General features: G+C 41.4%; 102 protein-coding genes, 2 tRNA genes and 1 pseudogene (1 of these 105 running past the window's edge). 70 read left to right on the plus strand and 35 right to left on the minus strand.

Going from position 1 to position 115343, the window contains the following annotated elements; all coding sequences use genetic code 11:
• Positions 1–136 precede the first annotated feature (136 nt).
• A complete protein-coding gene (locus ABIB50_RS09380) occupies positions 137–613 on the minus strand; it encodes an Lrp/AsnC ligand binding domain-containing protein (RefSeq protein ID WP_230548356.1) in 477 nt (158 codons plus the stop codon).
• 163 nt (positions 614–776) lie between these two features.
• Between ABIB50_RS09380 and ABIB50_RS09385 the strand changes: the two genes are divergently transcribed.
• Positions 777–888, plus strand: a tRNA-Asp gene (locus ABIB50_RS09385).
• Between the two features lie 898 nt (positions 889–1786).
• On the opposite strand, the gene ABIB50_RS09390 is transcribed toward ABIB50_RS09385, so the two are convergent.
• Together ABIB50_RS09390 and ABIB50_RS09395 are read right to left on the minus strand one after the other, a co-directional pair.
• On the minus strand, positions 1787–3058 hold the full coding sequence (locus ABIB50_RS09390) for an SGNH/GDSL hydrolase family protein (RefSeq protein WP_429379258.1): 1272 nt from the start codon (positions 3056–3058) through the stop codon (positions 1787–1789).
• Positions 3059–3184: 126 nt separating this feature from the next.
• Positions 3185–3664, minus strand: coding sequence for an outer membrane beta-barrel protein (locus ABIB50_RS09395; RefSeq protein WP_429379880.1), 480 nt, complete (start codon positions 3662–3664; stop codon positions 3185–3187).
• Positions 3665–3900: 236 nt separating this feature from the next.
• Here ABIB50_RS09395 and ABIB50_RS09400 point away from each other — a divergent pair, with 236 nt between their 5' ends.
• From ABIB50_RS09400 to mtgA, 12 genes are all read left to right on the plus strand, one after another.
• The gene (locus tag ABIB50_RS09400) at positions 3901–4116 is read left to right on the plus strand and encodes a hypothetical protein (RefSeq protein WP_429379260.1); all 216 of its coding nucleotides are present in this window, start codon (positions 3901–3903) and stop codon (positions 4114–4116) included.
• A 61-nt stretch (positions 4117–4177) separates the two neighbouring features.
• Positions 4178–5914 (plus strand): S41 family peptidase, encoded by a 1737-nt coding sequence (locus tag ABIB50_RS09405; protein WP_429379262.1) that lies wholly within the window; start codon positions 4178–4180, stop codon positions 5912–5914.
• A 140-nt stretch (positions 5915–6054) separates the two neighbouring features.
• Positions 6055–6597, plus strand: a complete 543-nt coding sequence (locus ABIB50_RS09410) for a hypothetical protein (RefSeq protein ID WP_429379264.1) — start codon at positions 6055–6057, stop codon at positions 6595–6597.
• A 127-nt stretch (positions 6598–6724) separates the two neighbouring features.
• The gene (locus ABIB50_RS09415) at positions 6725–7489 is read left to right on the plus strand and encodes a UDP-2,3-diacylglucosamine diphosphatase (RefSeq protein ID WP_429379266.1); all 765 of its coding nucleotides are present in this window, start codon (positions 6725–6727) and stop codon (positions 7487–7489) included.
• A 124-nt stretch (positions 7490–7613) separates the two neighbouring features.
• Complete coding sequence (gene prfA, locus ABIB50_RS09420) at positions 7614–8687, plus strand: peptide chain release factor 1 (RefSeq protein ID WP_429379268.1); 1074 nt, start codon at positions 7614–7616, stop codon at positions 8685–8687.
• A gap of 123 nt (positions 8688–8810) precedes the next feature.
• Positions 8811–9734 carry an FAD:protein FMN transferase gene (locus ABIB50_RS09425; RefSeq protein ID WP_429379270.1) on the plus strand — a complete coding sequence of 308 codons (924 nt, stop codon included), beginning with the start codon at positions 8811–8813 and terminating at the stop codon, positions 9732–9734.
• A gap of 187 nt (positions 9735–9921) precedes the next feature.
• Positions 9922–10260, plus strand: coding sequence for a hypothetical protein (locus tag ABIB50_RS09430; RefSeq protein ID WP_429379272.1), 339 nt, complete (start codon positions 9922–9924; stop codon positions 10258–10260).
• A 23-nt stretch (positions 10261–10283) separates the two neighbouring features.
• Positions 10284–11165, plus strand: a complete 882-nt coding sequence (locus tag ABIB50_RS09435; RefSeq protein WP_429379274.1) for a hypothetical protein — start codon at positions 10284–10286, stop codon at positions 11163–11165.
• 9 nt (positions 11166–11174) lie between these two features.
• Positions 11175–11858: a response regulator transcription factor gene (locus ABIB50_RS09440; protein ID WP_429379276.1), complete on the plus strand. Its 684-nt coding sequence runs from the start codon at positions 11175–11177 to the stop codon at positions 11856–11858.
• A 4-nt stretch (positions 11859–11862) separates the two neighbouring features.
• Positions 11863–13203 (plus strand): sensor histidine kinase, encoded by a 1341-nt coding sequence (locus ABIB50_RS09445; RefSeq protein ID WP_429379278.1) that lies wholly within the window; start codon positions 11863–11865, stop codon positions 13201–13203.
• A 135-nt stretch (positions 13204–13338) separates the two neighbouring features.
• Positions 13339–14124 carry a DUF6515 family protein gene (locus ABIB50_RS09450; protein WP_429379279.1) on the plus strand — a complete coding sequence of 262 codons (786 nt, stop codon included), beginning with the start codon at positions 13339–13341 and terminating at the stop codon, positions 14122–14124.
• A 126-nt stretch (positions 14125–14250) separates the two neighbouring features.
• Complete coding sequence (mtgA, locus tag ABIB50_RS09455; RefSeq protein WP_429379281.1) at positions 14251–14940, plus strand: monofunctional biosynthetic peptidoglycan transglycosylase; 690 nt, start codon at positions 14251–14253, stop codon at positions 14938–14940.
• A 92-nt stretch (positions 14941–15032) separates the two neighbouring features.
• On the opposite strand, the gene ABIB50_RS09460 is transcribed toward mtgA, so the two are convergent.
• On the minus strand, positions 15033–15323 hold the full coding sequence (locus ABIB50_RS09460; RefSeq protein ID WP_429379283.1) for a YciI family protein: 291 nt from the start codon (positions 15321–15323) through the stop codon (positions 15033–15035).
• 13 nt (positions 15324–15336) lie between these two features.
• Positions 15337–15822: an ABC transporter ATPase gene (locus tag ABIB50_RS09465; RefSeq protein ID WP_429379285.1), complete on the minus strand. Its 486-nt coding sequence runs from the start codon at positions 15820–15822 to the stop codon at positions 15337–15339.
• A gap of 46 nt (positions 15823–15868) precedes the next feature.
• Between ABIB50_RS09465 and ABIB50_RS09470 the strand changes: the two genes are divergently transcribed.
• Positions 15869–16351 carry a hypothetical protein gene (locus tag ABIB50_RS09470; RefSeq protein WP_429379287.1) on the plus strand — a complete coding sequence of 161 codons (483 nt, stop codon included), beginning with the start codon at positions 15869–15871 and terminating at the stop codon, positions 16349–16351.
• On the opposite strand, the gene ABIB50_RS09475 is transcribed toward ABIB50_RS09470, so the two are convergent.
• Entirely contained in the window at positions 16346–17137 is a 792-nt protein-coding gene (locus tag ABIB50_RS09475) for a (Fe-S)-binding protein (RefSeq protein ID WP_429379289.1), read from the minus strand. The two genes, ABIB50_RS09470 and ABIB50_RS09475, sit on opposite strands and share 6 nt — an antisense overlap.
• Before the next feature lie 5 nt (positions 17138–17142).
• Positions 17143–18444 (minus strand): 4Fe-4S dicluster domain-containing protein, encoded by a 1302-nt coding sequence (locus ABIB50_RS09480; RefSeq protein ID WP_429379291.1) that lies wholly within the window; start codon positions 18442–18444, stop codon positions 17143–17145.
• Between the two features lie 209 nt (positions 18445–18653).
• Here ABIB50_RS09480 and ABIB50_RS09485 point away from each other — a divergent pair.
• The 20 genes and pseudogenes from ABIB50_RS09485 to ABIB50_RS09580 all read left to right on the plus strand — a co-directional run bounded on the left by ABIB50_RS09485 (position 18654) and on the right by ABIB50_RS09580 (position 37392).
• Positions 18654–18726, plus strand: a tRNA-Phe gene (locus tag ABIB50_RS09485).
• 184 nt (positions 18727–18910) lie between these two features.
• The gene (locus tag ABIB50_RS09490; RefSeq protein ID WP_429379293.1) at positions 18911–20182 is read left to right on the plus strand and encodes a phage integrase SAM-like domain-containing protein; all 1272 of its coding nucleotides are present in this window, start codon (positions 18911–18913) and stop codon (positions 20180–20182) included.
• Positions 20183–20532: 350 nt separating this feature from the next.
• A complete protein-coding gene (locus tag ABIB50_RS09495; RefSeq protein WP_429379295.1) occupies positions 20533–20883 on the plus strand; it encodes a hypothetical protein in 351 nt (116 codons plus the stop codon).
• 6 nt (positions 20884–20889) lie between these two features.
• A complete protein-coding gene (locus ABIB50_RS09500) occupies positions 20890–21900 on the plus strand; it encodes a type II toxin-antitoxin system antitoxin SocA domain-containing protein (RefSeq protein ID WP_429379297.1) in 1011 nt (336 codons plus the stop codon).
• Between the two features lie 294 nt (positions 21901–22194).
• Positions 22195–22374: a hypothetical protein gene (locus tag ABIB50_RS09505; protein WP_429379299.1), complete on the plus strand. Its 180-nt coding sequence runs from the start codon at positions 22195–22197 to the stop codon at positions 22372–22374.
• Complete coding sequence (locus ABIB50_RS09510) at positions 22371–23582, plus strand: nucleotidyltransferase domain-containing protein (protein ID WP_429379301.1); 1212 nt, start codon at positions 22371–22373, stop codon at positions 23580–23582. Before ABIB50_RS09505 ends, ABIB50_RS09510 begins: the two co-directional genes overlap by 4 nt.
• Positions 23566–23976, plus strand: a complete 411-nt coding sequence (locus ABIB50_RS09515; protein ID WP_429379303.1) for a hypothetical protein — start codon at positions 23566–23568, stop codon at positions 23974–23976. Before ABIB50_RS09510 ends, ABIB50_RS09515 begins: the two co-directional genes overlap by 17 nt.
• A gap of 16 nt (positions 23977–23992) precedes the next feature.
• Positions 23993–25741 carry an SAVED domain-containing protein gene (locus tag ABIB50_RS09520; protein ID WP_429379305.1) on the plus strand — a complete coding sequence of 583 codons (1749 nt, stop codon included), beginning with the start codon at positions 23993–23995 and terminating at the stop codon, positions 25739–25741.
• Between the two features lie 46 nt (positions 25742–25787).
• Positions 25788–26120, plus strand: coding sequence for a hypothetical protein (locus ABIB50_RS09525; protein WP_429379307.1), 333 nt, complete (start codon positions 25788–25790; stop codon positions 26118–26120).
• Positions 26121–26193: 73 nt separating this feature from the next.
• Positions 26194–27255 carry an AbiH family protein gene (locus tag ABIB50_RS09530; RefSeq protein WP_429379309.1) on the plus strand — a complete coding sequence of 354 codons (1062 nt, stop codon included), beginning with the start codon at positions 26194–26196 and terminating at the stop codon, positions 27253–27255.
• 58 nt (positions 27256–27313) lie between these two features.
• Entirely contained in the window at positions 27314–28348 is a 1035-nt protein-coding gene (locus tag ABIB50_RS09535) for a nucleoid-associated protein (protein WP_429379311.1), read from the plus strand.
• A gap of 4 nt (positions 28349–28352) precedes the next feature.
• Positions 28353–29498, plus strand: a complete 1146-nt coding sequence (locus ABIB50_RS09540; protein WP_429379313.1) for a hypothetical protein — start codon at positions 28353–28355, stop codon at positions 29496–29498.
• Positions 29499–30364: 866 nt separating this feature from the next.
• A complete protein-coding gene (locus ABIB50_RS09545; RefSeq protein WP_429379315.1) occupies positions 30365–30679 on the plus strand; it encodes a hypothetical protein in 315 nt (104 codons plus the stop codon).
• Positions 30676–31029, plus strand: coding sequence for a TlpA family protein disulfide reductase (locus tag ABIB50_RS09550; RefSeq protein ID WP_429379881.1), 354 nt, complete (start codon positions 30676–30678; stop codon positions 31027–31029). Before ABIB50_RS09545 ends, ABIB50_RS09550 begins: the two co-directional genes overlap by 4 nt.
• Positions 31030–31173: 144 nt before the next feature.
• Positions 31174–32898 (plus strand): phospholipase D-like domain-containing protein, encoded by a 1725-nt coding sequence (locus ABIB50_RS09555; RefSeq protein WP_429379317.1) that lies wholly within the window; start codon positions 31174–31176, stop codon positions 32896–32898.
• Between the two features lie 143 nt (positions 32899–33041).
• Positions 33042–34265: a patatin-like phospholipase family protein gene (locus ABIB50_RS09560; protein ID WP_429379319.1), complete on the plus strand. Its 1224-nt coding sequence runs from the start codon at positions 33042–33044 to the stop codon at positions 34263–34265.
• 11 nt (positions 34266–34276) lie between these two features.
• Positions 34277–34651 (plus strand): annotated as a pseudogene (locus ABIB50_RS09565) (FAD-binding protein); the annotation flags it as partial.
• A complete protein-coding gene (locus ABIB50_RS09570) occupies positions 34634–35620 on the plus strand; it encodes a D-arabinono-1,4-lactone oxidase (protein ID WP_429379882.1) in 987 nt (328 codons plus the stop codon). The pseudogene ABIB50_RS09565 and the gene ABIB50_RS09570, both read left to right, overlap by 18 nt.
• A gap of 17 nt (positions 35621–35637) precedes the next feature.
• Complete coding sequence (locus tag ABIB50_RS09575) at positions 35638–37074, plus strand: metallophosphoesterase family protein (protein ID WP_429379321.1); 1437 nt, start codon at positions 35638–35640, stop codon at positions 37072–37074.
• Positions 37075–37122: 48 nt separating this feature from the next.
• Entirely contained in the window at positions 37123–37392 is a 270-nt protein-coding gene (locus ABIB50_RS09580) for a hypothetical protein (RefSeq protein WP_429379323.1), read from the plus strand.
• 1450 nt (positions 37393–38842) lie between these two features.
• On the opposite strand, the gene ABIB50_RS09585 is transcribed toward ABIB50_RS09580, so the two are convergent.
• The 3 genes from ABIB50_RS09585 to mgtA form a co-directional block, all read right to left on the minus strand.
• Positions 38843–39373, minus strand: coding sequence for a histidine phosphatase family protein (locus ABIB50_RS09585; protein ID WP_429379325.1), 531 nt, complete (start codon positions 39371–39373; stop codon positions 38843–38845).
• A 681-nt stretch (positions 39374–40054) separates the two neighbouring features.
• The gene (locus ABIB50_RS09590) at positions 40055–42571 is read right to left on the minus strand and encodes a beta-L-arabinofuranosidase domain-containing protein (RefSeq protein ID WP_429379327.1); all 2517 of its coding nucleotides are present in this window, start codon (positions 42569–42571) and stop codon (positions 40055–40057) included.
• 599 nt (positions 42572–43170) lie between these two features.
• Entirely contained in the window at positions 43171–45861 is a 2691-nt protein-coding gene (gene mgtA, locus ABIB50_RS09595) for a magnesium-translocating P-type ATPase (protein ID WP_429379329.1), read from the minus strand.
• A 252-nt stretch (positions 45862–46113) separates the two neighbouring features.
• On the opposite strand from mgtA, the gene ABIB50_RS09600 reads away from it, so the two are divergent.
• From ABIB50_RS09600 to ABIB50_RS09635, 8 genes are all read left to right on the plus strand, one after another.
• Positions 46114–46995: an AraC family transcriptional regulator gene (locus tag ABIB50_RS09600; RefSeq protein ID WP_429379331.1), complete on the plus strand. Its 882-nt coding sequence runs from the start codon at positions 46114–46116 to the stop codon at positions 46993–46995.
• Between the two features lie 73 nt (positions 46996–47068).
• Positions 47069–48388, plus strand: a complete 1320-nt coding sequence (locus tag ABIB50_RS09605; protein ID WP_429379333.1) for a cation diffusion facilitator family transporter — start codon at positions 47069–47071, stop codon at positions 48386–48388.
• A gap of 75 nt (positions 48389–48463) precedes the next feature.
• Positions 48464–49339, plus strand: coding sequence for a sugar phosphate isomerase/epimerase family protein (locus tag ABIB50_RS09610; protein ID WP_429379335.1), 876 nt, complete (start codon positions 48464–48466; stop codon positions 49337–49339).
• Between the two features lie 56 nt (positions 49340–49395).
• A complete protein-coding gene (locus ABIB50_RS09615) occupies positions 49396–50226 on the plus strand; it encodes a polysaccharide deacetylase family protein (protein WP_429379337.1) in 831 nt (276 codons plus the stop codon).
• Positions 50227–50377: 151 nt separating this feature from the next.
• A complete protein-coding gene (locus ABIB50_RS09620) occupies positions 50378–50770 on the plus strand; it encodes a MerC domain-containing protein (protein WP_429379339.1) in 393 nt (130 codons plus the stop codon).
• A 45-nt stretch (positions 50771–50815) separates the two neighbouring features.
• Complete coding sequence (locus ABIB50_RS09625) at positions 50816–52165, plus strand: CobW family GTP-binding protein (protein ID WP_429379341.1); 1350 nt, start codon at positions 50816–50818, stop codon at positions 52163–52165.
• 16 nt (positions 52166–52181) lie between these two features.
• The gene (locus tag ABIB50_RS09630; protein ID WP_429379343.1) at positions 52182–53213 is read left to right on the plus strand and encodes a WD40 repeat domain-containing protein; all 1032 of its coding nucleotides are present in this window, start codon (positions 52182–52184) and stop codon (positions 53211–53213) included.
• A gap of 54 nt (positions 53214–53267) precedes the next feature.
• Entirely contained in the window at positions 53268–54287 is a 1020-nt protein-coding gene (locus ABIB50_RS09635; protein ID WP_429379345.1) for a CobW family GTP-binding protein, read from the plus strand.
• A gap of 203 nt (positions 54288–54490) precedes the next feature.
• Here the strand turns inward: ABIB50_RS09635 and ABIB50_RS09640 are convergent, their stop codons facing one another.
• Positions 54491–55714 (minus strand): erythromycin esterase family protein, encoded by a 1224-nt coding sequence (locus tag ABIB50_RS09640; RefSeq protein WP_429379347.1) that lies wholly within the window; start codon positions 55712–55714, stop codon positions 54491–54493.
• A 597-nt stretch (positions 55715–56311) separates the two neighbouring features.
• Here ABIB50_RS09640 and ABIB50_RS09645 point away from each other — a divergent pair.
• Complete coding sequence (locus ABIB50_RS09645) at positions 56312–58498, plus strand: TonB-dependent receptor domain-containing protein (RefSeq protein WP_429379349.1); 2187 nt, start codon at positions 56312–56314, stop codon at positions 58496–58498.
• Positions 58499–58866: 368 nt separating this feature from the next.
• On the opposite strand, the gene ABIB50_RS09650 is transcribed toward ABIB50_RS09645, so the two are convergent.
• From ABIB50_RS09650 to ABIB50_RS09710, 13 genes are all read right to left on the minus strand, one after another.
• Entirely contained in the window at positions 58867–60228 is a 1362-nt protein-coding gene (locus ABIB50_RS09650) for a DNA/RNA non-specific endonuclease (RefSeq protein WP_429379351.1), read from the minus strand.
• A gap of 827 nt (positions 60229–61055) precedes the next feature.
• Entirely contained in the window at positions 61056–61463 is a 408-nt protein-coding gene (locus tag ABIB50_RS09655; RefSeq protein ID WP_429379353.1) for a macro domain-containing protein, read from the minus strand.
• A gap of 66 nt (positions 61464–61529) precedes the next feature.
• Complete coding sequence (locus tag ABIB50_RS09660; protein ID WP_429379355.1) at positions 61530–61757, minus strand: hypothetical protein; 228 nt, start codon at positions 61755–61757, stop codon at positions 61530–61532.
• A 53-nt stretch (positions 61758–61810) separates the two neighbouring features.
• Positions 61811–61936: a hypothetical protein gene (locus ABIB50_RS09665; RefSeq protein WP_429379357.1), complete on the minus strand. Its 126-nt coding sequence runs from the start codon at positions 61934–61936 to the stop codon at positions 61811–61813.
• An 87-nt stretch (positions 61937–62023) separates the two neighbouring features.
• Entirely contained in the window at positions 62024–62887 is an 864-nt protein-coding gene (locus ABIB50_RS09670; protein WP_429379359.1) for a PRTRC system ThiF family protein, read from the minus strand.
• Entirely contained in the window at positions 62884–63627 is a 744-nt protein-coding gene (locus ABIB50_RS09675; protein ID WP_429379360.1) for a PRTRC system protein B, read from the minus strand. The genes ABIB50_RS09670 and ABIB50_RS09675 overlap by 4 nt, the downstream gene beginning before the upstream one ends.
• Entirely contained in the window at positions 63620–64591 is a 972-nt protein-coding gene (locus ABIB50_RS09680) for a hypothetical protein (RefSeq protein WP_429379361.1), read from the minus strand. Before ABIB50_RS09680 ends, ABIB50_RS09675 begins: the two co-directional genes overlap by 8 nt.
• 5 nt (positions 64592–64596) lie before the next feature.
• Positions 64597–64770, minus strand: coding sequence for a hypothetical protein (locus ABIB50_RS09685; RefSeq protein ID WP_429379363.1), 174 nt, complete (start codon positions 64768–64770; stop codon positions 64597–64599).
• A 3-nt stretch (positions 64771–64773) separates the two neighbouring features.
• Positions 64774–64992 (minus strand): PRTRC system protein C, encoded by a 219-nt coding sequence (locus ABIB50_RS09690; protein WP_429379364.1) that lies wholly within the window; start codon positions 64990–64992, stop codon positions 64774–64776.
• Between the two features lie 16 nt (positions 64993–65008).
• Positions 65009–65593: a PRTRC system protein E gene (locus ABIB50_RS09695; protein ID WP_429379366.1), complete on the minus strand. Its 585-nt coding sequence runs from the start codon at positions 65591–65593 to the stop codon at positions 65009–65011.
• Positions 65590–66156 carry a hypothetical protein gene (locus tag ABIB50_RS09700; RefSeq protein WP_429379368.1) on the minus strand — a complete coding sequence of 189 codons (567 nt, stop codon included), beginning with the start codon at positions 66154–66156 and terminating at the stop codon, positions 65590–65592. The genes ABIB50_RS09695 and ABIB50_RS09700 overlap by 4 nt, the downstream gene beginning before the upstream one ends.
• Before the next feature lie 53 nt (positions 66157–66209).
• Complete coding sequence (locus tag ABIB50_RS09705) at positions 66210–66686, minus strand: hypothetical protein (protein ID WP_429379370.1); 477 nt, start codon at positions 66684–66686, stop codon at positions 66210–66212.
• Positions 66687–66770: 84 nt separating this feature from the next.
• Positions 66771–67163 carry a single-stranded DNA-binding protein gene (locus ABIB50_RS09710; RefSeq protein ID WP_429379372.1) on the minus strand — a complete coding sequence of 131 codons (393 nt, stop codon included), beginning with the start codon at positions 67161–67163 and terminating at the stop codon, positions 66771–66773.
• A gap of 589 nt (positions 67164–67752) precedes the next feature.
• Here ABIB50_RS09710 and ABIB50_RS09715 point away from each other — a divergent pair.
• From ABIB50_RS09715 to ABIB50_RS09740, 6 genes are all read left to right on the plus strand, one after another.
• A complete protein-coding gene (locus tag ABIB50_RS09715; protein ID WP_429379374.1) occupies positions 67753–68448 on the plus strand; it encodes an ABC transporter ATP-binding protein in 696 nt (231 codons plus the stop codon).
• A gap of 24 nt (positions 68449–68472) precedes the next feature.
• Positions 68473–70770 (plus strand): TonB-dependent siderophore receptor, encoded by a 2298-nt coding sequence (locus ABIB50_RS09720; protein ID WP_429379376.1) that lies wholly within the window; start codon positions 68473–68475, stop codon positions 70768–70770.
• A 12-nt stretch (positions 70771–70782) separates the two neighbouring features.
• Positions 70783–72195 (plus strand): DUF3526 domain-containing protein, encoded by a 1413-nt coding sequence (locus ABIB50_RS09725; RefSeq protein WP_429379377.1) that lies wholly within the window; start codon positions 70783–70785, stop codon positions 72193–72195.
• A complete protein-coding gene (locus ABIB50_RS09730; protein ID WP_429379378.1) occupies positions 72192–73616 on the plus strand; it encodes an ABC transporter permease subunit in 1425 nt (474 codons plus the stop codon). The genes ABIB50_RS09725 and ABIB50_RS09730 overlap by 4 nt, the downstream gene beginning before the upstream one ends.
• Before the next feature lies 1 nt (position 73617).
• Positions 73618–74124: a DUF6176 family protein gene (locus ABIB50_RS09735; protein WP_429379380.1), complete on the plus strand. Its 507-nt coding sequence runs from the start codon at positions 73618–73620 to the stop codon at positions 74122–74124.
• Between the two features lie 426 nt (positions 74125–74550).
• A complete protein-coding gene (locus tag ABIB50_RS09740) occupies positions 74551–74922 on the plus strand; it encodes a hypothetical protein (RefSeq protein WP_429379382.1) in 372 nt (123 codons plus the stop codon).
• A gap of 290 nt (positions 74923–75212) precedes the next feature.
• Here ABIB50_RS09740 and ABIB50_RS09745 read toward each other — a convergent pair whose 3' ends face one another.
• Positions 75213–75608 carry a hypothetical protein gene (locus ABIB50_RS09745; RefSeq protein ID WP_429379384.1) on the minus strand — a complete coding sequence of 132 codons (396 nt, stop codon included), beginning with the start codon at positions 75606–75608 and terminating at the stop codon, positions 75213–75215.
• Between the two features lie 788 nt (positions 75609–76396).
• On the opposite strand from ABIB50_RS09745, the gene tnpC reads away from it, so the two are divergent.
• Together tnpC and ABIB50_RS09755 are read left to right on the plus strand one after the other, a co-directional pair.
• Positions 76397–77830, plus strand: coding sequence for an IS66 family transposase (gene tnpC, locus ABIB50_RS09750; RefSeq protein WP_429379386.1), 1434 nt, complete (start codon positions 76397–76399; stop codon positions 77828–77830).
• 162 nt (positions 77831–77992) lie between these two features.
• The gene (locus ABIB50_RS09755; protein ID WP_429379387.1) at positions 77993–79873 is read left to right on the plus strand and encodes a gamma-glutamyltransferase family protein; all 1881 of its coding nucleotides are present in this window, start codon (positions 77993–77995) and stop codon (positions 79871–79873) included.
• A 25-nt stretch (positions 79874–79898) separates the two neighbouring features.
• Here ABIB50_RS09755 and ABIB50_RS09760 read toward each other — a convergent pair whose 3' ends face one another.
• Positions 79899–80366, minus strand: a complete 468-nt coding sequence (locus ABIB50_RS09760) for a DUF6702 family protein (protein ID WP_429379389.1) — start codon at positions 80364–80366, stop codon at positions 79899–79901.
• A gap of 118 nt (positions 80367–80484) precedes the next feature.
• On the opposite strand from ABIB50_RS09760, the gene ABIB50_RS09765 reads away from it, so the two are divergent.
• From ABIB50_RS09765 to ABIB50_RS09805, 9 genes are all read left to right on the plus strand, one after another.
• The gene (locus ABIB50_RS09765; protein ID WP_429379391.1) at positions 80485–81060 is read left to right on the plus strand and encodes a HupE/UreJ family protein; all 576 of its coding nucleotides are present in this window, start codon (positions 80485–80487) and stop codon (positions 81058–81060) included.
• A gap of 22 nt (positions 81061–81082) precedes the next feature.
• Positions 81083–83506: a M1 family metallopeptidase gene (locus ABIB50_RS09770; protein ID WP_429379393.1), complete on the plus strand. Its 2424-nt coding sequence runs from the start codon at positions 81083–81085 to the stop codon at positions 83504–83506.
• 494 nt (positions 83507–84000) lie between these two features.
• Complete coding sequence (locus ABIB50_RS09775) at positions 84001–85362, plus strand: alkaline phosphatase family protein (protein WP_429379395.1); 1362 nt, start codon at positions 84001–84003, stop codon at positions 85360–85362.
• A gap of 115 nt (positions 85363–85477) precedes the next feature.
• Positions 85478–87130: a cytochrome c peroxidase gene (locus ABIB50_RS09780; protein ID WP_429379396.1), complete on the plus strand. Its 1653-nt coding sequence runs from the start codon at positions 85478–85480 to the stop codon at positions 87128–87130.
• 519 nt (positions 87131–87649) lie between these two features.
• On the plus strand, positions 87650–89809 hold the full coding sequence (locus ABIB50_RS09785) for a TonB-dependent receptor (protein WP_429379397.1): 2160 nt from the start codon (positions 87650–87652) through the stop codon (positions 89807–89809).
• 16 nt (positions 89810–89825) lie between these two features.
• Complete coding sequence (locus tag ABIB50_RS09790; protein ID WP_429379398.1) at positions 89826–91040, plus strand: hypothetical protein; 1215 nt, start codon at positions 89826–89828, stop codon at positions 91038–91040.
• 122 nt (positions 91041–91162) lie between these two features.
• Positions 91163–92506, plus strand: a complete 1344-nt coding sequence (locus tag ABIB50_RS09795; protein ID WP_429379400.1) for a DUF3526 domain-containing protein — start codon at positions 91163–91165, stop codon at positions 92504–92506.
• A gap of 10 nt (positions 92507–92516) precedes the next feature.
• On the plus strand, positions 92517–93839 hold the full coding sequence (locus tag ABIB50_RS09800) for a DUF3526 domain-containing protein (RefSeq protein WP_429379402.1): 1323 nt from the start codon (positions 92517–92519) through the stop codon (positions 93837–93839).
• A gap of 4 nt (positions 93840–93843) precedes the next feature.
• Positions 93844–94536, plus strand: a complete 693-nt coding sequence (locus ABIB50_RS09805) for an ABC transporter ATP-binding protein (RefSeq protein WP_429379404.1) — start codon at positions 93844–93846, stop codon at positions 94534–94536.
• Between the two features lie 35 nt (positions 94537–94571).
• Here the strand turns inward: ABIB50_RS09805 and mrdA are convergent, their stop codons facing one another.
• From mrdA to ABIB50_RS09830, 5 genes are all read right to left on the minus strand, one after another.
• Positions 94572–96416: a penicillin-binding protein 2 gene (mrdA, locus tag ABIB50_RS09810; protein ID WP_429379406.1), complete on the minus strand. Its 1845-nt coding sequence runs from the start codon at positions 96414–96416 to the stop codon at positions 94572–94574.
• Positions 96417–96428: 12 nt separating this feature from the next.
• Positions 96429–97262 (minus strand): N-acetylmuramoyl-L-alanine amidase family protein, encoded by an 834-nt coding sequence (locus ABIB50_RS09815; protein WP_429379407.1) that lies wholly within the window; start codon positions 97260–97262, stop codon positions 96429–96431.
• Complete coding sequence (locus ABIB50_RS09820; RefSeq protein WP_429379409.1) at positions 97262–97984, minus strand: ZIP family metal transporter; 723 nt, start codon at positions 97982–97984, stop codon at positions 97262–97264. Before ABIB50_RS09820 ends, ABIB50_RS09815 begins: the two co-directional genes overlap by 1 nt.
• An 82-nt stretch (positions 97985–98066) precedes the next feature.
• Positions 98067–98495, minus strand: coding sequence for a Fur family transcriptional regulator (locus tag ABIB50_RS09825; protein WP_429379410.1), 429 nt, complete (start codon positions 98493–98495; stop codon positions 98067–98069).
• Between the two features lie 34 nt (positions 98496–98529).
• A complete protein-coding gene (locus ABIB50_RS09830; protein ID WP_429379412.1) occupies positions 98530–99729 on the minus strand; it encodes a GTP-binding protein in 1200 nt (399 codons plus the stop codon).
• An 814-nt stretch (positions 99730–100543) separates the two neighbouring features.
• Between ABIB50_RS09830 and lgt the strand changes: the two genes are divergently transcribed.
• On the plus strand, positions 100544–101446 hold the full coding sequence (gene lgt, locus ABIB50_RS09835) for a prolipoprotein diacylglyceryl transferase (RefSeq protein ID WP_429379414.1): 903 nt from the start codon (positions 100544–100546) through the stop codon (positions 101444–101446).
• A gap of 8 nt (positions 101447–101454) precedes the next feature.
• On the opposite strand, the gene ABIB50_RS09840 is transcribed toward lgt, so the two are convergent.
• Positions 101455–101937 (minus strand): hypothetical protein, encoded by a 483-nt coding sequence (locus ABIB50_RS09840; RefSeq protein ID WP_429379416.1) that lies wholly within the window; start codon positions 101935–101937, stop codon positions 101455–101457.
• A gap of 253 nt (positions 101938–102190) precedes the next feature.
• Here ABIB50_RS09840 and ABIB50_RS09845 point away from each other — a divergent pair, with 253 nt between their 5' ends.
• The 5 genes from ABIB50_RS09845 to ABIB50_RS09865 are packed head-to-tail and all read left to right on the plus strand — an operon-like array spanning position 102191 to position 105083.
• Positions 102191–102364 carry a hypothetical protein gene (locus ABIB50_RS09845; protein ID WP_429379418.1) on the plus strand — a complete coding sequence of 58 codons (174 nt, stop codon included), beginning with the start codon at positions 102191–102193 and terminating at the stop codon, positions 102362–102364.
• Positions 102361–102993 (plus strand): ABC transporter ATP-binding protein, encoded by a 633-nt coding sequence (locus ABIB50_RS09850; RefSeq protein ID WP_429379420.1) that lies wholly within the window; start codon positions 102361–102363, stop codon positions 102991–102993. The genes ABIB50_RS09845 and ABIB50_RS09850 overlap by 4 nt, the downstream gene beginning before the upstream one ends.
• Positions 102990–104192: an ABC transporter permease gene (locus ABIB50_RS09855; protein ID WP_429379421.1), complete on the plus strand. Its 1203-nt coding sequence runs from the start codon at positions 102990–102992 to the stop codon at positions 104190–104192. The genes ABIB50_RS09850 and ABIB50_RS09855 overlap by 4 nt, the downstream gene beginning before the upstream one ends.
• Before the next feature lies 1 nt (position 104193).
• Positions 104194–104637: a hypothetical protein gene (locus ABIB50_RS09860; protein ID WP_429379423.1), complete on the plus strand. Its 444-nt coding sequence runs from the start codon at positions 104194–104196 to the stop codon at positions 104635–104637.
• On the plus strand, positions 104634–105083 hold the full coding sequence (locus ABIB50_RS09865) for a hypothetical protein (protein ID WP_429379425.1): 450 nt from the start codon (positions 104634–104636) through the stop codon (positions 105081–105083). Before ABIB50_RS09860 ends, ABIB50_RS09865 begins: the two co-directional genes overlap by 4 nt.
• A 13-nt stretch (positions 105084–105096) precedes the next feature.
• On the opposite strand, the gene ABIB50_RS09870 is transcribed toward ABIB50_RS09865, so the two are convergent.
• Complete coding sequence (locus tag ABIB50_RS09870; RefSeq protein WP_429379427.1) at positions 105097–105531, minus strand: hypothetical protein; 435 nt, start codon at positions 105529–105531, stop codon at positions 105097–105099.
• 272 nt (positions 105532–105803) lie between these two features.
• On the opposite strand from ABIB50_RS09870, the gene ABIB50_RS09875 reads away from it, so the two are divergent.
• Positions 105804–106556, plus strand: a complete 753-nt coding sequence (locus ABIB50_RS09875) for a hypothetical protein (RefSeq protein WP_429379429.1) — start codon at positions 105804–105806, stop codon at positions 106554–106556.
• On the opposite strand, the gene ABIB50_RS09880 is transcribed toward ABIB50_RS09875, so the two are convergent.
• Positions 106549–106995 carry a Fur family transcriptional regulator gene (locus ABIB50_RS09880; RefSeq protein WP_429379431.1) on the minus strand — a complete coding sequence of 149 codons (447 nt, stop codon included), beginning with the start codon at positions 106993–106995 and terminating at the stop codon, positions 106549–106551. The genes ABIB50_RS09875 and ABIB50_RS09880 overlap by 8 nt on opposite strands.
• Before the next feature lie 557 nt (positions 106996–107552).
• On the opposite strand from ABIB50_RS09880, the gene ABIB50_RS09885 reads away from it, so the two are divergent.
• The 3 genes from ABIB50_RS09885 to ABIB50_RS09895 all read left to right on the plus strand — a co-directional run bounded on the left by ABIB50_RS09885 (position 107553) and on the right by ABIB50_RS09895 (position 113807).
• A complete protein-coding gene (locus ABIB50_RS09885; RefSeq protein WP_429379433.1) occupies positions 107553–110072 on the plus strand; it encodes a TonB-dependent receptor in 2520 nt (839 codons plus the stop codon).
• 143 nt (positions 110073–110215) lie between these two features.
• Positions 110216–112102 (plus strand): CocE/NonD family hydrolase, encoded by a 1887-nt coding sequence (locus ABIB50_RS09890; protein WP_429379435.1) that lies wholly within the window; start codon positions 110216–110218, stop codon positions 112100–112102.
• Between the two features lie 19 nt (positions 112103–112121).
• On the plus strand, positions 112122–113807 hold the full coding sequence (locus tag ABIB50_RS09895; protein ID WP_429379437.1) for a M1 family metallopeptidase: 1686 nt from the start codon (positions 112122–112124) through the stop codon (positions 113805–113807).
• Positions 113808–113834: 27 nt separating this feature from the next.
• Here the strand turns inward: ABIB50_RS09895 and ABIB50_RS09900 are convergent, their stop codons facing one another.
• On the minus strand, positions 113835–115343 hold the 3' portion of the coding sequence (locus tag ABIB50_RS09900; protein WP_429379438.1) for an outer membrane beta-barrel protein. Its footprint extends 939 nt past the window's final position; the window shows 1509 of its 2448 coding nt (coding positions 940–2448); its start codon lies beyond the right edge, outside the window; it ends in the stop codon at positions 113835–113837.

Raw genomic sequence — 115343 nt, forward strand, 5'->3', positions numbered from 1 at the left:
TCAAACTAAATCTAAAAGGAATGAGCCCGTTAAAATACCGAGCTCATCATATTAATAATTAATTTAAATTCGTCTAACTTTTCGGGGGCACTTCATTACGGCAAGCCTTTCTAATTATGTAAAGTGTAAGTGGTGGTTACTCCAAAGTTATCTGTCTGCGGATACTTTCTTCTAATGATATAAATGTCTCGGTACGTTGTATGCCTTTAACGCCTTGTATCTGCTCGTTCAGTACTTCGCGCAGATGGGTGGTATCATGGCAGATGATTTTAGCGAAAATACTGTAGCTACCGGTAGTATAATGCAGCTCAACTATTTCTTTAACGGTTTTTAACTGTTTAACCGCATCATTGTATTGCGAGCCTTTTTCTAAGAATATCCCCAGGAAAGCGGTAATATCATAGCCCAGTTTTTGCGGATCAACCTCTAAACTGGCACCTTTAATTACCCCCATCTCTTCCAACTTTTTCATGCGCACATGGATAGTTCCGCCGGAAACGATCAACTCTTTAGCAATTTCGGTGTAAGGAGTAGTAGCGTTTTTCATCAATATTGATAAAATCTGGATATCAAGATTATCAATTTCTAAATTTTGAGCTTTTCTGTGGGACATAAATTTGAATATCTTTATTGAAATACAAGTATAATTATAATTTGCATAAAAATAAAATATTTTTGTTGAAATATTTGCAAGGAATTGATAGGTCTGTTATGTTTGTAACAAGCAATTGGACCTAAAAGCTTAATCGTTCTTTTAAATAAATAACATCACATAATGTTGGGTGGTGAAATTTTTGGCAGACACACCTCCTTGTCCCGGTGGTAGAGATCATAGGAAACCCGAAGCGGGCTAACTACTCTGTGGAGGTTCGAATCCTTCCCCAACAGCAATTCACTGGCGTGAATTAACAATAACAATACTGTAGGATGGTGAAACTTTGGCAGACACACCTCCTCGTCGCGGTGGCGGAGATCATGGGAAACTCTTAGCAATAAGAATAACCACTCTGTGGAGGTTCGACTCCTTCTCCTACAGCTCTTCTCATAATTTAGGTTTATAATTGGTTAGTACCGGCCCCTGCCCATCAGAGGGCCGTACTTGTTTTATAGCTTTTTTTATTTTAAAAAGATCTTTTTGAATAGTTCACTTGTCGCTTTGTTAGGCCCTTGCGCCCTTGGCTTGCCCCGCTAAATTGCCGTGGTGGCTTTGTTCTTTTTCTTGATAAAAAGAACCAAAAATCAAGTCAGCTAAGAGGCTTCTTTGCGCACAGGGCCTTTGCCCGGCAGTTCAGGTAAAACCTCGGGCTGCAAAATTTTTGCGCCGCTTCGCCCGCTCTTGCCTATCGCTTCAGCAAAAAATTGCTATGTTCCTCCCAGCGTGCAAGGCCACCAGTTTTACCTGCCCTCACCCGAAGTTTTTCTGCTGACGCTTTTACACAATTCCAACATCATGCTAATAATACAAATTGAACTTATTGTTTAATTGAAGAGTATCTCATTTTTATGGCTAAAACCGTCATACGGGCAGCTTCGGGCGAAAGGCGGTAAAACAAGGTGGGATGTGCGGCTGCACGGGCATTGGTAATTTTGCCTGAAGCGGCGGCCTTGCGCGACAACAGGCGGCAAAAGAACCGGGCGCGAGGTTTTACCGGCTTTGCAGCGCATAAGGCCAAGTGCGGCAGAGAAGCCTCCCGGATGACTTGATTTTTTGGTTACTTTTTGATCAAGCAAAAAGTAACAGCCTTAGCGGCAATTGAGCGTCGGCGCGCGTTCTAACGAATGATAGCTACTTCACCCACTTCAACCCAACCGTACTCTGCGCCAAATTATCTAAAACACCGCGCTTCTCATCCAGCGGCGCATACAACTCCATGCTTGATTGTAGGAATACATTATTGGTAAGCGCAGCAATTTCTATCGAGTTCATGCCCGATCGATAAAAGAGCCAGTTTTTGGCAGAAATACCATTGCCGTTTTTATTGCCCAGTTGCAGGTGTTTTATAAAAAGGCGCTCGGCTACATGGCCTTGTAGGGTGCTGTCGCAGTATAGCTGTGTTTCGTTACGGGCATAGTAGTGGGTCAGGGTTATTTTATGCCATTGGCCGTCGGTTATCCTGGTAGTGCCAGTTATTTGCTGGTATTGCGGCGAGGTATATTCAACCGTACCTTTATCTGTGATAACTATCGATCCTGCATGTGCGGTACTATCCAGCAATTGCAGGATCTGCCCTTTGCCATTAGCTTTAATAGTAATAGTTGTGGTAAAAGGGTGAGTTATATTATCAGGCTTAAAATCAATTAAACCAGTTTTACCCAGGGTTATGCCTGAACTTTCTACCATTTTAGGTAGCGGTTTACCATTGCTTAAAGCGTCGAATAAAGACGGTACAATAGTATAAGCCAGTTCAAGGTGGCCGGCATCATTTGGGTGGCCGGGGTTATACCAGTTGCCCGGTGCCCATTTGCCGGTACCATCATCAACACCGCCTAATAAATTAATTGATGGCACATCAAGCGAATTGATCCACATATTTAATTCTTTGGTGTAGTGGTAATCGCGCTCGTTAAAATCGTTTCGGGTGTAGGCATTTGTAACTATAGGGACATAGCCACTGTCGCGCGCCATAGCTATCAGCTTTAACATATTGGTTTTAAACTGGGTGTATTTCGATGGTCCCTGCTCGTGCAGCATTTCGTTACCTAACGATAGGGCATACACTACATATTTGGCCTTTTGCGGCACCAGGTCCTTACGCCAGCGTTGGGTTAAGCGTATCGTATTGTCGCCACCCCTTGATATGTTTGCGGTTTTCCAGGTTTTACCCGTCCCATCAGCCGCTCGTTTTTTTAATATATCAGTAAAAAGATAAGTATAGCCATAATCCTTTTTAGCACCGAAGCCGTAAGGTACAGACGAACCGAAGTAAACAATTTTCATTGTATCCAAAGGTTTGCCACTTATATATGGTGTATCGGCTTTAGGCTTAGCCTTAGTTTGGGCTACACATGCGGTACTTATAAATATCGACAAGGCGATAAATGCAATTTTTGATCTCATACTAAATTTAGGAGGTTGGCACTGCAATGTATAAAAAATAGTATGGTTGCGGTAATGGTAATACGCAAAAAAGCCGTTACATCGGTTAAGATGTAACGGCTTTAAGCTTTTCGCTATCAGGTTTTATTAAAAGAATTTAAAACCAACGCTTAAGGACCAAAGGTTTTGGCGCTGGCCATAGTTGTCGTTTATTTTGGTTAGGCCACCTTCGTAACGTAAATCGGCAGTAATAGAGCCAATATCAACGCCGGCACCAGCCTGGAAACCGAGCGTGCTGTTTTTGTAGTTGCCAAAATCAGCATAAGCAGCATTGAAATTAGCAGAGTAACTTTGTTTCTTATCCAATATAGAAGTATAAATTGGATCGGCCATTACTCGGAAATTTAAATTTTTCTGGCCAAATTGTGTGCCTAATAACAAGGGCACATTTAAATTGGTAAATTTAACATCACCACTATAATTTCCGGTGGTTGATGAGGAATTAAACTTACCGCCTGTGCTGCTTAAGTAAAGTTCCGGTTGTAGATAAAAGCCGCCGCCTATGCGGGAAAATAAACCTGCCTGGTAGCCTGTTGTGGTACTTTCGCCTAAATTATCGGTATTGATTTTCGAGAAATTAACCCCGGCTTTCGCGCCAAGGCTAACTGTGCGCTGGCGCTAATGCTTGCTGCTATTAGTAACATGGCGCTTAATACATACTTTTTCATAGTGTTTGATATTTAGTTGTTATAAAGTTTGATGGGTTTGATTATAACCATCGGCAATGGTTTAACAATAGCTGTACCATTTTTTTGACATTGCCCGTGCCGTATTTTTTCTATTTTTGTTGAAAATATTTAATTATGGCCGAAATAAGTATAACCAACAAAGAGTGGGAACGTATTAAAATTAAAGTGCAGCGTAAATACAATCATTTAACCGATGCTCAATTAAACTATATAGAAGGACAGGAAGATGCCCTAATTACTAACCTGATGCACTTAGTTAACCGCAACCGCGAGTATGTGGTGTTTACCCTAAAAAAAGCTTTGGTTAATATTGACAATAATAGGCTGTAAAAACAGTTAAGTATTTTACAGGCGGTTTTTTGTAGCTTTATAATATTAAGTTTTTTTACAGATGAAAAAGGGTGTGATAGTTAAATATAAGAGGTTCATTTTATCTACAGGCATATTAGCATTAGCTTTAGGTATATGGAGTTTTAGTGATGATCTGTTCCAGATCTCGAAAAACCTGGAAGTATTTGCATCCTTATATAAAGAGGTTAATATTAATTATGTTGATGATATTAATTCGGCTAAATTTTTAAAAACTGGTGCCGATGCCATGCTTGATGGTTTAGACCCATATACAGAGTTTGTGCCCGAGTCGGAAATTGAGGACTATAAGCTGCATTACGTAAGCACCCAATATGGCGGCATTGGCGCAAGCATATTTTCAAGAAACAACAAGGTGTATATCTCTGGCGTGTTTGAAGGCTTCCCGGCCCAAAAGGCCGACGTGCGCCCGGGCGACCAGGTGATGCAGATAAACGACATTGTACTTGATGGCAAAAACAGCGATCAGGTAAGCCAACTGTTAAAAGGATCAAAAGGCGCTACGGTAAAGCTGCTGACAAAACGGGATGATGCACAACCGGTTGAAAAAAACCTGGTGCGCGACGAAATAAAACAACCCAACGTATCCTATTATGGTATGGTTGACGGTAATATGGGTTATATAAAACTGGATAGGTTTTTAGAGAACTCGGCCCAGGAAGTAACCGATGCCCTTGTTTCGCTTAAAAAAAATAACCCTAACGGTATTATACTTGACTTACGCTCAAACGGTGGTGGTATATTACAGGAAGCAGTAAAAATTGTTAACCTGTTTGTACAAAAGGATATTGAAGTAGTATCGCAAAAAGGGAAAGTAAAAGAAAAGAACTATACCTATAAAACAGCTGCAACGCCGTTAGCACCGGATATTCCGTTGGTTGTACTGGTAAATTCGCGGTCGGCATCGGCATCAGAAATTGTTGCAGGCTCTTTACAGGATTTGGATCGTGGTATAATAATAGGTCAGCGCAGCTATGGCAAGGGTTTGGTACAACAAACTTTCCCGTTACCTTATAATAGCCTGGTAAAGATCACCATAGCTAAATATTATGTGCCATCCGGCCGTTGTATCCAGGAAATTGATTACACCCACCGCAAGGATGATGGTACGCTAACAAAAGTTGCCGACTCACTAATGCACGAGTTTAAAACTAAAAACGGCCGTTCTGTTTATGATGGCAGCGGTATATACCCTGATATTTTTATCAAGCCAGAAAACTATGCTAACGTAACACAGGCTTTAATAGGTAAACTATTATTGTTTGATTATGCTACCAAATATCGCGCGAGCCACACCAAAATTGCCGACGCTCATAGCTTTACCTTAACAGATGCCGAGTATGGCGATTTTGTAAAATACCTGGCCGATAAAAATTATACCTATAATACTACGACTGAAAAAGTACTTACTGCTTTAAAAGGTGAGGCAACTAAAGAAAAACAATTCGACCAGATACAAGCTGAGTACGATGTACTAAAAAATAAGCTGGCCAACAGTAAGAAAAACGACCTGCAACTACACAAAGCCGAAATAAAACAAGCACTTGAAAACGAAATAATATCGCGCTATTACTATGATAAGGGACGTTACGAAGCTAATTTTAAATACGACAAAGAGCTTGCTCAGGCTGTAAAAACCATGCAGGACAAAAACCAATTGGCCGCCATATTAAAAGGCGACGGTAGCTATAAAGTAATTGGTAAGCCTGTATTAGCTGCCGTAGTTGATAAAGATAAAAAGGCCGATAACGATAAATAAGTAACGCAGTAAACAAGAATTTGAAAGCGACGGGTATACCCGTCGCTTTTTTTGTTTTACTTACATTGTTACAATCACCACAAAAAAATAAACTAAACTATTATTGGTTGTAATTGTCATAGTACCAAAATACAGCAATTATGAAAAAGATAATCTTAGCAGCAGCCTTAATAATAGGATGCTCAATGTACAAAACAGCCGATGCCCAACTACGAATTAGTCTCGGACTTAATATTGGCAGCCAGCCAGACTGGGGCCCGGTAGGATATGATCATGCAAGTTATTACTACATGCCTGATGTTGATGCCTATTATGATGTGCCAAACCATGTTTATGTTTATTATGAAAGCAACCGTTGGGTGCGTGCAAGTGTATTACCGGCCCGTTACCATTTCGATCCGTATAATAGCTATAAAGTAGTGGTAAACGAGCGTAACCCATGGGAACGCGCTAATGTATATCGTACCAGATATGTAAGCTACAAAGGCAAACGCCAAACAATTATACGCGATAGCCGCGAAGCAAAATACAACAAGCACTGGCAAGACAGAAATCAATATGAAAGACGCGATGATCGTCGTGATGATCGTAGAGACGACCGTCGTGGACCTGGCAATAGTGACTACGGTCATGACAAAGGCGCTCATGGCAATGGCCATGGTAAAGGCCATGGCAAAAATTAATCTATTTAGCTACTAAATAGCAACAGGCTCTTCGGTAATGAAGGGCCTGTTTTGTTTGATAGTATTTACGGGAGATCATAAAGGATCAATCGTAGGTCTTTCAGACAAAAAACGTACTTTTGCCCTAATGGACACAGGTAATAAACTTTATTTTGCTTCTGATTTTCATTTAGGTGCAGGCACTTATCAATCATCACGCGAACGTGAGGATAGATTGGTTCGCTGGCTTGACATGATCAAAACAGACGCTGCCGAAGTTTTTTTAATGGGTGATATTTTTGACTTTTGGTTCGAATATAAAGCAGTTGTACCACGGGGCTATATCCGTTTTTTTGGCAAACTGGCCGAGTTGGCTGATTCCGGCATTAAACTAACATTTTTTAAAGGTAACCACGATATGTGGATGTTTGATTATTTTGAGAAAGAGCTAAACGCAACAGTCATCAGTAACCAGCTTGAAATAGAACGTAACGGCAAAAAATTTTACCTGCACCATGGCGACGGCCTTGGCCCGGGCGATGGTATGTACAAGGTGCTTAAAAAGATCTTCCGAAGTAAACTATGCCAATGGTTATTTGCGCGCTTGCATCCTAATTTTGGCGTAGGTGTTGCCAATTCCTGGTCAAAGCATAGCCGGATAGCGGGCGAAACTAACGAAGAACGTAAAGTCATGGAAAAGGAATGGCTGGTAGTTTACAGCCACGAATTATTGCAAACCCGGTTTTATGATTACCTGGTATTTGGCCATCGGCATTTGCCGTTGGATATCCGGTTAAACGAAAAAAGCCGGTACATAAACCTGGGCGAATGGGTTAATTATAATTCGTACGCGGTATTTGATGGTGAAGAGTTGACCCTGGAGTATTTTGAACCTAAAGCCGAAAACAGGTAGCTTTGTCATTGTAAATTAACCTTTTAGGTTTCGGTCATTACCTTTCAGGTATATCCTTAAAAAATCGTATTTTTGTAGGCTTTTTAAGCCGGGCCATTACATGGCTTGATTGAACAATTAGAACATGTTAGAAAAATTAGAATTAATATATCAACGCTGGAAAGCGGTAGAAGCAGAGTTAAGCAGCCCCGATGCTATGTCTGATATGAAGCGCTTTGCCCAGTTGAATAAAGAATATAAAGACCTTGCTAAAATTGTTGACCAGTATAATATATACAGCAACATTATGAGCAATATTGATAGCAACAAAGAGATATTAGCTACCGAGAAAGATGAAGAATTTCGCGAGATGGCCAAATCTGAGCTGGATGAATTATTGGTACAACAGGATGAAATGGAAGAAAAGATCCGTTTAATGCTGATACCTAAAGATCCGGAGGATTCTAAAAATGCTATTGTGGAGATCCGTGGTGGTACAGGTGGCGACGAAGCATCAATTTTTGCCGGCGACCTTTACCGGATGTATATGCGCTTTTGCGAAAAACGTGGCTGGAAAACCGAGTTGGTTGACTATACCGAAGGTACAGCAGGGGGCTATAAAGAGATCGTATTTAATGTTAATGCCGAGGACGCTTACGGTACTTTAAAATATGAGTCGGGTGTACACCGTGTACAACGCGTGCCTGATACCGAAACACAGGGCCGTGTGCATACATCGGCGGCATCGGTGGTGGTATTGCCAGAGGTTGATGAGTTTGATATCGTGCTAAATCCAAGCGATATCCGTAAAGATCTTTTTTGTTCTTCAGGCCCGGGTGGTCAATCTGTAAATACAACTTATTCTGCAGTACGTTTAACACACTTACCTACAGGTTTGGTTGCACAGTGCCAGGATCAAAAATCGCAATTAAAAAACTTTGATAAGGCTTTGGCTGTATTGCGCTCAAGAGTGTATGAGCTGGAGTTGCAAAAACACCTTGAAGAAGCGTCTAAAAAACGTAAAACGATGGTTGCAACAGGTGATCGTTCGGCCAAAGTACGTACCTATAATTATCCACAGGGCCGTTTAACCGAGCATCGCATAGGCTTAACCATTTATAACCTGTCAGAGGTAATGAACGGTGGTATCCAGGAAATTATGGAAGCCCTGCAATTTGCAGAGAACGCCGAGAAACTGAAGGAAGGTACCGTAGCATAATTGTTATTGTCTTTATAATGTAAAAAGCCGCAAATGCGGCTTTTTACATTTATCATAACTGGGTTTTCATCTTGTTTTCATAATGCCAACCTAATTTAGTTATTGGATATAAATGACTGGATTATGCTGGCTCTAAAAAAGGTATTAGCAAATAACTCAACCATCTACCGTCGTGAGGTTAGATTGATGGGTAACAAGTTTGAAATTAGTGTGGTGGGGACTGATCCTGTATGGGCCGGCGAGCGTATTAACAGCGCAATTTTCGAAATTAACCGTGTCGAAAAATTACTAAGCACCTTTAGCGAGGATAGCGAAGTAAACACTATTAACCGCAACGCGGGTATTAAACCCGTAAAAGTTAGTGCCGAGATCTTTAAGCTGATAGAGCGTTCATTACAAATATCAGAACTTACTTACGGCGCTTTTGATATTACGTATTACAATAACGACCAGGCCACCCTGCAAAACGATTCAGCCGTTATAACTTACACCAAGATAAACTATAAAGATGTAGTGCTTAACGCCACTGCCACCACTGTTTTCCTGAAACAAGAAGGTATGCGTGTGGGCTTTGGTGCTAACAGTAAAGGTTACGCCGCCGACAGGGCAAAATATATATTACAATTAGAAGGTGTAAGCCATGGCGTTATTAACGCGGGTGGCGATCTGTTAACCTGGGGTTTAACACCTGATATGGAACCGTGGACCGTTGCCTCAGCCGATCCGCGCCAAAAAGCACTACCCTTCGCTAACCTGGATATAACAAATATGGCAGTAGCAACATCGGTTAATGCCGAGAGATACGCTACCATCACTGATAAAAAACTAAGCACCGGCAAAGCTAAAAACGGTTTTACCGTAAGCGAGATAAAAAGTGTAAGCATACTAAGCCCAACTGCCGAATTTGCCGATGCAATGGCTACGCCGGTAATGACCATAGGCATTAACGCGGGTGTTTACTTAATAAATCAATTAAACCAGATAGGTTGCGTTATTATTGACGACCAAAACCGCGTTTATCCATCAAAAGGTATTAACTTAACCTAATTACAGTTAACTGTAATTAGTGTGAGGTGTGTATTTATGCGATATCGGGGCGTTTTTATTTGCGCTTCAAAAAATCCCCATTTAAATTATAAAGTTTAAAGCCATTACCATAACTTAGAACTGTAACCCTACAGTTAACTTAACTGACTGATTTTTTGGAAAAAATTTTACAAATTTCTTTTCGTCAATGATAAAGCGACTTGCATATATTGTAATGTTGTTGATATTTGCAGCAGGCTTGTCATCCGCTAAAATTGTAACCGGCAGGCATCAACTTGTTAGGGCAGATGCTATGCGCTTTGTTTTAAGTGCTCAAATACAAAAGGATACAACAAAAAAGCATCAGCAGGAAGACGAGCCCAAAAAAATTAAAGAAATATCAAAGGCAAAAAGACAATCAAAGCCCGAAAAGATAGGCGAAGCTGAAAATGTGCAGGACCCGAAAGTTAAACAAAAAACAAAAAGGCAACGCCGCCCCGAAGGTTTGGACAGGCCACCGGAAATACCAAGAAGAAATGGCAGTTAACCTAATCTAATAGCTGATAATAAATGAAATACCTACGCATATTGCTTTTACTAATACTATGTAATGCTGCCGGCCAGGCTATGGCTGCTGTGCGGCACAGCCTTGTGTATAAAGGTGCATATTATGCTGCAAAGGATACTGATACCATTATACGTAAACAATCCCTGTCGGTAGGTATAAATTATGGCAGCGATGCTATGTTTTTTGGCCGTACAGGCCCAATTACCTATCCGTTTTTATCAACTGATGTTGTTTACAATAGTAAGTTAGGTTTCTTTGTTTACGGCTCGGCATTAAGGCTTATAGGCTACCGCACTTTTGTTGATGAGGTTGATTTGGGTGGCGGTTATTTATATCATCCAACAAAAAAATTCTCGGGATCTATATCCTATAACCGGTTTATATTTAATAAGGAAGAACGTATTATAGAATCGGCTACATCAAATGATATCAACTGGAAAAACTCGGTTGACTGGAAGCCGTTCAAATCGACCATAATATTTGATTATTTGTTTGGCAAATCAAGCGATTTTTTCATGACCGTATCGCAATCAAGATACTTCGAAACAAAAGGGAATATTTTTAGCGATGTTGATTATTTGTCGTTTAACCCTACGGTAAGCGTAATTGTCGGCACTCAAAACTTTGTAGAGCGCTATTCGTTGGAACACGAAGAGCGCTTAAACATAGATAATATCTACCGCTTAGGCGGAGGATCAACCGGCTTTAACAATGGGCGGTTAAACTTTCTGAACTATAGCTTTAAAGTGCCCGTAGCTTATAACACGCCGCATTATACTTTCGAGTTAACTTATAAATATTCTATACCGGTTAATGTTGAAGGCGCTTTGCAGAATAAGCACGAATCTTTTCTTAACTTATCACTTTTCTACGTTTTTTATTAAAATCGGGGTATGAATGTTTTAATTATTGAAGACGAAGAAGCATTAGCACAGGAGCTGGAAATATTCCTCGCCAATCATAATTATATAACAGAGGTATGCTATAACGGCCGCGCCGCGTCCGAGAAAATAGCTACCAATATGTATGATTTTATTTTGATAGACCTGGGCCTGCCAGATTATGATGGGCTTGACTTGCTTAAGGAAGCTAAGAAAAATAACCCCGACGCTGCCTGCCTGATATTAACTGCACGTGCCGAGGTATATGACCGCGTGCGCGGCCTTGATCTGGGTGCCGATGATTATTTGCCAAAGCCGTTTTCGCTATTAGAATTGCAAAGCCGTATGCAGGCAATAATGCGCCGCAAATTTGGTTTAAAACAGAGCGTTGTTGAGCTGGGCGATTTTTTGATCAACCTTACCGACAGGGTTATTAGCTGCCAGGATAATGTGGTAAGTGCTATCACCAAAAAAGAATTTGACCTGATAGCTTACCTTATTTTGCATAAAAACCGCACCCTAACCCGCACGCAATTAAGCGAGCATATTTGGGGAAGCATTATTAATGATGATTACGACTCGAACTATATCGACGCGCATATTAAAAACATCCGTAAAAAGCTAAATGTTTATGCACCCCCCGATTGGTTAGAAACGGTACGTGGACTTGGTTATAAAATAAAGATGAACGCTTAACAATTTGAAACTAAAAACAAAACTCACGCTGTTTAATGCCATCTCTAAGCTGGTAATAGTGGTGCTGTTTGTGTTGGCGGTTCCGTTTATAATTAAGAAAATAAGCCATAATTATGTTGATAATACCCTTATCAAACAAAAAAATAAATTCCTGCAAATAGTAAAAACCCAGGGTATAAAAAACTATATACCTGATGGAGAAACTTACGGAAGCTATTACCTGCCGCTTAAAGAAGAATACCTTACTATAGAGACCGATACCGTTCCAACGCATTTTGTAAATACCATTAAGAATGAGAAACGTTCGGTTGAGCGCGATACTATTGATTTTCGTATCCTGAGCCATACGTTTAAAATTGGCGATCAAAAGTATTTGCTGGAGATAGGTAAAAGTGTAGAAACCCTTAACGAAACCAGTGCCCCGTTGCAAAATATTGCTTTTGGTGTTTTGATAGGAATGTTCTTACTAACTATCCTTGCAGATCAGTTTTATACCAACCGTGTATTAAAACCACTGGCGCTGATTATTAAAACCAAGCTGATAGGGCAGAAGTTCCCAAACTTTGGTTTGTATAAGGAAGTGAAAACCAGCACTTCTGATTTTCAGCACCTTGATATCAGTATCCACCAAATGATAGAAGCTATTGAGGCTGCATTTCAGAAAGAGCGTGAGTTTATATCAAACGCATCGCATGAGCTGATGACGCCAATATCTATCCTTCAGTCAAAGATTGAGAACATGTTTGAGCAGGAAGATATTAATGACGAAGTAAAAGTGCGCCTGGTGGAAATGCAGAAGATCCTGAATCGCCTTAAAAGCATTACCAAGACGTTGTTACTGATATCGCAGATTGAAAACGAGCAATTTTTAAAGGAAGACAAGATCTCATTAACCGAACTTTTGCAGGAAGTTAATGATGAGATCTCTGTACGCCTGGTCGAAAAAAACTTAACTTTTGATATTCTTATCCCGCAGGATAGCATTTTAATAAACGTAAATAAGTTTTTAATATTTAACCTGTTTTTTAACCTGGTTAATAACGCCATAAAATATAACCGCGAAGACGGCGAAATTGTGATTACCACCGAAAGCGAGAACGGCAACTTAATAGTGAATATAACCGATAGCGGGATAGGAATAAGTACAGAGGATATGCCATTTATTTTTAACCGGTTTAAAAAAGTCAGGCAATCCATGCAGCAGGATAGCTTTGGCCTTGGGTTGCCTATAGTGAAATCGATAGCTGCATTTCATCACATTAAAATAGAGGTTGATTCTGTGAAAGATCTGGGTAGTAATTTTAAGCTGATTTTTCCTGCCGAATTGATTGAACAGGTTAGTTAAATTTTTAACAATTTTTTTATACCTTCAATTAAACCTTTTCAACAGTAAATCGTCTAACAAATAACCGGTGTAAGTAAAAGTTTAACAACCGGATACTTTTTACCGTTAAAATGTGTTAATGTTTCTTTAAGCAATATGAAAAAGCTATATAAATATGCCGCAGGTTTGGTATTAACCGGCGCGCTCAGTGTGATGATGGTATTGAATGCTGACGCGCAACGGGGTGGCGCACATGCAAGTGGCGGAAGCAGCGGCGGCGGCGGTGGAAGCAGCAGCGGCCCCAGCTTTAGCAGAGCCGGTGGTGGTGGTAGCTTTAGTGGTAGTGTAAGCATTGGCAGCCGTGGCGGCTTTGGTTTAGGCTTAGGGTATCGTTCGGCTTATGGTTACAGGCCTGCATATTATGGCTTTGGCTATCCGTCGTTAGGGTTTTATTTAAACACATTGCCTTATGGTTACTATCCATTTTATATGGGTGCATCAATGTACTACTATAACAATGGTATATTTTACAGCCCTTATGATGATGGCTATGTAGTTACTGCCCCGCCGGTTGGCGCAGCAGTACCTGGCTTACCAAGAGCGGCTAAAAGTATAATGATAGACAATCAGCAGTTTTTTGAATATAACGGTGTGTATTATAAAGTAGTTATTAATGATAAAGGCGATAAAGTATATGTAGTTGCCGGTAAAGACGGCGTTTTAAATACCGAACGTGAAGAGGGTAATGACGACGCAGCAGCCGACCAATATCAAGGGCCGCGCGTTGGCGATATGGTTAACCGTTTGCCTGATAATAGCCGTAGTGTTACTTTAAACGGTAAAAAATATTATGTATCGCCTGATGAGGTTTATTTTGAGGCGGTAACAGATAACCGTGGTAATACCGCTTATAAAGTTGCAAGTGTTCCTGATAATCAGTAAAAACTAAACTTATAAAAGTTAAGCCTCCCAATAGGGGAGGCTTTTTTGTTTTAGGATGGTTGTCGCCGATACAACAAAATCCAATGGGGCATTCTGACATCCGAAATAAAAACATATTTTAGTTGCATGAAAGGTTTGGGTAAACTCATTTGGCGTTTTGTTAAATTATTCCTGATATTTTTTATTGGTGTTACTGTGTTTTGGGTGATAATTTACCGCTTTGTAAATCCGCCGGTAACGTGGCTGATGCTTACCCGTGGTTTTGAGCAAAAAGCGGACGGCAAACCCTGGAAGATTGATAAGGAATGGCGTGATTTTGATGACATCGCCGATGCTATGAAACGTGCCGCAGTTGCTGCCGAAGACCAAACATTTTTAGAGAACCACGGCTTTGATTTTAACGCGATAGAAAAAGCTATCCAAAAAAATTCAAAAAGTAATAAGCTGATAGGTGGCAGCACCATATCGCAGCAAACTGCCAAAAATGTTTTTTTATGGCCCGGCCGGTCGTGGGTGCGCAAAGGATTTGAAGCCTATTTTACTTTACTGATAGAAATATTTTGGAGTAAGCGCCGCATTATGGAAGTTTACCTAAATGTTATAGAGATGGGTGATGGTATTTATGGCGTTAACGCGGCAGCGCAAGCCTATTTCCATAAAGATGCAGCTAATTTAACCCGGGCACAGGCAGCAGCCATAGCATCAATTTTTCCAAGTCCGTTAAAATGGTCGGCAACAGAGCCGAGCGGCTATGTAAGGCACCGCCAGTACCTGATCATGAAAAACATGCGCAGGTTAGGCCCGATGGATTTTTGATAGGTGTAACCTGATAAATAAATAACATTGTTGAGGTGTGCCAGGTGTGCCACGTGTACCAGCTGTTCCACCTGTACCTGGCACACACACGGTTAATAACCCAAAAATTCTTTCAGGTCCGGATGATATTGAGAGGTCAAAAACTCGGTCACGGTAAACTCGGCCAGTTTGTGTTTGTAAAAGGGATCTTCTTTGATAAGTTTTTCAACCGCTTCTTTAGAATCGGCTAAAGCCAGGATGATGCCGCCCGTACGCGGCACTTTACGGCCCGACGCTACAAAAACATTTTTCTTATAATACTTGCGCAGGTACTTCACATGGTCGGCCATGTGGGTATCCAGTTCTTCTAACGGGACGATGTAGTTAAGATCGATAACGAACATGCGTGGTGTTTAGTTAACTAACCACCAAATCCCCGAAAAGTTGGATATGCCAGCTATCTTTAAAAGAGACTTCCCATTTTGTTTCCAGTTCGGTTAGGTTTTGCACCAGGTTGTTATAAACAATGGTATCGGTATTAATGGCGCCTTGTTTAAGCAGATCTTCAAATCCATGACGAGGTAATGAAAGCACTTCGTCAGCCTCTTTATAGGCCAAATTGAAGCGATCAAACAAATTAATATTAAACTCGCGTTCTATCTCCTGCATAAAACGGACCGATTTATCAATAGAGCAGCCGCTGGCGCCTGCCTGTGTTTCGTCGACAATTAATATCAAAAAGCGGTTATAACGTACTTCGGCTTTGGCTTTAAGCTGGCTATTGTGTGCTGTCCACAGCGAAGTAAAGTCGTTAAGGCGTAGCTGTATTTGAGCTACCGCCTCGTCTGTTAACTTTTTGTCCGACTGGTAAACCCACACTCTTGAATTTTTTGAAAATTGCATATACAAAGCTATCAAATTATTATCTTAGGGCTGTACTTTTGTTGTCATGGTAAAATCAGTTCTGCCAAAAAATAAAAAGATAGCGCTTATCTTTTCCATTGTGATTATGGCTGCCGTTAGCTTATGCTTTGCAGCGGGCATGACCGACCAGGACTGGCTTAACTGGGGTAACAAATGCCTGGCCCAATCCTTTGATCCATCATCAGATCCAAAAATAAAAAAGTGGGAACTGCTATTAACCGACGATTCCTTTATCCGCCTGCGTAAAACTTATCAAAACGGGAAGCAGGAATACTTTTCGTTCCACCTGCATAATTTGCAGGATATGGATTACCTGGGTACTGTAAACACCGGCACGCTGCAGCTAAAAGCAAAAGGCGACGATATTATTGTACAAACCTATAACGATAAAAAGGGTAATGTTGATTCGATGGCGACAGTACTATCTATCCCCGTAAAAAATATGGAACCCGAGCGTTTAGATAGTTTGCAACATGCATTGCTGTATTTTAAATCGAAGAATTTATAACCCGTTTGCCCGGGCGGTTATTTCTGCGATATCCAAAACTTTTATTTCCTGTTCCTTGTCGTGATTTTTTACGCCATCGCTCAACATGGTCATACAAAACGGGCAGGCGGCTGCAACAACCTGTGCATTTACCGATATTACCTCGTCAATGCGTTCCATGTTGATGTCTTTATTGCCCTGCTCAGGTTCTTTAAACATTTGGGCACCGCCGGCGCCACAGCATAGGCCATTGCTTTTGCAGCGCTTCATTTCAACCAGTTCGGTATCTAATATCTCCAGGGCTTTGCGTGGGGCCTCATATACGTCGTTACCGCGGCCCAGATAGCAAGGATCATGATACGTAATGCGTTTGCCTTTAAAACTCTCCCCGCCTTCGGCTTTTAACTTACCATCATCAATTAATTGTTGAATTAGTTGGGTATGGTGGATAACCTCATAACTACCCCCCAGGCCCGGGTATTCGTTTTTAATTGTATTAAAGCAATGGGGGCAGCCGGTTACTATCTTCTTAATATTATAGGCATTCAGTACCTCAATGTTGGTCATGGCCTGCATCTGGAACAGAAACTCGTTACCGGCACGTTTCGCTGGGTCGCCGGTACAACTTTCTTCGGTGCCTAATACCGCGTAGCTAATGCCTACATGGCGCAATATCTTGCAGATATCGCGCGTAATTTTTTGCGCCCGCTCATCAAAACTTCCCGCACAGCCAACCCAGAACAATATTTCGGGTTCTTTACCTTCGGCAGCCATTTGGGCCATGGTGGGTACTTTTAGTTCGTCCATTTTATTTAATTCTTCTCTGCCCAGTTAAATCTATCCGCATTACTATACTTCCACGGCGCGCCATTGTTCTCTACATTGCCAAACATATTGTTAAGGCTTGCCGGCGCTTGTGATTCTTCCATCACTATGTAGCTGCGCATTTCGGTAATGATCTCCAACGGATTAATGTTTACCGGGCAAGCTTCCACACAGGCATTGCAAGTGGTGCAGGCCCAAAGCTCCTCGCGGGTTATATAATCGTCTAATAGTGCTTTGCCATCGTTGTGATCTTTGCCGTGCTTATCCAGGTTGTTACCTACTTCGGTAATCCGGTCGCGCGTGTCCATCATAATTTTACGTGGCGACAGCAGCTTGCCTGTAATATTTGCCGGACAAACAGATGTACACCTGCCACATTCGGTACAGGTATAGGCTTCCATCAGGTTCTTCCAGGTTAGATCGGTTGCATCTTTAGCACCAAAACGCGCTATTTCGCCATTGTTTTCAGGTACGAATGATGGATCAAGCATCGCTTTAACTTCGTTAGTAACTGATGCCATATTGCTAAACTCGCCCTTAGGCTCCAAATTAGAGTACCAGGTATTTGGAAAAGCCAGCAGGATGTGGAAGTGTTTAGAGTAAGGCAGATAATTAAGGAAAGCCAGTATCCCTATAATGTGGAACCACCAGCACCCGCGCTCAATAATTGCCAGCGTATTTGCATTGCCGGATAGGAGGGGAGCTATTAAACTACTTACCGGGAAACTGACCGCCTGTATATAGTGACCAAAATGCAGCGCCTGTAATTTATAGTCGGCGGCGTTCATGGTTAAAAATGCGGTCATCAGGCATATTTCAATGAAGAGGATATAGTTGGCGTCGCTTTTAGGCCAGGCGGTCATTTCCGTCCCGCTAAAGCGTTTTAAACGGATAATATTGCGCCGGGCAAGAAACACCACACAGGCTGTCAATACCAATATTGCCAATACTTCAAATCCGCCAATTAATAAGCCGTATAGGCTGCCCAACGGTTTTGAAAATATACGGTGTGAGCCGAATATGCCGTCGATCATTATCTCTAATACTTCAAGGTTGATAATGATAAAGCCAATGTAAATAAAGAAGTGCATAACAGCGGCTACGGGGCGCTTGGTCATTTTGGTTTGACCAAGCGCAACTTTAGCCATAACCAGCCAGCGCTCGGCCGGGCGGTCGCTGCGGTTCACATCCCTGCCCAACAATATATTGCGCCGTATTTTACCCGCGTTTTTACTGAACAGGTAAATGGCAGCAATTAATATGAGGACGAACAGGATCTGTGAAATCATTATGCGTGCATAGTATTTAACTCAAAGATAGTTTTATCAATCAACTATCAAAACAGTACAAAACATTTAGCTGCTTAAAAGTTTTTTTGTAATTGTAAATATTTGATTTACTGCACAGTTAATTATCAATCGCAAACTAAGTAGCAGTTTTTTCAAAAAAAAGTACTGATAAATAAAAAAAAAGCTACATTTGCAGTCCTTAAACGGCTGGTATCATAGCTCAGTCGGTAGAGCAAAGGACTGAAAATCCTTGTGTCGCTGGTTCGATCCCAGCTGATACCACAACATCAAAAAGGCCATTTTCAATAAGAAATGGCCTTTTTGATGAAATAAGGCGTATTTTAGCGTCATCTCTTCTAAGTATGCTCAATCGAGTGATTAGCGATTTAACAGATTTTATTGTTGAATTGGCCAAAAATTATTCAGAAATAGTTAAGAATTTTTTCGGCCGCTAATTTTTAAACAAATGGCTACAGTAAGGGAAGTAATTGTTCCGACGGAAAAAAAGAAAGATGGAACATGGAATGTAAAGATCAGGGTTAACCACAAGGCGAAGACCCTTTATCTAAAAACACACCATTTTGTCACGGACAAACAAATCCGTAAAGATTTTACCATTAAAGATTCGATCATCCTCGATCTTATTTATCCGGTACTCAAAGAATACCGTATAAAAATCAGTGAGCTCGGACCAAAACTTGAATTGCTGGAAGTGTCTAGATTGGTCATTATTCTAACCAAAAAAGAGCAAACAGCAGATGATATCAATATCATCGAATATGGAAAAAAGCGTATTGAGGAATTAAAGAAAGCGAAAAGGAATGCGAGCGCAGCAAACATGACCACCATTGTTTATAGCTTGATGGACTACTTTAAAATCGATTTCGTTCCTGTAACTGAAATTAGGACCAAAATGCTCCATGATTATGAAAAATACCTTCGCTCAACTCGGACAATCAGCAGGCCGGATCAATTTAATAACGTATATAAACGGACTGTAAACGGATTAAGTGATACAGGTCTTCACAATCACATGCGCGACCTGCGAATTCTTTTTAATGATGTTAAAGATTTTTATAATGATGAAGACTTAGACGTCATTGTAATCAAACATTATCCATTTAAAAAGTATAAGCTGGTAAATGTTACGGAAAACCTCAAGCCTAAACTTACAATCGATCAGGTAATAGCGATCCGTGACTGCGAAGTTCCGGAAAATAGCCGTATCGAGCTTGCCAAAGACTTGTTTATGCTCAGCCTTTATTTATGCGGAATGAACGCTGTTGACCTGTATCAACTTGAAGCAGAAATATTTTTAAATGAACGAGTAGATTATAATCGTTCGAAAACTAAGTCGAGACGGCGTGACAGAGCATTTATTAGCGTAAATATACCAGATATCGCTATACCATATTTCGTAAAATATGCTGGGCATCTTCAATTGAGATATGCCACACATCTTTCACTCGATCGGGCATTAAGCGTCGGCATGCGGTCCATAGGTAAAGATCTGAATATAGCTGATTTGGAATTTTACGATGCGCGTCACGCTTTCGGGGATTGGGCCAGAAATATTTGCCGGTTTAGCAAGGATGACGTTGCTTTAGCCCTTAATCATAAAGATCAGACGACGTCAGTCACAGATATTTATATTTCTAAAAATTGGAAGATTATCGACGAGATTCAGGAATCAGTGATTAATTTATTATCCGCTGAAAATGAACATTTGGTCGATTAAGTATTTAAATGGCTGGTGCTAACTACTGGTTTTTCATTAATCAAATTATTTAAATTATCATCGTTACGGCGTAACCGCACCAAATGAATCTATCGAAATACGATTATTCTCCAAATGAGAATTTAAAGAATTGTGAATTTTTCAGTGACGGGCTAAAAGTGTAAGGTCAGATAAATACTATTGTTCTTCTTCATCATTATCTATACAACATTCTAATTCTTTGATAAGTTGATACTTGCCTTATGTGAAAATAATTTCGTCGACCATTATACTGTGTGCACGTATATAATCTAAAGGCAGGCATTTTTTCCAAGGCACACACACTTTAAAATTATTGTTATATTTGTATTGTGAGTATTACCATCGCAGAAGTTCATTCATTTCTTGCCGACTTTAAAGTAAAAAAGTCGATATGGCGAATATTGTATAGGGATGACCGTGGCAAAAACTCGCAAACCTTGGCAGATTTGGAGTTGCGGCCTATTGATAGGGATACTGTTTTAGATTCCCTTTCAGCACAAGATTATTGCCAGGGGCCATTGGAAGAGAAATTATACGGCGGAAGTGACATGTGGGTTTTTGGTAAAGAGATTAAGAAAAATGAAATTTATATAAAAATAACACTCGGCATGGTTAATGCAGAAGTTATTTGTGTTTCTTTTCACATAGCAGAATATCCTTTAACGTACCCTTTTAAGTAAAATGTTATGAAAAGTCCAATAACAGGTAAGGAAATGGCCTTACAAAAAGAAAAAAGAGTAATTATTTTCAGGAAGGAAGAATTTTCAGTTGTTTATCATTATTTGAAATGTATAGAATCTGAAGAGCAATTTACATCGACCGAGTTGGATGAAATTAATATGCTGCAGGTATATAATAAATATCGGGAGGCGCATAAACTTCCATATCCTGAACAGATCAAAGAGCTAAGGGACAGATATAAAATTTCGGCTATAAAAATGGCTGATATATTAGGTTTTGGGGCGAATATGTATAGGAATTATGAAAACGGGGAAGTTCCAAGCGAATCCAATTCCAGGCTGATTCAATTAGCGCAGGACCCTGAAAAATTCAAACATTTGATCGTATTAAGTGGTGTTTACACCGTAGATGAAGAAAGGAACATCCTTCGTCATTTAGATGAATTAATTGAAAGGGAAAAACAATCGATCTGGTCATTTAGCATAGAAGATTATTTGTTGGGATTTGATAGTAGTATCGGAATCCATACCGGTTATACTTTGCCAAATTTGGAAAAGCTTCGTCAGATGATTATTTATTTCACCGCTTCTGTAAAACCGTGGAAGACAAAAATGAATAAGTTGTTATTCTATGCAGATTTCGTGAATTTCAGAAAGACTTGTTTTTCTATCAGCGGTACACAATACCGTGCTATTGATATGGGTCCTGTGCCTAATAACTTTAATAGCATTTTTGAATTTGCAGCAGATCATGAAGATATAAATATTGAAAGGAAATCTTTTCCCAGCGGTGCTTTGGGAGAAAAGTTCCTTCCTAACCCGGAAAGAAAGTTTAATCCGGATTTATTTAATGACGATGAATTAGCATCACTAAATGAGGTAGTAACCAAGTTCAAAAATACTTCAGTATCGGATATTATTGAAACGAGTCATTTGGAAAAGGCCTGGTATGAAAATTATCAGGATGGAAAAAAATTAATTAGTTATGAATATGGATTTGAATTAGAAACAATATAAAGCAAGGATAATAAAAAAGCCTGGGGAATTGCGGTCCACAGGCTAATAAAGTGTCTCAATGCAATCAGGACCGCGTCTAATCGGTAGATACACAGTGTGTGACTTTAAGGTGTTTGTCTTATAACGTCGTAAAGATATTAAAAGTTTGGATTCTACAAACTTAATCTTATATCTCTACCCCTTAATTTCCAACATTCCATAGCCTGAAGCCATGTTTTTCTGAACGTGACCCAATCAGAAAAATTAATTCATCCCGCTAGGGATGGCAGTTTTTTTATTTAAAAAATTAGCAACATGGCTACAAACGGAAAGCCCGGAGACAACCACCGGCAAGGCGCGGTCAGAAACCGCTCACAAGTGTTCAAACCAACAGCTGAAAAATGGGTCAAACGGGATTCGGCTACAGGCCGTTTTATGGATGTCAAACAAGACGGCTTTAAATTTAAGGGTGTAAGAAGGGAAGGTAAACAATGATTTCTTTACAAGAAAAACAGTTTTTCACCTCACTCTGGGAGAAATTGGCAGATGCTTTAGATTTGACGGACGCTCAATATGAACTGGCGAATGAAAAGTTTTTAAAGATGGGCAACTATCTTTCTGAACCTGGTAGTTTGCTCGCTCGATTTAATCCCCAGGTTTTGTTGCAAGGGTCTTTGCGTGTGGGTATTCCAGTAAGACCTATTAACGAGGAGGACGAGTTTGATGTAGATATGACTTGTATTTTAAATACAAGTACCGCTGCATTATCACAGTATGATTTAAAACAACTATTTAAAATCAGGCTGGAACAAGATGCGGACTACAAACGCATGCTTGATGAAGAACATAGGAGATGTTGGCGGGAAAAATATGCGGAAGCAACCCGTTTTCACCTTGATGTAGTGCCAGCAATTCCAGACGATTTTTTATGGATCACAGCGCAAGGAGTGCCTTATCATTATGCTAAACACGCGATCAATATTACCGATAATAAAAGTCCTAATTATAAATTAATATCCAGCGATTGGCCAAAGAGTAATACGGAAGGTTTTGCGTTATGGTTCCTGGAAGTAATGAAGGAGCAATTGCAGGAAGCGATACGGATGATGTCCCAAACATTAAACAAAAGGATTGAGGATATTCCTGATTTTAAGGCGAGAACACCGCTGCAAAGGGCTATACAGATTTTAAAAAGACATCGTGATTTGTATTTTCAGAATGACTGTGACGATAAGCCGGTGTCTATTATAATTACTACCTTGGCCGCAAGAGCCTACCAGGGACAGTCAAATCTCTATGACGCGTTAACTGGTATAATTGATCGGATGCCCTTATTTATAGAAGATCGGGTAGTGGCGGGAAAATTAGTAAAATGGGTTCCTAATCCAGTCAATCCTAAAGAAAACTTTGCCGATAAATGGCAGACAGAAAAACAACGTCAAACGAAGTTTTACGAGTGGTTAAAAAAGGTTAAGGATGATTTTGGCAACGTAGTTTCTCAAAAAGGAATTCCTAATATTAGCGCGACGCTCAAACCCCTATTTGGTACAAGAGCAGTTAACGAGGCTGTCAATAATATTGGCAAGAACTTGAATGATCTTCGTGAAAGTGGGAAATTAACCGCAACGGCAGGAACCGCTACGTTAGGTATTGGTTTCAATAAACCTGTTCTTAAACACACATTCGATGGTACCAAAGAATAACAGGGTAATTACGCTGCAAGTACAAAAAGAAGTATTGGCCCGGTTTAACCCCGAAGCGGATATCAAGATTCAAAAAAAACAATTAGTCTGGATCGGGGAACTTACGCCTTCCCCGGTCAGCCTAACTTACAAGGTTAAAATTGTTTATGAATTGTACGATTGGCCCAAAGTTTACGTGCTGGAACCTGAGCTAATTATCGCTCATGGTAAAGTCCTGCCCCATGTCTATTCGACTCCGGAAAAAAAACTATGCCTTTATTATCATGATAACCAGGGCTGGAAACCATCAAAATTGATTGCCAAGACCATTTTATTATGGGCCTCGGAATGGCTATACCATTATGAAATCTGGGCAGCTACAGGGGTTTGGAATGGTGGAGGTACCGTACACTAAATTTAAAATTTAAAAAATGACTTACATAATTATAAAACACCCGGTTCATAGTGAAATTTCAGATCAGGAATGTTTAGCAGCTATACCTTCAAAATATACCAGCGATCAGCAACTAATTATAGAAATAAAGCCGGCGTCTATTCCCCTTGGCGAAGCAATTGAAGATTGGGATCAACTGGAGATCTTACAGCGAAAACAATTCGTTGAAAAGATTAAACCAGCAGTAGACAAATACCCCGGTGTTCCAATTTTTTATTTTGGATTTGCGCCTATTCCGCTGATCATTCATTTAGGTTCTTTAATCGACAACTGGCAGCAGGTGTATCCCATGTTTAGAACGCACGATACAAGAGAGTGGCGTTACGAGCTGGATCATAAAAAGCAGGTTGAATACCAGTTATCGGGGTTGCCTAATGATGAGAACTTATCTAATAAAGATGTAGCCTTAAATATTGGCGTATCCTTTAAAGTTAACGCGGATGTTACTTCCGCTGTTGTAGGCGACTCGCTGATGAAGGTGGTTAATTTAGAAGTAGTGACTCCCGGCTATGAAAACTTATATGACCAAAATGACCTGATAGAATTCGGTAAGCGGATAGATGAGGTTTTTAGTGTATTAAACTTGAAATTCCCAAATCTGTCAGTAGTGCATGTTTTTGCAAGTGTACCGATCCCGGTAGCATTTGTTTTAGGGCATAAGATACAGCCCAATATTTACCCGGTTTTATATACTTATCAATTTAAGAGCAGCGCAGAAACGCAGTTTCAATTGGCTATTTTAATCAATCAGCCGTCTGAGGAAAAAGTAATGTTCACAACCGAACAATATGAATTGGCAGCTAAATTCAGGGCGAGTTGGAACGAGATGTTAACCCAAAAACTTAACCGTTTTATAAAAAACCTGAATGATAAACCGAAAGGCAACTGGTTTGACTATTTATCAACTGACGTAGACTGGTCTTCCTTCAATGTTCCCTATTGGCGGCACCTTGAGCCGCTTATAGCAAATAAATTGCTTGTACAGGATAAAATCAATCAGGAAAATATTACGGTTGCAAATGGGTTCGACTACGACCAGGCGGTTTATGAATGGAGCATTGATACTAGCGTCTTTGTGGCCCTGGTGAAAAGGCTGAAAGAAGAGGCATTGGTTAATAAAGCGGGAAGGTTATTTCTTCTCCATGAATCTTTACATTACAGCTTCCATAATATCAATAAGCAAGTTGCCGACGGCATCGGCAGCTTTCCCAAAGTAATTGAAGAATCAGATTATCATGCAGATGTATATGCGTTATTGCATGACTATGCCTGGTCGAAGCTTTATGATGACAAGTTTGACGAACAAAAATATAAAACATGGTTCTTGGTAACCATTCAGGTTATGGTGGAAACGATGTGGTCATTTGATGATACCGGCGAAGATTTAAATGAAATTCAGATACGCCGGATGAACAGGTTTTTGATATGGTATTGGCAATCTATTCGTATTAAATATGCTAACTCCTTGAAAGAGGTAGCAGATGTGCTTTCAGAAAAACCGGTAATAGAATTTTCGGGGTTATTAATAAAGGCGAGTAATCAACGTGTTTTTTACAACTTAGAGAAGATGGCCGGTAGTATCGGTGAAATGGCGGTGTATGCTAATGGTAAAGTAATCCGGACAACTCCTCCGAATTATACTACGCTTATTGAGGGATTTAAAAAACTGAATGGGACTATGATAACCGATGCTTTAGAAATGCTGTATAAGGTAGTTTACAAATGATTATAAGAGGCAAGGAGTGACTATACAATTATAAATAATACTTTTTATGCAAGAACAATACAATCAAAATCAAACACGCTGGCAAGAATTTGCTGTAAAAGCAAGTTTGCTAATGCTAGGAGTCGCTGTACTGGATAGCTTACTAAATGAACCCCATGACACGGTAAATTATATCTTATTTTATAAGGGAAAAAAGATGTATCATGGCATTTCTTATGAAGATTGCTTTGATGGGCGTATCGATCAATATGAGCGGGCAGGTATTATCCCTTTTGATGACTTTGTTTATGATTACCCTAAAACCCGCGCAAAAGCGATGGAATTAGAATGCAGGCGAATTAATCGCGATCAAACGCCACATAATAATCATCATCGTTGAGACAGCACTAATAATTAATTTGCTAATGAACCGCCTAATTTTAACCGGAAACGGATTTGACCTCGCACATTGAATGAAAACCAGCTATAAGGATTTTATAGTATGGAACCTAAAATTCACCTTCACGGAAGCGTACGACAAACATAAGTACGAGGACGAACTGATAGAAATTGGCCGGAACTTTTTTGAGGAATTGAGGTTTGACCGTATATATAAGGTTTCAGATTACATTGATTACTGTTTAAAAAACAATTTAAACGAACTATTAAATAATAAAGACACTTATACAAGTGGGGTGGTTCATCACCCATTTTTCTCCGTAAGGCTTAAATTTGATTTTTTCTTTCATTTACTTAAAACCTGCAAAGAAGCGGGCTGGGTTGATATTGAAAATGAATTTTATGATCAATTAACAGCAATATTAAAAGGGACAACCAGCAAATCATCTTCCCTAATGCTTTTAAATGAATCCATGAAAAACTTGATTTCGTTCCTGGAAATGTATTTATTACAAATTCACCCCCCTGCACAGATTAAAGCATACCTTGATATTTTTGATGCATCAATTAAAAAGGACGAGATCGTAACAGTCCAATTAACTAAAGATGTAATGCCGACTGACACACAGGTGTTGAACTTTAATTATACACCAGTCATCGAAAATTATTTTGAAAAGGCTATGCCTATGTACTCTAACATTAACTATGAGGTCAATTACATTCATGGCAAAGCCGGTGATCCCACAAATCCTCTGATTTTTGGATTTGGCGATGAATTGGATGATAGTTATTTAAAAATGGAACTGGAAAAATCGAGCGGTTTTTTGACGTATATAAAATCCTTTTGGTATTTTAAAACATCTAACTACCATAACCTAATCCGGTTTATTGACTCAGATGATTTCCAGGTTTATGTAATGGGGCACTCCTGCGGGCTGTCCGACAGAACGATGTTGAACATGGTCTTTGAACATGACAATTGTAAATCGATCAAAATTTTCTATCACGAGAACAAGGACGGCAGAAACAATTTTACGGCCTTGACGCAGCAAATTTCCCGGCACTTTAAAAATAAGGGAATGATGCGAAAGAAAATCGTTTCATTCGATAAATCGACAGCCATGCCACAGGCTTAATTTATTAATTTAATGATTACATTGCGCAATAGATTTAAACCTTAATCATTATTATTTCATGGAATTTAAAAAATTTGGCAGTAATCTCGATGTAAAAGGGATGGTCATCCACCAGTTAAATAAGAACGCGGGCGATCGAAACGTTGGTTTTAAAAAGGCAACACAAGTTCTCAATGTTGGCGAAAAGGAAAAAGTGTTTATTGGCAAATTGAACGATTCTTACCACAAAAAATCGAATCCTACTTATGGTATTTTTGCTGGGATAAACCCGGATTTCAAAGAAACACTAGAAAGTTATTTATCAGCGGATCACTTTTATGATTTCTCAGTTTCTGCCGCAGAAAAATATAAAGTAACACTGGCAAATACAATTAGCTCAACCGGCGGATTTTTAATCTTCACAGATTTTATCAATACCGATACCAAAAACCGATATATGCTCGTACTGACTATTAACAATAAGGACGGTTATGTAGTTAGTGAAGCCGATCTTACGTTACAAGACATCAAAAACCTTGATCTTGGGCAAGTGGACGTTGCCTGTATGATTAATCTGACAAGATGGAAAGATATTGAAGCAGGGGCCGATACGGATAGTAAAACTTATTTATCATTTGTCAAGGGTAATAAAAAAGTGAGTTATTATTTTCTGACTTTCATCGATTGTGATAACAAGACTACCAGCACCGAATCCTCAAAAAGACTGGTCAATGCAATAGAAGCCTATGCAACTACTAAGGGCTATGACCGGCAATCAAAGATCAGGTTAAAAAATCAAATCCATGATTATTGCACGGATTGTATGACTAAAAAGAAAGACATCCAGCTTTCTGCAATATCAGCATTGGTTGATCCAGACAACATTAACGAATTCCAGGAATTTGCTGCCGGTGAAGAATACGGCGTTAGCGAAACAATAAAAGGTGACAAGGCGCAGTTAAAACGTATCAAGTATATCATGTATAAAGATGATAGGTATTCTGTTGAATTTGACGCGGGTCTGCTTGGAACGGACGTAATTTATAATAAAGAAAAGAATGAGCTTACCTTCAAAAAGGTACCGGAGGGTTTGATAAAACAGCTTCCATCTTGAAATTATGCTTAAGGACGTTGTTCATATTATTCTAAGCGCTAATAACTACCATGAAACAGATGGCACTTTGTTTTGTCATGGGGTACCGGTCGATGATGAAACCAGCACAGCCATTCAGTTCCTGGAAGTAAAAGACATCATTGAAAACACCGACTATGAAAATCGGGTTGGCGCAACGATCAAATTAGAGTTATCGATTGCACGGCTGAACGGCATTGGATACTATCAAAACGCAGATAGTTTAATTCTAAAAAATAAATACAACTATCCTGCTACCCTGTTTTATGTAGCAGGGGTTGACCGTTTCAGCGATGAGCCAGATGTTAAGTTTTATTCCAAATACAAAATTATTATTGACTTTATCAATGCGATAAAAACTATATCAAGGCATAACTATACCGATGTTGATATGGATTATGCTTTGATATTCCGCGATGACAAAGCGTTGTTGCTGCCTTTCACCTATGGATCAAACCAGGTGGAACATATCTCAGCAGGCGGCTTAAAAGGCTTACAAGCAATAATCGATGTCTTTTCGGATAGTGGAACGGAAAAGCAACTGTTATTTATCAATGAAATGATTGATTACTTATCCCCAGCCGCCGAAGTTGTGAGGTTCACAACTCTTTTAAGAAATGTTTCGGATTTTGTAGATAAGTGTAATAACGCTTACCAATATTATTTACGAGATTTTTCTTATAATAAACTCAAAATAGAATTGGATTCCAAGGCATTAGAATTTACGCAAAAGATTCAGTCTGTTATTAATGATTCACAAAATAAACTGGTAACTATCCCGACCGCGTTCGTTTTGGTTTTCGCCACTTTTGATTTTAAAGACCCGGATTCTATTAAAAATATTGTATCCATCATTAGCTTGTTCATTTTTGCTGTTTTGATTCAGATATTTTTAAATAACCAGTTCAGTTCTCTGAATTTCACCGAAGCGAATATCTCCGCTTATAAAGAAACATTTTCACAGAGTAATATTGAAAAATTTAAAGAGAAGTTTGCTTTGGTGGATAATGAGTTAAGCAAACAAAAGAACAGACTGATTTTAGTTATTGGGATATTATGGCTGATTCCGATAGTTTTGTTGATCTTATGGCTGACCCTACCTTCGCCACCAATTACGCCACTGCATAAATAGTTTATCAACGAGGAAGCAGCTAAGTAAGTCCAACATGTTTTAGCCGGATCAAAACAGCTCGCCGGAATACGTACTTTCACTTCGTCCAACATATAAATTGTGTTGATTTAACTTTCTAAATAAAATTAAATGCTGCTACATTAAGGTCAACAGTAGATAACTATTTATTATCATTGATAATTTTAAAAGAAGGGTAGCTAGCTGATCATTTGATATGTGTTGAATCCTTTGTTTGATTGAAGTATCAGAGGATTGAACCAAAACAATTAAAAAGCCATTTTACGCAAGTCCGCCAAAAAATAGTTCGAGAATTGTCCAGGAAGGGTTGATATATAATTGAATCTCAAGGAATCAAACTAATCAAACTCCAATAATAGAGTTCAGGTCTTTTGCTTCTTTTTTGTAAGAAAAGAACTCCGTGTTGCAACACTAATTATATTATTGTGTTAACTAAAAGTAGGTTTTAACGCTTGTCTTCATTTCGCAAATAATTATTATTTAGCATTTTAACCCAATCAAGATGCTGCTAAAAGTTTTAAATCTTCCAAAAAGGGGTTCGAAAAGCTTCCCCTACGGGCTATCATAGGAAATTTACTACAGGTACTGTAATTAAATTGTTCACGTGATAGACTTGGTTTCACAACATCCGCCGTTTGGAGATTCTACAGAGATATAAGATTGGCGAATCTTCCATAGAGACTTTGTTAATGAGTCCGCGAACAGAAAGGGAATAACAGCTTATGGCTGCGGGCATTCCATTTACAAAGACAGTCCTGCACTTGATAAGCAGTATTGTAGCTATATAGGCTGAAAGTTTAAGTGCGGAGCAGAAAGGCGCCAGTTTTCCAAAATTCTCTTCTTTTACTATGGAAGCAATAAACACCGCGAAAAGATCGGGCCATCAAAACATGTCAAAAAAAGGGGACAGCAATAATACGCTGAATACTAAATTTGAATCCTCTATTCTTAATTACTCACACGAAAACACACCTACCATGACAAATTATAAAAGGTTGGTATTATCACTAACCGCAATCGCTTTTTCTTTTCAATTTCAAATGTTACATGCGCAGAGCGCAGAGAAACCCGACCCAGCAGACAGTGACTATACCGTAAAGGTGGGACAGCAGGCACCGACTGATTTTTTACTGAAACTCACCGACGGCAGCACACCTCACTGAAAGCCCTTAGCGGAACAGTAGTCGTCTTACAGCTTACAGCCAGTATTTGCCCTATTCGCAGATTAAAATTTCCTCACCTGGAAAAGGAGCTTTGGGAGCCACTGAAAAATAGAAACTTCATGCTGATCGCGGTAGACAGAGACGAACCATTGCAAAAAGTGATCAGGTTCAAAAAAGATGTTGGGATCACCTACCGGATGGCTCTCGACCCAGGAGCGAAGATCTTTAGATTATTTACCACAAAAGATGCGGGTATCGCAAGGGATATCGTGATCGACCAGCATGGTAAATCATGTTTTTTGGCCGTCTTTATGATCCGAAGGAATTTGAAAGAATGGAATATACAATAAGAGGTCTTTTGAATAATCCAAAACATGGTTGAGCTGCTTTTTAAAAGGTTAATTAATCAGGAATTAATGTAAATTTTTCCTTGCATTAATAAATAAGTTATTATATTCATAACCAAATAATTAACCTATTATAATAACCTTATTATGCGCAACAGAATTACAAAAAACGGCCTCGAAGGAAGTGTAATAATCGGAGCATACGGTGCTCTGATTTCGATTAAAATAACTGATGAAAAAGTCAACACCCCGGACTTTCTCGGTTTTGAAATCAAAAGAGACGACAATACCGAAAACGAAAGCTATCCGCTGAAGGGTTTCAAATATTTTGCCGAATCAGGAGTCCCCTCTGTAAAAGGCCAGCTTTTTGATACTGACAAACAGCCGATACAGTCCTGCTACTGGGAAGATTTCTCAGTAAAACCGACGCACAAATACATTTATCATATCATACCTGTTTATGGCAAACCCAAAAATCTGACCTATGGAGCATCAGTGGATGTTCCTGTAGAGTCAGAAACGGCGGAAGGAGAATTTCATTCTGTGCACTTTAATATGGGTGTGGCCGGTAGCCTTGCCTATGCCACAAAATTCCAGAACCAGCGGCCTGATCATATGACGCCAGACCAGAAAGCGTTAGTGGTTAAATGGCTTTCAAGAGGACTTCAGGAGGCCTTGCTGGGATTTATTGATGATGCGATAGCTAACGGCAAGGCTTTAAGGGCTGCTTTCTACGAATTCACCTATGATCCTGTATTGCAGAAACTCAAGGATGCTATTAGTGCCGGACTTGACGTTAAGATAATTTACGACTCAAGAGGTGAAGAGGATGAAAATGAAGCTGCAATAACTAAAAACGAGTTACCTAAAACGATTACTAAAAACGGGGAAGAAATAACGATCCTTATTCCCCGTAAAAATGATCCGCAAGTTCCCGCACATAATAAGTTTATGGTGCTGATAACCGATGCTGGCGCTTCGGAGGTATGGACCGGATCTACCAATATAACCGACAAAGGAATTCTTGGTCAGAGCAACGTCGGGCACCGGCTAAAAGATCCCGGTATAGCCTCGAAGTATCTTGATTACTGGGATGATCTTTCTTCAGATCCGGCACATGTTGACATACAAAAGAATACAAAAGATATTCAGCCGGATATAATTGCCCCAGCAGGATTCAATGACAAAATCTCGGTTTTCTTCAGTCCCAGAGAAGATAAATTGATCCTGAAAACATATTCAGCATTTATTACGGAAGCAAAACAAATGGTGTGCGGAATATTCCCTTTTTCTTTTAATAAAGATATGAAGGCCGCTTTTAGCGTTGCCAATGAAAACCTGAAATACATCATGGTGGACAAGATTGGAAACGCGGATGGCATCACTAAAACTGATAATTCAATTATCGTTAACGGTGCTTATTTCACGAAACCAATGTTCGACTGGCTTCAGGAAGTTAATTCCGGTCTTTTATTAAATAAAAAACCAAGCGCGGTAATAGGCACAAACTATGTACACAATAAACTTTTACTGATTGACCCCTTGAGTTCAACGCCTAAAATAATTGTGGGTTCGGCCAATTTCAGCGATCCTTCCGTATTGTCAAATGACGAAAACACCCTGGTGATTTCCGGCGGCACTGAACTTCAAAGAATATCGGATATTTACTTTACCGAGTTTTATAGAATATTTCATCACTTCTTTGTCCGTAAAGCTACCGAAGAAATTAATAATGGAAAAGACACCTCCGTTGATAGCCCGGACAATCCGCTTCATCTAAAAACCGATAACTCCTGGCTTACTCAGTTTGACTCAGATAAAATAAAGGTCAAAATGCAGGGTCAAATTTCAACGATGCCGCTTAAATTTTAAATGACACCTGTGAAAAATCTATTTTTCACAGGTGTGTTATTGAATAATTATTTGCAATATCAATTATATTATCAGTATCTTGGTAATCAGTTATTTGCGACCGTATTTAACTGTTATCTAAACTTTATCAAAAATCGTCTTAAATGAAATGGAAAGCTTTAATACTCGGCGGAGGAGGTCCTGTCGGCGAGTTTCAAATTGGTGCACTCCAAGTGATTTCCAAGTATTATGATTCCTTTGATATGTATATCGGCATTGGATGCGGCTCATTAAACAGCGGTGTGCTCGCTCAATATGATACTGTATCTGAGGGGTATGCGGCTTTGTTGAATATTTGGAATGATATTAAACGAACGAGCGATATTTTCGATGTGCCTTTTGGCGGGGGTGCGATAGCGGCCTTATCATCCTTAATATCTGGGAGCGGCTGGGCAAAAGACAGTATATACGGCAACAAAAAATTAACTGAGACCATACGAAAGTATATCGACTGGAACAAAATCAAAGACAAGAAGAATTGGGCAATCGAGGTCTCAACTTTAAACGACGGACAAGTTTATGTTGTAACCAATAATAAACCGCTGCTCGATAAGGACTCCAATCCGCTCCGCACCGTTCAATTTTCCTTGGAACCCGGAAGCCCGTATAACATCGGAGACCACATTTATGAATTGCTTACTGCCGGGGGATGCACGCCATTAATGTTGCCACCGGTCGACCTTTTTGGCCTTCGCTTTGTTGAAGGAGGGATCCGAAGTTGTACACCATTGGAATTAGCTGTTAAGGCGTTTGAGCTGGCGAAAGCTGATGGATATGATGAAGCGGAGTTTATCGTGATTGATAATTATGTTCACGAACCAAATTTCGAAGACTTTCAATTATTGGATAGCGGCCTTGAAATTATAGGACGGACATTGAAAATGATGACCATCCAGATCGCGCAAGCTGATATTTACCGAGGTCAGGTCAGACTGGAAAAACTTGGCGTTCCGTCAAACGTGATTTTGATCCAACCTACAAAGGACTTCCGTCTGAGTCCATTTAACTTCAATGACCTGGCGACCAGGCTTGCCATAAGAAATCATGGGGTTACCAGGGCCACCCTGCTTATCCCCCAGCATCCTGCTGTTCAACTCACAGAAATGGCGCTTACTTTGGATAAGAAACTACCCTTCGAAAATTTACTGGCTACGTTCAATACGGATCAGGAAGTACCCGATCACTCCGACCAACTGGTCCACTCGATATTGGCAGACCCTACGCTTAATGAAACCCATTTTCAAACAAACCCCGCAAATAAAGCAATGCCGCTCGCCATTTTTACAGAGGCGGTAGATGACCAGCAAATAGCATATCCTAAAATTTAACGGAACTCAGCTCCCTGATGACAGAAGCCGCTAAAAATAGCAATAAGATCAAAGCGGTAGGTGCAGGTTTTGCATTTGATGATATCATCACAACCGACGGTTTACGGATATCGCTTAAAAACATGAACAATATCGTCAATGTCGATCCGGAACAATTGAATGATCCTTTAATGGCAGGAACGTTGGTTGATTTTGAAGGAGGTGCAACGATAGATCAGCTTAATAAGTACCTGTGGCCCCAGGGTCGCGCCCTGATCAACCAGCCCGGCTACGAAGGGCTGAGTTTTATCGGTGTGGCATCATGCGGGGGACATGGTTCCGGGAGGATGATCGGTCCCCTTGCAGAGGCTATTTGCGGCTTAAATCTTATGACCTTTGACGCTGCGGGAAAATTGGTGCAAAAAAGAATCGAACAAAGCGCCGGTATTAGCGACCCGGCTAAATTCAAGTTAAAATTCCCTAACGTGGAATTAATCCAGGATGACGTTTACTTTAATGCGGCAAAAGTCTCGGTTGGGCTGATGGGTATTTTCTATTCGGTCACGGTAAGAACCCAGGCATCTTTCTTTCTGGAGGAGACAAGGGAAATGCACATATGGAGCGAATTAAAACCGGTAATATTCGACAAACTGTCTGACAAAACTATTCACAGCATACATATTTGGTTCAATCCTTATCCGGTTGCCGGGGAAAATTCATGCGTACTTTCTGAATACAGGCGGGTGAGTGGCCCGGCAAAAGGAAAACGACCATTTGGCGTAACTTTTGGCCTGATCCCTGAACTTGCGCCGCTGATCTTGTGGACCATGGAACACTTCCCTAATAAGCTTCCCGAAATTATAAACAGCACCTTAAAAGCTACTGTCAACAAGAGCCCGGTAGTAATGCCATGTCCGGAAGCCCTCAACTTTGGTACGCCAAATTTGACCAAAGTGGATGCCTGCAATTGCGGGATACCTCTGGAAAAGTTGATAGAAGTTGCTGACAGGTTATTCCAACTGGCAGCCAGCAGGGTCAATGAAGGAGCGTTCATTTCAGTCCCTCCCGGCTTCAGGTTTACGGCTGAGGCCCAGGGCTTCTTAGCGCCTCAATATAAACGGGAAACCTGTATGATAGAAATGCCTTTTATCAGACCAACTCCACATGCTATGGATTCGATTGACGCGTTTTTGCAGCTGTATATGAATGACTTTGCCGGCCGGCCACACTGGGGCCAAAGATTAAATCAAAACGTCACGCCGGTCGCCCTTAAAAACATGTATCCTGAACTGCAGTCATTTCAGAAAATATTTGACGCGTTTAACTACAACGGAATCTTTGATAACGAATTTTCGCAAAAGATCGGATTGAGCTGAACTTAACAATCACCAAAATGGATGCTTCCCAACAACAGCAAGTTAAAAATTTCATCAGTTCGGCACATAACGCGGCGAATAAAAATCTGCTGTCTTGGGATATTTTCTCGACAGAATGGATTTTTCTCCTACAAAGTGAAGCTAAACTGGTTGTTGCAATAAATGATGCTCCCGAACCACCTGATCATCAGCCAGGCGACGCGGAATACGGTATCTTCCTGTACCTGATCAACCATGAGCTGCCGGTTTTATTGAGACCGATTGTTCCCTTGCTCAGGGAACTTGGATTACCACAAAGTACGATCACGCCCGAACAATACGCTGCATTAGTATCATTATTAAAAACCGGTGCCGGAATCGTAACTGCCGATGGCACAATGATCGCATTTACCAAATATGCGGTATTAGATGCGGGCTACTTATATGCCGTTCTCGATTATTTACGAACCCGTTATTCCGGTTATTTACCCGGCTTAGGGTTAACGATTCATCCGTTTCAAACCGACCCTGCGACTATGCCGATAGAAAGCAAGGAGCCTCTTAGGATCGCCGTGCTCGGAGACTGGGGGACAGGTGAATGGAAGGATGCAGACCTGGCCATGTGCCCTTCAAAATTGGTCAGCGAGGCGATCAAAGAATTATCTCCTCATATCGTGATCCACTTGGGCGATGTTTACTATTCGGGAACACCTGCCGAAGAAAAGAATAAACTAAATGAAATGTGGACAGGTGGTTCCAAAGCTTCGTTCACTTTAAATAGCAATCACGAGATGTATGATGGCGCAAACGGTTACTTCGCGACAGCGCTGAACGATCCAGCGTTTTCATCCCAAGGGGGAACCAGTTATTTCGCGATCACATATGCTGATTGGATTGTGATTGGTTTGGATAGTGCCTATTACGACAAATCGACGCTGTATAAATCCGGAACCGTGTCCGGCGAGCAATTACAATTCATTTCTGACAATGTTAACAAGCCCGAAAATCTGCAAAAGCGGGTAATTATCCTGACGCATCATAACCCTATAAATTATGATGCAAGTGCAATAAACATCAGGAAAGATAATGGTAGTCTTTTAAACGATATGTACCTTGCCTTGGGAAATAGATTTCCTGATTATTGGTACTATGGACATCTTCATAATGGTATCGTCTATAATAAACAAAAATTGGCACCTCTATTCAGCAAATATGACGGTAGTGTACCAAATTTTCGGTGTATGGGACATGCAGGCATACCCGCTGGTCTGGCTAAAGGACTGAAAGACAATCCGGCCATAGACTATTATGTACAAACAAAAGTGGACAGCCAGAATTCCGCACTATCAAAGCGGGTTCTCAATGGGTTTGCATTATTAACACTAAAGCAAGGGAGTGTTACTGAAGAAGTTTTTGAAGTTTCCAACGCTTCTTCCGGCGGTGGCGTTAGTCTTAAAACGGGCTGGCATAATTAAATCCTTATGAAATTAAGCATTCAATAATAACCTTTAAACAGAAACATTATGAGCACTTCATGTTCTACATTTAACATCCCATTTACAGGTACGGCCGTTGACGTCGTAAAAAAAATTCATGATCAGGTCATTGCTCAGGGAGGCATATTTACTGGTGATGCATCGGCAGGACAATTCGACGTAGGAACACCAGTAGGACATATCGCAGGTATTTACAGTATAACTACGCCACAACAGATCGATGTTGACATAACACGTAAACCGGCGTTGGTACCGTCCTGCAAACAAATTGAAGACTACATCACAGAGCATATTTAGTAACAGGCGTGACGCGTATTAACACCATTTTTTTGTTATTGGCAATTTGTGCGGTAACAATAATCGCAAGCATTTTTATTTCTTAAAGAAATTCCGTTACCTACAAAGAAGACCGGGTAGCCAATATTCTTATGAAATATTATATACGCCCTTATCGTAAAAATATAGGAAACTAGCATTATTCCAACGCACCACGAAAGTGCTATCCAGATGTGATTTCCCACAGACAGGTTTGAAAGCCGCGCATGGACGGCTTCCACCACTCATGTTACCGGCTAATTTTCTGCAAAGGCGCGAACAGCATTCGGCATATTTTATTAAAATTATACAATTTATCATTGATTGTGCGGCAAGTCTGTGCACCGACTTACAACAACAGAGGATCGTATTTACGATATTTTTCTAGGTTAACAAACAGGAATAAATGGCTATACAGCGGCATCCCAATCTCGATGGTATCAAATGCCTGGGGATAAATAAGACAATTATTCTTGTACAACTTGCAATTACCAATAATTAAAAGCAACTTTATTGCTTTTAATTATTGGTGATGAATGGTCTTGACCTACTGTATTATAATTTATTAATTAAAAGCGACTTTATGTTCCTAACCCTGATTTGCAACGGCGTAGATCACAACGATTAATAAAAACCATTCACAATTTGATCAGATATGGCGCATCATAGACCTAGCCGAAAAAGAAAAACATTTCAGCTCAGGCCTGCGAAATTTCACCCGCTAGACAGGTCCGTCAGGAACAGGATTGTCAGAAGAGCGGTTGAGCGAAAAAAGAAAAAGGAAAGCTACCCGGAACTTAAAGCTATGATGTATGTTATAGGCGGTTTTATCCTTGCTTTTGCAATTATCATCATTATATATAATATGACCAGAGCGCATGAAAAACTAGAGCACCCTTAATGCATTTGATAGTTTGCTATAGATATACATATATTTGGTTTTAAAACGCAACTTTGTTGTAACGAGGTGCCAAAACGAATTTTAATAAATTACGCGCCTTCAGGCAGAATAATATCATTAACAACCTTATCTGACAGGCAAACTGCAATATATTTAAACTTTATAAGGTGTATTACCATGATGAGATCATCATCATGGGCAGAAGGTAATTCTTCACTAAGTCGCACGTTCCATATTTGTCGGTGCTCCCTGGCTTCGCATAAAAAGCGACCTTGTGTTCTGCTTTTTCAAAACCCAACCGTACATTACATCATGGCTCCTAGCACAAACTTAACATCCATGTTTTCGAATCAGTTTACTCAATCAATTAAAATGTTTAAAAACCTAATAGGTCATTCAAATTGAGTAGCTGGATTTATCAATGCTTCTAACCCAAACCAAAGATTCGCAAAAAAATAAGTCGTTTTATTAGTTTCGGATGTTCGGACGAATGCATAAGCCACCATCATCCGATGTATGTCGCAACAAAAATTAAATAGAGCAATTATCGGAAGGATGAATATCTTCATGATCAATCGTTAGCTTAGGTATTCCGCCTTGAAAAGTAACTATCCAAACACTGTCGAAATCATCGTCCGGCCAGGTTAACGTATCTGCGATACCCAGTGCTTTTAGAATGCACGGAATTGCCTTATGTTCCCACGTAATAATTATTGTCCCCTTTCGGCTTTTCAGGTCTGCTGCAATGCCCGGAAAATCTTTCTCATGATGACTAGTATTAACGATTAAATTATATCGTATAGCGGTCGGTACAATGGTTTGGAACATTCTAGAATGTTTTGTTGTATCTCCCAAGCCGAGCCCCGGAACAAAAAGGAAATCAGGTTTACCGAATTTTTTATACAAAACTGTTGGTAATTTTAAAGATCGGTTAAGTCCAGCACAGTTGAGGTTAGTTCCCACAAGCGGTTTTTCGCCATGTCGAATAAAAATAAGCTTTTGTGCTTGCAGGACACCAGCCGAAAGCATAAAAAAAAGAATTATAAAACAAAATTTATTCATAGTGTTGCTAATTAATATGATTTTGGAGATTTCAGATACCCATACTTTCTTTGTCAATATTTATTACGTCGGTAAATAACGTGTCTATTATATGAAAAATTACATATTTATTGACCATTATAGAATTAATTTTTACGGCCCGCCCACACTCCTAACGATTGTAGCTTAGGTTAAATAGCAATTTTTTAAAATCAAGGATCAAAATTTACGTTTCAGGTTCAAATTGCCCTGCTTTTTTTGTTTTCTATATTAAAATTGCCCCCTTAGCTTCAAGGAACAACCCGACGCTAAAGCAATATAGGTCACCATAATTGCGGCGGGTGTGGACATTGAATCAGTTTATTTCATTTCTCACTTATACGCGGTGCGTCTAGACGTTTTATCGAGTGGGTCGACGGTAAAAGTAAATATTTTAGCCGTTCATAAGTCAAGAACCTTTTTTATCAAAACGTTTTTTCGATTTGCCGGAAATTCGCTTTATCCTATGAGAGAAATGCGATATATGAGTTTCAGCTTTTCTGTAATTTGTTCCCATTCTAAGACTGTTATTTTAACTGCGTCCCGTGGACATAGTACTTTACAACATAGTTTACATTCTTATAGTTAAGTTTGGTGTAATCTGGTTAAGAACTCGTTAGTTGCCCAGCTGTTTATTAAGTAAACGGATGATTAGTCACACGTCTACAACGCATTCACTTCCAAATTATCCATCGTAGCAATTGCGTTATAAACCCGTAAACCAATATTACCCGTTTTGTATTCGTCATCGGTAGCGGTTATCAGCGGCTTATCGGCACCGTTTAAAAATACTTCAAATTGGTTACCTACGGCTTTTACCTTTACCTTATACGTATCTTTTATTTTTAGCGGATACTTAGCTGTTGCAATTATTATCCATTTATTATTGCTTGATTTACCCAGAGTGATTACTCCTGTTTGGGCATTTAGGCCTGCATAGTAGCCTTCATAAGCATCAGCTCCGATGGCTGGTTTAGCAACGCGGAAGATTAAACCGGCATCACCTGCGGTACTTACTGCTACATCGGCAGTGTAAACGAAGTTGGAAAATTGGGTGCCTGTCGCAATGATTTTTGGCCCGTTAGTGCCCGATAGGCCGTTATCGTTAGCGCCGGTATGGATAGCATTATCTTTATAGAACCAGCCGTTCCCATAATTAATTAGGCCAGTGGCGGTATTGTTATCGAAGTTTTGTTTGTAGGCTGTTGTATTATAAGCAGGCTTACCAATTAAGGGGATGATGCTTACACGCAAGCTTTCAGACCCGTAAGGCACCAGTGTAATCTGCTCAGTTGGTTCGGCGGAAGCTACTGGGCTAAATGGCACATCGAACGCGGCGGTATGGTTATTATCAATCGTCCAGGCTGGTATTTGTTTGGCGCTTACCTTTAATTGCACCGGTACCTGCTCCTGTACAAAAGGATTATCAGGCATGGTGCTCTTAACTACCGTGATGTTTTTGGCGAGGGTATTCGCATCTAATACTAAACCATAATTCCAGGCTGAGGCCGGGGTGATCTCGGTCTCATAAAAACCTTTTACGGGATATTCCCTCACGTTCTTTACCAACTCCTTAACTTTTATCGCATACACCAGCGGGCCGCGTTCAACACTTACCGCATTGCTTACCTGCGGCATTACTGCAACCTGCATTGGGAAATTCAAGGTGATTTTATCACCAGTTTTCCAAGCGCGTTTTACAGACAGGATTTGTCCGGCTACAACGCCCGGTAGCAGCTTTCCGTTTAACCTCACTTCGGGCTTAGCGCACCATGCCGGGATGCGCAGTTTTAATCCAAAGGAGGCCACTTTGGTTAAAGAAAAATTCAGATTGATCTGTTCGTCGAACGGATAGTTAGTCACCTCCTCAATTTTTACGGGTATGTTTTGTGCTACTATGGCATTCACTTCCATAGGCGCATAAGCGTTAACAGCAAGGCCGCCATCCGGCGTTGCAACCCAGCTGTTCTTTACAAAATAAGGCCAGCCCATGTGCATATTATATCTGCAGCAAGGAAAACCCGAGAACGGGCTTGGCACTATTCCGTTGCCATAATCCTGGTTAAAGCCATGTCTGCCCGGCAGGTTTTGCACTTGGTTAGGCAGGGTGTAATACGTATGGTTTTTAAGATCATTACTGAATTGAGCGGGCAGCGTGTTAAAAGCAAGTTTCTCTAACTGATCGCCGATTGAGGCATTATTATGAATAATCCTGGCACCGGTCTCCAAACTTTGCATCCACTCTACCACAGCACAGGTTTCCACACCCTCAACTGTGTTATGGCCCGACATAAATTCTGTACCCGACCCAATGCCTGTAGGCTGCCCGTTATCATCCAAAATATGTTTGATGCCGTTCTGCATCGCATCAGTATAATAAGGCGACTGATCAACCTGTGAATATACAGCAGGGAACTTTAACGCTTGCGAAACGTTCACCATGTGTTTAGGCTGATAATCAGGCCCGTAGAATTGAAACTGATTTTGATTAAAGATATCGGCCCACGGGTAAGCTTGTTCTTTTAGCTTTTTTACCAAATCCAGCAGATAGACGTCGCCGGTTTTGTTATAAACCCACAGGGCTATTTCCATATTATCGCCAGCTCGAGATTTACCCCATTCTTTAAGCGGATCCCTATCCAGGTTGTCAAGCTCATATTTAAAATATTTGGATAAGAACGGAATCACCCGCTTATCATTAGTAGCTTCATAATAGCTTTGCAGGGCATACATAAAAGGCATGCGCGGCCACCAGTCCTTCAGTTTAGGCGGACCAAAAAACCCATTTTCTTGCTGATGGTCGAGCGTATAATCTATCCACTTCTTTGCTTTAGCTTTCAGTTCGGCATCATCCAAAGTATAGGCTAACGCCACCAATCCCTTTACGTAATAAGGCACTTTTTCCCAACTATTGCCGGTACCACCCAGCCAGTCTGAATTAACACCAAGGTTATCCTTTTCGGGATACAGTTCTTCGGCATGGCCGGTGAAACCATCTTTTTGCAGTTCCAGTTGTTTTAACAACCATCCCTTTGCCTTTATGCTGCCCAACGGCAACTGTGCATACACATCTTGTTTAAGAGACGCACGGTTAAACGTATACGGCGATTTGTTCTTTTGTGCAAATGCTGCGCTCAGTAATAAAAAGCAGGAAATTGAAAGTAGCCAATAAAGTTTCATGAAAATCTGATCTGTAAATGTCAAATATATAAAAACGGATCAACTAACTTTAATGACTTGAGGTCGATATAAGATGCCATAAATATATGTAGCGGATTAAGAGATCGGCAGAAATCACCCAAATAATAATATTAATAGCGAATTAGGTAAAGTAAGTTCCTTTTTCTACGCTACCTACAGCTAAATCCTATTTTAAATGATGAATGACTAAACATAACCTAAGAGCGCAATTCCCTTATATGAACATTGCCCGCCCGGAAGGATATTTCCTATTTTCCTATTATTTAATAATCTTTTGGTGAAAACCGGGAGGGTTTTTTAGAAATTAAATTAATATGATCGACTATCTGGAAGTTAATAAGACGACAAAGCACTCAGCTACACATCCAAAAGCTTATTTTTAGCCATATTTCGCCGACCCGCAATATATTTTGCGCAAGAAATTTAGTAAACAGTTAAACGACAACTGATGATTGCTACGATGTTTACTCATTATAGGATTTACTTTTTATGCACGAAAAAATGATCGACAAGAATATTTAATAATATAAGAATTACAACAGCAAGCAGCCACCAGATTCTTCTTGATTTTATTTTCTTTAAAGCCATTGGTGAAATTTATTAACAAACCAATTTTTAATAACTTGTGTGAGCAAACAGTAGGTAAACAAAATGCCTATCAGCCATGGAAAATAAATAAATGGCAAGTGTTGCATTTTTAATGCGGGGCCTAAAGGGGAAAATGGCAGCATGATGCCAATGACCATAATGACGGATGTTAAGGCAATTACGGGTGCTGTAGCCCAGCTTTGAATAAAAGGAATTTTCCGGGTACGGATCATATGAACGATGAGTGTTTGTGACAAAAGTCCTTCAATAAACCAACCTGACTGAAACAAGCTTTGGTGACCCGGTGAATTCGCTTTAAAGAAAAACCACATTAACGCAGACGTAGCATAATCAAAAATGGAGCTAATAGGGCCAATATAAATCATGAACGTGCTAATGTCACTCGCATCCCATTTACGTGGCTTTTCCAAATAATCTGCATCCATCGTATCCCAGGGGATGGAGATTTGCGAAATGTCGTACAGCAGGTTTTGTACTAATAATTGTATCGGAAGCATCGGTAGGAATGGTAGGAATGCACTTGCGCCCAACATACTGAACATATTACCAAAATTACTACTGGCGGTCATTTTGATATATTTAATGATGTTTCCAAATGTTCTGCGGCCATAAATCACCCCCTTGCGCAACACCATCAAGTCTTTTTCCAGCAAGATTATATCTGCACTTTCTTTGGCAATGTCTACCGCGGTATCAACCGAAATACCCACATCAGCATCCCGCAATGCAGCAGCATCGTTGATGCCGTCGCCCATAAAGCCAACGGTATGCCCTTTTAATTGTAATACTTTAACCACCCTTGACTTTTGAATGGGGCTTAATTTAGCGAGTATGCTGATGTCGTCTATTTGGATAATTAATTCCTCATCGCTCATCAACTCCAGGTCGTTACCAAGCAAAACATGATTTACAGGAATACCTACGTCCCTACATATTTTTTTAGTTACCACTTCATTATCTCCTGTCAGCACCTTAATTGTAATTCCCAATTTTTGTAGAGCCTCAATGGACGGACGGGCGGATGGTTTTGCCGGATCAAGGAACCCGATAAAACCTGTCAGGATCATTTTACTTTCATCTGCCTTGCTATAATTCAGCGGACGCTCATCATATTCTTTAATAGCTACCAGCAACACTCGTAAACCTTCTTCATTTAGTTTTTTGGATGTCTTGAGGATAGTTTCTCGCATTTTTTCATCCATAGGAATAACCGTATCGGTTTCGATATGCAGTTGCCTGTCTTCGCCTGGGTCAAACGCATGGGTACACAAATCCAGTAATTCCTCTACCGCACCTTTGCAGATCAGTAAATGTTTGTGGTTCAATTGTTCCAGTATAACCGACATACGCCGCCGTTGAAAATCAAATGGAATCTCGTCTACCTTTTTAAAATAGTCGTTAACTTTCAGGTAGTCATGTATCTCAATATGCTCAAGAACGGCAACATCTAACAGGTTTTTTAAGCCGGTTTGATAATAACTATTTAAATACGCCCACTTTAAAACTTCATCATCCTCTATTCCAAAAACATTTAAGTGCCTTTCAAGCACAATCTTATCCATTGTTAATGTGCCTGTTTTATCAGTGCAAAGTATATCCATCGCACCGATATTCTGTATGGCATTTAGTCTTTTAACCACCACCTTTCTTTTAGACATGTTCACAGCACCTTTAGCAAGGTTAGCAGTGACGATCATGGGCAGCATTTCGGGCGTTAAACCCACGGCCACCGATATGCCAAACAGTAAGGCCTGTACCCAATCGTGTTTGGTTAATCCGTTTATTAAAAAAACAAGAGGAACCATTACCATCATAAACCGGATTAGCAGCCAGCTTACACTATTTACGCCCTTGTCAAAACTGGTTTCGGCCCGCTTGCCTACCAATGACTTGGATAGTGAACCGAAATAGGTATGACTACCAGTATTTACCACAACCGCCATGGCGGTACCGCTAACTACATTAGTACCCATAAAACAAATGTTCTCCAATTCTAAAGTTTGCCGTTGTTCTGCCAATGGTATAGCAAACTCATTTTTCTCGACAGGTAAAGCTTCGCCGGTTAGCATGGCCTGGCTAACGAACAAATCTTTAGATTGCATTAAACGGATGTCCGCGGGTATCATATCACCGGCAGAAAGGTGAATAATGTCTCCCGGCACCAATTTCTCTATATCGATTTCTTTCCTCCCCGAATCTTTCCTGAGTACTGTTGCGGTGGTTGTAACCATAGACTTCAACCGATCAGCAGCACGATTGCTTCTATACTCTTGGAAAAATCGTAACATCGCGCTGAGCATTACCATAATAATAATTACAATTACGGTTTTGTAATCTCTGTCATCAGGCCCCTGGATAACTACATCTGTAATTAAAGAAATAATAGCCAGTAACAATAAGACAGCAATAAATGGATTTAGGAAAGCCTCGAAAAATTGCACAAACCATAGCGGTGCTTTTTCATGGGCAACTTCATTTAGTCCGAATTTATTCAAGCGTTCCCGTACTTCATTTGCGGATAAACCCTGTTCATAGGTGTCCAGCATGGGTAGGAAAAAATCTTTATCGGTATTGGATATATTCTTTAGTTTAGTTTCAGAAGCGGAGTCGAATCCCCCCTTTTGATTACCGCGATTTAAAAGTTGGCTTTTTTTAATCATTATTCTATGTTCTTTTGGAATAAATTCCAAACAATTAAATTACGTGTATCGCGTAAGGGATAGTCTACAGTTATTTCAAATTGAAGGCCTTGGTTTTAATAAAGATTTTATCATCCAGGTTGCCAGAACTTCAAACAGCAAGAATGATGAAACCCCGAATTTGTTAGCAATACGTTTTTACAATTGCGAAAATACATTAAGCCATAACAGCGGAACAGGTACAAATCCAATCTTTATCGGTAGTTTTACGACATGAAAGCAAACGCAATGCTTAAGGATTTTGATGTTATCTTAAAAACGTATAATTCGAGAATCCTTAAGCCACACAAACATCAATGTTTTGAATTAATTTACGTGTTGGCAGGGCGCGGCCTCCATTTGATTAATGGTAATAGATATGGTTATAAAAAAGGTAGCCTTTTTTTGCTTACCCCAAGCGATGAGCATGGCATGGAAACTCAGGATAGCTCGGTTTTTTGCATCATCGATTTTAGTAGACTTTTTTTAACCCGAGCCTATAAAAAAAGCGGTCAAAATGAAAAATTAAGCGATCTATATAAAAAATCCGAGTACGTATTTCACAGCTATAATCGTGAAAAAGGAGATATATTACTATCTGACAGTGATACTAATTTCGTTGATTTACTTGTAAATAAGCTATTGGAAGAAAAAGACAACTCCGACTATACCGGGAATCTTATCGAGGAGAATATTGTCTTTTTATTACTCCAGGTGATCGGGGCCCACATCCATAAAATTTCCACCGTAGATTATCCCAACCAAAAGCCAGGAAATATTATGCAAGATATTACCGCCTATATTCATCAACATATTTATGATAAGGAGTTATTGACCATGGAAGCTATCGCATCCTGTTTTAATAAATCACCTGATTATGTAAGTGTTTATTTTAAAAAAATGGCCAGCATACCGTTAAAAGAATATATTCTTCAGTACAAACTGAACCTTGTAAAAACAAGATTACTCTACAGCGACCTGAATATCTCGGAAATCGCTTATGAGCTTGGATTTACAGATGAGAGCCATCTAAATAAAACTTTCAAGAAACATTCCCAGATGACGGCCAGTCAATTTAGACACGCAGATCGGGGTGAATCTTTGAAAAATACCTAAAAAAAACAGATTTTTACCTGTTTTGATGTTATATTTCGTTTTAGCTTTATCATTCAAATAAAGCATTAGCGTGATGGAGAATGTACAGCCAACTTTCGATGTTGACCAGCTTAACAAAATTATCAAACATCGTAGGAGCATTTATCCTTACCAATATGAAAAAGGAAAACGTATACCAGATGAAATCATCCGGCAAATCCTGGAGAATGCAATACGCGCCCCTAATCATAAACAAACTGAACCCTGGCGCTTCAAGGTATTTACGAGCGAGGGGTTAAAGTACTTTGGCGACCTGCAAGCCAGTTTGTACAATCAATATTCGGGCGATACTTTCAACGAAGACCGACACCGTAAAATGAGAGAATATCCACTAATGTCCTCACATATTATTTCTATAGGCATGTGCCGGGAAGCAACTGGTAAACTACCTGAAATAGAAGAAATTGAAGCGATGGCCTGCGCTGTTCAAAATATGTTTTTATCCGTTACTGCTTACGGTTTAGGATCTTATTGGACTACGGCAGGCATCACTTATTTCGAAGAAGCAAAACCATATTTTGGCTTACAACCCAAAGACAAATTATTAGGGTTCTTCTATATCGGGTATCCGGCCAAACCTATTATAGCAGTTTCTAAACGCAATCCCTTGGAAGCCAGTACGGAGTGGATTGCGGAAGACAAGGACGACTTGCAGGATCTTTTAGCTGGGAACGGGACTGTGGCACACCAAACATCGATGAAAGAGGTTGTCGATCCGCACGAGCATACGATGGACTATGAAAACACCAGTAAATGGGTTGTGTATCTCACGGTTGCCACCATGTTATTAGAGATTGTAGTTGGTTATTATACAAACTCTATGGCCCTTACTGCCGAAGGTTGGCATATGTCAACACACGTTTTCGCCATCGGGCTTACCTGGCTTGCTTATCTGTTCACGCGAAAATATTCAACGTCGGGAAAGTATAAATTTCAAAAGGAAAAAGTCTTGTCGCTGTCTGGCTTTACAAGTGCTATTGTTCTTCAGATAATCGCCATCATCATGGCAATTGAATCGATTCAAAGGTTAATACATCCAATACCCGTAAAGTTCAGTGAAGCCATCATTGTTGCAGTTATCGGCCTTGTCGTAAATGCGATCAGTGCAAAGATGTTACATTCCGGCGATGAACATCACGATGACAATATTCGTGCAGCTTACATTCACGTGTTGGCGGATGGTTTGACCAGTTTAACCGCTATTATCGCCTTGAGTATAGGCTGGTATTACAAATGGTACTGGCTCGACGATATCAGCGGAATCATTGGCGCATTGGTGATCACAAGTTGGGCAATACAATTAATCAAAGGATCAGGTGGAAAGCTGATTGATTATGTAAAATTAACTGGATAATGTTCTTCTTAATGGAAAGAAAATGAAATCGAAATTTTAATCAAATACTAAAAATACTCACTCTACACACTAATTATGAATAACAGAAGAAGCTTTTTAAAAAATGTAGTATTAGCAACCAGCGCATCGGTAATTTTGCCAGACTTTCTTGCAGCCGCCACATCGAATATTGCCGGATTGCAACTCTACTCACTGCGGGAACAACTGCCTCACGACGTCAAAGCAACCATAAGCCGTGTAGCTAGGGCTGGTTATAAAGAAGTGGAAACATTCGGTTTTAATCCTAAAACAGGCTATTGGGGGCTATCTGTGAAAGAATTCCGCGATTTGCTGGATGCTAATGGGTTGTATACTCCGAGCGGCCATTACGGAATCAATGAGTACTTTTCTAATGGCAATACAGATGAATTGTCGGCTTATATAAAAGTTGCACATGCACTTGGTCAACAGTATATTATTGTTCCTTCACTGCGCGAAGAATTTATAAGGACAAAAGACGATTTTAAAAGAGTGGCTGGTAAAATGAATACGGCTGGAGAGTTACTTAAAAAAGAAGGCTTGAAATTAGCCTATCATAACCACAATTTTGAATGGGCGAAAAGTGACGGAACAACTTTTTATGAAACACTGTTAACAGAAACTGATCCGAAACTCTTGTTTATGGAAATGGACATTTATTGGGTTGTTCGGGCCGGACAAGACCCAATCGAAATTTTTAATAACAACCCCGGAAGGTTTCGCTTAGTTCATATTAAGGATATGGATAAAGTTAATCCTAACTTAAATACGGAAGCAGGTAACGGCAGCATCGATTTCAAATCCATTATACCAAGGGCTAAAGCAGCCGGAGTGAAACACTTTATACTTGAACAAGAGAATTATACCAACATAGATCCCTTTGTTAGCTTAACAAAAAGCGCAGCTTATATCAAGAATGTATTAAAAGTTTAATATTGCTGACAATATTCACGCCCTACACAATGAGGTTAATAAACTACCTGCTAAATATGAAATTTAAAATTATAGGCCTTTTGATAACTTTTAGTCTGCTCTCTTGGTCAAAAGATCTGATAGCTCACATAAAACTTAATAAATACGAGGTAACCCACAGATATGACGAGAGGATGCGGTTAATTGATAATCATCCTGTTATGATGGCACGTAAGCAGGTGCCGGTTTTAGCCTACCATCAAATAAGGGATTGGAAGGCAACAGATTCTAAGTCCGCCAAAGATTATATTGTTCCAATAGCTGTGTTCAAACAACAAATTCAAATGCTGGCAGATAGCGGTTACCACACCATTTCTCCTGACCAGCTGTATAATTATCTACTTACAGGCATGAAATTGCCATCTAATCCTATCGTGATAACTTTTGATGATGGTGACCTTGATGGGTTTACTATTGGACGGACGGAACTTAACAAGCACGGCTTTAAAGGCGTATACTTCATCATGACAGTTGCTATTGGCAGGCCGCATTATATGAATACTGCCCAAATTAAGCAATTGGTAAATGAAGGATATACTATTGGCAGCCATACCTGGGACCATCATAATTTTAAGAAGTTTTTGGGAAAAGATTGGGAAATTCAATTGGAAAGACCCACGAAAAAACTGGAAGAGATTACTGGAAAAAAGGTTAACTACTTTGCTTATCCATTTGGCTTATGGAATGAAAAGGGTTTTCCAGAATTAAAGAAAAGAGGTTACAAAGGGGCATTTCAACTATCGGAAAAAAGAGACCCGAATGATCCGTTAATGACAATAAGAAGAATTATCAGCAGTGGATATTGGAGCTTTAAGACGCTAAATCGCAATATAAAGCAAAGTTTCTAATAAGCATTATAACAGCATTCATACTTGTTCGAAAGTATAGATAATTTAAAATTATTCAACGCTACCTGAATGTAGAAAAAGGTATATAATTATTTAAAGCAACTAAGTTGCTTTAAATAATTATATTTGAATAATATTTCATAACGGACTAATGTTTAAAAAAGAAGCAAGGCTGGACAATATTGGTATGGTTACATCTACCCTTTGTGCTATACACTGCGCGATAGTTCCGCTGTTGCTATCTGGTCTTCCGTTGATTGGTTTAGGGTTTCTAAAAGAGCCATGGGTAGAGTGGTCAATGATAGCTTTATCCTTTTTTATTGCCTTATCATCTATTGGAAGATGCTTTATTTCCCGGCATCGAAAAATACTTCCTTTAGTTATTATGTTAACAGGATTCGCCTTTATCATATCAGGTCATATTGCCAAACAAGAATATTTCGAGATCCTTATGGTTCCATTGGGTGGTTTAATCATAGCATCCGCTCATTTTGTAAATCACAAATGCTTGTGTAGCTGCGATTGCAAAACAGTAAAGTATTAAATAAGGATACGGTCTGATGAATAGCAAATTTTTAAAAATATAAACATGGAACAATCAAAAATACCAGTAACTGTTCTTACGGGCTTTTTAGGGTCAGGTAAAACAACGTTGCTTAACCGAATCCTTACTGAAAATCATGGAAAAAAGATCGCAGTCATTGAAAATGAATTTGGAGAAGTTGGCGTGGATAATGAATTGGTTATAGGTGCTGACGAAGAAATCTTTGAAATGAATAACGGGTGCATCTGTTGTACGGTAAGGGGCGACCTCATCCGGATTTTGAGTCAGCTTACCAGGCGTAAAGACAAATTAGACTATATCATAATTGAAACTACGGGCATGGCTAATCCATCACCTGTCGCCCAAACCTTTTGGGTGGATGAAGAAATGCAGGAAGAATATGCGTTAGATGCCATAGTGACCATCGTAGATGCTAAACACGTTTGGCACCACATCAATGATAGCGACGAATGCAAAGAGCAGATCGCCTTTGCTGATGTGTTACTTCTTAATAAAACCGATCTCGTTTCAGCTGATGAGTTAAAGAAATTAACAGCAAGAATCCGTTCGATGAATGGCCAGGCGAAAGTCTACCAAACTAAAGATGCTGCTATTGATCTCCATCACATTCTAAATATCAATGCTTTTGATCTCGATGCAAAGGTGGAAATGAATCCTGCTTTTTTGGATGAAGAATATCCCTATGAATGGAGTGGCTATTATAAGTTAAATAAAAGGCTATACACTTTTGTATTTGACCAGGGACCCGATCCGCGCATGGACCTCATTGTGTTGCGATTAGCAGATCTTTCCGAAAAAGAACAAATTAAAACAGCCAAAAAAGCGATCTACCAATTTTCGGAAAGAGAGGAAGTCAATTATGCGACGCTTCAAATCCCTAACATCAGGCTGGATGTTAAAAACCAGGTTGATTTGCGCGAAGAGAAACAATATTATTATTTGGAAATCGAAGAAAGCGGTTATTACGGCTTATTTACGCAACACGGGCCGGATGAATTTAATATGCAACTGCTTGATGATAAAAGAAATTTAGAGCCGGAAATATCCCATGAGCATAGCCATAGTCACGAGCATGACGAATCAGTGATTTCTGTTGGTATACAGGATGACCGCCCGCTGTCTATACAGAAAGTAAATGACTGGATTTCATTTTTATTAGATCATAAGGGAACGGACATTTACCGCATGAAGGGAATAATGAATATTGCCGGAAATGATGAGCGTTTTGTTTTTCAGGGTGTTCATATGCTTTTTGACGGTAAGGCAGACCGCAAATGGAAAACAGATGAAAAACGTCGTAACCAAATCATCTTCATCGGTAAAAATTTAAACCGGGAAGAAATTCTTAGTGGATTTGAATTATGTGTTGCCTGAACTTAAAAGTATGAATATGGGTGATACCACAGGAGTTGACGAAACAGATAGCAGCCTGATTATATTTAAGATTCCTTTAGATGAATTTGTTACCGGTATAGGAATGTTGGCCGGTGGAATTGTTGCAGCGGGTACCGCTGCCGGTTCTCTGTACCTGGTTGAATCCTCGTCTGGAAACATTTTGAGCAAATTTAACGCGCACCATGCACCAATTCAGTCCTTATCAACGAACGGGCAAAATTTGATCGCGACAGGAGGTCAGGACGGGATGCTTAAAATCTTTGAGAGAAATTCGGAAACACCCTTAATGATTGTAGAAACAGACGCGGAATGGGTTGAAAAGGTAGAATATAGTCCTGACGGAAAATTTCTGATCGGAGTTGCCGGCCCTGATTTACTGTTAATGAATGAGCGGGGGGAACTAATTTATCAATTTACTGACCACGAGAGTACGGTATCAGCTACTTGTTGGCGCGGTGATAGTAAGCAGTTTGCTTCAGCATGTTATAGTGCAGTGCGTTTCTTTGATGTACGCTATCAAGTTCCGCTGCAAACGCTTAAATGGCAAAATTCAATGATCTCCTTATCCTGGAGCCCGGACTTTAAATTTTTATGCGCTGGAACGCAGGATTCAAGAATACACTTTTGGCCGTTACCGTTTAAAAATGGTAAAGATTTTGAAATGTCGGGATATAAAGGAAAGGTTAAGACTTTAAGCTGGGAACATGAGGCTAAAATGATCGCAAGTAACTGCGGTAATGAAATGGTGGTTTGGCCATTCGCCGGCAAAGCACCTTTGGGCCAAAAACCTACCACGCTGACGTTATCTGAAAATAGAATTACAGCGTTGGCTTTTCAACCAATAGGTAAAATTTTAGCGGCGGGGGACAAAAGAGGTTTGCTTGGATGGTTCGACCCGGTTATCGCCGACGAGTATTTAACAGCCGTGCAGTTAGATAGCGAAGTAGTACAAATTTTGTGGTCAGGCGAAAAAGGGCAATTATTGGCAGCAACTGCACAGGGTTTTTTATATGGCCTAAAAATATAACGTATTAAATTTTTGATCAAATTCCGATCAGTTAACCAAATTGCTAGATAGGCTATGATAGCGAAGCCAGTAAGTATAATAACAGGGTTTTTAGGAGCCGGTAAAACAACGGTCTTAAATCAGATCATAAGAGAACGACCGGAGACACGCTATGCGATAATCGAAAATGAGATTGGGCAGGAAAGCATAGATGCAGAACTGATTCTTAAAAACCAAGAAGATATTATAGAACTGAACGATGGTTGTTTGTGTTGCTCGTTAAGTGATGGTTTATTCGACATCCTTAACGCCCTGTGGGACCGGAAAGCCGAATGGGACGAATTGATAATTGAAGCGACTGGTATAGCAGATCCCGCTGGTATTGCACAACCTTTTTTAGTTAACCCGCAAATAAGGGCGGCATTTGTTTTACAGCGTGTAATTTGTGTTGTAGATGTACAATTAATCGAAGACCAGCTACGAGAAACAGATGAAACGATCAGGCAAATATCTTTTAGTGACATTATATTACTAAACAAAACGGAAAATATTTCTGATAGTGACTTGAATAATTTAAAAGATACTTTAGGCAAGATAAACCCTTTTGCAACGATAATAGTTTCAAACAGATCTGATCTGCAAATTGATACGTTATTGAATCATGAACGCTCGTCGAACTTTGCAAAGAATCCTAAAATTATCAATAGTAAGTTCGGTGCGTTAAGTCTTAGTCCTTCAATATTACTCAATAAGCAATCGGCAATAACACCGGGTGTGAACTATAAACACCATCATAGCAATATAGTTACCCTTTTTATCAAGTTCAAAGGATACCTCAACATCAGAGAACTCGAGCACCGGCTTTATGTTTTTCTGGTATTTCAGTCTAAAGATGTATACCGCATTAAAGGAATTATTAATGTCAAAGATGCAGAGGAAAAATTCATCATTCAAAGCGTAGTAAAAAGCGTCGCCATAAGTTCCGGCAGTCGGTGGGAGACCGGTGAAGAGCGTGAAAATAAAATAATTATTATAGGGAAAAATTTAGTAATTGAACCTTTCGAGAAATTGTTTAAAGGTTATTTGATATCTTAATACGAGAAATCATGAAAGACATTTATAAGTATAACTAAATGAATTTAGTGGTCATTAAAACTCAACTGTAAAGTCTATAATAACTGTTAATTTCAAAGATATCCATAGGAGGTATTGACGCGTTAAGATAAACTGAACGCTTAGAATAAGTTAAATAAGCTTTGATATTGACAACTCTTAGCCCTAATAAATAAAGCTTAAGCTTATTTACTTAAAAATTCACAATGAGAGGGGCTTATTCCCTTAATAAAAATTAGTGCGTCAAAATCATTTGAGGTACAGGGGATAAAGTTAGTTGCGCCCCCGGCACCTATGCTATTATAACCGAAAACGGTATTTAACCCTCCAATATCCTTTGCAAATACAAGACCTTGTTGGATATTAAATTTTTTATACAGAATATTAGCTAAGGATTTTTTATTTGAATTGAAATGTTCACTACTTATGCTTTTGTCGTGTTGTCTGACAGTAACTTCTGCAACATCAGAAAAATCAGTCAAGATGATATAGTAAGAATTTTCATATTTTTCTTTAAGGAAATTACCCAGCGTTTTGGCATTAAAATAACCTTCGTGAAATCCACTATTAGATACATGGGTGTTATGAGCCCAAATTATTGATTTACCGTTAGTCAGTTCTTCCACGTTCAAAGCCATAATACTATCTCTCAATGTCATCAAGTCACTACTTTTTTCTCCTCCGCCTGACTGGTATAAAACCAAGTTATGAAAGTCCCGCAAGTCGATTTGCAAGGTCTGCATTTGAGTTTGGGTATAGACTTTTTTAAGGCTGTCAAGGCTGGCCGCTCGCCACTCATTGACAATTTGTTCAACTTGTAATGCTGTTAACATAGACGATCCCCATTTTTGCAACAACTGTTGCCGATAAGCATTATCAAAATATTTAATTCTGAAATAACTATAGCTCATACCGGAAATATCGATTCCGCGTAGCGTTACCTTATCTTTTCTATAATTTAAATTATACTCCTTAATCCAAAGAAAAAGTGACTTGATCTCATCAGCATCGAATAGCCTGCTTGATCCAGATATTTTGTCATTCTTAACAAATAAACTGTCTATAGTTTGTGTACTTTTTGGTAAGCTATCATTATTAAGATAGTCATTAATAGCTCTTAAAGCAACGTCAGCCATTTCGAACAATAGTTGACGGTATCCTTGTTTTGTTACAAGATATTTCATCATTGCAGCTTTAATCTCAAAGGGTTCGTGACCGCCATGACATACTTCGCCTAAACCGACTATTTTTATACTTTTTAATGCATAATCAAATTTATTTTCAAGCCATTGTGTGCTATTGCCCGTAGACAAAGAATCTATCGGCTTAACATGATTAACAGCTAACTGCGCATTTGTTAAAAAAGGCATAATTAGCAAAAAGCTAAATAATATTTTTTTTATTTTCATTTTTTAGCTTATCAAAAAATTTAAACTTAACATTGCTTTTAAAGTTATTCAATAGATAGACTTAGCAGCTAGACAGGTAATAATTGACGCCAGTTTGTTGTCTAAATTAACTATTCAAGTACTATTTCGGTTCTCTCTGTTTGCCTTAATAAGATGCTGTTTATTGTGTCAATTACAATTGTTAATAGAAACTGTTAAAAATTCTCTGCTATATTTGCCAGGTGAAAACGCTTTGCCTTATATTCTCCGTATTTGTAATGTTTTTTTCCGTTAGACCTTGCTGTATAGATAACGACTGTATAAACAGTTCATCCATAAAGAAAGAACTCACCGGCAACCAGCCATTAAAAGAAAAACCATGCCAGGGTTGTTCCCCCTTTTTTTCATGTGGCTTATGTGCTGGTTTTGTCACCACCATATCGTATTCTCATAATTTTAATATAGTACCCGAAACGCCTGTTTTGTCCTATGCCCAACATAAGCAACCAGCAGTTAAAGATGTCATGCTATCCGTGTGGCAACCGCCACAAATTAGTTAATAGGATGTGTCTAGCCATAAATGGCTTTAATCTTTATTAACTTAATTCTAATTCATTCATGAAAAAATTAACTGTGCTTGTAGCAGCACTGCTATGCACGGCTTTCGCCTGTGCGCAAAATACGTTTAAAGCAGTCATAAAAGATATCAAAACAAAAGAAACCCTAATTGGGGCAACGGCCTTATTATCAGGCACCACAAAAGGTGCTTCTTCCGACACCGCCGGTTTGGTCATGCTTACCAATATTTCCGATGGTCTGCAAATTATCCAGTTTCGATATGTAGGCTATCGAACACAGACCGATACTTTAAACTTTCCATTAGCTCAATTTGAACCTATGTTGATCTTATTACAACCGGCAGGCAAAGGCGATGGTGAAGAACTGGGCGAAGTGGTGATCGGCGCGACAAGAAGCAGTCGTACTATTGCCAATATCCCTAGCCGTGTGGAGGTGATCTCGGGCGATGAACTGGATGAAAAAGGAAGCATGAAACCGGGCGATATTCGCATGATGCTGGCGGAAAGTACCGGTATTCAAACACAGCAAACGTCGGCAACAAGCGGTAATTCCAGTATCCGCATACAAGGATTGGATGGCAAATACACGCAAATCATCCGTGATGGTTTCCCGCTTTATTCCGGCTTTTCAGGCGGATTAGGTTTATTGCAGATTGCACCACTGGATTTAAAACAGGTCGAAGTGATCAAAGGCTCTTCGTCCACTTTATTTGGCGGTGGGGCCATCGCAGGGCTGGTCAACCTGGTATCTAAAACGCCGGCTAACGAACGGCGATTAGATTTCCTGTTAAACGGTACAGCTGCTTTGGGATTGGATGCCAGCGGCTTCTATTCCCAAAAGTTTGCCAAAATTGGAACGATCATTTATGCTGCCTATAATCATGGTACAGCATATGATCCTTCCGGTAGTGGCCTTTCGGCCATCCCGAGATTCAATCGATATACACTTAACCCCAAATTGTTCTTTTACTTCAATGACCGGGCGACTTTAATTGCGGGTATCAATTCAACTATAGAAAACCGGATCGGTGGAGATATGAAATACTTGGACGGGAATGGCAATTCCAAGCATTCTTATTTTGAGGAAAACAAAACGGGCCGGTATAGTTCTCAACTAGAACTTGACCATAAGTTCAACGCTAAAGAAAAGTTGACCATAAAGAACAATGTAAGCTATTTTAACCGGAGTATCAGCCTGCAGAACTACCGTTTTTCCGGTGTGCAAGTATCCTCCTACAGCGAAGCCAATTTTGCGTATAGTGGTGAAAAAACAGATTGGGTAGCAGGTTTAAATTATCTGACTGAAAACTTTAACGAGGACAAGAATAGCAGTTTTCCCTTACGCAGCTACAACTACAATACTATGGGTGCTTTTATTCAAAACACCTGGAACGCCACTGATAAATTTACGCTGGAATCCGGACTGCGGGGCGACTATCATAATGAATATGGCTTTTTTGTACTGCCAAGAATATCCGGCTTATACAAGATCAATTCCCATTTTACCACCCGCTTAGGTGGTGGTCTCGGTTATAAAGCGCCTACTGTATTTACCGAAGATGCCGAGCGTATTGAGTTTCGTAATGTGCTGCCCATAGCTGCTGCAAACACCAAAGCGGAACGTTCCTATGGTGCCAACTTTGATATATCCTATAAAGTTGGGTTGTTCGATGATAAAGTAAGCTGTAGCATTAATCAGTTGTTCTTTTATACCCGTATCAATAATCCGATCCTGCTGACAACGTTGGCTAATAGTAATTTGCAATACCTGCAACCACAAGGTGACCTAAACACAAGGGGAATGGAAACCAACGTAAAAATCACGTATGACAACTTTAAGCTGTTCACAGGCTATATATTGGCGGCTGTCATGCAACATACGGGTAATTCCATCTCTACTTACCCGCTTGTATCCCGAAACAGGCTGAACAATGTCTTCGTGTATGAAGTGGAAAATAAATTCAAAATCGGTTTGGAAGGTTATTATTTCAGTTCGCAAACCTTAAATGACGGCACTACCGGTAGCGGTTATTGGACGGCGGGCCTAATGGCCGAAAAGATTTGGGAGCGATTTTCCTTATTCGTCAATTTTGAGAACCTGACGGATACGCGACAAACGAAGTTTGGCCCGATCTATACAGGAAGTATCACCGATCCTGTGTTTAAAGATATATATGCACCTTTGGATGGATTTGTTGTGAACGGGGGGATTAAGTTTAAATTATAGTAATGTTGCTTATCGAAATCATGCAAATTTAAGCAGAACACTATAACGGACGGTTGGGGGGGGGGGGTATTAAATTTGTACTGGTTTAATAACAAACAAATGGAAACTTTAAAATTCAAAATGTTATTAATTGCGGCGGTTGCCTCGGTTACCCCATCGCTGGATAATTTTAAAGTTCTTAAATATTGAAAAGTAGCTACAAATAATCCCGGTCCCAATAATTAAATCGCTTTGTTTTTGGTGCCATAGACATACGGTACAAGACCAGCAGGAAAGCTGCGGTCAAGGCGACCGTCAAGAAAACAAGGCTAACAAGGAAACGCCAGACTGTCTGCCCGGCGTTTCTTTTTACAGGTACTGGTTTAAATTTAGTTTCCCGCGTCGCGCTTCGTCTCCAATGCCACCCGGACAGAGGCGGGAAGATTGGAGAACAGGGTATAGCCGGTCGCATTCTCGATATCCTTTACTGTAGTGATATATTGCGTCCAGTCCGAACTGATGGAATTGATGTTCGGCGTGTTAACCGCGATAACCCTGGTGGCGGAAGTGATGCGGCTCAGGTCGTTATTTCCGTTAGGGATCACCACGATCACTTTCCAGACATTGGAAGGTACGACTACATGCCCGTTGTCCACGGTTGTCGCCGTGCCGCTTGAGCCGGTGCCGCCCGAGCCGTAGCTCCCCATGACCACATAGATCTCGTTGCCAGCAGTAACCAGGGAACGTCCGTAACTTTCCAGATTGGCCCAGGTATGCTCGTTGTTGTTCGGCGCCTGCGGGATCATGTTGTCCATTAAAAATGTCGCCTGGTTGGCGGTCAGGGTAGAGGTGCGGTCCGCGCTCGGGCAGTTATGGCCACGGTCAAAGCCCGAACCCGAATAGCTGCTCGCGCCTACCTCGTACCAGCCGGTTGGCAGATTGGTATCCGGTCGGAAGTCATTTGCCCGGCTGGCAGTGCCCAGCGTACTGGTACCCACGTACCAGCTTACCCAGTTCGGTTCGCCCTTATCGCGGTTATAGCTTTCGGTATAATAAGTCTGGTCATATAAATAATTGTTGGGGTTGGAAGTGCTGTTGGTCGCGCCGCTCGGGTTGCCCAACAAAAGGTTGGTGTTATCCGCGGTAGAGCCGCCACCGCCGCCGGTGCCGTTGTCATAACTGTTAACCACGAAGTCGTCGATGTTGATCCGATTGGTGCCGCCGGTCGTCTTGCGCAACTGGAAACGCAGAGAACCGGGCTGGTTAACCGTAAACGTAGCGGTACTAAAAGTTGTACTGGAAGCGGTAACGGTCGCGCCGGCTTGTGTGTAAGTGCCGCCACTGTCGGTAGAAACAAATAATTGGAAAGTAGAAGAGCCGTCCGTTCCGTAAACTGCAAAGCTCAAAGTAACGGTTGAAGCGCCGCCCGAGATATCAAAGTTCATACCTACCGTTCCTGTATTGCGCACACGAATAGACTGGGTACCAGTTTTCCGGTCCGAAGTGCTGTTGCCAACCAGGGCGTCATTCAGGTCCCAGGAACCGCTGCCGAAGGTAACATTGCCGTCGGCATAAGCCGTTTTCGAGCCAGACTCGAAACCCTCATTAAAGGTTTGCGTGATGGCCAGCGACTGTGAGAAGTTACCGGTACTGATGGCTGATGCCGGTACAACTGGTGCAACAACGGACTTCTGGCAGGAAAATAGCAACGATGCTGCCAGCAATGGTGTAAATAAATGTTTGAATTTCATAAGCATGGTTTTTAGCTATTTAAACGCACAAGCCAAGTAGTTGGTTGTTATGCCCTTGTTATCTAATTCTTGTGAAATTGTTACCAGGCCCAGACTTAAATGGATCAGCGCCTAAACAATTTAAACGACTACAAACGGCGAAAGGAAAAAAACTTACCTTTCCAACTAAGTTATAGCAACTATGGCCCGTTCCAGATGCACCAAGCCGCATCGTTTGCCAGGACGCTTTCAGACCAAATCTAGTTCACTTTCAAGGGTCGGCTCAAACGCCCAGGGGCAATGCAATTGATAAAAAAATCAGCCTTATTAGTTTATGCTCGCTAGTATAGTTAGCAATAGTATATTAGACAAAATCTGACCTGACGAACACCTGGTACCAAAAAAGGCTTTATCCTGTTGCGTTAGTGTTGTGGCCGAAGATACCTTCAACTTCCTGTTAATACTAAAAATGCAGCTATCGCCCCTCACGATTATACCGCCAGGATTCTTTTCGGTGCTCGTACTTAACCGTTAAACTTGATTCCCGTGTTAATAAATTCCAAAGAGCATGGATAGTCGGCTCAACAAAGCCGATCTTAAAGGGCGGTATTACGTTATAATTGCAGAGGGAGGGAAACAACGGCGAACTAATTTAGTGGCAGGCCTTGACCGGAAAAGGTGCTGCTTGAACTTTATCCCAAAGAATATACATTCGCCAACTTTCAGAGCAGCAGCCTTATTAACCATCAGGGATGAAAAAGGGAACCCAATCCAAAATAGAAATGCTAAAAAAATGAATTTCACTACCAAATAAATTACACATCCCTTGACCGACGATTGTATATCAATTAAGGTTCATAAATAGTTAGTGAGCAATCCAGTGCGGCAAGCTGCCGTTCAATCATGTCTTTGACAACTACCCATTGCAGCCCGCCGTTCCCACAACCGGGGGCAGGCATGGCTAAACTGGTCAGACGCCGCACTTCGATCAATGCCCTCAGCGCAGCCAGTCCGCTTTCCACATAGGCATATTCGGAAGGCAACCGCCAATGTGTTTTGGTCGGGAAATTGATAATGAGGCGTTCCCCGTACAGCAGGTTGCTGTCCCAAACGGTCAGCAACTGACCGATGGTAAGTTCACCATCCCGGCAAGCTTTTTTATACACTCCGAAATTATGCGGAAACGCCGCTTTAAATTGCAGGGCAATACCTTTACCCATCACGCCGACCGTATTCACGGTATTGACCAAAGCCATCGCCTTGTTATCGAAAAGATTGCCTGTTGTGAAGGTTATCAGGGTGAATATTTTAGCGTTTAATCTTTACTGCCTGCGGTCATCATAAAGCCTGCGGAAATATTCAGCTAACAGGCGTTCCCTTTCCCGTTTTTTGGCTTCCTTTTCACGCCGTCTGTCGCAACCCCAAAAGAATAAAGCCCAAAGCCCAAAGGCGACAAGGATGCCGGGAACAGCGTTCTTGCTGTTGATGGCCGCCATATAAAAACCTGTGGCGATAAAGCAGGTGCTGATAAAATAAAATGTGGTTTTCATGGTTGTTGGTTATTAAGGGTTAATAATTTTTGATACCTATCCTCCCAGTTCGCCTACTGTTGGAAATCACTTTCATTGGGTGACGTTACTTGGTAATGGCGGTGATCTTCTGCTTGCAGCAGGGCTAAACCGAGGTTGGTCACCGCTATCTTTTGGTTATCCAAGTCGGTTGCATTCATTTTAGTCATTATTTTTAAGTTGTTTATTTCGTTCGTTATAAATGAAGTTATTCACTTTGTTCATGTTGGTACACTGCTAGGCTCTCGTCAGTGGATTTGCGTGTTTTCTTCGGTTTGGCCAATACCTACCGCCGCAGTTACTTTTAGGGGCTGTGTGCGGAAGTCTTTCAGGTTCAGAAAGAAACCCCGGTTGGTCAGGATGCCATCCCGGAACAATTGCCATAACAGGGATGCGCCGAGGTTCGCTAATGTAGAATTGATGAATAAATCCTGCTTCGTCAGGGCTTCGGCCAAAGAACAGCTTGGCGTACTGTCCTCCTGTTCTGAGGCCACCAGCAAATCCTTAAATTCGTCGGTCACCATTGGGAGTGCCGCAACGGTCTGATACTTTTTCATCTCCGGCTGTTTGATTTGGCCAATGGTAGATAATACCACCTGCCCCGTAAATCTGCTGTTGCCGAAATCCATATAGTAAAGCGGTTTGCTTCGGTTATAGCCCGCTTGTTTGTTCGCTTGTTTTAAGATGTCCGCTATTTCGAGCCTTGCGGACACCGTGTCCACGCAGCCGATGGTCAGTCCGGCCTGTACCAGTTCAGGCTGCTGTTTCATGGATTTTTTATCATAGCGTTCGGGAACGGCTTTCCAGTTCGTGCCGAAAAAAAGGTTAATGCGATTAATGACGGCAACCGCCTTATACTGTTTCAGTTCGGAGGTAGCAAATAACTGCCTGCCGAGGTTGGCCCGTTCCACTTTATCGTCGTCGAAAAGGCGCACCATCAGACCGGGATGGTTCAGGCTCGTGAGGGCATGGTTCATCCGGCCTAAAGCGGTGAGTACCTGACTGCCTGTCCCGCCTGCGCCAATAAGGTTGACCACGATGGGATTATAAGGATTGAGCCATTCTTTTTCGACGATATGAACAGCGGTCTTGGGTGTTTTTACAATTTTCATAGAATGAGGTTATTAAAGGTGAAACGATGGTTCTTCAGGGCTGCTTCTGGAAATTGGTTAGTACTGCCTACTTGCTGTTGCCATAACTGAACGATGTTTTGATTGGTGAGGCCACCGCCTGCGAGGCTATGGCTGAAATAACTGTTAAAGAAATATTGCTCCCACCGCTCCATAAAATTCTCTAAGCGGGTGTTGCGGTCAATATGGATGTCCACCGTACCCATACAAACCGCTCCATCTTCATAAATATTGAAGAAGGGGGCATGGTATAGTTTGGTTTTGGCGGTCGGCCTGCCTTTACCTTTCAGCGCAAACACCTGCAAACGCTCCCTTGTGGCTTTCCAGAGCATGGCAGGAACGAAACCTTTTCCGCAGGGAATACCGAGGCCAGCTACAAAGAATAAGTTACGCTGCTGTGGTGGGGTGTACCATACCGCATACCCCTCGTTATGGGGATTGAGGTGCAAGACGTTATTCGGTAGTAATCCTTTTGACCTTAGAAAGCCGTTTTGCAGTTCGCTGCTGCTTTGCAGCAATTCTGCTAAAGCGATGCTTTCCTTAATGGATAAGGGATGGGCATTGATCGGGTTGCCCTGCCTGCCGATGTCGTAGCTTTCGACATAGATTTGGCAGGTGTCGGAGGATGGGCTATGACTAAGTGTTTCTTTCTCACAGTTATAAATGAGCAGCGCCTTATAGGGTACATATTGGTCGCTAAATTGGTTGCTGATGTTAGTCATGGTCGTAAGGGTCTAAAAGTTCACAGAGGTTATCAATTAAATTAAAGAGCCTGTTCTCAAAATTCAGGTCGTTCACAAAATCCGTTTGCGGGGTGTCAAAGAATTGGATGGACATCGGTTCGTCGGTTATTCCGCATTCCTGAAATTCATTATTAACCATATCGAATAGCATATCGTAAAAGCAGTCTTTACTGCTCCAGTAGAAGCTGATATATTGTTCTGCCCGGATGCGCTCGGTTTCTTCAGGTTCTATCAGGTCATCATGGATATTGTCAAATAGGCTGCTCGACGGGTATTCCTGATACAGGGCTACTATTTCCCCTGCAAAAGCTGTGATAGCCTCGGTCGCATCAACGGAGTGCCGGTATGTATGTAGGTTGCTTTCCAGTTTGTCAAGACAGGCTTTGTCCCTTATGATAGTAATAAGCCTATTACCAGCAAGGTGCAATGTTTCGAGTTCTGTCTGTTGCTCCTCCCGGTATTCCCGTTCCATTTCGCTGTCGTCGTCGGTTTCGTCAATCCAGTTTTGGAGGGTTTCATACTGGTAACTCATATAGCTGCCCACCTCGCCATAGAAAGGAATTTTAGCCACTTGGTACAGATAGGCAAAAACGGATAATAAGAGTTCTGTTAAAGGCTGCTCCGGTGCGGCCTTCAACAATTGCCATAACGGCCTCACCGGGATATAGTACAGGCAACGGCCTGTATCATAGCTTTTCAAAACGGCTAAGGTTGCGCTATGCTGTTCGTCCCAGCTGATGATACAATTGGCATGCTTATCTTTCAATTTTACCGCTGCTTCGACTTCCCTATACGCTATTGCCACGTTCTGCGGGTAGGAATAGGACTGTACGTTCGGCTCGGCTATTTCATAGCGGCTGCACAGGTGGGTCAGGGAGCGGAAAAACTCCCCTTCGACCTGCCTGTAGTTCCGTTTGGTCACTGCCCAAAACGGGCTGAACATATGTCTTAGAAAACCATTGGCACAATGCCCTGCGGTGCGCTTCGTGCGGGGTTGCGCTGCACCTGCGCTGCATCGGGCAGGCGGTCTATGGCTTCTGTGAATTTTCTGAATTGCTGGTGCAAGTTCCATTGCTCGTTCTCCTTTTTGATCGTTACTCTGCGTTGCGTTGGTGTTTTCATAAGTTATCCTTTAGTGCCCATCGTGCTTTCAAAACGGTACTGTAGTTCGTCGTTTTGGATGTCCGGCCCGATGATTTTGGCGGTGGTCAGTATAGGGTATGTTCCGGCGTAGAAGTTCAGGACGGCTTCCGGGCTGAATGTATCGCCGGGGTCGTTCAGGCGCACTTCCGTGCCGTTCTCTTTGTGCAGGAATATGCGTGTTAATGCGGTGGTCTGTAACATGGTTCGTTTTTCTTAATTAAAATAATAGTTGTTTTTTCTGTTCTCTTTTGCGCTCTAGGTCGGCCTTCTTTTTCGCCAGTTCTGCGCCTTTGTCAGGGTATTCGGTTACCGATGGCAGGATGGCAAGGGCTTCTTCGTAAAGGCAACGGCTATCCAGGTCGGCCATATTTTTAATAGCTTCATCATACGCCTTTCTTAATTCTTCCTTATCGGGTTTAGGTTCGCCTACTTCGATGTTGTTATCCTCGCCACCCATTTTAGGTTGGGCTTTGGGTTTGGCTGTTTTTGCCTTTTTGTCTTGTTCCATTTTGGAGGCCAGTCGAGCCTTTTCCAATTCTTTCCCGTAAGCATTCAGGTTGTTGTATAGCCCTGCGGTCTGCTGTACTGGCTGCGTAATGGTTTCAAAAAAGCCGTTATCCAGTTCTTCCGCATTGCCTTTCAGCAGCATGGGCGGTATGATTTTGGTGGCATTATCGGCATTATGCAGAGCTGTAAATAAAGCGGATAGGGTAAAGTTGCCCTTTTCGTCGGTTTGAATGGTCATGTTCCATTTTCCCGGTACTTGCAATGTTGCTAGGTGTTGAAAAAAATTCGTTGTCATGGCTGTTGATTTAAATGATTGATTTTATGCTTTGAGTTTGGCCGTTTGTCCCGCAGGATAATTAAAGTGTTGCCCCGCATTTCATAATCGAATGTGCAGCCGGAAACCCTGCGCCTGCGTTGGAGTTCCACGCCCTCGTCGTCCCATTTAAAGTCGGGAAGGACATTAGTCCTGTTGATGAGTTCCTCGTTGGACAGGTGTTTAAACTGTTGCTTAATGTCAGTTTCCAAAGGTGTTTCCTGTTGGAGATAGGCGGTATATCGGTCGTTCAGTACTTCGCCGTAATGAAAGGTATCGAAACGGGGGACATAAATTTCCTCGGCAAAGAATACCCTTTTTTTAGGCAGGTTGAGGTCATAACGATAAGTGGCGTTTACCCGCAGTTCGTTCATGCTGCAATACTTTTCGAGCAGGGCCAGTTCCTTTTCGGAATTGTTCAGGGATAAGAGCGGTAGAAGGAGGGTTTCTACGATAAAGCCCTGTTCAGGTGCGCTGCTGCTGTCTGCAACGCATTGTACCTGTTCGCCATCGCTCAGGGTAACATATAGATTTGATCGTGTCATGCTTTGGTGTTTTTAAGCGGTAAATCTTTCAAAACCTTTGAGGGTGTGGTTTTTCATGATGCTAAGGATTGAATGGCTTTTTTTCTTTCGAGCAGTATTTCTAGAATCTCGTCGTAACTAGCATAGCGGTCATCCTCGAAAATGTAGGTGTCGCTTTCTTCATCATGCTCAAATAGCAGGAAGTCGTCATTGTCGAGAAAAGTATCGGACAGTAGCCCGTTTTCATAGGTCGCTTCACCGAAAACCAAATTGCCTGTTTCGCTATAACCTGCGATAAAACCTACGCCGAAATGGTCGGCTATGGCTTTTACCACGCTCAAATTAGGTGACCACTTTGTTTCATAATATAAGACATCTTGTTCCCACCCGATACTAAAGAACCAGTCTGCCTGCGCTGAAATAAAATCAGGTAGTTGCCCTTTGTCCTCTTTTTGCTCTTTAGCCGCCATTTGGGTAAATAGTCGTGCTATTCCTTGTATTTGGTCTTGTTCGCCTAAGAACACGACCGTATTGCTGCACCAGTTTGCCATTGTATCTTTCTTTAATTATTGCTTTTGTCTTGGAGATTGTTAAATAAGCCGTACAGGATTACCCTGGACGGCTATGGGTTTGGTTTAGAATGGCAGGTCGTCATCATTTGCGCCTGCTGCTACTTCTTTCTTTACCACTGCGGTATCTGCCCTTTCGGTTCCGGTTTTACCGGAATTGCCGAGGATTTTGATTTCGCCCACGTTAAAGGTGATGGTGGCTTTCGGTTCGCCGTCCTTGTTCACCCATGCCTGTGCGCCAAGCCTGCCGCTCACGGTCACCAGTGTGCCTTTTCTCAGGTATTCGGCTATACCCGCATTGCGCCAGTAGGCACATTCGATATAGGTCGTGATTTGCACCCTTTCACCGTCTTTGGGACGGTAGCTGTCATTGATAGCGATGGTGAATTCGGTTACTTTTTTTCCGCCTTTAATGTCTTTTACATTTGCGTTTGCGGTCATTCTGCCTGTGATTTCCATTGTCTTTTTGTTTTTAATGAATAAATATTTATTAGTTGCTTCTTTCGTCGTTTGTCTGTGTGTGTCATTTTTAAAAGAAAACGGTTAAAAAGAAAGCAAAAAAGAGTGCCCGGAAACCAGCCAAAAGGAAACGGAATAAGTCCCGGAGGGTGAAGAATAAGCGGAGCGCGTGATGAATTATGCCGTAGTCTTTTGGCCTACTCCAAAGATCATACGGGCTCGACCTTAGCTGCGCTTTTTACCCGTTTCGAAAAAATGATCATAGGTATCCCATCCCCAAAACCTAATCCCCGTTAGGGATGGCAGGGGAAATCCTTTTGGAAAAAGATTGGAACGAACAGCCCGGGCCGGACGGCATCGGCATCAATATTTTGTATTAATGGTCAAGTTGCGAATGAATGCTCACTAAGTCGTTTAGGCTCGTCGACCTTTCAACATTAAAATCATCAATATTTTTAATAAGGCAACAATAGAAAAAAAGCCGATTTGGCAAATAAATCAATTGCAACTATGTTGCTTTTAAATTTTATTACGTATGTTTGTTTTTTAGCAAAAAATACATCCGAAGGCTGCGAAATTTTGAACCACTATGCTTAAAGCAATTTCATTAACAAAAACCTATGAGTCACAATTAGCATTAGATAACCTCAACCTGGAAATAAAACCAGGCGAAGTGTATTGCTTACTTGGGCAGAACGGTGCAGGAAAGACCACGACCATCAATTTGTTTTTAGGTTTTATCGCTCCTGACTCCGGGCAGGCATTCATCAATGGTGAACAAGTGTCAGCGGGCGATAACCCTACCCGTAAATATATAGCTTACATACCCGAAGTTGTGATGCTATACAGCAGCTTTACCGCTATTGAAAACCTGGACTATTTCAGCCGGCTTGCGGGGTTCAAATACGCTAAAAAAACCTTAGCGGTCTTTCTTGATCAATGCGGATTACAGCGGGAGGCACACGGTAAGCGACTTAAGAATTTTAGTAAAGGTATGCGGCAGAAAGTGGGCATAGCCATTGCCCTGGCCAAGAACGCAGAAGCGATCTTAATGGACGAGCCCACCAGCGGTTTAGATCCTAAAGCTATTAATGAGTTTACGGCGACCGTTAAAACACTTGCCGGCAACGGGAAAGCGATCCTGATGGCTACCCACGACATTTTCAATGCGGTAAATGTTGGCACCACCATAGGTATTATGAAACAGGGTAAACTGGTGCATAATTTAAAAGCCGCTGACATTAATGCCAGCAACCTCCAAAAACTTTATCTCGAAACCATTTGATCATACACCTTAAAACAAACAAAAATGAAGAAAGATCTACTAGCTATAACACTCCTCTTATTTATCAGTTCAATTGCATTTGCGCAGAATACCCTAAGCGGTATAAGCGGCTCTATCACCTCCAGCAAAGGGCAACCACTGCCGGCTATAACAGTCACTATCGGCAATTCCTCTTCCAAGACCGACGATGACGGGGTTTTCCTAATCCGGAACATAAAACCGGGAACCTATGTATTAGCGGCACGCGGTGTAGGTTTTACGGCTTCAAGACAAAACATTCTAATTGAAAATGGTCAAATTAAAACGGTCAATTTGCAATTAAATGAGGCACAAACCGCGTTAACCGAAGTCGTTATCCGGTCCAGCAACAATATTGGATATGCCCGGTTGAACGCTGAAACGGGTACCCGAACCAATACACCGTTAAAAGACATTCCACAGGCGATACAAGTAATTTCAAAGACGGTTATGAACGAGCAGCAAGTTTACCGTTTAAACGATGTTTTTAAGGATGTAGCGGGTATAACCGAACAAGGTGACTACAATTATGTCAACATACGCGGTTTTTTAACAACTGGTAATAATTTTATGATCAACGGTCAACGTAACGGTTATTACGGATTGGACGAATCACCGCAAATGCCTTATGTTGATCATGTGGAGGTATTAAAGGGGGCTTCGTCAATCTTATATGGTAATGGGGCGATTGGCGGCACGATAAATATAGTTACCAAAAAGCCCAAAAAAGAGTTTAACGCAGATGCTAATTTGACGGTCGGCAGTTTCGGCCTGACCCGTTTTCAAACTAATATAACCGGTCCGCTTAACCAGTCTAAATCTTTAACCGGACTGATAAGTGCCGGATTAGAAAATGGCGGCTATTATTATAAAGACTTTAAAAACCGCAACGCGGTTGTAACGCCGGTAATAACCTGGGATATTGATAATAAAACACAATTAACCTCAACAACCATTTTACGTTTAGGTACCGAAACTTCATTTTCAACTGGTCTGCCGGTGATAAACGGTCAATTATTCGCTGTACCTTACCAGTTTAAATATAGTTCAGACGATGGCAAGTACAATTCAAAAAGTATCCAGGAGCAATTAAATATAAAACATGATTTCAGTGAAAATTTAAGTGGAAATCTCTGGCTTAGCGCTGCCCGGCGCAGTACCGATGCGAGCGTTTACGAAGCCGGCGATCTGTCAGTCTCGCCTACTGCGGTAAGCCGGTACCTGCAATTATATAACGGCCGTTTAAAAGGCTATGCGATTAATGCCTATTTAAATTATAAAGTCAACACCGGTAAAGTAGGGCATAGTTTGGTAATTGGGTTTGATTATAATAATTCAACTGAAAATTATCCAACTGGCTTCACCTATTATAAGGATATTTTTAATTCAACTAACAGCAGTTATCCGCCGGCTTTACATACCGCCGCAAATGTTTACTATCAATCGGACGCCGAGAATTATGGTCCTACGCGCTCTACAGCAGCTTACCTTCAGGACCAGTTAACCTTTTCAAATAAATTAAAAGGACTTCTGGCTTTGCGTTACGATAAATATCAAAGCACCTATTACGGGGTATTTGGCGGAACAGCTTCTCCTGATTCATCAAATGCGCATGCGGTGACACCAAAAATAGGTTTAGTCTATCAACCTGGTAGCACGCTGTCTTTTTATGGAAGCTATTCCCAGGCATTTCAGCCACAATCTTCGAACAGTCGGGCAGCCGGTGGTCCTTTCCCCCCTTTAACTGCTAAACAATATGAATTTGGCGTAAAAGGAGAATTCCTGAATAAGCGCCTCTTGCCAACAATAACCTATTATCATATACATGAAGTAAATGCCTTAAGGCCTGATCCTGCCGACCCTGCCGGAATAAAACAAATCACGGTTGGTTCCGTAACCAGTAAAGGCCTGGAGGTTACCCTGACCGGCGTGTTGACCACAAACTGGAACATATTAGCCAATTATGCGAAAAATAACATAGCTGATGAAACCGGCGGCGGCTTTGGCGATACACCCCGGGACGCTTTTAGCTTATGGACCACTTATCGGATAGGGCAACCAACTAATGCTGTAAAATTGGGCTTTGGCTATCGTACGCAAAGTCAGCGCACGGCGTATACCCTCACTTTGCCGGGCTATAATGTATTCGATGCTTTAGTTAGCTATCAGTATAAAAAGTTCGGTTTGGCGGTAAATGGATTTAATTTAACCGGCAAGCGTTATGCCTTAGGCACGTTTAGCCCGTCCTATTATTTTGAGGGCACTCCGCGCAGCGTTCAATTTAGCTTAAATTACAATTGGTAATTATTAACTAATATGGTAGGCACTATCGCAAAAAAGGAAATGCAAGGCTTATTCAGGGATGGCAGGTTCTGGATCATCGCTGCTGTTGTTTTTATTGTCTTGTCATTGGCGTTAATAATATCCCTACAGACTTTACAACAGGCGAACCGGGAACGCGTGACGGCGCAGGCAGCCAGCCGGAAGAACTGGCTTGCGCAGAGCCCGAAAAATCCCCATAAAGCTGCCCATTTTGGTAATTTTGTTTACCGGCTTAAAACACCGCTAAGTTTGTTTGACAATGGCCTGGATAATTACACCGGCACATCCGTTTTTCTCGAGCCGCATAAATCTGATGATTTCCAGTTCACGCAGGCGGAAGATGCTACCGCACTACTTCGCTTCGGCGAGTTAACACCAGCCTTCCTGTTACAAACTATTCTGCCATTGCTGCTTATATTTCTATGTTTTAACGCGATCAGTAAAGAAAAGGAGGACAGCACCCTAAAATTGATACTTGGTCAAGGGGTATCCATGCGGCAGTTAGCTGCGGGAAAATCGGCAGGATATTGGTGCGCCATATGGCTGGTCCTTTTACCGGTGTTTATCATTGTTGCGTGTATTTTACCACATCAACCACAGGCGGATACAGGAGACATTGTATTACGCTATTTTTTGCTCATGATCAGTTATGGATTATATACCGCGGTGGTCATTATTCTGAGCATAATTATTTCAGCGTATAGCCATAGCAGCCGTTCGTCGCTCATTAAACTGCTGGCACTTTGGGTGATGGGCTGTATTATCATACCTAAACTGGCAGGTAATACCGGCAGCCTGCTTTATCGCGCTCCTTCACAATATACTTATGCCAGCCAGGTTAAGCATGATGAAGAAAACGGGCTGAACGGACATGACCCGAATGATAAAAGACGGGTTATATTACTTGCCCGGCAACTTAAAAAATACCATGTTGATAGTGTAAAAGCATTGCCGGTAAATTTTGACGCAGTTGCGATGGTAGAAAGTGAAAAGTATACGACATCGGTATATCGAAAAAGGGTCGGTGAAGTAAGGGCAATATTTAACCGGCAAAACCGCGCCGCGCAAGTCTGTGCTTTTATAGATCCTTACCAGGCCATACAATCAACCAGTATGGCTTTGAGCGGAACTGATTACCTGCAGTTTACCCGTTTCCAGGATAATACCGAAGATTACCGGCTTTATTTTGTTAACCAAATGAATGCATTTATGGCTACCCATACCCGGAGCGGCGATTGGACAACCCCGTTTGGTAAAGATGTTTTCAGATCAATTGCACCTTTCTGCTATAAAGAACCTAAACTTTGTTCTATTCTCCTACAGGAAGCTCCGGCATTCATTGCTTTAGGTTTATGGTGTTTGATTTGTACCGGGCTGATCTTAACATTAACCGCTAAACATTTATGAATCTGCAATTGATGACCATAATTGCGTTTGACTGGAAACAGTTAGTAAGGAGCCGTATATTCTGGTTTTTAAACGCGTTGATGCTGGTAATAGGATGGTATGCCGCTGTTTATGGTAACGGCCAGGTACATGAACAGCAGCAAAAAATAGCCTTGTTACAGCAAAGTATTGACAGCAATATGTCAGTGGTAAAAAAGAAATTTGATAAACAGGACACCGTTGCATCATGGCATTATGATGACTGGCTATACGCGCTTCATGCCAACCGTCCTGATGGTATGGCCGCGCTGGCGTTTGGGCAGCGGGATCTGCATAAATTTGCAGTGAGCATTACGATAGGTACCTATTTCTATAACCGTTACGCCGGTGGATATGAGAATAAAACGCTATCCGGCGAAATTGTTAACCCCCGGAAGCAATTTGCCGGCCACCTGGATATTAGTTTTATCATCGTTTTTTTACTGCCGTTGTATCTCTTGCTGATCAGTTATAATCTGCTTAGTGCAGAACAGGAGAACGGAACATTTTCTTTACTGGCCCTTCAAAAGGTTAACGTGCTTAGCATAATTATGATCAAATTAATACTCCGGTTAGGCATAACTGTGCTATTGGGATGGTTGATTGTTTTTATCGGCGCAATTATAACCAGCGCTATTGGTGATGCAAGGCTGATCTATCTATTAGCTGTAACCCTATTATATATGCTAGGCTGGGCCTCAATTATCAGTTTGGTTATCGCCTTTCACTGGTCATCAGGTACTAACGCACTTATTCTTATCAGTATTTGGCTGTTTTTTTGCCTGGCTTTGCCGGCCGCTTTTACCGCAGTAATCAATGCCCGGTATCCGCAGGGGACTAAATCGGATCTGGTTGCCGCTGTTCAGAGATCCAACGCGCATGTATTCAACATCTCCAGGCGTGCGCTTTCCGTGGAGTTTTACAAAGCGTATCCTCAATATAACAACATGCCTAAAGATACATTTCCCGGGGGTTGGTACAACCCACGTTGGATGAGAGCTGTCCATTTGCTGCTTGATAAGGAAGTTGAGCCCTTAGAAATTCAATATCAGGAAAAGCTTCAGGCACGTATCAAAGTCGCCGATGCATTTGATTATTATTCACCGGCGTTAACTGCCCAGGCCATATTTAACCGTGCCGCGGCCAGCGATATGGAACAGATGTTTGTTTACGACAACAGTATTTACCATCATTTTTCTGCCTGGCGGGATTACCTGGACGGGCGTACGTACTTACATCACGATGTGCTGACCCATCAAGAATTTAATAACTTACCGGTGGCCGGGTTCAAACCGAAGATCAATTTTACTGAAATTAATAAAAGGTTGACCGCTCTGTTTATTGGGGCCGCCGGCTTTTCACTGTTATCTTTAATTGTCTTTAAAAAAGGATTATTTAAATAGTATGAATTATAAATCTATCTTTTTAGTATTGCTGGGTACTGCGTTTGGCGTGATACTTACCACATTAGCAAATTCAGGATCTAATTTTTTTTATGCTGCAAAAGCCGAAAGCAATCCGCTATTTCATGATAAAACCGCTTATCCGGTTAAAGCGACATTATACCGTTTTAGCCTGAACCCGGAAACTATGCCGGTTTATCAGGAATGGGTAAACTGGCATCATAGCGCCTACCAGCCCATGATTAAAACACTGGAACGGGAACGTATGTACTACGAATCGGTCTTTAGGGATACTGTTCGCGAACCCCATGTAATTTATTGGCTGACCGTGAGCGCCGAAGGCGGAAAAACATCCGTTACTTCAGCTATGTCCATCGATAAAAAACATAATGAGTATATGAAACAAATACTCGTTAAAGGATCACGCAGCGTGTTAAAAACTGAGTTTACGCTCATGCCTGATTTTATTGAGCACAGTATAGCAAAACACCAATCATCTTTTAAGTAACCGAAAAATTATGCAACCCTGGTTTTAAGCATTACCTGCTTATAGCCCTGTAAAACCAAGTTGATAAATTGGGGCATAATGAGAAGAAAAACAGTTTATAATGTAACTTTGTTGCGTTTGTTAATATTTATATATATTATTGCTTAATGTAGTAAATGCTTTTATTAAGTAAAATGCTATCAAAAAAACATTTTTATCGCGGACACTTTATTTATCTTTTTAAAGAGGTTATTGTAATATTTTTCACTGCTATCCGGCACATAGTATTTCCATTACTTCAATTCATAACAACGACATCCAAGCAGATAATCCTGAAAAGTGCAGCACATTCAGCATTATACGCTGGGATGATCAGTATTTAAATTAGGCTTCATAACTAATGCATTAATTACTATTTTAAGAAATCCACTAATAACTTTTAACATAATGAATGCTAATAAACTCAAGGAACCAGGTGTTCCAAATTATTTCAAACTTTTTACTATAATATTAATTAACATTTTTGTTTTCAATACTGCAATAGCTCAAAACAAAGTTGAAAAATTTTGCAGGTTAACTGTTATTTGGAAATCAGAGCACAGACAACTAATTTCTATAAATTATGGAGATAAAAAAGATCTTTTAGATTCAAATAATCCCAGTATAATTAATAAGTTAGATAGCATTAACAATTTTACCAATGACATTAATGCCATTAACTACATGAGCAAATTAGGTTGGTCATTTAAAAAAATCGTTTCTATAAGCCAATTTACATACGTGTGTTATTTTCGAAAAATTTATGAATTAACCAATTAGTGAGTTCCACTATATTTGATGCCAGAAATACTTTCTTATTACAAGGACCAGTAATCACCAAAGTCGTATGAAAGGGCTGCGATAAATTAAAAAATGAGGTCTGGAGCATTAAGAAATAAAATTAATGAGCGGTAAATGTAACTGTTTAAAATAAAGCAATATATTGCATTTATTTATAACCTCTCGTTGAAAAATATTGCTCAGCAATGTAATTGGCATGTATTATCACTTGTAAAATAGTGCTGCTACTGAGTTGATTTTGAGCGAATCTATCCAGGCAAGTTGAATTGCTACAATGATATTATATGATCTGGCCTGGGGGTTCCTATAGCAGCGTAGATATCCGGAAAACAGGCTAGGTGCTCACCTCCAGCTACCGTAATGACCGGGCATTCTACGGGAGTGAGGCGTTTCCCCAAAGTTGCACTGGAAGAAACCGTGCAACCTGTCATGTCTTTTTTTTCAGCGATCATCAAAGTAATATCCCTATCATCGGACAATTTAACCAACCGTCGACCAACTGATTCGTTTGAATTAAGGAGTTGTGCGTTTTCATCAAAAAGACAGATGCCCGCAACTTCAAAATGGTGCATGCCTGTTTCTAATTCAGGTAAAATGTTATAGACTAACCTATCCATACCGGCTCTTGCAGACAAAATAACATACACCACCCTTTTTTTGCTCATTGTCATCTAAAACATAAAAACAAATATATACATTGTTAACGCAACTAAATTGCTTTAAAAATTAATAAATAACTTTATTATTGATTCGGGATTCAACACTTTACAATGAAGCTTTTCAGTAAATTCGGCAATCGTCTCTAATGCTGTATTCATTCTTTGACGATGTTTTTTTCTTTAATACCCGGCGCGACATTTTAACGAAGACGCAACTCCTACAGCATAATTTTCTATGAGTATAACAAAGATCGTCATCGGGCGAAAAAATGTCGGATCTTACGATTCAAATGCGATCAGTTCCTCTATAAACTCCTCCGGAGCAGGAACTGGCGTTAATCACGTCGCTCTGATATCTTCATGATTAGGAAAGCCATTTTTTGTTATAAGTAAAAGGGATAATTAGCTATTGTCTTTAAATTATTTGTCAGTCGACGGAGTCGGGCAAATAATCAGCAGTGGCCTCAACCTGTTGAGCTGCTATTTCCGCAATTGTTTATTAGCAATAATAAGAAGCTTTCAGTGAATGCTATAAGGTACATTTAGCCTATTTGATAATTTAGCAACTTTATTGCATTAAAAACAGTTTAATTTATTGTAACTATTCAGGTTAAAATTGGTTAAAACAATTAAAAACAGGGTTATCAACAAATTTGGCTTAGGATTTCGAAAATTAAGAGGTTGTTCACAAAGCCGGTTGGTAAGAACTGTCTTTGTGTTGATATGCTTTTGCTGTAAAATGTACTACTAAGAATGTTTATCTTGATATTTACGTAAGCGTAAAAACAAAAACATTGTCTAAGGACGACACCATAAAAGCACTTGCGGAACTTAATGAAAAACAGGCCGGACAGATCTCGGCTTTGTTGGTTCATGCGGGTAACCTTGAATTGATTATAGAAAAGCAGGCAGGCCAAATATCAACGCTAACATTGCGTGTAGATGATTTGGAAAATGAATTATCTGTTTACAAGAACCGGAAGAATAGTAATAATTCCCATACTCCGCCTTCTGTGGATTTGGGAAAGCCCAAACGCAATCAAAGCTTAAGGGAGAAAAGCGGTAAAAAAGCAGGCGGGCAACCAGGGCATGAGGGCTCAACGTTAGCGTTCTGGGCTGCTGCTGATGAAATCATTATCCATGTCCCACAATATTGCCATCGTTGTGGTGATGACTTAACTCAAGTGCCCGCCATAGCGTTAAGTAAACGTCAGGTAATAGATATTCCTAAACCTGTAGCTATTTGTACTGAGCATCAAATATTCTCAAAAGCCTGTTCCTGCGGCCACATTACTAAATGTGAATTCCCTATAAATGTAAACGCCAATATTCAGTATGGCTGTCATATTGAAGCATTAACGGCCTATCTGAATGTGCGTCAATATATGCCATTTGGACGGATACAAGAGTTTTACAGCAAGGTAATGGGCCTGGAAATAAGCCAGGGGGGGATTGTAGGTTTATTGCAACGCTTTACTGCAAAGGCTTTGCCGATGTACCAGGAAATAAAAAACAGGATTGAAAAATCCACCTGCCTGGGAACCGATGAAACGGGTGCAAAGATAAATGGCAAAACCCATTGGTTCTGGACCTGGCAGAATGACGCATTAACTTTTATTGTACAATCGCAAAGCAGGGGATATAAAACCATTCAGAAAACATTCCCGGAGGGCTTGCCTGATGTCGTGCTGGTACATGACCGTTGGGCTCCGCACTTCAGGTGTGAAGCTGTCCATCATCAAATCTGCCTGGCTCATTTGTTTAGGGACTTGAATTATATCGTTCAAGTACACGCGAGCGATTGGGCCGGATCTTTAAAATTATTACTTAAACGGGCAATTGCATTAAACAATGAAGCCGGTTATGATCCGGCAGGTGCCGGATCGGACAACATGACAAGATGTGAGTTAGCGGATTCTATTGCCAATTTACTCGGGCATAAATTGCCTGATAAGGACAAATTAGCCATTAGACTGCAAAAAAAACTGCGCAAAATCAGCCACTATATACTTTGCTTTTTATACTACAACGATGTGCCCCCGGATAACAACGGCTCCGAAAGGGCCATTAGAAACATCAAAGTCAAACAAAAAATATCCGGTGGCTTTCGGTCTATAGATGGTGCTGATGGCTTTGCTGTGCTGCGATCTGTTATCGATACAACTATTAAATCTGGAAATGATGTCTTTTATGCTCTTTCTTTAATCGCTAACTTAGGTGCTGAATAGTTACAATTTATTTTAAATTCGTGACGAATCAGTTAATTTGTTGTGAAATAACCGGGAAAATGATTTGCTTAGCTGCCGTAGCTGATCAGGAAAAGATGATGAAGATAAGTTAGTTGTAAGCGATTTATATTTTTAATGCCCGTTACATTTATATTATTTATTATGAAGAAATTAACACTTTTTTTCACTCTATTTATTTTTATGCAGGTTGTATCGGCACAGCAAACGCAAAAGCCTATGCTATATGGTACGAGCTGGATGGCCGTAACAGGAAAACCGATGGCTGCCACAGCAGGCTCCATGATTTTCCAACAGGGCGGCAACGCGGTTGATGCCGCCTGCGCTATGCTAGCGGCAACTTGTACGATGTGGGACACACTAAGCTGGGGCGGCGAGACCCAGGCGCTGATCTACAATCCGAAAACCGGTAAGGTAATTGCCATAAACGCCATGGGGGTTGCACCAACCGGTGCAACTGTTGATTTTTTTAAAAAGAAAGGGTATAACTTTCCGCCTGAATATGGCCCGCTTGCCGCCACTACCCCAGGTACCCCCGGCGGCTTAATTTATATGCTGATGAACTATGGTACCATGAGCCTAGGGCAGGTGCTGGCCCCGGCTATGCACATGGCGGCGGGCTATGCTATTGAAGCGCAGGCAGCCAATACTATTCAAACCGACCGTGAAATGTTGAAACAATGGCCTTATAGCAAAAAAATATTCCTGACCCATTTGGGTGAAAAACGCGAAGCGCCTGAACCAGGCGAGATCTTTGTGCAAAAAGATCTGCTGGAAACACTAACCAAAATGATTGCTGCCGAAACCGAAGCTCGCAAAAGAGGCAAAAGCCGCAAGGAAGCTTTGATGGCGGCGTACGACCGTTTTTACAAAGGCGATATTGCCAAAGAGTTTGTTCGTGGCTGCCAGGAACAGGGCGGCCTGATCAACATGAAGGACCTATCCCAATGGCACCCTATTGAGGAAGCACCGCTGATGGTAAATTACAAAGGAATTGATGTTTACAAATTACAGCAATGGACGCAAGGGCCGGTCATGCTCCAGGCGCTGAACATCCTTGAAAATTTTGATTTGAAAGCGATGGGATACAACAGTTCAAAATATATCCACACCCTATACCAAGCCATGAACCTGGCCTTCGCCGACCGCGATTTTTATTACGGTGACCCCTACTCCGGTTCAAGCGAGCCCATAAAAGGTTTGCTGAGTAAGGAATATGCCAAACAGCGAGCGGATTTAATTCAGTACGATAAAAACGATGCCCGCATTGGCCCCGGTGATCCTTATCCCTTTGAAGGTAAGAAAAATCCTTATATCAACCTGTTGAAGAATCGTGGTTTTGAAATGGATACCACCAAACGAAACTTTGCCCCTAAGCATGATATGGGTAATAATTCGCGTAAGGAAGATTACCAGGACAGATTATGGCGCGGCACTACTTCCATTGAGGCAGCCGATAAGGAGGGTTGGGTAGTTTCAGTTACGCCAAGCGGCGGCTGGCTACCGGCCTGTATTGCCGGCAATACGGGCGTAGGGATGAGCCAGCGCATGCAAAGTTTTGTGTTGGATTCAACCCTGAACCCTTTTAATGTGGTTAAACCCGGCAAGCGCCCGAGGGTAACCCTTTCGCCATCTTTGTTTATGAAAGATGGCAAGCCATACCTTTCGGCCGCGGTGCAGGGCGGCGATACGCAGGATCAGAACTTACTGCAATTTTTCCTTGATATTGCCGAGTTCGGGATGACCGTTCAGCGGGCCACCGAGGCATCAAATTTCAATACCAACCAGCTATGGCTTTCGTTAGGGGGCACCAAAACCAGCGACCGGGAGCCCAAGCCGGGACAGATATTGCTCAACAATAATACCAAGGAAGCTGTTCGTGCCGAACTGAAAAAAATGGGTTATGATATGACTTTTAGTGAACGTACCAGCGGCCCCATTAACGCTGTTTATTTTGATTGGAAACATGGCAGCCTTTGGGGTGGTTCCAGCAATCACGGCGAAGATTACGGCATAGGCTGGTGATGTCAAAGTGAACGCTACAGCTCAATTAAAACGATTGACTTACGAATTTATCCGGATAATTAACCTTGGTGCTTTTGCGGATACCCCTGACAGAGAGATGTACTATATTGATCTGGTCATCATACAGGTTATAAAGTAAGCTCACCGTGACATTGATCGTTGCCGGCTGAGTAGTTTTGTTTGATTCAAGGTAAACATTAATGGCTTCGTGATCAATTTCAAATCCCAGGTAATTCAGCGCTACAGGGGTATTGCTGTTCTTTACCTGTAGGTTGGCATAGATATAGTTTCTGACCAGAACATCCATAGACTGGTGCATATCCGCTTTGGAAAGATCGATTTTTGTATGGAATTGCTTCTCTAATCCAGCCTCGAAGTCGTCGGTGAACAACGTACAGGTTCCTTCCATTTTATTATCCTGGCCATTAAAAGACAGTTCAGTCGTGGCCACATGAATAGGGTGGTGCGTCGCGTTCAAGATATTCGGGGACATCACTGACGGAAATAATGTGTAACAATATAGTAACATTTTGCCGGATAGGGCAATCCAATTGCAACAAAGTTTCATTTAATATTATTTTTTGCTAAATTACTTTTTTTAGTGGAGCACGATGTCTGATTTCTTTTTTTATTTGGGTCTAGGCTGGAATCATATCATTAATTTTGATGCGCTTGATCACCAACTTTTTATTCTGGCATTAGCTGCTGTATATACTTTTGCCAACGTCCGGCAGGTGTTGATACTGGTAACCGCCTTTACGATCGGACACTCCCTGACGCTCGCGCTAAGCGTTTTTGACATTATTCGCTTTTCCAGTAAGTGGGTTGAATTTTTGATCCCCTGCACCATTTTTATCACGGCTTTAAATAACCTGTTCCGCATAGATAAGCGAGGTGGCAGCATCCGGCTCAATTATTTTTTAGCGCTTGGTTTCGGTCTGATCCATGGAATGGGCTTTGCCAACGCGGTTCGTATCATGCTTGCTAGAGATCAAAGGATGGGCTGGGGCCTTTTTGGATTTAACATCGGCCTGGAACTGGGGCAGATCGCCGTTGTCGCGTTGATCCTGATACTGGCGGGTATATTTCTAAATTATGTAAGGGTGGCGCGAAAAGACTGGATATTTTTTATCTCTTCCGGCGTTTTTGCCTTGGCTTTAAAAATGGCCGCCGAGCGGCTGCCTTAATTGTATTAAATTTATTAACGATATGAAAAAGATTTTTACTACTATGTTTATTTTATCGTGGACTACCTCCATGGTGATCGCTCAGGACATCCAGAACAACCCCGGCAGCAATCATGGCAATAAATTTGAACAATTGGGTACTATTTTAAGTACACCGAATGAGGAGCGAACTGCCAGCGGGGCACCAGGTGTCAAGTATTGGCAGCAGCGGGCTGATTATAATATCAAATGTGAACTGGATGAAAAAAACCTGAAGCTTACAGGTGGTGAAACCATTACCTACTTCAATAATTCCCCAGACCCGTTGGTCTATATCTGGATACAATTGGACGAAAACCAGCATAACTCAATTAAAAATGCCAATTATCAAAGCAGTTCTTCCATACCGCCTGGAATGTCTATCCAAAACCTCGATCGGACTGCGGACCGGAATAATTCGACCGAAGACAATGGCTATGGCGATAATATCACCAAACTAACCGACGTGTTGGGCAAAAATCTTCATTATGTGATCAATAAGACGATGATGCGTATTGATCTTCCTGCCCCTTTGAAACCGGGTCAGCAGTTTGTATTCAACATTGACTGGAACTATAAGATTTCTGATCGCCTGACGATCGGCGGACGCGGAGGCTATGAATATTTCCCTGAAGATGGTAATTACCTCTTTACAATGACGCAATGGTATCCGAGGTTATGCGTTTACAGCGATTTCCAGGGATGGCAGAATCACCAGTTCACCGGACGAGGTGAATTTGCATTAACATTCGGTAATTTTAAAGTGCAGATGACCGTACCGGCAGATCATGTTGTTGGCGGTACCGGCGAATGCTCCAATTACCCGGTCGTGCTTAGCCCGGCACGGATGGCGCGCTACAACCAAGCAAAAACGTCTAATGTACCAGTGGAGATCGTAACGCTTGAGGATGCAAGAAAAGCAGAGAAAACTCCGACGAGAGCCAAAAAAACCTGGGTATTCCAGGCTAACAATGTCCGTGACTTTGCCTGGACCTCTTCACGCAAATTGATCTGGGATGGCATGGGGCAAAAGGTCGGTGGTAAAACCGTCATGTGTATGAGCTACTATGGTAAAGAAGCTTATGGCTTATACCGCAAATACTCAACACGCCTGGTAGCCCACACGGTTAAAACCTATTCCAGCTTTACGTTCCCATACCCCTACCCAGTGGCGCAAAGTGTGGAAGCGTCAAACGGCATGGAATATCCGATGATTTGTTTTAACAATGGACGCACGGAAAAAGACGGTACCTATAGTGAAAGTACCAAGAACGGCATGATCGGGGTGATCATTCATGAAGTGGGACATAATTTTTTCCCCATGATCGTAAACAGCGATGAGCGGCAATGGACCTGGATGGATGAAGGATTGAATTCTTTCGTTGAGTACTTGACCGAAGAGCTTTGGGACAACAAGTTCCCGAGCAAAAAAGGCGCGGCTTATACCATCGTTAACTATATGAAGTTGCCAAAAGACCAGTTAGAGCCCATCATGACCAATTCAGAAAATATTGTTCAGTTCGGCCCCAATGCTTATACTAAGCCGGCAACCGCCCTTAATATTCTACGCGAGACAATCATGGGCAGAGAACTGTTTGATTTTTCATTTAAGGAATATGCCCGGCGATGGGAATTCAAACATCCGACACCAGCCGACTTTTTCCGTACACTGGAGGATGCCAGCGGCGAAGACCTGGATTGGTTCTGGCGCGGCTGGTTCTATGGTACCGATCCCTGCGATATTTCACTGGATTCTGTCAAGGTCAGTACGGCAGCGTTCACCGACCGCCCGTTAGCCAGTGGTTTTGGGGTGAGGCGCGGCGGCGGTACGGGTTTCGTTCCGGTCACTGGAGTTACGCCGCCGCTGGTCAACAGTTTTGAGGACCTTTCCAAAGTGAGAAACCGCACGGACAAGCACCTTTCTTTTTACACCGACCGTGATACGGCAACTCATGACTTTTATTGGAAATATGATCGCGGGTTGGTTTCAACGGATAACGCTAAATTTGATGCGATAACAAAAGCTCAAACACCCCGTACTATTGGAACTGAGCCGATCACGGACGAAGATAAAGCCAAATACGGTGGTAAATTCTTTTATGAACTCAACTTTAGCAATAAAGGGGGCCTGGTCATGCCTATCATTGTTGAATTCACATTCAAAGACGGCAGTAAAATGATAGACCGAATCCCTGCGCAGATATGGCGGCTCAATGAAAAAACAGCGTCCAAATTTTACGTACAAGACCAACAAGTTACTTCCATCAAATTAGATCCGATGCGGGAAACGGCAGATATTGACGAAAGTAACAATTACTGGGGAAAAATGCCTGACCCAACCAAATTCCAGCTATTTAAACAGCGGATGGCGGCAGGCGCAGCCCGCGGACAATCTACCGGGATCAATCCAATGCAAGTGGCTAAGTGATGAAAAGCAGTTAAAAATAGGGATAAAGGCGCAAAGGCTGTAAAACGTTATTAACTTCAAAATTTATGGATAAGAGGTTTAGTTATAATTCGGGTGACTAGGATACGGATCTGCGCTGCCGTTTAATATTTTAAACTCGGTGTTAGAATATGTGACAATCCGGCGCAGAACACTGTACCGCTAAATAGCAGGGATGTTTTCAAAGTCCTATAACTATTTCAGCAGGCATGAGCTGGTGCAGTTCGATACCAGGAGCGCGTCAATATTAAAAAATATATTGAAAAAGGGCATTTGTTTTGCCGATGATTGTAACCATGATATTGAGGGATGGTTCGCCAAGTCCTTTGACCCAAATTGATCCAACCCAATCGGAATAAGTTGCGGGAGATTCCTGTTATTGAGTCCTACTAAATGGGTTAAACAATAATATAACAAGGAGTTAAAACTTTAGTTAAACAAGATCACGATACTTACATTTATAACAACCAGATCAAATGAAATTAGCGCCCAAAATAAATTTAAAAAGGATTATGATTTTAGGGACAGGTATTGCTGTTTTTTGCCTGGCGTTTAAAAAGATAAATCCACGCATGGAGACCGGACGATTGGACGGGATCAATAAAGTAGGCCATGTCGTCGTGATCTATATGGAGAACCATAGTTTTGATAATCTTTACGGACAATTTGAAGGCGCAAACGGACTGTCCGCTGCCAAAAGCAGGAAGGTTATTCAACTGGATGCTACCGGTCAGCCTTATCGGTCGCTACCCCCGGTACCCCGGAGCAGCGCTTTTCCAACAAATCTGCCGAACACTTTTTTCAATATTGATCAATATGTCGCCTCTGATCAGATCACACCTGATGTCACGCACCGTTTTTACCAGGAACAGCAGCAAATCGACGGCGGTAAAATGGACAAATTTGCGCTGTTCAATGCTACCAAAGGTTTGGCCATGGGTTATTACCAGACCAGCGACCTGCCCTTATATGAACTTGCCCAAAAATATACATTATGCGATCATTTTTTCCATAGCGCTTTTGGCGGTTCCTTTCTTAATCATCAGTGGCTGATCGCGGCAACCTCCCCGATGTTTACCAACGCACCGCAATCATTAAGGGTACAGGTGAACGTTTCGGGCGAGCTTATCAAGGACGGTACGGTCACGCCTGACGGTTACGCGGTAAACACCCTAAATTCCGTAAACCTGCATCCAAAGAATGCTGACCCCTTGGGACTTGTTCCTAATCTAAGCGGTGCCACTATCGGCGACCGGCTTTCGGATAAAGGTATCGCCTGGGCCTGGTATTCCGGCGGCTGGAACAACGCGGTAGCCGGGAAGCCTGATCCGACATTTGCTTATCACCATCAGCCATTTGCTTATTTTACCCGGTACGCTGAGGGTACAGAAGAAAGAAAAAAACACTTGAGGGATGAGAGCGAATTTTTAGCCCTGGCGAATAAAGGCGGTTTACCTGAGGTTTCTTTTGTTAAGCCGATTGGATTAGAGAATGAACACCCCGGCGAGTCCACTGTAAAAGGTGGCGAGAGCCACGCGGTAGCGCTGATCAATGCGGTCTTGAATGGTCCGGACGGAAAAGATGCGGTGATCATCCTGACTTATGACGAGAATGGCGGATTTTGGGACCATATCGCCCCGCCTGTCATCGACCGGTGGGGGCCTGGTACGCGAGTCCCGACGCTGATCATCTCACCGTTCGCAAAAAAAGGTTTCGTAGATCATAAAACGTATGAAACTGTCAGTATACTGGCATTTATCGAAAAGAGGTTCAACTTGAAGCCACTGACCAACCGGGACCGGCATGCTGACCCGTTGAGCCATGCGTTCAGCTTTTAGCCTTGTGGCCGTTCTGACGTTGGTAATTGGCCTAAGCCAGCTGTCATTGCGGCCGCATACGGAACCAGTGCAATTGGTTAGTGAAAGGCTCGTCATGCAAGCCGATAGTTTTATAATGGCGATAAAGGTTTTAAGATCGGCAGCAGGTGGTCCAACCTCTGCCAGCATGCTCAAAAGGAAATTCATCGCGGCACGTCTGGCCTACAAACGCCTGGAGTGGGCAGCGGAATACTTTGTGCCTTTAACGACCCGGCGGATTAACGGGCCACCGGTTCCCGAAGCCGAGACAAGCGGACAAGTCATTGCGCCGTACGGCCTTCAGGTCATTGAAGGACTACTGTTCCCGGGGTTCCGTATTGACTCAAAAGAAAAACTCGTTCCTTTACTGGACAGACTTAGTGCCGATGCTGTCGAATACCGCACCTACTTTGTCCGGTCCGGTTTACAGGACTGGCAGATACTGGATGCGGTCAAGCTGGAAGTGTTCCGGGTGGAAGCATTGGGTCTTAATGATTTTGACGACCCGCTCACCCATAATTGTTTCGCAGAATCAGCTACGGCGTTGAGCAGCCTAAGAGATGTTACGCTTAAGTTCACCCAAAGCGATCGTCATTCAGTACAAACGAGGTTCCAAGGGGCTATTAATTTCCTTTCCAAGCCATCAACTTTCAATAATTTTGATCGTGCAGTATTCCTGATCTCCCACGCTAACCCGCTGACCAGCGCCCTGACGGGTTTAACCAAGCAATTGCAATTAAAAGATATTCGATATAACCGGCTGCTGAACCGGGATGCTGCTACCTTATTCGAGCAGGGCACTTTTAACGCTAACGCTTACATAGCCGCTCCCGAAGATTCCATGACAAAGCAGAAGATCGTGCTGGGTAGGAAACTCTTTTTCGATCCATTGCTTTCGGGTACCATGACCCGCAGCTGCGGGTCATGCCATCAACCTGAAAAGGCGTTTACCGACGGTTTAGTGAAAAATATAGCTATTACAGGCAAAAAGACTATTGCCCGCAATACACCAACGCTGATCAACGCGGCTTTGCAACCTGCCCAGTTCTATGACCTGCGCGCGCCATCACTGGAGGATCAGATCGTTGATGTGATAGGCAACCGGGACGAAATGCATGGTAATATGACGGTTTCCACCCAAAAACTTTGGAAGAATAAGGATTATCGTGATAAGTTCACCGCGGCTTTCCCCCGGAGTGTCCGAAAAAATATAGATACGGGCGAAGTGATGAACGCGCTGGCCAGTTATATCCGCAGCCTGACGGCGCTCAACAGCCGTTTTGACCACTATATGCAAGGGCGGTTAGATGCCCTAAACCAAACGGAAATCCAAGGATTCAACCTCTTTATGGGAAAGGCTCGCTGCGGAACTTGTCATTTCGTCCCACTATTCAACGGGGCGTTACCACCAAGGTATATGCAAATGGACGCGGAGGTGATCGGCGTGACAAAATCAAAAAATGCTAAAGTAATCGACGGCGACCCGGGGCGTTTCGGGATCATCCCGCTGGAATTTAACCGCCATGCCTTTAAGGTACCGACCGTTCGCAACGCTGCACGGACAGCGCCTTATATGCACAATGGTGTATTTACGACGCTGGAAGAGGTAACCGATTTTTATAACAAAGGCGGCGGCGGCGGGCAGGGGATCAAAATTGCCAATCAAACCCTCTCGACCGAGCGGCTTCATTTAACCGACCTGGAAATCAGTCAAGTAGTTTCCTTTATCAAAGCTTTGGATAGCCATTAATTCTCCCGTCGATAAAAGCGCAGTGCAGATCCTTTCTTTCGAAGATTTTTAAAAAATAATTTGATTCATTATTAAATAACAAATTTTAATTGCAACTTAGATGCAATTAAAATTATATATAAATGTATAACAATTTACATAATAAATTAATTGCAATATTGTTGCTTATTATTTTTGTATCATGTCCATGATACAAATTTTTCATCCTCGTCATTATGAGATATCTACTTCCGATCAATTCAGCAAAAATACGATGGTCACTCCCACAGGAGAACGTTGTGCTCTTTATGAATTCGTTTACCATAAACTTTGTAATTAGGACTTTGACAGATACGACCTACTACTATCAATCCGGCAGGGGAAATTTAAAATCTCAACTTAATCTCGGCTTAAATTTAATCCCAGGATGTTGCGATGAACCTGCAAATAAAGATCCCCCATTCGGTACGACACTTGCCTGTTAATCATTACTTCTACTGGATAACTAAGGGCAATCCGGATTTAAACCCCCTTAATTTAATGCCGTTGAAAAGAACCCTACTACTGTTAATTCTATTATTCCCCCTTGCTACATTAGCCCAGGTTAAGCGCGATTCGTCATTGCGTTATATCCCTGACAGCGCGAAAAAATTAAAAGAGGTTGAAGTTAAAAGTAATTTTTTGAAAGCAATAAAAGATGCACCAGGCAACCTTTCTGTAGTTGATATGAAGCCTCACTACAATTCAAATACCACGGCTGTACAGGTTTTACGAGGCACTTCGGGTATCAAGGTAAAACAGGAGGGCGGTTATGGATCAAGAACAGACTTTTTTATCAATGGCAGTACAGGTAAACAGTTAAAGTTTTTTTTAGATGGCTTGCCACTGGATAATATTGGCGAATCTATTGGGATCAATAATGTACCGATTGAACAAATCGACCGTATCGAGATTTATAAAGGGATAATCCCGGTTGATTTAGGGGCAGATGTTTTAGGAGGCGCAATTAATATAGTTTCCAGGAAAGATAAAATCAATTACCTCGATATCTCTTATGCGATCGGGTCATTTAATACCAACCGATTCAATTTCACAGGGCGAAGATATTGGTCCAAAAAGTTTTATACCAATCTCCAGGCTTACGCTGGCTATTCGAAGAACAATTATGGAATAGATGCCGATAACATTTTGCCAAATGGTAAAATAGAAACCATCCGCGTTAAACGGTTTCATGACCGCTATGAAAATTTTATAGTTAAGGCTGAAGCCGGTATAGTGGAGCAATCATGGGCAGACGAACTGAGTTTGACAGTTAGTGCCAGTGGGTTCTATAAACAATTGCAAAACAATGTGACCATGACCCAGCCTTACGCCTATGCAGCATACCGTGAACATCTGATTGGTGGTTTATTGAAATATCAAAAAAACAATTTGTTAAGTCATCTAAATATAGCCGCCACGTTGTCATATAATCGATTAACAGGGTTGTTTATTGATACAGCCCGCCATATCACTCTTTGGGATGGCACCATAGTTAAAAATGATGATGGTAGCGATTATGTGCGGACAAAAGGAGCCGAAATTGGGCGTACCAGTTATTTAAACACTTTTACCAATACCCTTAATCAAAAATTTACTACTGCCTACTGGCTAAGCAGTAAAAGCAAAATCGTTTTTAGTAATACCTTACAACACTATAACCGATCTGCAAAAGATACGCTGGCGCAGCGTATAAACTACGGGCTCGATCTTTACGCGACACCGTCCTCGCAGTTTAAAAATGTGGCAGGCCTGGGTTATGATGGCGAGTTTTTAACTGAAAAATTGAAGTTAAGTACTTCTGTAAAATATTTTTACGCTCACCAAACAGGTGGTTATATCAATCTGGACCGTAGCTTTATAGGATACTCTGAGACTAGGAAACCAGGCTACAATATGGCTTTGGCCTATAATGTAAATCCGTCAATAATTTTAAAAGCATCTTACGAACATGCTATCCGCCTCCCGGATGTTGAAGAGGCTTTTGGTGACCTGTTGCTGATCAACCCTAACCCCGATCTTAAAGCGGAAGAAAGCAATAATATTAATTTAAATATTCTTTATCACCAGAAAAAATTTAATGCAGAACTTACCGGATTTTACCGCGATGTAGACCACCTTATTTTTTTATTACCTAATAGCCAAGGTAGTGCCAAATCTTACAACTTACTAAAAGCGCGTATTAAAGGTGTAGAAGCCAACTTTAGTTATCGTTTAATACCGGCGTTACAATTTAATATTAACGGCACTTACCAAGACCTGCGGAGCTTATCATATATAGAGGGATTGGGTATTCCTAACGATAGATATGTGGGGCAACGCTTACCAAATATCCCATATTTACTTGCTAACGCCGGGTTAAATTATCGGCTTGAGAAGCTGCCTAAAGATATGCGACTGCAATTTTGGTATGGCTTAAACTATACACATTCTTATTATTTATACTGGGCAAATGATGGTTATCAGCCCGACAAAATAACTATCCCTATGCAATTATTGCAAAATGCCGGAGCCACCCTGACTATTAAGCGGCTGTCGTTTTCGCTTGAAAGCTATAACCTGGCAAACAGCAAACCCTTCGACAATTTTAAAGCCCAGTTACCCGGGCGTTCCATAAGTTTTAAAACAAGATTTTATTTAAGTAAACACACCTCTAATTAATTAAAAAAACAAAAAAATGAAAAAACACTATCTAGCAACATTTGTAGCGTGCACACTTTTATTTACCCAAGCCTGTAAAAAATCCAGCACAGACACTACGCCAACTCCAACGGGGCCATCCACCTACGCACTTAGCGTTACCGGAGGTACTTATCCCAGCCAAACAACATATATGTTTGGCACCTTGGGTTTCCCCTCCGGTACTCTAGGTACCACCAGTGCCAGCGAATCGGCCAGTACCGCATTGGTGTTTCGGTATGGTAAAAACATGTACCAAAGTAATTTTGGCGCACCTGCCACTTTACATAAGTTTGAATTTGATGCTGCCGGTAAATCAAAAGAAGTTGGCTCATTGGCTGTGGCAGGCTTAAAAACAATAGCCGCTGTAGATTTTATCAGTGATACTGAAGCCTGGGCCACTGTTGCGGGCTATGGATTGGTAGGAAAATTAGTAAAATTTAATCCATCAACCATGACCATAACCAGCACCATTGATCTGTCAAGCATACAGAAAACAGGCTCAACCGAAGTATATTACGAAGGGTTGATCCATCGCGACAACTACCTATATATGTGCGTTAATTACCAGAATAAAAGCGGCAGCAACCTGGAAGATAAAGTATTTGTTACCATTATTGACCGCACGACAGGTACAGTTTTTAAGCAAATATCTGATTCTCGCAGTAGCGAAGCCTGGAATAGCGGAACAGAGTCTTCTTTTCAGCCAAATGTTATGGTAAAAGATGCCAGCGGCGATATTTATGTAATGGGTTATGCCAATAACGGAAAGCCCAGCGGTATTTTAAGAATAAAAAGTGGTACTACTGATTTTGATACTTCTTATTTCTTTGATCTTAGCGCGACAACCGGCAAACCTTGTATAGGCATACTTTATTTTGGAGCCGGGCAAGTATTCACTGTACGTTACGGCGATGCTGTTGCCTATCCGTTCGATCTGGATGCCAACTATAATTCTGTAGCTACCTGCCAGTATTACAAAATAGACCTAGCTGCTAAAACCACTTCCGGCAACATTTCGACAGCCATACCTAATTTCTTTGGCAACAGTGCTTTTGCTGTAAAATTTGATGACAGTAAGATTTATTTCAATTGTGCCGGAGCGGCTGCAAGTAGTAATGCTATTTATTCTTACCAAATAAGTAATGGAGCCGTTGTGAAAGAATTTGGTTTCGCATCTGGTGCCTGTAATGCCTTTGCCAAACTCAACTAATAAATTTATCATCCGGCAGCATAAGCTGCCGGATCACTTGATCGACTATGAATCAAATTTGGTTATTGATTAAACATCAGTTCTCTGAATATCAACGCAGCAAATTGTTATACCTATTTATAATGACTATCAGTTGCTTGTGGATTTTTTGTTTGTTCACGGGTTTGTCCGCCTATCGTTCAGTGGCCTCTTTGCGTGAAAAAGCCGAACATGAAAGCCGGGCGCAATGGCTAACCCAGGATAGAAAGCACCCGCATATAGCAGCACACTTCGGAAACTTTGCATTTAAACAGGTTAACCCTTTAAGCATTTTCGACAGCGGCACAGATGAATTTACGGGCAGTTATGTTTATATGGAAGCCCATCGGCAAAACGATGTTTTATTTTCTCCGGCACAAAGCGGGTCAGCGTTGGTACGCTTTGGCACACTAAATGCCGCGTTGCTCCTACAGGTGATTGTTCCTTTATTACTGATCCTTTTGACCTTTAATACTATTTTACAGGAACGGCTAAACGGAACATTGGTGATTATAAAAAGCAGCGGGATATCCTCCCGACGGATCGTTGTTGGAAAGATCGCGGCACCGCTATTATTAGCTGCGGTCACGCTGGCCGTGTTGCATTTATCATCCATTTTCCTGCTTCAATTGCTTCATGTTAGATTTGGTCTCCAAGATCTGATCAAGTTGGTTTGGATTTACTGGTGTTATATGGGTTATTATTTGATAATAACGACGCTCGGTGTATATGTCTCTGCTTTTTCGGAGACTCTGAAAGGGAGTTTGACGGTATTATTAGGAGGCTGGATCATGGTTTGTATCCTGACACCGAAAATTGTAGCCAATCTAGCTTCAGCCATTTATCCGCTACCTTCTAATACCCAGTTCAAGGAAGCCGTGATGAAAGATATCGTCAATGGAATTGACGGGCATAATACCAGTAATAAGCGTGCGCAGGACTATACCCGTGAAATATTAAAAAAATACGGTGTCGACAGCACTAGTCAGTTGCCGGTTAATATCGAAGGACTAATTATGTTGGAGGGGGAAAAATACAGCAGTAAAGTCTATAATGATCATTTTGACGTGCTAACCGGGACATTGCTACATCAGCAAAAGTTATTTGCTTATAGCAGCCTGATCGACCCATTGCTGGCTGTAAAAAATCTTTCCATGGGTTTGAGTAATACGGATTATTTTAATGACCGTAATTTTCGCTTGGATGCTGAAAAGTATCGAATGGTATTTGTTCAAACGATGAATGAGGATATGGTCCTGCATTCGAAAGAAGACGGCTTCACCACTTACAAGATCGGAAAAGAACTTTTTAAAAAAATCCCGGCCTTCGTTTTCCGGCCACAACCGGCCTGGCCCTCGCTTAGAAACTACGGCATGGAAGTAAGTTGCCTGCTGTTATTAATGTTGGCTGCTACCTTATTGGTCAATCGGATCGCCTACAAACTATAAATTAAACCAGATGATAAAAACCGTATTTATATTTGAATGGAAAAAAATTTCCGCCACGGCTCCCTTCCTTGCCGGTGTTTTCATGCTGTTATTCGTCTCCATATACGCACTGTTTAACGGAAAATCGATCATTAAGCAGCAAAGTGGTAATATCAGTTTGGCCATAGAACGTGAAAATACCATATTCAATGGTATCGTGGAGCGTATCCGGCACCCAGATACGACCACAACAGAAGCGAAATGGGGTTATAGCCATTTAAAAGATGCAGGTTGGACGATCACTTCTCCTAATAAGCGTTGGACCTCGTACTGGAAACCTTCCTCCGCCAGTTTCTTGTCCGTTGGCAACCGGGATATCTACCCTTATTATCATGAATTGGAACCCTACAGCTTTTACATGCGGTTTTTCAAAAACGAGATCAGCAGCCCGTTAAAACTTTTGTATGGAAATTTTGATCTGGCATTCGTGATTATTCTGTTATTCCCAATCTTTTTGATCGCCTTTTCGTTCGACGCTTACGCGGTGGAAGAAGAGAGCGGTACTTTATCTTTATTACATACTTCCGGGAAACCCGTGCGGCTCATATTTTACAAGTTGTTATTTTATTTTTTGTTAACACTCTTGCTGTTGAATTTGATTATGGTGACAGCTTTGATCATCAGTTCCGGACTAGGTACGCAGCAATGGGGAGCATTTGTTCTGGTAGCTAACTGTTATTTATTATCTTGGTTTATTCTGATATATCTTATCACCCGGCTGCGATTTACGTCTGTGATCAGCGCTATCCTGCTCATTACTTGCTGGATATTTTTGTGTGTCGGTCTTCCGGCGACCTTTAATGCAATTGCAAACATACGCTACCCAGTCAATACGGAAATGTTCAGTAAATATATACGCCGTGTGCAGATGAGTGACGACCCCACAGTAAAAAGAAAGCTTTTAAATAAATTTTATAGCTTTTATCCGCAATACGCACACACAGACACTTCCGGGCCATCCTATTCCAACAAATTATATACTGCATATGGCAACCTGAATGACCGGCGGGCGGATCCATTGCTAAGCAAATATTTTCTACAAATGGAGCAACGGGAGGAGTTTTTAACGCGCTGCAACTTTTTTAACCCAGCTACGATTTGCCAGCAATATTTTAATCAAATCGCTGAAAGCGACCTGAAAAGCTATATCTTATATGTAAGAAACGTGAGAAATTATGTGCAGATCATCAAAGAAGATCTTACCCAAAAGTGCTTTGACCAAATTCCTCTGACTGTAGAAGAATTGGAGCACCGGTTTACTTTCGAACGATTTATACATTCCCAAAATCAATAAAATTATGTTACAAGCCATAGAACTTACTAAACAATACCAACAACAGACTGCCCTCGAAAAACTAAATCTTACCGTCAATCCTGGCGAGATTTTCTGCCTGCTCGGACAGAACGGTGCCGGTAAAACCACGACGATCAATCTTTTTTTAGGATTTATAAATCCCACCTCCGGACAGGCGCTAATCAACGGGTTAGACGTAGCCGCCAGCGAAGATACCCGAAAATACTTAGCCTATATTCCTGAAGTCGTGATGTTATACGGCAATCTTACAGCGGTAGAAAACTTGGATTTTTTTAGCAGGCTGGCTGGTTTCAGATATTCCGTAGATCAGTTAGCCGCGTTTTTATCGCAATGCGGTTTACAAGCCGAAGCATACCACAAAAGGCTTCAGGGTTTTAGTAAAGGTATGCGGCAGAAAGTCGGCATTGCTATCGCCATAGCTAAAAATGCGGATGTGATCTTGATGGATGAGCCAACCAGCGGACTCGATCCGAAAGCCACAAGTGAGTTTACGGCTACTGTTAAGGAGTTAGGGGCGCAAGGGAAGGCTGTTCTGATGGCTACTCACGATATTTTTAACGCCGTTCATGTTGGAACGCACATCGGTATTATGCGGCAAGGCAGCCTCGTCCACACTTTAAGTGCGGCTGATATTAATGCTATTGACCTTCAAAAATTATATCTGGAAACCATCTAAAATGAGGCAGTAGTAACGTATTTGGCAGGTAAAAGCTATGGTAATTTTGCCGTTGGTTTTCGGGGAAGAAGATTCTTTTTGATATAATAATCCAAAGATCGTCCGGAAGGGCGGACGGTGATATTGTCCCGCAGATATTTTTCAACGATAAAGCTGGCTATAGGTGCCGCCCATTCGGATCCGTAGCCTCCATTTTCTACGACCACGGTTATCGCTATTCTGGGATGCTCACGCGGAGCAAAAGCGACAAAAATGGAATGATTTTTTCCATGAGGATTTTGGACCGTGCTGGTTTTCCCGCACATGACAATCCCAGGGATCCGGGAAGCCGTCGCCGTTCCGCTTTCTACGACTTCCTGCATACCCTCAATGACCGGCTCGAAGTACTGCTGGTCGATCCCTACATAATTTTTCACCTTAAATGTATCGGTCTTGGTGTTTTTTGCTCCTATTGCCTTCACTAAATGGGGTTTATAATAAAATCCCCGGTTGGCTATTGTGCATTCTGCATTGGCCATCTGCAACGGTGTTGCTAAAAGCTCTCCCTGGCCTATTGCAAGGGAAATAATCGTATTAGCGCGCCATTTGTTTTTTCCGAAGATATGATCATAATACGCAGGGTCCGGAACAAATCCTTTTTTTTCATTGGGCAGATCGATCCCTGTTTTTTTCCCAAACCCAAACCTGTTGATTCTTTCTTTCCAGTCCTGATAGGTTCCGCTAATACGGGACACCCCGTTTAGGTTCATCAGTTTGTTAAAAACGATGCAAAAAAAAGTATTACTGGACATTTTGATGCCTTTTTCCAAATTGGTAATTCCATTGAAATGTTCATCTTTTACCCGATGGTTACCCGCCTGGTAAAATGGCGGGCAAAAGAAAGTAGTTTGCGGCGTAATTAATCCCTCTTGCAGGGCTATCAACGCGTTGAGCGGTTTAAAAGATGAACCCGGCGGATAATAAGCCTGAATTGGGCGAATGAAGAATGGATCGTAAGGATTTTTGGTAATCTCCGATACACGCTTCCCGCGGCCTTCGCCGACCATTAAGTTCGGATCGTAAGTAGGACTGCTCACGAAACAAAGGACCTCACCGGTTTCCGGTTCTATGGCGACGATACTGCCAACCTTGTTATGCATTAGCTGCTCTCCCAATTTTTGTAGCCGGATGTCTAGCGACGATACGAGAGGGTCTCCGGCTAAAGCTATCGTGTCAAAAGCACCATTTGCCAAATGGCCTTTTGGTGCATTCCTGGAATCGACTAAAAGCTTTTGGATGCCACGCCTTCCCTTTAACACTCCTTCATAGGCTTTTTCTACACCAGATCGGCCAATATAATCTCCGGGCTTATAATAGCCATGACTTTTATCAATATCCTTTTCATTCACTTCGCCGATAAATCCCACAAATTGGGCAGCGGTTGAGTCCGGATAGGTCCGTATATAATGCTGTTGTGCATAAAAGCCGGTAAAGTCCCCAAGCACTTCTTGCAACCGCGCGTATTGCACAGCCGAAATTTGTTTGGCAAAAGTGGAGGCTATGAAGGGTGAATAACTGCTGGCTTTGACAATCCGTTTTCTGACCTCTGACGCGCTGATCCCCAGGAACCTGCCAAAAGAAAGCGTATCAAATGCTTTGACTTGTTTAGGCACTATCAGGATGTCGTAAACGGGCTGGTTATCCACTAACAACTTGTGATTTCTGTCTAAGATCACCCCGCGCGCCGGATAGTTGATCACGGATCGGATAACATTTTTATTAGCGTAAACGACGTACCGGTTATCGACCATCTGCAGATAGAATAACCGCGCTAATAATATACAGGTGACACATATAAAGATCGCTATGATCATCAACCGCCGCTGAAAATATGGGTTCATTTCTTTTTCAAATCATTCGGGTTCCATGGCATGACGATACTTTTGGATGGCACGAAAGATGGTCTGCACTATTTCGTTTTGCCCCGTCGTGGAATTCAGATATTTTTCCTCCACAGGATTATTAATAAAGCCGGTTTCAATTAATACAGCAGGCATCGCACTATGCGCCAAAACTAAAACGCCCTGTTCCTTTACACCGATGATCTCCCGGTTATCGTGATCCTGAAATTCCCGTATCATTAGTTCGGCAAATTGAATACTTTGCCTGCGATATTTTTGCAGATAGGCATTTAAAAGTATGACACTGGTCGGGTCCTGTGCATTGATTTGGTCGTAATGCTGGTGGTAATCTTTTTCCTGATAAATAGATGCATTTTCCCTTATGGCTTCTAACTGCTCTTCTTTCCGATGATAACCGTAAACCAGGACCAGGGCGCCAATTTGCTTATGAGTACGGGCAGCGAGTCCTTCAGGAGAAGAATTGCAATGAATGGAGATAAATAAATTAGCCTGATGTTCATTTGCGATGGCTGAACGTCGATTTAATTCGATAAACGAATCATCAGCCCTTGTCATGACCACATGGACGTCGGGCATTTTTAACTGAATCGCCACCTGAAGTTTTTTGGCGATGGCCAATGCGACATTTTTTTCCAATGAGAAAGCGCCATGCGCTCCGGGATCTTTTCCACCATGACCGGCATCGACCACAACCGTCTTAAAATAAGGGTTTTTATTGGAAGTATCGCGGCCTGGCACCTGTGCAAAAAGTAATAACGGCACTAATACGGACGTGCTTAACGGGAACAATATATGCAGCAGTTCTCTGCAACCGTATTTTTGCATTATATCGCCGAAAGTTTAATAGCCGCATAAATTATAGCAATGCCTAAGACCGTCATTAAGGTGGTTGAAAATTTAGGATAAAGCTGCTGGCTTTCGGGAAGGAAATCACTGGCGCCGATGTATAAAAAAAAGCCGGAGACCAGTGCCAACAATATCCCGAGGGTTTTTTCAGGCACTTTATAATAAAATGTTGAAAAAGCACCTAAGACCGGTGCTGCTGCATTAGCTACCAGCCATTTTAAAGCATGTTGTTTGTTTCCATTAGTCTTTAGAATGACGTTCGTCGTATTGATTCCGTCGGCAAAGTCATGTACCAGTACTGCTGTAGCCACGATTCCGCCTATGGCGGCCGAGACCTGAAAAGCCAGCCCGATGGCTATTCCGTCGACCAGGCTATGGATGGTTAGGCAACCTGCAGCAATTTTACCGCGCAGGGTACTTAGCCCAGGTTTATGTTTTCGCTGTTGGCTTAAACGCACAACTGACCGGTCAAGTAATAAGTAAAAAATGAAACCAAATCCCGCCATGGAGGTGATCGCCCTTATGCCGTATACTTTAGCGGAAAGTTCCATTGCTGTAGGCAACAAGTCAAAAAATGCGACACCGATGACCGCACCGGCGCTAAATCCGAGGATCAGGTAGAGTTTGTTCTTAAACCTTAGTGCGAAGAGTCCGCCAAGTAGGGTTGAAACAAATGTGGCTATACAAATTATAATGATCACGATAAGTAAGTTAAAAATAAGCAGTGCCGATAAAAGGCATTGCTTGAGATGATTGATAGTCAGATTTTCCTTTATGACTCTCTTATTCTGTGTTGCAAACTGGGCAAATACCTGTTGCAGTAATGTTTAGCGATTCCAACTCATAATCTAAAGGCACTTTCATTACCGGAATTTCTACCTTATCCAAACGATAAATAGCGCGGCAAACCGTGCAGTTGAAGTGTAAAGATGCAGGTTGCCTTACGCTATCGCCTTTAAAGCTGTAGTTGTTAAGCGTATAACTTGCCTTACCCTGCTTATCCAGCAGTTTGTGTATCAAGCGACGTCTTTCAAATGTCTTAAGTAGCCGGTATAGCGTAACACGATCACACACCAATTCCTGGGAAGTCTCTAATTGAACACGCGTAATTGCGGTTTGACAGGTAGCTAAAACCTTCAGTAAACCGATGCGCAGGCCGGTTACTTTTAACAGGTGCTGTTTTAATAAACGTTTAGCTTGATTGTTGGTCATTATGACTAATGCTAATTTTCCCATGGGCTGGCAGCTAACCGTTTATAAGGAACGGGTCTTCAAACTTTTTGCCTTGCTGGTAGTGGGTTACTTCTGCGTCACTGATGAGACACGATTCTAATTCCTGAATTAACTTTGTTCTATCCATATCCTGGCCGATGAACACTAGCTCGTTTATACGATCTGCCCAGTCTTTTACCCACTTGTCTTCGATGTAGCTTTGATTTTCGACATAATCGCTATACCTGATCCGCTCGGCATAACTCATGCTGGCCCACCAGACACCGGCTGGTTCTAGCCGACTTGATCCTCCTGCCTGGGAAAAGTTCAACGCGTCATCCGGACGGGATGCGATCCAGAATACGCCTTTAGAACGAATGATGTTTGCCGGAAAATCTTGCTGCAACCATTGCCAGAACCGATGCGGATGAAAAGGCTTTCTGCAACGGAATACCACCGAACCAATGCCATATTCTTCTGTTTCAGGTACATGCTCATTTTGTAACTCCTTGATCCAACCGGCGGCCTGAGATGCTTTATCAAAATCAAATAGTCCCGTGTCTAGTATTTCTTGTGGAGCAACCTTTCCGAAGTGGGAACGAATGACCTTAGCTTCCGTATTCAAGCGTTTGATCAGTGCTTCCAGCAATTCGAGATCACCTTTGCTAACAAGGTCTGTTTTATTCAAAACGATCACATTGGCAAATTCGATCTGCTCGGTTAACAAGTTTACAATAGTCCGCTGATCAGTCAGATCATCTACTAGAGCTCGGTCAATCAATCGTTCGGCGCTGCCGAAATCTTTGTAAAAGTTAAAGCAATCTACTACGGTTACCATTGTGTCCAGTCTGGAAAACTGGCCAAGATCGATACCTACATTATCGTCAACGAAAGTAAATGTCTGGGCGATCGGAATGGGCTCCGAAATTCCGGTACTTTCGATTAGCAGGTAATCGAACCGATTTTCTTTTGCCAATTTTTCCACTTCGATCATCAGGTCTTGACGCAACGTACAGCAAATACAGCCATTACTCATTTCGACCAGTTTTTCTTCCGTACGGGAAAGCGTTTTTTCTGCGGTGATCAATTGTGCATCTATATTTACCTCGCTCATATCATTAACGATAACGGCAACGCGTAAGTTCGCTTTATTGTGCAGAATGTGGTTAAGTAAGGTAGTCTTTCCGGCTCCTAAAAAGCCGCTTAGAACAGTAACGGGCAATTTACTTATCATAGTTTGTCTTATTTTACAGGACAAAGGTAAATAATAAAATAATAAAAGCAACAATGTTGCTTTTATTATTTTATTCCCATATATTTGATCTTTCGCCGATCAATTTCAAATAAACCGGTTGAAATAAATTAGTATTCAAAGAGATGATACCACAAACATATGAGGAATGGTACTGCTGCATCACGGTCGCATGCGGGATCAAGCTGGATCAGGGTTTTATAACAACGAGGCTCGGCGCCTTGGGCAATAGGCATGACCCTCAAACGGTCAATTTTATTCAGCTGTATGGGGAACAGCATTATCAGAATATTATAAACTGGTTCCAGCAGGCGGAAAATCTGCGACGATCATGAAGTGACAGGCAAAACCCGGTACCATTATTATTAAAGTATTTCTTGGCTGCGGGAAAATAAAGTTTCGCAATTCCTTTATTCCATTCCGAAATGAGTCAAAAGTTGTCATCGTCAAAAATGAATTCGGTAAGCTGGGAAAGATGGCAAGCTGATCATCGGCGTGCAAAATAATGTTTTTGAGTTGAGTAACGATTGTCTTTGCCTTAAGTTTAGTAATGATTTTCCGGAAACTGAAAAGCTTTATCAAGATCGGACGGCTACGATGAATTGGTTATTGAAACAACGGCATTGCGGACCCGGCGGCAGTTGCGTCCTTTTTAACGAAAGGTTCCGCCTTATGTTTGTATAAAATGAAGTGGGTTTCATGCCAGGTCAGACCGGACTTAGAATGGAAAAAGGAAGAAGACCGGAATAACAGTATCCTCTTTACTAAATAAAAATAGCCGCTCGTTTTTGAAAAAGTGATTAAGCATTGGCAAGCTTTAACCAGGAAGTATGATTATATTGAAACAGTAAAACAAATTTGCTATCGTGAAATGAACCAATCAGCTTTTATCATATGGAATCCCGATCCCAATCTTTTTAATATTGGTTTCTTGGCATTAAAATGGTATTCTCTTTTATTTTTAGCTGGATTTGTAATCAGTTACCAGTTATTGAAATCACATTTTAAACGGCATCATATTGATCATCATTTACTGGATCGTTTAACGATCTATGTCGCTGTAGGAACAATTGCAGGGGCCAGGCTCGGCCATTGCCTATTTTATGATTTTGACTATTATTCGCATCATATCGCAGAAGTGTTTTTGCCGTTTACCTTTAGCCCCCAATTTAAGTTCACAGGTTATCAGGGGTTGGCCAGTCACGGCGGAGCTATCGGGATACTATTGGCCATTTTTTTCTTTAGTAGGAAATACTGCGTTAAATATTTATGGGTGGCGGATCAGTTAGCTTTAGTGGTTCCTATAGCGGGTTGTTGCATACGGTTGGGAAACCTGATCAATTCAGAAATTATCGGTAAGCCCTCACAGGTTCCATGGGCGTTTATTTTTGTACAGAAAGATAACCTCCCAAGACATCCTGCGCAGCTATATGAGGCTTTGGCTTATTTAGCTATTTTTTTTGTTGTGAATGCATTTGCTACACGTCCAGGATCTAAGCCAGGTTTTGTTTTCGGCCTATTCCTGATCTTGCTATTCTCAGCCCGGTTCTATTTAGAAGCACTGAAGGAAAATCAGTCCGCTTTTGAAGACCACTGGCTATTGAATTTGGGGCAGTTACTCAGCCTTCCTTTTATGCTGCTCGGCCTTATACTTATTATATTATGCTACTCAAAACAGGTCCGGGGAGAACGATTTTGAATTGAATTTTATTTTATTAATTCGGCATCAACAAGTAAGATTTCCGGATCGCCGTTTCCAGATTCATTTAATTTAAATCTGCCCTTGATGCGAATTGGCTTATCCGAGTAAGTAATAGCTGATTTCATTTTAACTTCAACCAAAGACGGTACATCGCCTTGGCCACAAAAAGGACATTGCTGCGTCGGGAGTATTGAAAGCATAAAGATTTCATGTGAAAGACCGGCCTTGATCGGAATTATATAACCTGGTAATTCTACTGTAGTATTAATTTGAACTATGAGATCTTCAGGAAAAATGGGCACTTTTTTATATTGAGCGTTGACCACATAAGTTTTTTCGGCAATGAGTCTCCAAATTGGATTTAACAGCGGCATATGTATTGGAGAGGACTGTCCGAAAGATGTTGTGGAAGTCGCCCAAAACAGCACTGTTATCGACACTAATAATATTGTCCTTGAGAAATTTGCAAATCGAGGGCACTTTTTCATAGCATCAAAGTTGCACTTAATTTATTTGAACAGCAAGCAAAATTAAAGTTATCACCAATAATCATTTCTGATAACTTGGATTTTAGTTTGCCCGGAGTTATAATTATAACCTGAAGGTAATTTTACCATAGAAATAATAATTTAAGAAAAATTATCTTGAATAATATAAAGCAACTAAATTGCGTTTATATTTACGTTGTGTTGAGTGATATTTTGTCGTTCATTAAGGAAGTATACTATTAAAAATAATATAATGAAATCAGTAGAAAAAAAATACTTTGGCTTATTCCTGCTATTCGTTTCTTTTTTGAGTCCGGCCTGTAATCATCCTAAGCAGGACGTGGCCGTTTATTATCATAGCTATATACAACATCATCTGGTACAGCTTGGTAAAGAACATACTGCAATTTTAAAGCCTGGATCATGATCAAAGTTCAAGCTTTGCAGCATAGTTACGAGAACGGACAAAAACTCGATTTTCCAGATTGGGAAATCCAGCAAGGTGAACATTGGTTAATGCTCGGCAATTCGGGAAGCGGCAAAACTACCCTGTTGCATATTTTAACGGGTTTGTTAAAGCCGTCACGGGGGGGCGTTCATATTAATGACACCGAACTTTACGGGCTTAGCGGAAGTCGGCTAGATCTTTTCAGAGGTAGACATATCGGCCTTATTTTTCAAAGGCCGCACCTAATCAGGAGTCTGACCATTATGGAAAACATGATGCTGGCCCAATCTTTAGCCGGATTAAAAACTGACCGTGATCTGATCGGCCAATTATTAAGAACATTGAATATTTTTGAAAAACAAAAAAGCTATCCGGCAGAATTAAGCCAAGGTCAGTTGCAAAGAGTTTCCATCGCGAGGGCTGTGATCAATAAACCAGCATTAATCATGGCTGACGAACCGACATCCAGCCTTGACGACGTGAACACCGCGACCGTGCTTGACCTATTGACATCGCTGGCCACAGAAAATGGGGCGACATTAATAATTGCCACACATGATAAGCGTGTAAAAGAAAGAATTCAAAAATCTTACCTGGTGAAGTTATGAACTTATTTAAGATCGCTTATAAGAGCCTCCGGGCTAATCCCCTAACCACGCTGCTGAATATCATCCTGATCGCTTTTGGAGTAGGAATTATTACTATTCTACTGCTTGCATCTGATCAGATCGGTCAAAAACTGGACAATAATTCTAAAGATATTGACCTTGTGGTGGGCGCAAAAGGGAGTCCATTGCAATTGATTTTAAGTAGTATTTTTTATATTGATTTCCCAACTGGGAATATTCCGCTAAAAGACGCAGAAGCGTTGGAACGTAATCCGCTGGTGAAAGCCGCTGTGCCACTGGCACTGGGGGATAATTATAACGGCTACCGTATAGTAGGTACAGACAGCGGTTTCGTACGTTTATATGCTTTAAAGCTAGTAGCAGGCAGGTTCTGGAAAAGCGATTTCGAGGTCAATATCGGCGACGATGTAGCCAGGAGCCAGCACCTGAAGGTCGGCGACCGTTTTTTTGGTGCTCATGGCCTTACTGGGAATGGGGATATTCACCGGAACCACGCATACATTGTTTGCGGGATTCTTAGCCCGCAAGGAAATGTGACGGATAACTTGGTCCTGACTAATGTTGCCAGTGTCTGGAGAATGCACGAAACCAAGGAAGAACATGTCGATGGCAAGCCAGAACCTTATGAAAATGGAGAAAGAGAGATTACCTCATTATTGATCCAGTACCGTTCGCCAATGTCGGTAATCCTTTTTCCGCGGATGGTTAATCAATCTACCAGCATGCAGGCTGCATCGCCCGCTTTGGAAAGCGCCCATCTGTTCTCCCTAATCGGGATCGGGGTAGATACCCTGCAATGGTTCGCTGTACTGATCATGGCCATTTCCGCGGTGAGTGTATTTATAAGTTTATATAACTCTCTGAAAGAGCGAAAATATGACTTGGCAATCATGAGAACCATGGGTGCCTCGAAAATTAAATTGTTTTTAATCATTATTTTTGAAGGCGTTTTATTGACTGTTATTGGGGCTGTCATTGGTTTGGTAGTCGGTCATCTGACCCTCGAACTTATTGGACGCTATCAGGATTCGACCCAAGCAAAACTATCCGGAAATGTCTTCCTGGTGCGGGAAACTTACCTGATAGGGGTCGGATTCGGTATCGGCCTCCTGGCATCGATCATCCCTGCAATACAGGCCTATCAATCCAATATTTCAAAAATTTTAGCAAAAAACTAACATGAAACGTATCTTAATATTTTTTTTATTATTAACACCATGTTTGTGCAAGTCGCAAGTGCCTGACCATATACCCCTAATGGACAGCAATTGGGATATCTTAGCTATGATGTCATATAAAAAAAATTCGTCTGGAACCCTCGTGGCACATTTTCCCGCACCTCTTAAAGCACTTGATAATAAATCTGTTGAACTTAGCGGTTATATGGTACCAATCGTAGCTGGATTTGTTCACCCGGTATTCATGTTAAGTGTACTACCGGTTTTACAATGCCAGTATTGCGGACAATCCGATATACCCTCGATGGTCGAGGTACATATGGCCAAGCCGGCACCTTATTCTGAAAATCCTGTCAAGGTAAAAGGCGTGTTGCATCTAAATAGTACAGATATTGCCCATTCCGAATTTATATTAAACAATGCGGTTGTCAGCGATATAAAATGAAAAAAGCAACTATTTTTACTGTACTTACTTTGATATCGATTATGGCTAAAGCTCAATACGTGCATTCAGCAGCAGATCAGGTGAATTCATTGAACTGGGGAATCATTGACATGATCAGGTTTAAACGGTTGAATGATACACTAGCCACTCCCATTTACTCAGAAGAGGTAAAGCGTTTCGAAAATAGGCATTTTCAGCTTACAGGTTATATGGTGCCGATGAAAGCCGGCATGAAACAAATTAAATTTATGATTTCAACATTGCCGATCAATCAATGCTTTTTCTGTGGTAAGAACGGAAATCCCATTATGGTCATAGTTAACGCAGATAAACCTGTCATTTTTACCTTTAAAACAGTTACAGTAGACGGAATTTTAAGATTAGGTAACGGCAACGCTTATTATTTGCCGCCCGTATACTTAGATAATGCCAGACTGGTGGAATGACCAGTTAGGCAGGTCATATGATCAATTTGAAGGCATTTTCCAAAAGCAGCTTACAATCTGGAGGCTTATTATTATTATTATCCAAAGTGTTTTCTGTTCGCTCATAATAAAGAATAGCTATACTTATCAATTGTCCGTCCAGCTTTCGGAGGTTATTGATATCGGAGGGATTAATAGGTGTCTCCTGGATAATGATGGGTATTTCAAACAAAGGAGAGATCAAGCATATTCGATAACTGTCGGCTGACAGTCCTTTAGCGATCTCCATACTTCCTTCTCCAGGGATGATCAGTGCTGAAAACTGTGTCAACATTGCCTCAAATATGGATATTAAGCGATCTGTATAGATAAGTTTCAAATAATGACCTGTTAAGATACCGCTTTCCATGTGAGAAAGGGATACGGTAACCGGATTTTTCAGTTGTTTTTGTATCGCAGTTGTGTTCATCACTTTTGTGTTAAAATCCAATTAGTTTAACGCTAAATCGTTGTTTAATTATTTGTTGATTCCATAAATGCGAGCGAGGATCATAAACCTCACACATTATAAACAATGCGGCCTTAATTGGGTCAAGCCGCTTTTATCTCTTCTTTTACTTTGAAGAAACGGGCATTCTACTTTATGAAGATAACAAGGCTAAATTTATTTTATTTTTTTTACTTTAGCAACATCATTGCTTTTTCAAATGCAATATAATTGCTTTTTATTTCAGTCAGATTATGGCTATAAATGGGTTTAGTTTAATATTCCTGTTATTGTGTGGACTTAAACAGGGGATTTTATTCCATGAGACTTATTCCAGTCGAAAAAAGTCATTAGAAACTCAAAAGCGGTTTATTTTATCCTGCATAATATCTTGTATAAGTTTATTTCCGCTAACATTAGCCATAAATTATAATGGGGCGTCTATCCCATATACACCATTGTTGTATATATCAATCGCGGGATTCTTTACAGTTGTCTCTTTCCTTATTGCGCTATTTTCAATGGTGGTTAAGCTTGGCTACATAATAGGTAAAACAGTATATGCAATTGATGGGTTTTACTCCAAATTCAAGATCGTAATTTACCCGTTACTGGCAATCTTATTGGTCTATCCCGTTGAATTCTACCTGAATCCTTGGCTAGATCAGTTAACTGAAAGTCAAGCGATGGTTTGGGAAGCCAAGAAAAGCTGGGAGCTGGCCTTCGCTTTCGATAGCGGGTTATTGTTTTTTATGATGCTTTGGTGGGTTGGGATCAATAATTTTGTTAGAGTAAAAACAAGAACGACCGCGAGAAATATTCTTGACTTTTGGTACTCCCTGTCCGCCTTCGGTGTTTTAGGATATGAAGCTGCTATCGTGATTACCAGGGCCAAACAAGCTGAAAAAGGTAGCATGGAACGGATAGTTGCCTGGTCTGTCTTCCTCCTGATGTCTATGGTAATTTTGTATACTTTGGTAAAAGTAAAAAAGAAAGAAGTTACTTAGGTGTCTTCTTTTTGTTGCATTTCGGGCAGGTGCCAGTGGCATAAACAGTGACGCCGTCTGTCGTAAATCCCTGCGGTACCTCTAGCTTTGGCAAATGCATATCATCTAAACAATACACATTCTTACATTCTACACAATTAAAATGCAGGTGCTCATCATGATGATGGTTTTCTTCGCAGTTTGAAGCGCAAAGCGCATAATTAGCCGTGCCGTTTAGATCGAAAACCTTATGAATAATGCCTTTTTCCTCGAAAGCGGTTAATATGCGGTACAAAGTCACCCGGTCGACATCACTCATGACTTCCTCCAGATCCGGCTGGGAAGTCGCAGAGGTTTTGGAAGACATCATCGAAAGTACACGAAGCCTTGGCGCGGTCTTTTTTAGCTGATGTTTATTCAGCAATTCTTCAAAATCAAAATTCTTTTTGGTCTGTGCCATGAGCAGCTTTAACAATTACTAGTGACAAATTTAATAAGAAATAAGCAATTTTAAATCAATGCTGTGTAAAATGAGTTGCCATGAATAAAACAATAAAGGTGGTCTATCAAAAATTTTACAAGTTAAAAGCAATTTTGCTGTAAATTTAATTGCATCTTTGTTGCGTTGACATAATGATTTGGTAATGCAGTACTGCACCTATACAATTTTTTTCTTGCTCGCCAGCACATTTATGCAGGCTCAAACCAAAACTGTTTCCACTAAGGTGGTGATCAATGGAACATTAATGGATGCTGCCAATCCCATGCTATTGACTGGGGCTAAAATTTCAGATAACGGTATGGGCAGAAAGATTTCTGATAACAAAGGGCAATACGTGCTAAATCTTTCTCTTAATATGGCCAGGGTAGGATGTTTCACCTGGACCTGCAATATATTAAACCTGTCGCTCATCTTATCCCCAGGGCGCGCCCCGCCATGTTCATGATATTTTCTTTTCAGAAACCTTTATAATATAACTATCCTTTGACTTTTTCTCACCTATTTAAAAATTTACAATGAAGCTAAATTTAATTTATTGCTTGGTAGCATTCTCTAGTTTGTTTTCCCAAGCCGCAGCAACTAAAGCTGCAAACTACAGACGTAATGATGAAATCGCAGGCGAATTAACCGGTACGGTTACCGACAAATCCGATGGCAAAGCATTACCGGGTGTAACTGTTTATATCGCTGATCTCAAGAGAGGGGCAGCAACCGATGCGAAAGGGAAATATGTCTTCAACCGCATCCCTAAAGGTGTATATCTCGTACAATTTAGTTTTATAGGCTATGGCTCAATTACGCGGACAGTTGACTTTACAAAAACATCGGTGCTCGATGTTCAACTACAATTTTCCTCAATTGAAGCCGGTGAAGTGGTAATTACAGGGGTAAGTAGGGCCACCGAAGTGAAAAGAAGCCCGATACCTATAGTCGCCGTTAGTAAGGCTTTTATTGATCAACGCGCCGCCGCTGGTAACGTCATCGATATGATTGCCAATATTCCAGGCATTAATGCGGTGACTACAGGACCGAATGTGTCGAAACCCTTTATACATGGTTTAGGTTATAATCGTGTTGTTACCTTACAAGATGGTATCCGACAAGAGGGCCAGCAATGGGGTGATGAGCATGGCATCGAAGTGGATCAGAACTCTATCGACCGAATAGAAATAATCAAAGGCCCGGCAAGTTTATCCTACGGTTCTGACGCAATCGGCGGGGTGGTTAATTTAATCTCTCCTGTGTCGCCACCAGAAGGTAGTATTTTGGGGTCTGTCTCGCAAACCTATGGTACCAATAATGGATTATTCAATACATCTTTAAGATTATACGGCAATCAAAATGGATTGGTATATGGCGCGATATTATCCGCCAAAGAAGCCAAGGACTATCATAACCAGCACGATGGACGGGTTTACAATACCGCTTTCCGGGAAAAAGATGCGCGGGTAATGCTAGGAGTAAATAAATCATGGGGCTATTCGTATTTTAACGCTACTTTATTCGATGATTTACAAGAGATCCCGGATGGAAGTCGCGATTCGGTGACCCGGCAATTCACTAAACAGATTAGCGATGCGGATAATTATCGTCCGACTGTTACAAATTCAGAACTTAATTCCTACTCAATTTCTCCTAATCATCAGCATGTACAGCTTTACAGGATTTATAATAATAGCAACTTCAATATTGGCGACGGCAACTTAATTGTGAACCTCGGCTATCAATACAGCCACCGCAGGGAATTCACTCACCCTACCCAACCTTTGGAACCAGGTTTAAACTTGCAACTGAATTCATATACCTACGATGTTAAATATAATTTCAACATCGCCAACGGCTATGAAACATCTGTAGGTCTAAATGGGTTTTATCAAAACAATTCATTAGGTGAGGGTACTGCATTTCCTATCCCAGCCTACCACCAATTTGACCTTGGGCCTTTCGCTATCATTAAAAAAAGTTTTGGAAAGTTGGATCTATCCACCGGTGTACGGTATGATCACCGCTCGTTTACAGGTCAGAGCGCTAACCTTGATACCACTACAGCTTATTATCCGAAATTATTTACAGGCAACAATCCAACCACCGCGCCAAACGTTGTGCCGCAATTTGCCGCTTTAAATAAAAGCTTTGCCGGTTTTTCAGGAAGTTTCGGTGGAACCTATAATTTCTCGAATGAATTTTTATTAAAAGCCAACATCTCCCGTGGTTTTCGCGCCCCAAGTATTGCTGAATTATCAGCGAACGGCCCAGACCCGGGTTCACAGATCTATCACGTAGGCAATAGTAATTTCAAGCCTGAATTTAGTTTACAAGAAGATATAGGCGCATTCTTGACACTACCCTTCCTGTCAGCGAGTGTTGAAGTGTTTAATAACAGCATACAAAATTATATCTTCCAGCAACAGGTACTGGATGCCAGCGGGGCACCGGTAGTTAATCAAGGATACAACGAATTTACCTATGTACAAAGCAAGGCCAAAATTTACGGCGGTGAATTTTACCTCGATGTGCATCCGGTAAACTGGCTTCATTTTGCCAATTCACTATCTCTGACCTATGGAGAAAACCAAGGTTTAAATGGAAAAGGCGTTGCGGATAGCTTGAAGTATTTGCCCTTTATTCCGCCATTGCATACTCATTCTGAATTGAAAGCCAACTTCAAAAATGGCGTCGGATGTTTTCGCAACTTGTACGCAATGGTAGGTTTTGACCACTATAATGCTCAAAATCGGTTTTTCGGTGCCTACGGGACCGAGACTTCGACAGCAGGCTATAATTTGCTAAGTGCTGGAATCGGCGGTAATTTTGTTGATAAAAATGGTAAGGAAAAGCTTAAAATATTTATTGAGGGAACTAATCTGAATAATGAAGTATATCAATCACACTTAAGTAGGTTGAAATATTTTGACCCGAACGTTACGGCCAATGTAACAAGGCCAGGCATATTTAATATGGGTAGGAACATTAGCTTTAAATTAATTATTCCTATTGATTTTTCGCCACATGCAAAGCCGACATCGGGCTCTTAAAAAAAAGCCGTCTCATATGTTAAAATGGGACGGCTTTTTTTAGGTCTATTATACAACGCAGCGATAGGAGCTAAAGTTTAAAATAAAAAAACAAGCAAATTCAAGCACAAACAGTCACCGTTAATCAAAATCCCAACTATATCATGAAAAAAATCTTTACTTTATTAAGCTTTATCTTTGTGATCAACACTGGTTCGTATGCACAACGAAGCGGAGGGGATAATTATGTCAGGGAGCATTTTACCAAGCAGGAAGTTTACATCATCATGCGCGATGGCACGAAGCTGTTCACCGCCATTTATACCCCGATAGACGCCACTGCTAATAAAAAATACCCGATGCTGATGCAGCGTACTTGTTATAGTGTCGCGCCTTATGGTCCGGATAGATACCCCGGCCGCTTGGGCCCGTCTGAAATCATGATGCACGACGGCTATATTTTTGTTTATCAGGATGTACGGGGCCGCTGGAAAAGCGAAGGCACCTGGACCAATATGACACCTGAGCTTGATGAGCATAAAACAAAAAAAAATATAGATGAGTCAACGGATACTTATGATACCATTGACTGGCTGGTAAAGAACGTGAATAATAACAATGGTCGAATAGGTCAGTATGGCACCTCTTACCCTGGTTTTTATACCGCGGCAGGCATCCTTTCCAATCACCCTGCGTTAAAAGCTTCGTCGCCGCAAGCACCCATTTCAGATTTCTTTTTCGATGATTTTCATCATAACGGTGCTTTTTTGGAAAGCTACATTTTTACTTTTCCAACTTTTGGTGTTCAAAAAAAAGATACCACAAGCAAAGCCTGGTATAATGACCCGGCTATCAACATTAAGCCTACCAGTCGGGATGGCTATCAGTTTTTGCTGGATCAAGGCCCGTTAACAAATTTTAATCAATGGTATAAGGATAACTTTTTTTACCAGGAAACACTCAATCATCCTAACTATGATGCATTCTGGCAAGCACGTTCTTTGCCTAAACACTTTAAAAAGGTAACTCCGGCCGTAATGCTGGTTGGCGGCTGGTATGATGCCGAGGACCTGACCGGTCCGCTGGCTATTCATCGCGCTATTGAAAAATCCGACCCTAATGCTTACAATACCATCGTGATGGGACCGTTCGGTCACGGCCGCTGGGGCCGCGAGACCGGACATACGCTGCACAGCAACGTTTACTTCGGCGACAGTATTGCTACTTTTTATCAGAAAAATATTGAGGCTAAATTCTTCCACCATTTTCTGAAAGGTTCAGGCGATAAAAATTCAGGCTTGCCGAATGCTTATATGTACAATACTGGCAGTAAGAAATGGCAAACCTTTGACAAGTGGCCATCACTGGCAGCAAAGCATCAGAAATTATATTTAGGTATTAATGGAAAATTAAGTTTTTCACGCCTATCAAAAGCGTCATCCGCCTCATTTATCAGCGATCCGGCTAAACCGGTGCCTTACACGGAAGATAATACCACAACCGAGGGTTTCACCCCGCACAATTATATGAGCGAGGATCAGCGTTTTGCGGGCCGCCGTACCGACGTATTGGTATTCCAAAGTGATGTACTTAAAGATGATATGACTTTAGGTGGCGAAATTATAAGTCACTTAAAGGTAGCAACCACCGGTTCCGATGCCGATTGGATCGTCAAGTTGATCGACGTTTATCCAGGCGATGAACCGAATCATCTTTATATGCCGCATAACAATATTATTTTGGCTAACTACTGGCAAATGGTGCGTTCGGAAATTATGCCGGGCCGTTTCCGAAACAGTTTTGAAAAACCGGAAGCTTTTATTCCAGGTAAAAAAACAGACGTAAATTTTAGACTACAGGATGTCCTGCATACTTTTAAAAAGGGTCATCGTATCATGATCCAGATCCAGAGCACGGCATTCCCGTTATGGGCCCGTAATCCTCAAAAATTTGTTGCAAATCCTTATAAAGCCGGCGCCGGCGATTATATCAAGGCCAAGCATACCGTTTACAGTGATAGCTATATCGATGTCCAGGTATTGAATAATTAATTGCAATGTTAAAAAGAAGATGGCTTCAGACATTAAGTATATTATTTTGATCAATACCCTGAAAATAGTGTTGCTTTTGGTCGCTTCCCCGGTTATCTGCTTGGGTCAATTGCTGCAACAAAAAGCGGCATACTCCCGCGCCGATTCTTTAAGGGGTAGCTTGAGCTCGCCGTTAAGAACTTGCTATGACATTAATTTTTATCACCTGGATGTGCGGTTTGATATTGATAAGAAGATGATCAGCGGCAGTAACCTGTTTAAGTTCACCGCAACTAAAGATTTTCGAAAACTTCAGTTCGATCTTTTTTCCAATTTGACAATTGAACGGGTGCGTTACAAAGGGCTGAATCTTTCTTATCGCCGGGAATTCAACGCGGTATTTGTGACTTTTCCTAAAACGATCTTAAAAGACTCAAAAGATGAATTTACAGTATTTTATTCAGGCAAACCGACTATCGCCAAACATGCACCCTGGGACGGCGGCGTTGTGTTTGCTATGGATTCTTTAGGCAAGCCCTGGGTTGCCACAGCGTGTCAAGGCATCGGCGCCAGTATTTGGTGGCCGAATAAGGATCAGCAGGACGACGAAGTTGATAGTGCGTTGATCAGCATCAGTGTACCTGATCAGCTTAAAGATGTTTCTAATGGTCGTTTAAGAAAAGTAATACCGTTAAATGACGGTTATACCCGTTTTGACTGGTTCGTTGCCAATCCGATCAATAATTATGATATTGAAGCCAACATAGGGGATTATACCCATTTCAATGATAGCTATAACGGTGAAAAAGGTCTGTTGTCTTTGGATTATTGGGTGCTTTCCTATAATGAAGATAAAGCCAGAAAGCAATTCGGCAATAACGTTAAACCAATGCTCACTGCCTTCGAGCATTGGTTTGGACCATACCCTTTTTACGAAGATGGCTATAAATTGATTGAAACGCCACACTTAGGGATGGAACATCAAAGCGGCACCGCTTATGGGAATAAATACCGTAATGGCTATTTGGGTCGTGACCTCTCGGGTACGGGCCGAGGTTTGACCTGGGACTTTATCATCATTCATGAAAGCGGTCATGAATGGTTTGGCAACAGTATAACGGCCAAAGACATTGCAGATATGTGGATACATGAGAGCTTCACTAATTATTCGGAGTCTCTTTTTATTGAAAATACGATAGGTAAACTTGCCGGCCAGGAATACGTGCACGGCAGCCGTAGGTCGATCCTGAACGATGAGCCCATCATAGGCCCTTATGGAGTAAATAAAGAAGGTTCAGGTGATATGTATGCAAAAGGAAGTGCCATATTGAATATGATCAGAACGATCATAAATGATGACGAGAAATGGCGGAGTATTTTAAAGGGGCTGAACTCTAAATTTTATCACCGGACAGTTGTTTCGAAAGAGATTACTAATTATATCAACGAACAATCCGGTATTAATTTCGATCCCGTGTTCGACCAATATTTAAAACATAGCGGCATCCCCACGCTGGAATTTAGATTTGAAAATGGCCGCACGTGGTGCAGGTGGATCGCAGACGTCGCCGGTTTTAACATGCAGGTTCGCATCAGAACCAAAGGCAGACCTTATATCCTTATTTCCCCAACTACTACTTTCCGCCCGGTCGATGTTTCCGGGTTAAATAAGGAAAACCTGGAGGTGGATACTTTCAATTATTATATTGGTGTGCTGATCGAATGATAAAGCTAATCCATAGAAAACACAAGATCATAAACGCTGTTGCTCTTCAATCTGGTGCGTCTTTTCCCGGGTTAATGTGCCGCCGATATGATAAATCAATGTTAGTCCAATGCGTCGGCTGTCTGGCGTATTTTTGTAAGAATAGTTAGCTGTATCGCTGATCGAATAACCCCAGAACCAGCCCGTATGAAAAAGATCGGCAAATGTAACCCGGGCATCGAGTTTCTTGTTTAAGAATGTTTTCTTGACGCCGCCATCCATAGTGAAATAATAGCGTTCAACATACACCCCATTTAATTCCGGAGAAGTATAGCGTGTCATGACTTCAAACACGGTGGCTCCCGGCAAGCGTATAGTTTGATCTGCAAAGAGATCAATAGTCGATTTATTGACATTTTTATATCCTGACAACTGTTGAAGCGGGTAAGCGGTATAGCTGTAAGTGGCCGTCGTATTCACTTCCCAAAAAGGGGACAATTGAAAAGGCACAATGACCTGTACTTCCAAACGGTCGCGGTGAGTATAATTGGCTGTACTGGTAATCAGGATGCTTGTAACAGGATCTATGACGGCGCTTTTCCCGATAAAGTTATTAAACCGGTTATAACTCAGACTAGCTATATATTTATCTTTGAAGGTATAGGACAATGCAGTTATCCAAGCCTTTTCGGCAATCAGATTAGGATTGCCCTGGTAAATACTGTATTTGTCAGCAAAATAGCGCACAGGATTCAGATTGCTGTAATTCGGCCGGTTGATACGGCGGCTTAGCGCGAGATCAAGCCGGTTATCTTTATCCAATTGCTGGGTGTATGACAAGGACGGAAATAGGTCGGTGTAAATTCTTTTATTCTCCGCCCCGGTGTTAATAGAGTTGGCGTCAGCGTAAGTATATTCCAGGCGCAGACCAGCATCAATACTCGAAGATTTCCATTGTTCGCCTGCTGAAAAGTAAGCTGCTGCGATCTGTTCCTTATAAACAAAATGATCACTTAAGGACGGGGCGTAACTATAGACATTATTTTTTAGTGAATCGTATCTGAAGTTGTTGTTGATAGTTACAGCGGCATATTTTAGCCCTGCTTTAATTTTGATGGTTTTAAAAGGAAGGTTAAGGTCGGTTTTTATCGACCGGATATCAATGTTGCTGGGTTGATGAAAATTGAGCTGTTGATAAGGCTCAAGAGCGGTGCCGTCAGCCGCAAATGCGTTACTGCTCAGGTAGCCGTCTGAATTATTCCGATAGGAAATATAGTCGGCATCCGCAGCAAGACTTTTGCCGGCCGTATCAATCATTAATTTGTAGTTCAGGTTATAGATGTTGTTATAATAGGGTTCTTTGGCAAAGTTATGGCTTTGTAGCACAGTAACTAATGCACCATTTGCGGAGCGGATATTGGACTGTCCCTGTGCATCTTTTGACCAGTCATCGGTCGAGCCGTTAAAAACAAAACCCAATTGTTGGTTTTTATTTAAGTAAATGTCCAATCCGGCCTTGTAGGTATAATAATAGCTGAGATGCGGATCATTCCCGTC

It is taken from the genome of Mucilaginibacter sp. UYCu711 (assembly GCF_050433825.1).
In the GTDB taxonomy this organism is placed as follows: domain Bacteria; phylum Bacteroidota; class Bacteroidia; order Sphingobacteriales; family Sphingobacteriaceae; genus Mucilaginibacter.

What these genes read in the sequence shown, in the direction of transcription:
- ABIB50_RS09850 (WP_429379420.1), top strand. Translation starts at nt 102,361, where the DNA reads ATGATCAAAGTTCAAGCTTTGCAGCATAGTTACGAGAACGGACAAAAA.
- ABIB50_RS09430 (WP_429379272.1), top strand. Translation starts at nt 9,922, where the DNA reads ATGATAAAGCGACTTGCATATATTGTAATGTTGTTGATATTTGCAGCA.
- ABIB50_RS09530 (WP_429379309.1), top strand. Translation starts at nt 26,194, where the DNA reads ATGAAAACCAGCTATAAGGATTTTATAGTATGGAACCTAAAATTCACC.
- ABIB50_RS09635 (WP_429379345.1), top strand. Translation starts at nt 53,268, where the DNA reads ATGATAGCGAAGCCAGTAAGTATAATAACAGGGTTTTTAGGAGCCGGT.
- ABIB50_RS09670 (WP_429379359.1), bottom strand. Translation starts at nt 62,887, where the DNA reads ATGAAAATTGTAAAAACACCCAAGACCGCTGTTCATATCGTCGAAAAA.
- ABIB50_RS09845 (WP_429379418.1), top strand. Translation starts at nt 102,191, where the DNA reads ATGAAATCAGTAGAAAAAAAATACTTTGGCTTATTCCTGCTATTCGTT.
- ABIB50_RS09625 (WP_429379341.1), top strand. Translation starts at nt 50,816, where the DNA reads ATGGAACAATCAAAAATACCAGTAACTGTTCTTACGGGCTTTTTAGGG.
- ABIB50_RS09545 (WP_429379315.1), top strand. Translation starts at nt 30,365, where the DNA reads ATGGAAGCAATAAACACCGCGAAAAGATCGGGCCATCAAAACATGTCA.
- ABIB50_RS09760 (WP_429379389.1), bottom strand. Translation starts at nt 80,366, where the DNA reads ATGTCCCCGAATATCTTGAACGCGACGCACCACCCTATTCATGTGGCC.
- ABIB50_RS09425 (WP_429379270.1), top strand. Translation starts at nt 8,811, where the DNA reads ATGCTGGCTCTAAAAAAGGTATTAGCAAATAACTCAACCATCTACCGT.
- ABIB50_RS09880 (WP_429379431.1), bottom strand. Translation starts at nt 106,995, where the DNA reads ATGGCACAGACCAAAAAGAATTTTGATTTTGAAGAATTGCTGAATAAA.
- ABIB50_RS09540 (WP_429379313.1), top strand. Translation starts at nt 28,353, where the DNA reads ATGCTTAAGGACGTTGTTCATATTATTCTAAGCGCTAATAACTACCAT.
- ABIB50_RS09600 (WP_429379331.1), top strand. Translation starts at nt 46,114, where the DNA reads ATGAAAGCAAACGCAATGCTTAAGGATTTTGATGTTATCTTAAAAACG.
- ABIB50_RS09400 (WP_429379260.1), top strand. Translation starts at nt 3,901, where the DNA reads ATGGCCGAAATAAGTATAACCAACAAAGAGTGGGAACGTATTAAAATT.
- mrdA (WP_429379406.1), bottom strand. Translation starts at nt 96,416, where the DNA reads ATGAACCCATATTTTCAGCGGCGGTTGATGATCATAGCGATCTTTATA.
- ABIB50_RS09505 (WP_429379299.1), top strand. Translation starts at nt 22,195, where the DNA reads ATGGCTACAAACGGAAAGCCCGGAGACAACCACCGGCAAGGCGCGGTC.
- ABIB50_RS09490 (WP_429379293.1), top strand. Translation starts at nt 18,911, where the DNA reads ATGGCTACAGTAAGGGAAGTAATTGTTCCGACGGAAAAAAAGAAAGAT.
- ABIB50_RS09735 (WP_429379380.1), top strand. Translation starts at nt 73,618, where the DNA reads ATGAATTATAAATCTATCTTTTTAGTATTGCTGGGTACTGCGTTTGGC.
- ABIB50_RS09865 (WP_429379425.1), top strand. Translation starts at nt 104,634, where the DNA reads ATGAAAAAAGCAACTATTTTTACTGTACTTACTTTGATATCGATTATG.
- ABIB50_RS09465 (WP_429379285.1), bottom strand. Translation starts at nt 15,822, where the DNA reads ATGCAATTTTCAAAAAATTCAAGAGTGTGGGTTTACCAGTCGGACAAA.
- ABIB50_RS09740 (WP_429379382.1), top strand. Translation starts at nt 74,551, where the DNA reads ATGAATGCTAATAAACTCAAGGAACCAGGTGTTCCAAATTATTTCAAA.
- ABIB50_RS09640 (WP_429379347.1), bottom strand. Translation starts at nt 55,714, where the DNA reads ATGAAAATAAAAAAAATATTATTTAGCTTTTTGCTAATTATGCCTTTT.
- ABIB50_RS09410 (WP_429379264.1), top strand. Translation starts at nt 6,055, where the DNA reads ATGAAAAAGATAATCTTAGCAGCAGCCTTAATAATAGGATGCTCAATG.
- ABIB50_RS09590 (WP_429379327.1), bottom strand. Translation starts at nt 42,571, where the DNA reads ATGAAACTTTATTGGCTACTTTCAATTTCCTGCTTTTTATTACTGAGC.
- ABIB50_RS09730 (WP_429379378.1), top strand. Translation starts at nt 72,192, where the DNA reads ATGAATCTGCAATTGATGACCATAATTGCGTTTGACTGGAAACAGTTA.
- ABIB50_RS09790 (WP_429379398.1), top strand. Translation starts at nt 89,826, where the DNA reads ATGAAAAAACACTATCTAGCAACATTTGTAGCGTGCACACTTTTATTT.
- ABIB50_RS09630 (WP_429379343.1), top strand. Translation starts at nt 52,182, where the DNA reads ATGGGTGATACCACAGGAGTTGACGAAACAGATAGCAGCCTGATTATA.
- ABIB50_RS09800 (WP_429379402.1), top strand. Translation starts at nt 92,517, where the DNA reads ATGATAAAAACCGTATTTATATTTGAATGGAAAAAAATTTCCGCCACG.
- ABIB50_RS09645 (WP_429379349.1), top strand. Translation starts at nt 56,312, where the DNA reads ATGAAAAAATTAACTGTGCTTGTAGCAGCACTGCTATGCACGGCTTTC.
- ABIB50_RS09480 (WP_429379291.1), bottom strand. Translation starts at nt 18,444, where the DNA reads ATGATTTCACAGATCCTGTTCGTCCTCATATTAATTGCTGCCATTTAC.
- prfA (WP_429379268.1), top strand. Translation starts at nt 7,614, where the DNA reads ATGTTAGAAAAATTAGAATTAATATATCAACGCTGGAAAGCGGTAGAA.
- ABIB50_RS09460 (WP_429379283.1), bottom strand. Translation starts at nt 15,323, where the DNA reads ATGTTCGTTATCGATCTTAACTACATCGTCCCGTTAGAAGAACTGGAT.
- ABIB50_RS09755 (WP_429379387.1), top strand. Translation starts at nt 77,993, where the DNA reads ATGAAGAAATTAACACTTTTTTTCACTCTATTTATTTTTATGCAGGTT.
- ABIB50_RS09710 (WP_429379372.1), bottom strand. Translation starts at nt 67,163, where the DNA reads ATGGAAATCACAGGCAGAATGACCGCAAACGCAAATGTAAAAGACATT.
- ABIB50_RS09470 (WP_429379287.1), top strand. Translation starts at nt 15,869, where the DNA reads ATGGTAAAATCAGTTCTGCCAAAAAATAAAAAGATAGCGCTTATCTTT.
- ABIB50_RS09390 (WP_429379258.1), bottom strand. Translation starts at nt 3,058, where the DNA reads ATGAGATCAAAAATTGCATTTATCGCCTTGTCGATATTTATAAGTACC.
- ABIB50_RS09405 (WP_429379262.1), top strand. Translation starts at nt 4,178, where the DNA reads ATGAAAAAGGGTGTGATAGTTAAATATAAGAGGTTCATTTTATCTACA.
- ABIB50_RS09570 (WP_429379882.1), top strand. Translation starts at nt 34,634, where the DNA reads ATGACCTTTGACGCTGCGGGAAAATTGGTGCAAAAAAGAATCGAACAA.
- ABIB50_RS09765 (WP_429379391.1), top strand. Translation starts at nt 80,485, where the DNA reads ATGTCTGATTTCTTTTTTTATTTGGGTCTAGGCTGGAATCATATCATT.
- ABIB50_RS09860 (WP_429379423.1), top strand. Translation starts at nt 104,194, where the DNA reads ATGAAACGTATCTTAATATTTTTTTTATTATTAACACCATGTTTGTGC.
- ABIB50_RS09560 (WP_429379319.1), top strand. Translation starts at nt 33,042, where the DNA reads ATGAAATGGAAAGCTTTAATACTCGGCGGAGGAGGTCCTGTCGGCGAG.
- ABIB50_RS09605 (WP_429379333.1), top strand. Translation starts at nt 47,069, where the DNA reads ATGGAGAATGTACAGCCAACTTTCGATGTTGACCAGCTTAACAAAATT.
- mgtA (WP_429379329.1), bottom strand. Translation starts at nt 45,861, where the DNA reads ATGATTAAAAAAAGCCAACTTTTAAATCGCGGTAATCAAAAGGGGGGA.
- ABIB50_RS09805 (WP_429379404.1), top strand. Translation starts at nt 93,844, where the DNA reads ATGTTACAAGCCATAGAACTTACTAAACAATACCAACAACAGACTGCC.
- ABIB50_RS09475 (WP_429379289.1), bottom strand. Translation starts at nt 17,137, where the DNA reads ATGGACGAACTAAAAGTACCCACCATGGCCCAAATGGCTGCCGAAGGT.
- ABIB50_RS09770 (WP_429379393.1), top strand. Translation starts at nt 81,083, where the DNA reads ATGAAAAAGATTTTTACTACTATGTTTATTTTATCGTGGACTACCTCC.
- ABIB50_RS09555 (WP_429379317.1), top strand. Translation starts at nt 31,174, where the DNA reads ATGCGCAACAGAATTACAAAAAACGGCCTCGAAGGAAGTGTAATAATC.
- ABIB50_RS09785 (WP_429379397.1), top strand. Translation starts at nt 87,650, where the DNA reads ATGCCGTTGAAAAGAACCCTACTACTGTTAATTCTATTATTCCCCCTT.
- ABIB50_RS09440 (WP_429379276.1), top strand. Translation starts at nt 11,175, where the DNA reads ATGAATGTTTTAATTATTGAAGACGAAGAAGCATTAGCACAGGAGCTG.
- ABIB50_RS09825 (WP_429379410.1), bottom strand. Translation starts at nt 98,495, where the DNA reads ATGACCAACAATCAAGCTAAACGTTTATTAAAACAGCACCTGTTAAAA.
- ABIB50_RS09705 (WP_429379370.1), bottom strand. Translation starts at nt 66,686, where the DNA reads ATGGCAAACTGGTGCAGCAATACGGTCGTGTTCTTAGGCGAACAAGAC.
- ABIB50_RS09500 (WP_429379297.1), top strand. Translation starts at nt 20,890, where the DNA reads ATGAAAAGTCCAATAACAGGTAAGGAAATGGCCTTACAAAAAGAAAAA.
- ABIB50_RS09745 (WP_429379384.1), bottom strand. Translation starts at nt 75,608, where the DNA reads ATGAGCAAAAAAAGGGTGGTGTATGTTATTTTGTCTGCAAGAGCCGGT.
- ABIB50_RS09780 (WP_429379396.1), top strand. Translation starts at nt 85,478, where the DNA reads ATGGCGATAAAGGTTTTAAGATCGGCAGCAGGTGGTCCAACCTCTGCC.
- ABIB50_RS09775 (WP_429379395.1), top strand. Translation starts at nt 84,001, where the DNA reads ATGAAATTAGCGCCCAAAATAAATTTAAAAAGGATTATGATTTTAGGG.
- ABIB50_RS09675 (WP_429379360.1), bottom strand. Translation starts at nt 63,627, where the DNA reads ATGACTAACATCAGCAACCAATTTAGCGACCAATATGTACCCTATAAG.
- ABIB50_RS09660 (WP_429379355.1), bottom strand. Translation starts at nt 61,757, where the DNA reads ATGAAAACCACATTTTATTTTATCAGCACCTGCTTTATCGCCACAGGT.
- ABIB50_RS09715 (WP_429379374.1), top strand. Translation starts at nt 67,753, where the DNA reads ATGCTTAAAGCAATTTCATTAACAAAAACCTATGAGTCACAATTAGCA.
- ABIB50_RS09510 (WP_429379301.1), top strand. Translation starts at nt 22,371, where the DNA reads ATGATTTCTTTACAAGAAAAACAGTTTTTCACCTCACTCTGGGAGAAA.
- ABIB50_RS09535 (WP_429379311.1), top strand. Translation starts at nt 27,314, where the DNA reads ATGGAATTTAAAAAATTTGGCAGTAATCTCGATGTAAAAGGGATGGTC.
- ABIB50_RS09615 (WP_429379337.1), top strand. Translation starts at nt 49,396, where the DNA reads ATGAAATTTAAAATTATAGGCCTTTTGATAACTTTTAGTCTGCTCTCT.
- ABIB50_RS09415 (WP_429379266.1), top strand. Translation starts at nt 6,725, where the DNA reads ATGGACACAGGTAATAAACTTTATTTTGCTTCTGATTTTCATTTAGGT.
- mtgA (WP_429379281.1), top strand. Translation starts at nt 14,251, where the DNA reads ATGAAAGGTTTGGGTAAACTCATTTGGCGTTTTGTTAAATTATTCCTG.
- ABIB50_RS09525 (WP_429379307.1), top strand. Translation starts at nt 25,788, where the DNA reads ATGCAAGAACAATACAATCAAAATCAAACACGCTGGCAAGAATTTGCT.
- ABIB50_RS09650 (WP_429379351.1), bottom strand. Translation starts at nt 60,228, where the DNA reads ATGAAATTCAAACATTTATTTACACCATTGCTGGCAGCATCGTTGCTA.
- ABIB50_RS09575 (WP_429379321.1), top strand. Translation starts at nt 35,638, where the DNA reads ATGGATGCTTCCCAACAACAGCAAGTTAAAAATTTCATCAGTTCGGCA.
- ABIB50_RS09665 (WP_429379357.1), bottom strand. Translation starts at nt 61,936, where the DNA reads ATGAATGCAACCGACTTGGATAACCAAAAGATAGCGGTGACCAACCTC.
- ABIB50_RS09695 (WP_429379366.1), bottom strand. Translation starts at nt 65,593, where the DNA reads ATGACAACGAATTTTTTTCAACACCTAGCAACATTGCAAGTACCGGGA.
- ABIB50_RS09885 (WP_429379433.1), top strand. Translation starts at nt 107,553, where the DNA reads ATGAAGCTAAATTTAATTTATTGCTTGGTAGCATTCTCTAGTTTGTTT.
- ABIB50_RS09815 (WP_429379407.1), bottom strand. Translation starts at nt 97,262, where the DNA reads ATGCAAAAATACGGTTGCAGAGAACTGCTGCATATATTGTTCCCGTTA.
- ABIB50_RS09855 (WP_429379421.1), top strand. Translation starts at nt 102,990, where the DNA reads ATGAACTTATTTAAGATCGCTTATAAGAGCCTCCGGGCTAATCCCCTA.
- ABIB50_RS09380 (WP_230548356.1), bottom strand. Translation starts at nt 613, where the DNA reads ATGTCCCACAGAAAAGCTCAAAATTTAGAAATTGATAATCTTGATATC.
- ABIB50_RS09840 (WP_429379416.1), bottom strand. Translation starts at nt 101,937, where the DNA reads ATGAAAAAGTGCCCTCGATTTGCAAATTTCTCAAGGACAATATTATTA.
- ABIB50_RS09435 (WP_429379274.1), top strand. Translation starts at nt 10,284, where the DNA reads ATGAAATACCTACGCATATTGCTTTTACTAATACTATGTAATGCTGCC.
- ABIB50_RS09515 (WP_429379303.1), top strand. Translation starts at nt 23,566, where the DNA reads ATGGTACCAAAGAATAACAGGGTAATTACGCTGCAAGTACAAAAAGAA.
- ABIB50_RS09520 (WP_429379305.1), top strand. Translation starts at nt 23,993, where the DNA reads ATGACTTACATAATTATAAAACACCCGGTTCATAGTGAAATTTCAGAT.
- ABIB50_RS09875 (WP_429379429.1), top strand. Translation starts at nt 105,804, where the DNA reads ATGGCTATAAATGGGTTTAGTTTAATATTCCTGTTATTGTGTGGACTT.
- ABIB50_RS09720 (WP_429379376.1), top strand. Translation starts at nt 68,473, where the DNA reads ATGAAGAAAGATCTACTAGCTATAACACTCCTCTTATTTATCAGTTCA.
- ABIB50_RS09450 (WP_429379279.1), top strand. Translation starts at nt 13,339, where the DNA reads ATGAAAAAGCTATATAAATATGCCGCAGGTTTGGTATTAACCGGCGCG.
- ABIB50_RS09725 (WP_429379377.1), top strand. Translation starts at nt 70,783, where the DNA reads ATGGTAGGCACTATCGCAAAAAAGGAAATGCAAGGCTTATTCAGGGAT.
- ABIB50_RS09895 (WP_429379437.1), top strand. Translation starts at nt 112,122, where the DNA reads ATGGCTTCAGACATTAAGTATATTATTTTGATCAATACCCTGAAAATA.
- ABIB50_RS09830 (WP_429379412.1), bottom strand. Translation starts at nt 99,729, where the DNA reads ATGATAAGTAAATTGCCCGTTACTGTTCTAAGCGGCTTTTTAGGAGCC.
- ABIB50_RS09620 (WP_429379339.1), top strand. Translation starts at nt 50,378, where the DNA reads ATGTTTAAAAAAGAAGCAAGGCTGGACAATATTGGTATGGTTACATCT.
- ABIB50_RS09685 (WP_429379363.1), bottom strand. Translation starts at nt 64,770, where the DNA reads ATGAAAACACCAACGCAACGCAGAGTAACGATCAAAAAGGAGAACGAG.
- ABIB50_RS09870 (WP_429379427.1), bottom strand. Translation starts at nt 105,531, where the DNA reads ATGAACACAACTGCGATACAAAAACAACTGAAAAATCCGGTTACCGTA.
- ABIB50_RS09890 (WP_429379435.1), top strand. Translation starts at nt 110,216, where the DNA reads ATGAAAAAAATCTTTACTTTATTAAGCTTTATCTTTGTGATCAACACT.
- ABIB50_RS09580 (WP_429379323.1), top strand. Translation starts at nt 37,123, where the DNA reads ATGAGCACTTCATGTTCTACATTTAACATCCCATTTACAGGTACGGCC.
- ABIB50_RS09610 (WP_429379335.1), top strand. Translation starts at nt 48,464, where the DNA reads ATGAATAACAGAAGAAGCTTTTTAAAAAATGTAGTATTAGCAACCAGC.
- ABIB50_RS09795 (WP_429379400.1), top strand. Translation starts at nt 91,163, where the DNA reads ATGACTATCAGTTGCTTGTGGATTTTTTGTTTGTTCACGGGTTTGTCC.
- ABIB50_RS09700 (WP_429379368.1), bottom strand. Translation starts at nt 66,156, where the DNA reads ATGACACGATCAAATCTATATGTTACCCTGAGCGATGGCGAACAGGTA.
- ABIB50_RS09690 (WP_429379364.1), bottom strand. Translation starts at nt 64,992, where the DNA reads ATGTTACAGACCACCGCATTAACACGCATATTCCTGCACAAAGAGAAC.
- ABIB50_RS09655 (WP_429379353.1), bottom strand. Translation starts at nt 61,463, where the DNA reads ATGGCTTTGGTCAATACCGTGAATACGGTCGGCGTGATGGGTAAAGGT.
- ABIB50_RS09680 (WP_429379361.1), bottom strand. Translation starts at nt 64,591, where the DNA reads ATGTTCAGCCCGTTTTGGGCAGTGACCAAACGGAACTACAGGCAGGTC.
- ABIB50_RS09585 (WP_429379325.1), bottom strand. Translation starts at nt 39,373, where the DNA reads ATGAATAAATTTTGTTTTATAATTCTTTTTTTTATGCTTTCGGCTGGT.